The 115343-nt window shown below is 54.3% G+C and carries 102 protein-coding genes and 1 pseudogene (2 of these 103 cut by a window edge); 44 read left to right on the top strand and 59 right to left on the bottom strand.

Annotated features, from left to right (window positions below; genetic code table 11):
• From KE671_RS00775 to KE671_RS00685, 19 genes are all read right to left on the bottom strand, one after another.
• Positions 1 to 1878: the 5' portion of an ABC transporter permease gene (locus tag KE671_RS00775; protein ID WP_206161309.1), read on the bottom strand. The gene continues 54 nt to the left of window position 1, outside the view; 1878 of the gene's 1932 nt are visible here — the first part of the coding sequence; its start codon is at positions 1876 to 1878; the stop codon falls past the left edge of the window.
• 3 nt (positions 1879 to 1881) lie between these two features.
• Positions 1882 to 3033, bottom strand: coding sequence for an efflux RND transporter periplasmic adaptor subunit (locus tag KE671_RS00770; protein ID WP_206161308.1), 1152 nt, complete (start codon positions 3031 to 3033; stop codon positions 1882 to 1884).
• Complete coding sequence (locus KE671_RS00765; RefSeq protein ID WP_206161307.1) at positions 3030 to 5138, bottom strand: peptidase domain-containing ABC transporter; 2109 nt, start codon at positions 5136 to 5138, stop codon at positions 3030 to 3032. Before KE671_RS00765 ends, KE671_RS00770 begins: the two co-directional genes overlap by 4 nt.
• Positions 5139 to 5146: 8 nt before the next feature.
• Positions 5147 to 6097: an ABC transporter gene (locus KE671_RS00760; protein ID WP_206161306.1), complete on the bottom strand. Its 951-nt coding sequence runs from the start codon at positions 6095 to 6097 to the stop codon at positions 5147 to 5149.
• A gap of 5 nt (positions 6098 to 6102) precedes the next feature.
• Entirely contained in the window at positions 6103 to 6774 is a 672-nt protein-coding gene (locus KE671_RS00755; RefSeq protein ID WP_206161305.1) for a thiol:disulfide interchange protein DsbA/DsbL, read from the bottom strand.
• Between the two features lie 60 nt (positions 6775 to 6834).
• Complete coding sequence (locus tag KE671_RS00750; RefSeq protein ID WP_206161304.1) at positions 6835 to 7035, bottom strand: DUF4762 family protein; 201 nt, start codon at positions 7033 to 7035, stop codon at positions 6835 to 6837.
• An 89-nt stretch (positions 7036 to 7124) separates the two neighbouring features.
• Positions 7125 to 7784, bottom strand: coding sequence for a DNA-binding response regulator (locus KE671_RS00745; RefSeq protein WP_206161303.1), 660 nt, complete (start codon positions 7782 to 7784; stop codon positions 7125 to 7127).
• Positions 7785 to 7807: 23 nt separating this feature from the next.
• The gene (locus tag KE671_RS00740) at positions 7808 to 8356 is read right to left on the bottom strand and encodes a fimbrial protein (protein ID WP_206161302.1); all 549 of its coding nucleotides are present in this window, start codon (positions 8354 to 8356) and stop codon (positions 7808 to 7810) included.
• A 9-nt stretch (positions 8357 to 8365) separates the two neighbouring features.
• The gene (locus KE671_RS00735) at positions 8366 to 9421 is read right to left on the bottom strand and encodes a fimbrial protein (RefSeq protein ID WP_206161301.1); all 1056 of its coding nucleotides are present in this window, start codon (positions 9419 to 9421) and stop codon (positions 8366 to 8368) included.
• The gene (locus tag KE671_RS00730) at positions 9421 to 10044 is read right to left on the bottom strand and encodes a fimbrial protein (protein WP_206161300.1); all 624 of its coding nucleotides are present in this window, start codon (positions 10042 to 10044) and stop codon (positions 9421 to 9423) included. The genes KE671_RS00735 and KE671_RS00730 overlap by 1 nt, the downstream gene beginning before the upstream one ends.
• Before the next feature lie 17 nt (positions 10045 to 10061).
• A complete protein-coding gene (locus KE671_RS00725) occupies positions 10062 to 10805 on the bottom strand; it encodes a fimbrial biogenesis chaperone (protein WP_432759321.1) in 744 nt (247 codons plus the stop codon).
• A 41-nt stretch (positions 10806 to 10846) separates the two neighbouring features.
• A complete protein-coding gene (locus KE671_RS00720; protein ID WP_206161299.1) occupies positions 10847 to 13321 on the bottom strand; it encodes a fimbria/pilus outer membrane usher protein in 2475 nt (824 codons plus the stop codon).
• A 63-nt stretch (positions 13322 to 13384) separates the two neighbouring features.
• Positions 13385 to 13933 (bottom strand): fimbrial protein, encoded by a 549-nt coding sequence (locus tag KE671_RS00715; protein ID WP_283093051.1) that lies wholly within the window; start codon positions 13931 to 13933, stop codon positions 13385 to 13387.
• Positions 13934 to 14005: 72 nt separating this feature from the next.
• Positions 14006 to 14536 carry a fimbrial protein gene (locus KE671_RS00710; protein WP_206161298.1) on the bottom strand — a complete coding sequence of 177 codons (531 nt, stop codon included), beginning with the start codon at positions 14534 to 14536 and terminating at the stop codon, positions 14006 to 14008.
• Positions 14537 to 15024: 488 nt separating this feature from the next.
• Positions 15025 to 15561: a ferredoxin-type protein NapF gene (gene napF, locus KE671_RS00705; RefSeq protein ID WP_206161297.1), complete on the bottom strand. Its 537-nt coding sequence runs from the start codon at positions 15559 to 15561 to the stop codon at positions 15025 to 15027.
• Positions 15558 to 16154, bottom strand: coding sequence for a TorD/DmsD family molecular chaperone (locus KE671_RS00700; protein WP_206161296.1), 597 nt, complete (start codon positions 16152 to 16154; stop codon positions 15558 to 15560). The genes napF and KE671_RS00700 overlap by 4 nt, the downstream gene beginning before the upstream one ends.
• Before the next feature lie 92 nt (positions 16155 to 16246).
• Positions 16247 to 17020: a dimethyl sulfoxide reductase anchor subunit family protein gene (locus KE671_RS00695; protein ID WP_206161295.1), complete on the bottom strand. Its 774-nt coding sequence runs from the start codon at positions 17018 to 17020 to the stop codon at positions 16247 to 16249.
• Positions 17013 to 17639 (bottom strand): DMSO/selenate family reductase complex B subunit, encoded by a 627-nt coding sequence (locus KE671_RS00690; RefSeq protein WP_206161294.1) that lies wholly within the window; start codon positions 17637 to 17639, stop codon positions 17013 to 17015. The genes KE671_RS00695 and KE671_RS00690 overlap by 8 nt, the downstream gene beginning before the upstream one ends.
• 13 nt (positions 17640 to 17652) lie before the next feature.
• Positions 17653 to 20085, bottom strand: coding sequence for a DMSO/selenate family reductase complex A subunit (locus KE671_RS00685; protein ID WP_206161293.1), 2433 nt, complete (start codon positions 20083 to 20085; stop codon positions 17653 to 17655).
• A gap of 481 nt (positions 20086 to 20566) precedes the next feature.
• Between KE671_RS00685 and KE671_RS00680 the strand changes: the two genes are divergently transcribed.
• The 5 genes from KE671_RS00680 (at position 20567) to fumA (ending at position 27685) form a co-directional block, all read left to right on the top strand.
• Positions 20567 to 21517, top strand: coding sequence for a nickel/cobalt transporter (locus tag KE671_RS00680; RefSeq protein ID WP_206161292.1), 951 nt, complete (start codon positions 20567 to 20569; stop codon positions 21515 to 21517).
• Between the two features lie 121 nt (positions 21518 to 21638).
• A complete protein-coding gene (locus tag KE671_RS00675; protein WP_206161291.1) occupies positions 21639 to 23270 on the top strand; it encodes a sensor histidine kinase in 1632 nt (543 codons plus the stop codon).
• Positions 23267 to 23986 carry a two-component system response regulator DcuR gene (gene dcuR, locus KE671_RS00670; protein ID WP_206161290.1) on the top strand — a complete coding sequence of 240 codons (720 nt, stop codon included), beginning with the start codon at positions 23267 to 23269 and terminating at the stop codon, positions 23984 to 23986. The genes KE671_RS00675 and dcuR overlap by 4 nt, the downstream gene beginning before the upstream one ends.
• A gap of 635 nt (positions 23987 to 24621) precedes the next feature.
• Entirely contained in the window at positions 24622 to 25962 is a 1341-nt protein-coding gene (dcuB, locus tag KE671_RS00665; protein ID WP_206161289.1) for an anaerobic C4-dicarboxylate transporter, read from the top strand.
• A 76-nt stretch (positions 25963 to 26038) separates the two neighbouring features.
• Complete coding sequence (gene fumA / locus KE671_RS00660; RefSeq protein ID WP_206161288.1) at positions 26039 to 27685, top strand: class I fumarate hydratase FumA; 1647 nt, start codon at positions 26039 to 26041, stop codon at positions 27683 to 27685.
• A gap of 92 nt (positions 27686 to 27777) precedes the next feature.
• Here the strand turns inward: fumA and KE671_RS00655 are convergent, their stop codons facing one another.
• The 3 genes from KE671_RS00655 to KE671_RS00645 all read right to left on the bottom strand — a co-directional run bounded on the left by KE671_RS00655 (position 27778) and on the right by KE671_RS00645 (position 30906).
• The gene (locus KE671_RS00655) at positions 27778 to 28032 is read right to left on the bottom strand and encodes a SemiSWEET transporter (RefSeq protein WP_206161287.1); all 255 of its coding nucleotides are present in this window, start codon (positions 28030 to 28032) and stop codon (positions 27778 to 27780) included.
• A 2-nt stretch (positions 28033 to 28034) separates the two neighbouring features.
• On the bottom strand, positions 28035 to 29465 hold the full coding sequence (melB, locus tag KE671_RS00650; protein ID WP_206161286.1) for a melibiose:sodium transporter MelB: 1431 nt from the start codon (positions 29463 to 29465) through the stop codon (positions 28035 to 28037).
• Positions 29466 to 29550: 85 nt separating this feature from the next.
• Positions 29551 to 30906 (bottom strand): alpha-glucosidase/alpha-galactosidase, encoded by a 1356-nt coding sequence (locus KE671_RS00645; RefSeq protein ID WP_206161285.1) that lies wholly within the window; start codon positions 30904 to 30906, stop codon positions 29551 to 29553.
• Positions 30907 to 31174: 268 nt separating this feature from the next.
• Here KE671_RS00645 and melR point away from each other — a divergent pair, with 268 nt between their 5' ends.
• The 7 genes from melR (at position 31175) to pmrB (ending at position 40633) form a co-directional block, all read left to right on the top strand.
• Positions 31175 to 32104 (top strand): transcriptional regulator MelR, encoded by a 930-nt coding sequence (gene melR, locus KE671_RS00640; RefSeq protein ID WP_206161883.1) that lies wholly within the window; start codon positions 31175 to 31177, stop codon positions 32102 to 32104.
• A 199-nt stretch (positions 32105 to 32303) separates the two neighbouring features.
• Complete coding sequence (gene adiA, locus KE671_RS00635; protein WP_206161882.1) at positions 32304 to 34571, top strand: arginine decarboxylase; 2268 nt, start codon at positions 32304 to 32306, stop codon at positions 34569 to 34571.
• 334 nt (positions 34572 to 34905) lie between these two features.
• Entirely contained in the window at positions 34906 to 35667 is a 762-nt protein-coding gene (locus tag KE671_RS00630) for an AraC family transcriptional regulator (RefSeq protein WP_206161284.1), read from the top strand.
• A gap of 128 nt (positions 35668 to 35795) precedes the next feature.
• Positions 35796 to 37133, top strand: a complete 1338-nt coding sequence (adiC, locus tag KE671_RS00625; protein ID WP_206161283.1) for an arginine/agmatine antiporter — start codon at positions 35796 to 35798, stop codon at positions 37131 to 37133.
• 99 nt (positions 37134 to 37232) lie between these two features.
• Entirely contained in the window at positions 37233 to 38876 is a 1644-nt protein-coding gene (gene eptA / locus KE671_RS00620) for a phosphoethanolamine transferase EptA (protein ID WP_206161282.1), read from the top strand.
• A complete protein-coding gene (gene basR / locus KE671_RS00615; protein ID WP_206161281.1) occupies positions 38873 to 39547 on the top strand; it encodes a two-component system response regulator PmrA in 675 nt (224 codons plus the stop codon). The genes eptA and basR overlap by 4 nt, the downstream gene beginning before the upstream one ends.
• On the top strand, positions 39548 to 40633 hold the full coding sequence (gene pmrB / locus KE671_RS00610; protein WP_206161280.1) for a two-component system sensor histidine kinase PmrB: 1086 nt from the start codon (positions 39548 to 39550) through the stop codon (positions 40631 to 40633).
• Here the strand turns inward: pmrB and pmrR are convergent.
• Both pmrR and proP read right to left on the bottom strand, forming a co-directional pair.
• Positions 40630 to 40719 (bottom strand): LpxT activity modulator PmrR, encoded by a 90-nt coding sequence (pmrR, locus tag KE671_RS00605; RefSeq protein WP_206161279.1) that lies wholly within the window; start codon positions 40717 to 40719, stop codon positions 40630 to 40632. The two genes, pmrB and pmrR, sit on opposite strands and share 4 nt — an antisense overlap.
• A gap of 62 nt (positions 40720 to 40781) precedes the next feature.
• A complete protein-coding gene (proP, locus tag KE671_RS00600; RefSeq protein WP_042321219.1) occupies positions 40782 to 42284 on the bottom strand; it encodes a glycine betaine/L-proline transporter ProP in 1503 nt (500 codons plus the stop codon).
• 699 nt (positions 42285 to 42983) lie between these two features.
• Here proP and kdgT point away from each other — a divergent pair.
• Positions 42984 to 43982 carry a 2-keto-3-deoxygluconate transporter gene (gene kdgT, locus KE671_RS00595; protein ID WP_206161278.1) on the top strand — a complete coding sequence of 333 codons (999 nt, stop codon included), beginning with the start codon at positions 42984 to 42986 and terminating at the stop codon, positions 43980 to 43982.
• A 17-nt stretch (positions 43983 to 43999) separates the two neighbouring features.
• Here kdgT and KE671_RS00590 read toward each other — a convergent pair whose 3' ends face one another.
• Both KE671_RS00590 and crfC read right to left on the bottom strand, forming a co-directional pair.
• A complete protein-coding gene (locus KE671_RS00590) occupies positions 44000 to 44890 on the bottom strand; it encodes a diguanylate cyclase regulator RdcB family protein (protein ID WP_206161277.1) in 891 nt (296 codons plus the stop codon).
• Positions 44887 to 47241, bottom strand: coding sequence for a clamp-binding protein CrfC (crfC, locus tag KE671_RS00585; RefSeq protein WP_206161276.1), 2355 nt, complete (start codon positions 47239 to 47241; stop codon positions 44887 to 44889). The genes KE671_RS00590 and crfC overlap by 4 nt, the downstream gene beginning before the upstream one ends.
• Before the next feature lie 526 nt (positions 47242 to 47767).
• Here crfC and KE671_RS00580 point away from each other — a divergent pair.
• The 16 genes from KE671_RS00580 (at position 47768) to phnP (ending at position 59795) form a co-directional block, all read left to right on the top strand.
• Entirely contained in the window at positions 47768 to 48103 is a 336-nt protein-coding gene (locus KE671_RS00580) for a zinc ribbon domain-containing protein YjdM (protein WP_046494016.1), read from the top strand.
• 81 nt (positions 48104 to 48184) lie between these two features.
• Positions 48185 to 48631: a VOC family metalloprotein YjdN gene (gene yjdN / locus KE671_RS00575; protein WP_206161275.1), complete on the top strand. Its 447-nt coding sequence runs from the start codon at positions 48185 to 48187 to the stop codon at positions 48629 to 48631.
• A 132-nt stretch (positions 48632 to 48763) separates the two neighbouring features.
• Positions 48764 to 49552 carry a phosphonate ABC transporter ATP-binding protein gene (gene phnC, locus KE671_RS00570; RefSeq protein ID WP_206161274.1) on the top strand — a complete coding sequence of 263 codons (789 nt, stop codon included), beginning with the start codon at positions 48764 to 48766 and terminating at the stop codon, positions 49550 to 49552.
• A 149-nt stretch (positions 49553 to 49701) separates the two neighbouring features.
• Complete coding sequence (phnD, locus tag KE671_RS00565) at positions 49702 to 50718, top strand: phosphonate ABC transporter substrate-binding protein (RefSeq protein ID WP_206161273.1); 1017 nt, start codon at positions 49702 to 49704, stop codon at positions 50716 to 50718.
• Between the two features lie 118 nt (positions 50719 to 50836).
• On the top strand, positions 50837 to 51616 hold the full coding sequence (gene phnE / locus KE671_RS00560; protein ID WP_206161272.1) for a phosphonate ABC transporter, permease protein PhnE: 780 nt from the start codon (positions 50837 to 50839) through the stop codon (positions 51614 to 51616).
• A 20-nt stretch (positions 51617 to 51636) separates the two neighbouring features.
• Positions 51637 to 52362 (top strand): phosphonate metabolism transcriptional regulator PhnF, encoded by a 726-nt coding sequence (gene phnF, locus KE671_RS00555; protein ID WP_206161271.1) that lies wholly within the window; start codon positions 51637 to 51639, stop codon positions 52360 to 52362.
• Positions 52363 to 52815, top strand: a complete 453-nt coding sequence (gene phnG, locus KE671_RS00550; protein ID WP_206161270.1) for a phosphonate C-P lyase system protein PhnG — start codon at positions 52363 to 52365, stop codon at positions 52813 to 52815.
• On the top strand, positions 52812 to 53396 hold the full coding sequence (gene phnH / locus KE671_RS00545; RefSeq protein WP_206161269.1) for a phosphonate C-P lyase system protein PhnH: 585 nt from the start codon (positions 52812 to 52814) through the stop codon (positions 53394 to 53396). Before phnG ends, phnH begins: the two co-directional genes overlap by 4 nt.
• Complete coding sequence (locus KE671_RS00540) at positions 53396 to 54463, top strand: carbon-phosphorus lyase complex subunit PhnI (RefSeq protein ID WP_206161881.1); 1068 nt, start codon at positions 53396 to 53398, stop codon at positions 54461 to 54463. Before phnH ends, KE671_RS00540 begins: the two co-directional genes overlap by 1 nt.
• Positions 54464 to 54509: 46 nt before the next feature.
• Positions 54510 to 55301, top strand: a complete 792-nt coding sequence (gene phnJ / locus KE671_RS00535) for an alpha-D-ribose 1-methylphosphonate 5-phosphate C-P-lyase PhnJ (RefSeq protein ID WP_241029735.1) — start codon at positions 54510 to 54512, stop codon at positions 55299 to 55301.
• Positions 55298 to 56056: a phosphonate C-P lyase system protein PhnK gene (phnK, locus tag KE671_RS00530; RefSeq protein ID WP_206161267.1), complete on the top strand. Its 759-nt coding sequence runs from the start codon at positions 55298 to 55300 to the stop codon at positions 56054 to 56056. The genes phnJ and phnK overlap by 4 nt, the downstream gene beginning before the upstream one ends.
• Positions 56057 to 56175: 119 nt before the next feature.
• Positions 56176 to 56862 carry a phosphonate C-P lyase system protein PhnL gene (phnL, locus tag KE671_RS00525; RefSeq protein WP_206161266.1) on the top strand — a complete coding sequence of 229 codons (687 nt, stop codon included), beginning with the start codon at positions 56176 to 56178 and terminating at the stop codon, positions 56860 to 56862.
• Entirely contained in the window at positions 56859 to 57995 is a 1137-nt protein-coding gene (gene phnM / locus KE671_RS00520; protein ID WP_206161265.1) for an alpha-D-ribose 1-methylphosphonate 5-triphosphate diphosphatase, read from the top strand. Before phnL ends, phnM begins: the two co-directional genes overlap by 4 nt.
• A gap of 2 nt (positions 57996 to 57997) precedes the next feature.
• On the top strand, positions 57998 to 58552 hold the full coding sequence (gene phnN / locus KE671_RS00515) for a ribose 1,5-bisphosphokinase (RefSeq protein WP_206161264.1): 555 nt from the start codon (positions 57998 to 58000) through the stop codon (positions 58550 to 58552).
• Positions 58539 to 58973 (top strand): aminoalkylphosphonate N-acetyltransferase, encoded by a 435-nt coding sequence (gene phnO, locus KE671_RS00510; RefSeq protein WP_206161263.1) that lies wholly within the window; start codon positions 58539 to 58541, stop codon positions 58971 to 58973. The genes phnN and phnO overlap by 14 nt, the downstream gene beginning before the upstream one ends.
• 63 nt (positions 58974 to 59036) lie before the next feature.
• Positions 59037 to 59795 carry a phosphonate metabolism protein PhnP gene (phnP, locus tag KE671_RS00505; protein WP_206161262.1) on the top strand — a complete coding sequence of 253 codons (759 nt, stop codon included), beginning with the start codon at positions 59037 to 59039 and terminating at the stop codon, positions 59793 to 59795.
• Here phnP and yjdP read toward each other — a convergent pair.
• Positions 59792 to 60127: a DDRRRQL repeat protein YjdP gene (yjdP, locus tag KE671_RS00500; protein WP_206161261.1), complete on the bottom strand. Its 336-nt coding sequence runs from the start codon at positions 60125 to 60127 to the stop codon at positions 59792 to 59794. The two genes, phnP and yjdP, sit on opposite strands and share 4 nt — an antisense overlap.
• Before the next feature lie 289 nt (positions 60128 to 60416).
• Here yjdP and fdhF point away from each other — a divergent pair, with 289 nt between their 5' ends.
• Together fdhF and yjcO are read left to right on the top strand one after the other, a co-directional pair.
• Positions 60417 to 62564 carry a formate dehydrogenase subunit alpha gene (gene fdhF / locus KE671_RS00495; RefSeq protein ID WP_206161260.1) on the top strand — a complete coding sequence of 716 codons (2148 nt, stop codon included), beginning with the start codon at positions 60417 to 60419 and terminating at the stop codon, positions 62562 to 62564.
• Between the two features lie 103 nt (positions 62565 to 62667).
• Positions 62668 to 63357 carry a Sel1 family TPR-like repeat protein YjcO gene (gene yjcO / locus KE671_RS00490; RefSeq protein WP_206161259.1) on the top strand — a complete coding sequence of 230 codons (690 nt, stop codon included), beginning with the start codon at positions 62668 to 62670 and terminating at the stop codon, positions 63355 to 63357.
• 245 nt (positions 63358 to 63602) lie between these two features.
• Here yjcO and gltP read toward each other — a convergent pair whose 3' ends face one another.
• From gltP to nrfA, 8 genes and pseudogenes are all read right to left on the bottom strand, one after another.
• Complete coding sequence (gene gltP, locus KE671_RS00485) at positions 63603 to 64913, bottom strand: glutamate/aspartate:proton symporter GltP (protein WP_206161258.1); 1311 nt, start codon at positions 64911 to 64913, stop codon at positions 63603 to 63605.
• Between the two features lie 333 nt (positions 64914 to 65246).
• Positions 65247 to 65867, bottom strand: a complete 621-nt coding sequence (gene nrfG / locus KE671_RS00480; RefSeq protein WP_206161257.1) for a heme lyase NrfEFG subunit NrfG — start codon at positions 65865 to 65867, stop codon at positions 65247 to 65249.
• The gene (gene nrfF / locus KE671_RS22995; protein ID WP_432759325.1) at positions 65864 to 66259 is read right to left on the bottom strand and encodes a heme lyase NrfEFG subunit NrfF; all 396 of its coding nucleotides are present in this window, start codon (positions 66257 to 66259) and stop codon (positions 65864 to 65866) included. The genes nrfG and nrfF overlap by 4 nt, the downstream gene beginning before the upstream one ends.
• A gap of 68 nt (positions 66260 to 66327) precedes the next feature.
• Positions 66328 to 68087 (bottom strand): annotated as a pseudogene (locus KE671_RS00470) (heme lyase CcmF/NrfE family subunit); the annotation flags it as partial.
• 8 nt (positions 68088 to 68095) lie between these two features.
• Entirely contained in the window at positions 68096 to 69052 is a 957-nt protein-coding gene (gene nrfD, locus KE671_RS00465; RefSeq protein WP_206161255.1) for a cytochrome c nitrite reductase subunit NrfD, read from the bottom strand.
• On the bottom strand, positions 69049 to 69720 hold the full coding sequence (gene nrfC, locus KE671_RS00460; protein ID WP_042999063.1) for a cytochrome c nitrite reductase Fe-S protein: 672 nt from the start codon (positions 69718 to 69720) through the stop codon (positions 69049 to 69051). Before nrfC ends, nrfD begins: the two co-directional genes overlap by 4 nt.
• Positions 69717 to 70280 carry a cytochrome c nitrite reductase pentaheme subunit gene (gene nrfB / locus KE671_RS00455; protein ID WP_046493984.1) on the bottom strand — a complete coding sequence of 188 codons (564 nt, stop codon included), beginning with the start codon at positions 70278 to 70280 and terminating at the stop codon, positions 69717 to 69719. The genes nrfC and nrfB overlap by 4 nt, the downstream gene beginning before the upstream one ends.
• Positions 70281 to 70382: 102 nt before the next feature.
• Entirely contained in the window at positions 70383 to 71819 is a 1437-nt protein-coding gene (gene nrfA / locus KE671_RS00450; protein WP_206161254.1) for an ammonia-forming nitrite reductase cytochrome c552 subunit, read from the bottom strand.
• 431 nt (positions 71820 to 72250) lie between these two features.
• On the opposite strand from nrfA, the gene acs reads away from it, so the two are divergent.
• The 3 genes from acs to actP all read left to right on the top strand — a co-directional run bounded on the left by acs (position 72251) and on the right by actP (position 76353).
• Complete coding sequence (acs, locus tag KE671_RS00445) at positions 72251 to 74209, top strand: acetate--CoA ligase (protein ID WP_206161253.1); 1959 nt, start codon at positions 72251 to 72253, stop codon at positions 74207 to 74209.
• A gap of 183 nt (positions 74210 to 74392) precedes the next feature.
• On the top strand, positions 74393 to 74707 hold the full coding sequence (locus tag KE671_RS00440) for a DUF485 domain-containing protein (protein ID WP_206161252.1): 315 nt from the start codon (positions 74393 to 74395) through the stop codon (positions 74705 to 74707).
• Positions 74704 to 76353 carry a cation/acetate symporter ActP gene (actP, locus tag KE671_RS00435; RefSeq protein ID WP_206161251.1) on the top strand — a complete coding sequence of 550 codons (1650 nt, stop codon included), beginning with the start codon at positions 74704 to 74706 and terminating at the stop codon, positions 76351 to 76353. Before KE671_RS00440 ends, actP begins: the two co-directional genes overlap by 4 nt.
• Before the next feature lie 42 nt (positions 76354 to 76395).
• On the opposite strand, the gene KE671_RS00430 is transcribed toward actP, so the two are convergent.
• Complete coding sequence (locus KE671_RS00430; protein ID WP_206161250.1) at positions 76396 to 77085, bottom strand: LrgB family protein; 690 nt, start codon at positions 77083 to 77085, stop codon at positions 76396 to 76398.
• On the bottom strand, positions 77078 to 77488 hold the full coding sequence (locus KE671_RS00425) for a CidA/LrgA family protein (RefSeq protein ID WP_042999055.1): 411 nt from the start codon (positions 77486 to 77488) through the stop codon (positions 77078 to 77080). Before KE671_RS00425 ends, KE671_RS00430 begins: the two co-directional genes overlap by 8 nt.
• 103 nt (positions 77489 to 77591) lie before the next feature.
• On the opposite strand from KE671_RS00425, the gene KE671_RS00420 reads away from it, so the two are divergent.
• Complete coding sequence (locus tag KE671_RS00420) at positions 77592 to 78485, top strand: LysR family transcriptional regulator (protein ID WP_206161249.1); 894 nt, start codon at positions 77592 to 77594, stop codon at positions 78483 to 78485.
• A gap of 147 nt (positions 78486 to 78632) precedes the next feature.
• On the opposite strand, the gene KE671_RS00415 is transcribed toward KE671_RS00420, so the two are convergent.
• The 3 genes from KE671_RS00415 to soxR all read right to left on the bottom strand — a co-directional run bounded on the left by KE671_RS00415 (position 78633) and on the right by soxR (position 82829).
• Entirely contained in the window at positions 78633 to 80279 is a 1647-nt protein-coding gene (locus KE671_RS00415) for a Na+/H+ antiporter (protein ID WP_061075566.1), read from the bottom strand.
• 148 nt (positions 80280 to 80427) lie between these two features.
• Complete coding sequence (ghxP, locus tag KE671_RS00410) at positions 80428 to 81777, bottom strand: NCS2 family permease (RefSeq protein ID WP_206161248.1); 1350 nt, start codon at positions 81775 to 81777, stop codon at positions 80428 to 80430.
• A gap of 587 nt (positions 81778 to 82364) precedes the next feature.
• Entirely contained in the window at positions 82365 to 82829 is a 465-nt protein-coding gene (soxR, locus tag KE671_RS00405) for a redox-sensitive transcriptional activator SoxR (protein WP_206161247.1), read from the bottom strand.
• A gap of 85 nt (positions 82830 to 82914) precedes the next feature.
• Here soxR and soxS point away from each other — a divergent pair, with 85 nt between their 5' ends.
• A complete protein-coding gene (gene soxS / locus KE671_RS00400; protein WP_042321117.1) occupies positions 82915 to 83238 on the top strand; it encodes a superoxide response transcriptional regulator SoxS in 324 nt (107 codons plus the stop codon).
• 2 nt (positions 83239 to 83240) lie between these two features.
• Here soxS and KE671_RS00395 read toward each other — a convergent pair whose 3' ends face one another.
• Entirely contained in the window at positions 83241 to 84827 is a 1587-nt protein-coding gene (locus KE671_RS00395; protein WP_206161246.1) for an EAL domain-containing protein, read from the bottom strand.
• Positions 84828 to 85422: 595 nt separating this feature from the next.
• On the opposite strand from KE671_RS00395, the gene KE671_RS00390 reads away from it, so the two are divergent.
• Both KE671_RS00390 and KE671_RS00385 read left to right on the top strand, forming a co-directional pair.
• Positions 85423 to 85704, top strand: a complete 282-nt coding sequence (locus tag KE671_RS00390) for a YjcB family protein (protein WP_206161245.1) — start codon at positions 85423 to 85425, stop codon at positions 85702 to 85704.
• Positions 85705 to 86261: 557 nt separating this feature from the next.
• Positions 86262 to 88970 carry a cation-transporting P-type ATPase gene (locus tag KE671_RS00385; protein WP_206161879.1) on the top strand — a complete coding sequence of 903 codons (2709 nt, stop codon included), beginning with the start codon at positions 86262 to 86264 and terminating at the stop codon, positions 88968 to 88970.
• Between the two features lie 63 nt (positions 88971 to 89033).
• Here the strand turns inward: KE671_RS00385 and KE671_RS00380 are convergent, their stop codons facing one another.
• From KE671_RS00380 to ssb1, 3 genes are all read right to left on the bottom strand, one after another.
• On the bottom strand, positions 89034 to 89465 hold the full coding sequence (locus KE671_RS00380; protein WP_206161244.1) for a universal stress protein: 432 nt from the start codon (positions 89463 to 89465) through the stop codon (positions 89034 to 89036).
• Positions 89466 to 89711: 246 nt separating this feature from the next.
• Positions 89712 to 92018 (bottom strand): autotransporter outer membrane beta-barrel domain-containing protein, encoded by a 2307-nt coding sequence (locus KE671_RS00375; RefSeq protein ID WP_206161243.1) that lies wholly within the window; start codon positions 92016 to 92018, stop codon positions 89712 to 89714.
• 369 nt (positions 92019 to 92387) lie between these two features.
• A complete protein-coding gene (ssb1, locus tag KE671_RS00370; protein WP_206161242.1) occupies positions 92388 to 92912 on the bottom strand; it encodes a single-stranded DNA-binding protein in 525 nt (174 codons plus the stop codon).
• A 252-nt stretch (positions 92913 to 93164) separates the two neighbouring features.
• Between ssb1 and uvrA the strand changes: the two genes are divergently transcribed.
• Positions 93165 to 95987 (top strand): excinuclease ABC subunit UvrA, encoded by a 2823-nt coding sequence (gene uvrA / locus KE671_RS00365; protein ID WP_206161241.1) that lies wholly within the window; start codon positions 93165 to 93167, stop codon positions 95985 to 95987.
• A 41-nt stretch (positions 95988 to 96028) separates the two neighbouring features.
• Here uvrA and KE671_RS00360 read toward each other — a convergent pair whose 3' ends face one another.
• From KE671_RS00360 to dnaB, 5 genes are all read right to left on the bottom strand, one after another.
• Positions 96029 to 96379 (bottom strand): MmcQ/YjbR family DNA-binding protein, encoded by a 351-nt coding sequence (locus tag KE671_RS00360; RefSeq protein ID WP_206161878.1) that lies wholly within the window; start codon positions 96377 to 96379, stop codon positions 96029 to 96031.
• A gap of 251 nt (positions 96380 to 96630) precedes the next feature.
• Positions 96631 to 97344, bottom strand: coding sequence for an acid phosphatase AphA (gene aphA / locus KE671_RS00355; RefSeq protein WP_206161240.1), 714 nt, complete (start codon positions 97342 to 97344; stop codon positions 96631 to 96633).
• A 198-nt stretch (positions 97345 to 97542) separates the two neighbouring features.
• Positions 97543 to 98736 (bottom strand): amino acid aminotransferase, encoded by a 1194-nt coding sequence (gene tyrB, locus KE671_RS00350; RefSeq protein ID WP_206161239.1) that lies wholly within the window; start codon positions 98734 to 98736, stop codon positions 97543 to 97545.
• A 326-nt stretch (positions 98737 to 99062) separates the two neighbouring features.
• Entirely contained in the window at positions 99063 to 100142 is a 1080-nt protein-coding gene (gene alr, locus KE671_RS00345; RefSeq protein ID WP_206161238.1) for an alanine racemase, read from the bottom strand.
• A 149-nt stretch (positions 100143 to 100291) separates the two neighbouring features.
• Positions 100292 to 101707, bottom strand: a complete 1416-nt coding sequence (gene dnaB, locus KE671_RS00340) for a replicative DNA helicase (protein ID WP_042321088.1) — start codon at positions 101705 to 101707, stop codon at positions 100292 to 100294.
• A gap of 64 nt (positions 101708 to 101771) precedes the next feature.
• On the opposite strand from dnaB, the gene KE671_RS00335 reads away from it, so the two are divergent.
• The gene (locus tag KE671_RS00335) at positions 101772 to 102755 is read left to right on the top strand and encodes a quinone oxidoreductase (RefSeq protein ID WP_206161237.1); all 984 of its coding nucleotides are present in this window, start codon (positions 101772 to 101774) and stop codon (positions 102753 to 102755) included.
• Positions 102756 to 103123: 368 nt separating this feature from the next.
• Here the strand turns inward: KE671_RS00335 and pspG are convergent, their stop codons facing one another.
• On the bottom strand, positions 103124 to 103366 hold the full coding sequence (gene pspG, locus KE671_RS00330) for an envelope stress response protein PspG (RefSeq protein WP_206161236.1): 243 nt from the start codon (positions 103364 to 103366) through the stop codon (positions 103124 to 103126).
• 133 nt (positions 103367 to 103499) lie between these two features.
• Positions 103500 to 104495: a tRNA dihydrouridine(20/20a) synthase DusA gene (gene dusA, locus KE671_RS00325; RefSeq protein ID WP_206161235.1), complete on the bottom strand. Its 996-nt coding sequence runs from the start codon at positions 104493 to 104495 to the stop codon at positions 103500 to 103502.
• 145 nt (positions 104496 to 104640) lie between these two features.
• On the opposite strand from dusA, the gene KE671_RS00320 reads away from it, so the two are divergent.
• Entirely contained in the window at positions 104641 to 104904 is a 264-nt protein-coding gene (locus tag KE671_RS00320; RefSeq protein WP_206161234.1) for a type II toxin-antitoxin system HicA family toxin, read from the top strand.
• Positions 104901 to 105233: a type II toxin-antitoxin system HicB family antitoxin gene (locus KE671_RS00315; RefSeq protein WP_206161233.1), complete on the top strand. Its 333-nt coding sequence runs from the start codon at positions 104901 to 104903 to the stop codon at positions 105231 to 105233. The genes KE671_RS00320 and KE671_RS00315 overlap by 4 nt, the downstream gene beginning before the upstream one ends.
• Positions 105234 to 105263: 30 nt before the next feature.
• On the opposite strand, the gene traF is transcribed toward KE671_RS00315, so the two are convergent.
• Positions 105264 to 106499: a conjugal transfer protein TraF gene (traF, locus tag KE671_RS00310; protein WP_283093074.1), complete on the bottom strand. Its 1236-nt coding sequence runs from the start codon at positions 106497 to 106499 to the stop codon at positions 105264 to 105266.
• Between the two features lie 292 nt (positions 106500 to 106791).
• Between traF and zur the strand changes: the two genes are divergently transcribed.
• The gene (gene zur, locus KE671_RS00305) at positions 106792 to 107307 is read left to right on the top strand and encodes a zinc uptake transcriptional repressor Zur (protein ID WP_042321076.1); all 516 of its coding nucleotides are present in this window, start codon (positions 106792 to 106794) and stop codon (positions 107305 to 107307) included.
• 75 nt (positions 107308 to 107382) lie between these two features.
• Here the strand turns inward: zur and KE671_RS00300 are convergent, their stop codons facing one another.
• The 4 genes from KE671_RS00300 to KE671_RS00285 form a co-directional block, all read right to left on the bottom strand.
• Positions 107383 to 107592, bottom strand: a complete 210-nt coding sequence (locus tag KE671_RS00300) for a CsbD family protein (protein WP_061077940.1) — start codon at positions 107590 to 107592, stop codon at positions 107383 to 107385.
• Positions 107593 to 107723: 131 nt separating this feature from the next.
• Positions 107724 to 109049: an MATE family efflux transporter DinF gene (gene dinF / locus KE671_RS00295; RefSeq protein ID WP_206161232.1), complete on the bottom strand. Its 1326-nt coding sequence runs from the start codon at positions 109047 to 109049 to the stop codon at positions 107724 to 107726.
• Between the two features lie 84 nt (positions 109050 to 109133).
• The gene (lexA, locus tag KE671_RS00290) at positions 109134 to 109742 is read right to left on the bottom strand and encodes a transcriptional repressor LexA (protein WP_206161231.1); all 609 of its coding nucleotides are present in this window, start codon (positions 109740 to 109742) and stop codon (positions 109134 to 109136) included.
• 122 nt (positions 109743 to 109864) lie between these two features.
• Positions 109865 to 110233: a diacylglycerol kinase gene (locus KE671_RS00285; RefSeq protein ID WP_206161230.1), complete on the bottom strand. Its 369-nt coding sequence runs from the start codon at positions 110231 to 110233 to the stop codon at positions 109865 to 109867.
• Positions 110234 to 110403: 170 nt separating this feature from the next.
• Here KE671_RS00285 and plsB point away from each other — a divergent pair, with 170 nt between their 5' ends.
• Positions 110404 to 112824: a glycerol-3-phosphate 1-O-acyltransferase PlsB gene (gene plsB, locus KE671_RS00280; protein ID WP_206161229.1), complete on the top strand. Its 2421-nt coding sequence runs from the start codon at positions 110404 to 110406 to the stop codon at positions 112822 to 112824.
• A gap of 154 nt (positions 112825 to 112978) precedes the next feature.
• Here plsB and ubiA read toward each other — a convergent pair whose 3' ends face one another.
• The 3 genes from ubiA to malM form a co-directional block, all read right to left on the bottom strand.
• Complete coding sequence (gene ubiA, locus KE671_RS00275) at positions 112979 to 113851, bottom strand: 4-hydroxybenzoate octaprenyltransferase (RefSeq protein WP_206161228.1); 873 nt, start codon at positions 113849 to 113851, stop codon at positions 112979 to 112981.
• Positions 113852 to 113863: 12 nt separating this feature from the next.
• On the bottom strand, positions 113864 to 114361 hold the full coding sequence (gene ubiC, locus KE671_RS00270; protein WP_206161227.1) for a chorismate lyase: 498 nt from the start codon (positions 114359 to 114361) through the stop codon (positions 113864 to 113866).
• A 180-nt stretch (positions 114362 to 114541) separates the two neighbouring features.
• On the bottom strand, positions 114542 to 115343 hold the 3' portion of the coding sequence (gene malM, locus KE671_RS00265; RefSeq protein WP_206161226.1) for a maltose operon protein MalM. It continues 143 nt past the right edge of the window; only the last 802 of its 945 coding nucleotides appear in the window; the start codon falls outside the window, past its right edge; the stop codon is at positions 114542 to 114544.

Here is a 115343-nt window from a genome sequence, read left to right as displayed (position 1 = left end):
GAAATAGCCAAATGTCAGGCCGATCAGGGCAGAAAACCCACAGGCCATCAGCACCGGAAACGCGGTGAACACCATGGAGAACGCATCGGTTGCAAAGGCGAAAAGATGTCCCGCCACCCACGACCCGAGCACCCCGAGCAGCCCACCAAGGGCGCAGATCATCACGGCCTCAATCAGAAACTGGTTCATGATGTCCGAGGGACGCGCGCCAACGGATAAGCGGATGCCAATTTCATGGGTCCGTTCGGTTACCGACACCAGCATGATGTTCATCACCCCGACGCCGCCTACCAGTAAGGAGATCGCTGCAATGGCGGTGATCAACAGCGACATAGAGTCAGAGGTCTTTTGCAGCGCGTTCGCCAGTTGATCGTCCGTCTGGATAAAGAAGTCCTTCCTGCCATGTTCCCGCAGCAGATGACGTTCCGCCCGCTGAGCCGCCTCATGCGGTTCCAGCGGCGGCAGAAAACGCAGAATCAACGATTCCAACGGTTTTTCGCCGGTGAGTCGCTGCTGTAATGACGTATGTGGAACCCAGGCGGCCATAAATCCGCCCACCACTTTCGGGCCGGGACGTGTCGCCACGCCGATCACCCGCCACGGCGCGCCGCCTATCTGAACAATCTCATCAAGCGGATTTTCTCCACCGGGGAACAGCGTATCGCGCCCGGTTTCATCGAGAATCAACACCGGTTCGCCTTCCGCGACGTCGCGCGCGGTAAAGCCATTTCCCTGCACAAAACGCAGCCCTTGAAGAGCGAAAAAGTCCTGAGAAACCCCAGAGAGCATCATAGAGGAGTCGAGCCCTTTGCGAACCGCGAGCGTTGTACTGCTGACCACCGGCGAGACGCCCATGATCCACGGCAGCGCCTGCAAACTGCGCACATCATCCATCGACAATGCGCGCTCCATATCGGGACGCTTACTGCCCCACCCCGTGCCGGGATAGATCTCCAGCGTGGTGCTTCCCAGTTTGCCAATCTCGCTCATGATCGCCTGCCGTGCGCCTTCGCCTACCGCCATCGACGACACCACCGACGCAATGCCGATAATGATCCCCAACATGGAGAGAAACGCGCGCATCCGGTGCCCGAGCAGCGAACGCCAGGCCATACGGACTGCCTCATGAAGACGGCGTCCCAGCGAGGCACGTCCATTATCCTGCGCCGGCAACGCAATCGGACGGCGAACGGCGGCGTGCTGAACGTCGCGAATAATTCGCCCGTCACTGATCTCAATCATTCGCTGTGCCTGCCGGGCAACGTCGCGATCGTGGGTGACGATGATGACCGTATGCCCCGCCGCATGCAGCTGGTGAAGCACATCCATTAGCGCCTTGCCGCTGACGCTGTCGAGCGCGCCGGTGGGCTCATCCGCAAGGATAATATGCGCACCGTTGATCAGCGCCCGACAGATGCTCACTCGCTGCTGTTGCCCGCCAGAGAGTTGGGCGGGACGGTGCTGGAGTCGGTTTTCCAGGCCAAGCTGACGTGCAAGACGCTGGGTTCGCGCAGTGCGTTCTGGCTCTGACATCGCGGTGTACAGCGCAGGAATGGCGATGTTCTCTTCCGCCGTCAGATACGGCATCAGGTGATAGCGCTGGAATATAAACCCCAGATAGCGGCTGCGCAGATCGGCCAGGTGCAAACTGTCAGCGTCGTGCACCGGCGTACCGTTGATTAACACCTCGCCGGAAGAAGGCTTGTCCAGGCAACCGATAATGTTCATCAGCGTGGACTTCCCTGAACCAGAGGCGCCGACAATCGCTACCATCTCACCGCTGTGGATGGTCAATGAAATGTCGCTTAGCACCGCAAGCGTCTCGCTTCCCGCGCTGAATGTCCGGCAAACCTGGCGTAAAACGATAATCGGTTCCATCCGCTATCCTCGCACCGTGTCCTGCGCCAGCACCACGCGATCGCCAGCCTGCAATCCCTCCAGCACTTCGGCGTACTGTCGGTCGTTGATCCCAATGCGGATCGTGCGGGTGCGCGTTTTCCCGTCTTCTACCGTAGTGATGGTGTAGCGCTCAGTGTCCAGCGCCTGCCCGAGCGCCGCGACCGGCACGCGCAATACATTCTTTGCTTCGGCAATCTGAATGAATACCTGCGCCGTCATCGACGTTTTAAGCTCGCGCCCGGCGTTAGGTACTTCAAAGGTGCCGGTGTAGTACACCGCCATCGCCTGTTGATTGCCGCCCCTGCTGCCCTCGCCGGGCGCTTCCAGCGCTTCCAGCGGCGCAGGCTGTACGAAGCCCATCGTACTGGCGTAGCGTTTATTCGGATTCGCGATGACATAGAAGCGCAGCGGCTGACCGGGATGGATTTTTTGCACGTCAGCTTCAGAAATGCGTGTTTGAACCTGCATGGTGTCGAGATCTGCCAGCACCAGAATGGTCGGCGCCGTTTGCGAGGAGACGATGGTCTGCCCTTCCCGGGTGACAATGCCCAGCACTTCGCCGTCGATAGGCGCCACAATACGGGTATAGCTGAGGTTGGCCTGCGCCGTTTTCACCGCCATCTCCGCCTGCACAATCTGCGCGTCGCTCACGTCAATTTGCTGCACCTGCGCATCGTATTGCGCTTTCGCCTGCTCGTATTCACTGCGCACGGCAGAGCCGTCACGCAACATCATGCGCTGGCGGTTCAGTTCCTGGCGATAACGTAACAGCGTCGCCTGCGCCGACAGCTTTTGCGCTTTCGCACTGGCCAGCTGCGCGCGCGTATTGTTGAGATCTGACTCCTGCAAAGTGGGGTCAATTTCCGCCAGCAGTTGTCCTTTCCGCACCTTTTCGCCCTGGCGCACGTACAGCTTGCGCAGTTGTCCGTTAACCTGCGCGCCGACGTTAACCTGCACCGCCGGTTTCAACACCCCCGTCACCAGCACCACCTTTTCGATATTGCCCGTACCAATGGTCTCCAGCGGTAAACTCTCCTGCGGCGAAGGCGACGCCAGCGTCGCCCATGTGGCACTCACCGCGACGGCCAGCGCCAGACCACCGCCAATCAGTAGCCAACGCGATTTCGGCGTCATACGTTGACCTCCAGCGGGCTGAGTTTGCCATCAGTCAATTGATAAACCCGCTGAAAACGCGACAGAATCGCATCGCTGTGGGTAACCACAATCAGTGACTTACCGGCTTTCTGGCAATGCGCGTGAATCGCTTCCATCACAATGGCCGCCGTATCGTCATCAAGATTGGCAGTCGGTTCATCGAGCAATAACACCGGACGGGAACTGTACAGCGCGCGCGCCAGCAATAACCGCTGACGCTGGCCGAGCGACAGCGCCGCGTGACTTTCGCGGATCAGGGCGTCAATACCGCCCGGTAATCCACGTACCACCTCGCCCAGCGCGAGGGAATCCAGCAATGCCTCAATCCGCCCACGGTCGCGTTCGCGGTAGTGCGCATCGAACAACGTAATGTTTTCGCGAACTGAGGCATTAAACAGAATGTCCTCCTGACTTTGCAGGCAGACAAACTGCGCCAGCTGTGGCGCCGTAAGCGCCGTGTCAGCGGCATAGCAGCCCCCCGCCTGCGGAGAAAAGAGTCCGGCAATCAGACGCAATAAGGTGCTCTTACCCGCACCCGATTCACCGACAATTGCAATCTGCTCACCCGCGCGCAGCGACAGCGAAGCCGACGACAACACTGGCCTTGCGGGATCGTAGCCGTAGCACAACGACGCAAACGTCAGATCCGGCACCGTATCGACGGGAAGCTGCGCCGCCAGCGAAGCAGGTGCCGCCTCGTCCCGTGGCGCAAACAGCGCATGGGCGCGGGTGTCGATCACATTCAACTGAGATTTCTGGATGATGGCGTAGAAGATCCGCGTGACGTAGGAGGTGAATATTTGCCGCAGGAAGCTATAGGCAAAAAAATCGCCCAATGAGATCAGTTTGCTGTGCACCATCGGCAATACCACCAGCATAAACACCACCATTTCCAGGCTCCCGGTGAGCTGATACAGTCCCTCTTTCACCTGCTGGTAAATCTTCTGGCGTTGCAGACACGAAAACAGATCGCGACTGAAACCCGCGAACTGTCCCTGGCGCTGTCCTTCCAGTCCGGCGGTTTTAACGGTCAAAATGCCCTGAATGGTCTCCATGAAAAAATCGTTCAGGGTGGCGCTTTTCAGTTGCAGTTGCTGGGTGAACCAACGGTCGCGGATCACCGCCCAGACGCTGATGATCCCCATTACCGTGACGCCGACGGCGGAGATCGCCGCCAGCACGGGCGCAATCCAGAACATGATCGCCAGCGCGATCGTACAGATCACCCAGTCGGATCGCAGACCATTATCCAGTTCAATCTTTTGCAGCAGACCAATCTGCCAGGCCGTGAAGCGGCTGAAGATCTCCCCCGGCGCCCGTTTTTCAAAAAAACGCAGCGGGTTGCGGAGCAGGCGAGAAAACCCCACGCCGCTGTGGATCAGCACAAAGCGTTTGATAAAACGTTCGCTAATCACCCGTACGCCCAGCGCCATCAGTGAGGAGGCGACAAACGCCAGGATAAACCAGCCGTAGGGAAAGTCGCTGTTCGCCACGCTGGAGAAGGCCTGGTTAATGGCGTTGCTCACCATCGTCGGCATCAGAAACAGCGTCAGCGAGACGAGGAAGGTCAGCAGCATCAGCCGATAGATCCCTGGCACCGCCGCCGTCTCCTGCATACTCATCGCCTGCGGCGCGGTCTCCGCGGTTGTTGACAACGGTAAATCAGGGTCTGCGGCAAACGCCTGCTCAGGTTCCACAATCAGCGCATAGCCGCTGATCTCCTGCTTAAGCGCGGCAAACGGCAGCCACTGCTCACCAATCGCCGGGTTCATCACGCACACGTGGTTGCCTTTGCGCCAGGCCAACAGGACGTAGTGACTTGCGCCGTAATGCAAAATGGCCGGCAGCGGCAGGGAGCTCAGTTCATCGTGTTCAAACAGCACTGGCGTTGTCGCAATGCCCAGTCGCGCCAGGATACGCATCAGCGTATCCATTGAGGTTCCGTGGTCAGAGGCCGGAAACCACTCGCGCAATGTTGCCAGCGAAACGGGCTGTCCCTGCGTCTGTGCCAGCATCGCCACGCACGCCAGGCCGCACTCGTTGGTCTCTTCCTGAAAGATCAGATTCGGGATCGTGGTCGTCATTTTTATCATCAGTGATTAATAAAGAAGAGAGAATGGCTGTGCCAAAGGAGCCACTCCTGCGGGTATTCACGCAGAGTGGATTCAATAATGTCAGGCAGCTCGCGGGCGACGTTCTGACTGCTCACCGGCGGATGAATATGGATGTGCAAACCGTTGTCATAGCTGAGGTGATAAAACACTACCTGCGCCGCAATCACCCCGGAAAGGCGCACCACGCCATTGTGTAACTTCGCGCAGCGGTCGAATAAACGACATGGCAGTTTTGCCGCCAGCGCCCCTTCGGCTTGCAGGGTATAGTCCGGCGAGATATCGGGGAAAATAATCATGTTCTGCTGCCCGGTGGCAACATCAGTGATGAGCTCCATCAGACTGCCAGCCAGCGTTTTGTTCTGCTGATGGATGGAACAATAAGAGAGGTCGATCCCCCCCAGCGCGCGGGTCTGCGCGTTATAGAGTTCAGCGCTGGAAGAGACAACCACGCAGGCTTTACCCGGCGTGACGCAGGCGCCGACCATCGCAGCCAGCACGTCGGAGACCGTATGTAACGGTGCCAGAATGTAAGGTATGTTCTGCTGATGCAACGGTCTGACCACCGCATCGAGTTCAGCCGCACAGGCGCGGATCTGCTGGAGCAGTACCGGGTTTTGTCCCCAGGTTGCGGCTTCTTCCAGCAGGCGGCGGCGCACGGCGATCCAGGCCGCGTCCACCCGGCCTTTTTGGCCGATCAGGCAACGGGTGTTTTCGTTTGCCACCGCATGACGTAAACGAAATGAGCGCCCCAACAGCCGTAGCGCGCAGAGTCCTTTCGCCACGGTCAGTAATACGGGCAGCGGCAGACATCGCACCATTTTTCGCAGCAAAATCAGCGTTCCCTGAGAAAAATGACGTCTCGCGTCATACAGCCATCCCGCACTGTTTTTAAAACTAAATACGCTCCAGAGAATAAAAAATCTGACCACCGGGGTTATTTATCCTCTTTAAGCAATTGCAGCATGCGCTGCGCAAATTGAGGAAATTCGCTGTCCTGGGCCACCACATAGCGTTTATTGATAATAAACATCGGCGTCGCATTAATGTCATAGTGCGCGGTAATGGCCGCCATTGTGCTGAGACGATTTTTGACCGCGTCACTCTGGCGCAGGGCGTTAAATTTATCCGCATCAATATTGTTTTTTACCAGCCAGGCATTGAGCACTTTCTCATCGGTGAGATTGATATTGCGGGTAATCACGGCGTTATAGGCGCTTTCACGAATATTCTTTTCAATCCCCATCTCTTCCAGGGTGGCGAAAATCGGCGCGTAAGCAGCAAGGCCGCTGTTCTCACTGGTGATATGAATCGAAGTCAATGAACTACCGGGCGGCAGGGTGCGGGAAAACTCAGCCAGATTATCTTCGTTTGCCGCACAATAATGGCAACCATACGACATCACTTCGATAATACTGCGTTCTTCTTTGATCGGGCTATTCGCAATTTGTTCTGCGCTGACTTCACGAAAAGCCTGTGTTTGTGAGTTATCCGTGGCAAAGGTATTAAAAACAAAAATGTGGTAACAAAGCACCGTCATCAGCGAAGAGATAACGATTAAACACAGCGAATAGCTGATAATGGTGATGCGTTTAAATTGGGTCGCCATAATATTCTCGCAGCGGAAATAATAAACCTGGAGGCGCGGGCACCTCCAGGCTATAGCCAATTAGTAGCGGTTCGGAACGCCACCACACTTGCTGGCATCTGCATCTTTCATTGAAGTGGTGCTGCCGTGCTTATCAGTACAGGTTGTCAGTTCTTTACAAGAGGTCACCCCTCCAATGGTAACGTTCTGATACGTTGTTTCGCAGGTTTTGCAGGTTCCGCCCACAACGTTAGCCACTTCGAACGCCGTTAATTTTTTCATCTCTGTTTTCCTTACTTAGGGTTTAATTGAGTGCAATCACTTGCACCGATCGTTCGGCAAGTATTACTGCCGAAAAGACGTTTCACGGGTCACGGCATAATTCCCTTGAATACCGTGAATAACGCAATGTTGTTTCTGATATTGAGTCGCTTCATTAAGTGCCGCTTGATATAGCTCAGGCGTCGGACATCGATATTCACCTCGCAGGAAATCTGCGACAGCGATTTCCCTTTAAATATCTCTTCCATCAGCCACCACTCATTGCCGGAAATCGTATAATTCACGTCCCGGCAGTGCAGTCTTTTGCGGGTGTAATTCACCAATGAATAGCTAAAGCAGCATCCCTTACGTCGTTTATCCAATAACTCCTGAAAAAAAGGGGTAGTATTGGCGAGATTTTCACTTTTCAATAACCAGTGAGCATTTGGCAAGAGCGCATAAAGCGTGAAAAACAGCGGCATGTTGTGCTCGCTTAATAAAATGATCAGATTCTTGTTTTCACGCTGATAGAAATTATTCATAAGTTGCAGCGCACGGATCCGCTCACGCGGCAGGCTGTCCAAATCGCAGAGGATCCACAAGCAACAGTCGTCATTAACAGGCGTCTGTAACTGACTGATCAATTGCGTGTAATCATCCGTTAAGGAGTATAAAACGTCCGTCTGCTCCGCGAGCAAACTGGCAATCACTGTTTTAATTCCCTGCGAAAAAAAGAGATCTTTATTATAAAGAAAGCACTGATACACCATGCCTCAATATCCTTTTGATGACGCTACTGATAGTTCAATGTGTAATTTGCCGTGGCGGTAAAAGGCCCGGTAGTCAAGGTACCGTTAGCTAAAGCATCCGGCTCGGCTTCCACAAACGCCTGAAAGTTAAGCCGTAAAATGGTATCGCCGATCGCAGCCGGACGGGTCGCCACATTCAGGCGCACAGGCGTATCGTCCTCTTCCAGAAGGCCGATCCCCACGCCGCCCGCGTTGCCGGGTGACGTGGCGCTGATCGCCAGTCGGTCCGCCAGATTGCCGTTGGCAATACCGCTGAACGTCACCGTGACGGAATTAAAGACGCCGGGTGAGCAATCCTCTAATTTGATCGTGAATGGAACCGGTACGGTTTTCCCGTTGATATACAATGATTTTGTCGATATTTTCCCAAAATCGACCGGCACGCGTTCTGAATCGGGCGCAATGCTGCACGGGTAAGCCATCACCACGCCGGTGAAACTGAGATCGCCGCCCAGCAACTCCCCCAGTGCCCACACCGGAGCCGGAGCGAACGTCGTCAATAAACAGGCAAAGATCATTGTTATGCGATGCATATTCCCTCCTTACTGGAATTCAGCCACAACCGTTGCGGATGCATGGAACTCGCCTTCCGGAATGACGGAGGTGACATATTTCGCCACCGGTGCGGCAGTCAGGTTCCAGTCGCCTTCGTTATTGGCAAACCCCGGCACGTTATAGAAGGTGTTGGGCACCACCGGGTTACCCTGGCGATCACGCAGCGCAATACCCAGCTCAGAACGATCCGTTGTTCCCTGCGTGCTCAGGTATTTGCCGTCATCAAACGCCGGATTGGCCTGCTGGATCCCCAGCTTGATATTCAGTGCGCCCTGAGCAAAACTGCCGCCCTCGCACTTCACATGAATCGGCACGTTCTGGCTGTAATTGGTGCCGTTCAGCCGGTTACCGTTCCCCGGTATGTTGCCGAAGTCGACAACGATCGGCGTTCCCTGATTGACGATACATTTATCCGGTACGGTAATGACACCGGAGGCAATGGTGATGCGCGACAGTGGGGTTTGCCCCATTGCGCCCGGCCCCAGGCGACCAAACAGTTTGGCGATTTCAGATCCCTGTAAGTTCACCCCGTTAATGATGGGTTTGGTGATCATAAAGGTCACCTTTCCCTTCGCGCCGGAAGTGAATTGGTTTTGCAGAATGGTGCTGGGAACGTTGCAGAAGTTCTGTGGCGCGTCGTTTGAGACGTTATCAAACGGTACGGTTTTATAATCTTGCAGGTTGCCACCAATGTAGATCTCAATTTTAACGTCCATGTAGTCATTGAGCTTGAGGTAACCCGGCGTCATTCCGGACTGCGTTAACGTCGCTTGCGCCATGTAATAGACCGGCTGATTGTTCATCGGCTGCGAGCAGTACGCGCGTCCCTGGAACATCCCTGCCAGATTAAACTCGTCGGTGATGGTCGCGCCTGCCTGGTTGGAGGTAATATCATGATTATTAATATTAATCAGATAGTCATAGGTCCCATTCACCGGTTCAATTTCACCGTCCACCACGGACCACGCCGCGCCGGGCAAGCCGAGCGTGCTGAGCGCCAGTAAGACTGGCCATTTGCGGCGAAACAGACCTGAGATCTTCATTACAAATACTCCATCTTCAGGCGAACCAGGCTGCTAAAGTCGCCCGCGCTCACATGCAAACCGGTGGATTCCAGTGCCGCCATAAAATTCAGCTCACTGTCACCAGAATTCACTAACCAGGGAGCATGAGTCTGACCGACATCCAGCGCATTCCCGTCCTTATCGAGCAGGCGCACACCTGCCCCCTGAGTTGTACCGCTGGTGCGTAATAGCTGCCCGTTATTCAGATCGGATTCACCCACAAACGTCAGTTGCACCGCCTGCTCCCCGGTGCTATAGGCACGCCAGTCATTCCCGGTGGTTCTGGAAGCCAGACTCCCTCGCGATTGCGACGCCCCTTTCAGGCAGTCCTTCAGATGCAATTTAAAGCGTACCGGCTCGCTGCGATCGCCCGCCTGACGAAAGTTCTGCGCGCTGATCTCGCCCATCTCGACGTCCTGAATGCGCCCTTGCGTCATCAGTACACAGGGGGAAGCAAAAACAGAACCGTGAAACCGGACAATGCCGCTATCTTCGCTGACATGTTCCTGCGCGCTATGCTGTGGCTGCGCTGGCACATCCGCCCCGCACTGAAATGCCACGCCCATCGCGAAGAGGGCCACAGTGGATAAAGGGTTTTGCATTGTCAGGTTCCTCCTGGTTAGCCCTGCTGCGCCGGTGGAAGCGCTTTGCACGTGTTGCCATCGCAACGAAACTTCAACTCCGGGTGTCCGCCATAATCGTTCACGTACATCATGGAGAACTGGCTGACGCTCCCGTCTGTCACCGCAAACTGCTGGCTCGATTTGGGTGCGATCATGATCCCTGGAAATTGGGTGATCTTCTGTCCGGCACCTTTGGACAGCCCAAGGATCGTGACGTAGTAGGGCGTTGGGTTTTGTACGGTCATCTGGCTGCCGTTTTTATGGAACACCACCTGGTCCTGCCAGACTTCACTCCGGCTCTTCGGGATCACCGCCGCCGGGCGGTAAAACAGCTTGATGCGCGACTGCATGGCCAGTTGCAGCGTGTTCGGTTTATCCGGCTTCGGCGGGATCTCCCGGACATTGAGGTAGAACAGGCTCTCTCTGTCCTGCGGCAGTTTTTCAATCCCGGCGGTTTTGGTGACGCGCGCGATCCCTTTCTGTCCCCCGTTGATTCGCTGTAGCGGCGGTAACACAATCAGCGGCGAGGTAATCTTGTTACCCTTTTCATCCTCAACCCACGACTGGGCGAGGAAAGGAATATCCGGGCTGGTGTTGGACAGATTGGCACTCGACGAGGCCTCTTTCTCCGTAATAATGACGCGGGTCCGATCCAGAGAGACCCCCGCCTGCGCGTAGCCGCCAATCATGCTCAGCACCCACGCCGCCATCAGATATCCGTTATGTCTTTTCTTGCTCATTTTTGGCCTTTTATTACAGTGAGATAACCGTTCTGTCGGGATTAACGACACGGCAGAAGCGTGTTCGCAGATCCGTTGTTTGCGCCTGACGGGATCGTTACCTGACATTGCTGCTTACCGCCCCACATCACGTTCAGCGTTTCGTTCGCATTGACCCCCGCAAGCCAGGCTTGCCCGTCTTCCAGCACCATGGCGACGCTTACGCCGTCGGTGTTGTAAATTTCCGCGCCGAATGGCGGGACGCTGCCATCCGCGAGGCGTAGTGTCCCCATCATCTTCATCCCCTTCGCCATGCCGAAGGCCTGATAGCCAATCGCGCCTTCCGTCAGGGTTGTCGTGCTGATGGCCTTTGACGGCTCGATGTCGCTGTCCATCGCATCGACATCCACGCGGGTGTCAAAACTGTTGTAGCTCACCACATCCGGCACCACGGCAATGCCGTAGCCGTTAGTCCGCGACTTCTTGCCGTTGAGCGGAACACCGCCAATGCCATTGGTATCCACCATGACGCGCGCCGTGTTGATCGTTGCGCCGCTGTTATGCATCGCTGCGCCGTGGCGGGTTGCCGTGAAGCCTCCGCGCAGGGTCGTACTCAGCGCCATGTACTGGTTCTGCTGATAGCTGGCGTTGGTATTAATTTCTGCCAGTTGCGAACGATGCTGGTAATAGCCGTCAACGCTGGCGTTACCGCTCTGACTGGCACCCGCTCGTATACGCCACAAGTTGTTGTAATCACTGTTGTCGGTGTAAGACGCCATCGGACTGGTTTTGCCGTTGTTGGTCTGAATATCCAGCCCTGCCCATTTGTTGTCGCCAATCGGCACCGACAGAGAGAAGGAGATCGAATCGTCTTTGCGCCCTTTGTAATCGGTACGGTAAGCGGAAAGGTTGGCGGTGATACCGCTGATATCGCCGATGCGGAAAGAACGCCCCACCGACATGCCGTAGCGATCCTGGCTGCGCTTATCCCAGTAGTTCTGGTGCGTCCAGGTGAGAAAGACGGTCGTCGCCTTCCCTGCTTCGCCAGCCCAGAACGTTTTATTCCCGGTGATGGTATAGAGCTCTTTTTCGCGCCCCAGATGGTTGTATCCCTGGTAACGTTCATCGAGGTATTGCGACATTGAGCGGAAATCTTCCTGCGAGAAACGGTAGCCCGCGAAGGTAATGGAGCTGTTGTATTCGTCGAAGGTTTTAGCGTAACTCAGCTTGTAGGAGGTCCCTTTCAGACGGTTGCCGTCAGGCTCACGGCTCCATGACTCGGTGGCATCAACGGAAATAGCGCCAAACGCGTAGAGATCGCGCCCGATACCCAGTGAAGCCGCGGTGTACTCTTCACCAGAAGACTGTAAGCCGCCATACAGCGACCACGCGTTACTGACCCCCCAGGAAAAATCACCGGAAAGGAACGTGGGGCCCTGCATTTTATGGTTGTAACGGGACGGCGTACCGCCTGAGATGTTGTAACGAACGTAGCCCGGACGCGTGAGATACGGAATGTTGGCGGTGTTCACCTGGAAAGTGGAGACCGAACCGTCCTGCTCTTCAACGCGTACATCAAGCGTACCGCGCACTGAGCTGCGCAAATCCTGAATATTGAACGGTCCGGCAGGCACCGTGGTTTCATAAATAACGCGCCCACTCTGGCTGACGGTCACTTTGGCGTTGGTACGGGCGATACCATGAATTTCAGGCGCATAGCCCTGTAACGCCGGTGGCAGCATCCGCTCATCGCTGGCAAGATTGACCCCGGTAAAACGCACGGTATCGAAAACCTGCGAATTCAGGTAGATCTCACCCAACGTCAGTTTCGCCGCGATCATCGGCAAGGGACGGTAGGCGTAGATCTGGTTCCAGTCGAAATCGAATTGATGGTTCTGACTGTAATAGCTGGTCTGGTATTCACCACGCAGACGCCAGCCGCCGATGTTCGCCCCCGCCTGGCCGTAGCCTGAAACCGCACTGTAGTTTTCCTGACCATTGAACTGGCGAGTGAGTTGCCCGTTGAGGCTGTAATCGAACAGCAGACCCGCAATCCCTTCATCCCAGCGTTCAGGCGGCGTCCAGTTGGGATCGTTATACTTCATCCACGCCTGCGGCACGGTAATTTCAAGCACGCCGGCATAGTTGCTCAGTTTTGACCCCGGCAGACTTTGCAGCGAGTAGCAATTCTCATAGAGTTGAGTGACCTGCGCGCGGGCCTCATCTTTCAGCGCCAGTTTGTCCAGCAGGTCGCCACTGATGCAAGGCAATGTGCGCTTGCCTTCGGGGGCATCGATATAACGAATTTTCTCCTGGCCGACAGGCTGACCGTTAATACGGATATCCAGCAGATAATCGCCAGGGGTGACATAGTTGTCGGTCGCAAAGCGCGACAGGTCAATCTGCGTGCGATCCGCAGCATCCAGGACATCGGTATTAAATTCAACGCTCTCCTCGGCACTGGCCGACGGCGCATAGCAGCTATGCATTACCAGAAGAGCAATGATCGTTAGATGGGTATTTAATTTTGCCGACATGATTTTCGTCCCGAATAAATCCGTTAAAAACGGCCTGCGTCCCGCTACGTTATTGTTATGCTGTTAGTGGTAATCCATAAAAAACTGCGCAACGGCAGTAAACTCGCCCGCTTTTATATATTTTTGAACCGGTACCAGCGATGCGGAAAATTTTAAAACGTTATCAGTCTCGCTCAGTTCATATCCCGGAGAGGGTTGACCCAGCGTTAATATTCCCCCATGACTGTCACGTAGACGAATACCAAATCCATCGGCGTCACCACTGACTAATAATGTCGTGGGATCGGATGCCGCCGCATTGCCCATAAAAGTGACCGACGCATAGGGATAAAGTGAACCATCGTTGCCCCGCTTCACCACGGAACATCCTGTCAGACGAACCAATACTGGCCGCGTAATATTGCCTTCATCATTGCGATTAATCAGGCTGGCGGAAACATCGCCAAACTCAACCTCGATATCCCGACTGTTCGGGTCAAGGCTACATCCCGCCTCAATCAGTTCACCGCTCATCGCTAATTTACCCGGCGTGACGGTGGAGGCTGAAACCGAAGCCGACCCAACCAGAGCGCAAAAATAGACTGCGACGAGGAGCATATTGTTTATTTTCACGTTGTCCCTCCCTGGTACGATCCCTGATTTGAAAAGTGCGGGATAACTCCCGCACTCAGAACGTCGGGTGGATTACTGGTAAGCAATCTCGAAGTTAACCGTTGACTGGAAAGAACCTGCAGTCACGGTTGCGCTTGCGCTTTCTGCTTTCACGTAGGCAACAAACGGAATGGTGTTGGTACCGTTAACCAGTTGTACAGGTGTGGTTGCCGTACCCCACGCTACATCCTGGCTGGCGCTGTCACGCAGGCCGATACCCGCACCAGACGCGGTGCCGGAAGTGAAGGCCGCCAGAGTGGCGTCAGTTGGGTTGGTGCTGGTCGGGGTATAAGTCACTTCTGCCGTTTGCGCTACAGTGATGTCGCAGTGCTGCAGTTCGATATTCTGGTGTACGTTTCCGGCGCGCGCACCGTTAGCCAGCGCAGAAACAGGAATCTGACCAAAATCAACGGTCACCGGGCTTGAACCAGGCGCCAGACCACAAGCGGTATTCACCAGTTCACCCTGGAATTCAATCACACCGTTCGTTGTGTCAGCTAAAACAGACATGGAACCCAGAGCAGCGGTGAAAGCAACAGCCATAGCAACTTTATTCATTTTCATAACAATTTCCTGTTTGTACCAATATCCTGAGAAATAAAGAGTCATCACGTCGCATTCGTTATTCCGTTCTGCTGTAATCAACTCTTGGTTTTGTTCTGGAAATGTCCTGACAATAATTAAAAATGGAATAATATTAATTATTGCCACTCCTTCGAACTGATAAAAATGCTACCAAATCAAAATTTCCACACAAAGCACTACATTTGCTATGGAATAGATACGCATTCTTAACTCGCAGGAAAAGGAAAGGTGGATTTATATCTCGCAAGGCCGTGTGATTAATCCTAAATACGCGATGGTTTTTTAGGAAAATAAATTAGAAAGACAGCAAAACGATTAAGATAATTCCCGATAATACCGGAAACAAAATAGTTATTCAGGAAATTATTGGATATTTAGCTCTACGGTCAGTATGAACGACTTGTCTGCAAATCTTTCAAGGTCGCCAGTAACATCAAAGCGGGAAGGCGTCTCGCAAATCCAGCGGGTTAACTCAGGCTAACGGCATCAGCGCCGCATTGCACCCGGCATTCGCCACAGCCAGTACAGCGCTCGCTGTTCAGCTCGGGGATCCCCATCGCGCCGATGGTACAGGCCAGTTCAGGGCACGCCTCAATACACTGGTTGCACGAACGTACCGGATTAACGCAGGCAGAACTGAACGTCGGGCGCAGGCCCGTATCAAATCGATCCTGTACACACAGCGCGTCGCTCGGGCATGCGGCAATACACGCCCCACAACCATCGCAACTGGCATACTCAATCGCCAGTTGCGGATAGCCGTCTTCATGACGGTTCAGGATCCCCATCGGGCAGGCATCGATACACTGATTGCAGCGGGTGCATTGCGCAATGAACTGCGCATCAGGCACCGCTCCCGGTGGCAATGGATGCGCGAGTTGAGTCGTCGATATCTTCTCCGGCGCAGTGTGCTTTGCTGCGCTGACAAACGCGCGAAACAGTCCGCGCCGACTCACGTGCCGATGCGTCATCAGCGCCTGATAATATTTCTCTGACTTGTTCATCCGAAGTACAGCCTTTTCACCGCCGGTTGCAACGCGCGCTGCTGCTCCGACTCCTGCAGATAACACGCCGTTACGGCGGCAAGACGCGTATAGAACGGGCTCACCGCGCTCTCCTGCACGCGTTCCAGATAGCGATATCCCCACGGCAGCAGATGCACTTCGAATAACTGATCCACCGCCGCGTCGTTGCCCGCTTCCTGCAGCGCGCTGCAGGCTAACAGCATCAGGCCAAACTGATCTTCGGGTTCGCTCTGACGTGAGTCAAATACCATGCCCTGAGACTGTAAAAACGCCCGGTATGCCGCAGTTGTATCGCCCATCAGCAGATTATCACGCTCGAGCCAGACGGAACCCCAGGGCGGGGCGGGCATATCCCCCTGTCCCTCGAACAGCACGGAAAATTGCCAGATAAGCGATTCTTCATCCGGCAACGGCCATGATTCGCACAATTGCGTTACCCGGGCGGGATCGCGCCATGGGTAAAGCTCCGGCAACGCAGGCAGACAGTCGAACAGCGCTTTCACTTCCGGTCGCCCGGGAGAGTAGTAAAACAGGGCACCGAGGATACGGGGTAATACGGCAAGAGACGACATCTCTAAATACTCCTGAACGTGCCTGATGGCGGCTGACGCCTTATCAGGCTTACGACGACTACGGAAAAAGAGCGGCCGAGGCCGCTCACAGGTTACATCGGCAGCGTCCACAAATTGTAGAACGCAATCCTGCCCACTAACTCCGCGGCAATAACCACCAGCGCCGCTGTCGCCAGAACAGCAACGTTTGTTTTGAGTCGGGCCCACACCACTACGCCAATAACCCCCAGTGCCAACAGTACGGCCTGGGCGGTAAACCAGTTGGTTTGCGCAGCGGTTAAAACATCATCGGCACTCATCAACGTCGAAATATAGCCAGGTCGCAGACAGAAGCTGGCGAGGATTGCCAGCACGCTCACCAGCAGGCCCAGACGCAGCCCGAACAGGCCGGCCAGAATGCCCCCGCCAATCAGCGGCGTCAGTACCATCATCACCGTCGTATACGAGGTGCGCCAGGTGACCACCGTCGGCAACTGATAGATTTGCGGGATCGCGAGTATAAAGACTACGCCCACCACCGCAGCCAGCCACACCAGCGCTTTACACAGCGCGGTCGCGCCACGGTTCAGCAGCAGACCGAGAGAACCCAGCCCGCCGAGCGTAGCAAATACTGCCGACAGCACAATTTCGTTGCTCATCGGCGAATGCCCCACGCGTAACAGCATATTCAGCGCACGCAGCGGTTGCCCGACGTGGATAATCCCCAGCAGTATCCCAACCCCAAACAGACACATAACGGAGAACAGGCCGATGGCCATCCGTCGCGCCTCGATCTGTCCCAGAGTGCCGCCAATCAGCAGCAGAATAAATGCGCCGACTGCGCTTTGGGTAAAGACGGTAAAAAAGACCAGCGGTAACTCATGCATGGCGCACCTCCCCCATGTTCATAATGGCCCCTTCCTTATCGCCCGTAGGTTTGGCCTTCGGATGTGGCTTAATGATGAGGTTAGGATGGGTAAACGACGCGGCGGGCAGCGGCGCAATTTCGTTCTCGCTGCCGTACTTCGCGCGCAGTTCATCGATAGGGCCGAAATCCAGCGCGCGCTGCGGACAGGAATCCACACAGATGGGTCGCAGATTTTGCTCCAGTCGGTCAAGACAACCGTCGCATTTGCGCATAACTTTGGCCTTAGCATCAAACTGCGGCGCGCCATACGGGCAGCGCATTTCACAATAGCGGCAACCGACACAGACGCTGTCATTGACCAGTACCAGACCGTCTTCTTCACGCTTGTGCATCGCGCCGGTCGGGCAGCCTGATACGCAGACTGGGTCATCACAGTGGTTACAGGCGATAGAGAGGTAGTAGGTAAAAGTGTCGTTGTGCCAGCTCCCCCCTTCTTTCACCCAGCTTCCGCCGCCGTATTCATAGACGCGGCGGAATTTCGGACCGACGTCCAGATCTTTATTATCCTTACAGCTGACCTGGCAGGTTTTACAGCCTGAGCAGCGCGAGGAGTCAACATAAAAGCCATACTGTTTCATTGCGGATCACTCCTTAAGCGCGTTTGATTTCAACCAGGTTGGTATGCTGCGGGTTCCCTTTCGCCAACGGCGACGGCAGATGACTGGTCAGGGTGTTGATGCACCCGCCAACGTCCACACCGTTACTGTCCAGACGGGTCCACGCCCCCTGTGGCATCGCCACCACGCCCGGGAGAATGCGCTGAGTCACCTTGCAGGGAATCGCCACCACGCCACGATCGTTGAACACATGCACCAGATCGCCAGAGTTCAGCTGACGCGCGCTGGCGTCTATCGGGTTGATCCACACTTCATCCGGTACCGCTTCATGCAGCATCAGCACGTTGGTATAGGTTGAGTGGGTATGACCTTTGGTGTGAAAACCGCTTAACTGCAGCGGATACTTCGCGGTCAGCGCTTTGTTCAGATGCGACTCTGTCACCGCGCAGAACTCCGGTACCGCCGGGATGCGATCGCCTTCCGGCAGCGTCCACGCTTTCGCGAGATCGGCCAGCGCCTGCGAGTAAATCTCAATCTTGCCGGACGGCGTGGTCAACGGATTCGCCACGGCGTCGGCACGGAAATCAGCAAACGCCAGACTCTGTTTGTCTGTCGCGATGCGCTGGTCGATAACCCCCATCTCTTTCGCCACTGGCCATTCCGGCAGGTACGGACGTTTTTCGCGGATCTGCTGATAGTGCATTTCTGCCCACTGCGCCTGCGTCCGCCCTTCGGTATACTGCTCACGCAGCCCCAGATGCCCGGCGATATCGGCACAGATATCGTAGGTGCTACGCACTTCCCACATCGGCGTGACCGTTTTCTGGAGGGCAATCATGTAGTTGTGAGAGCCCGCGGCATAGGAACTGTCCACCAGATCTTCCGCTTCGAGATAGCTGGTTTCCGGCAGCAGGAGATCGGCGTACTTCGCGCTCGGCGTCATGTGGTTTTCAATGACGATAATGGTTTCGCACAAACTGTCATCCGCGAGAATTTTGCGCGTGCGGTTGGTTTCACCGTGCTGGTTCAATAGTGTGTTACCGGCCTGGTTGAAGAACAGCTTAATGCCGGTTTTCAGTTTGTCCGCCCCTTTCACACCCATCGTAGTGGCCGTCATGACCTCCGGCCGTTGAATCGCATCGGTCCAGAGATAGCAAGGAATGGAGGTCTTGATCGGGTTGGTCAAAATCGGTAACAGCGGTACGCCATACGGGGTGCCATACGGCCAGTTACCGTTGTTGGTTCCCGGCAGGCCAAAATGGCCCGTCAGTGCGGGCAACGTCTGAATGGCGCGCACGGTTTGCTCGCCGTTGGCGTGACGCTGCGGCCCCCAACCCTGGCAAATGTAACAGGCTCGGGCCGAGGCAATTTCACGCGCCAGTTGGCGAATGCGCGTCGCCGGAATACCGGTGATCTCAGCCGCCCACTCCGGCGTTTTAGCGATGCCGTCATCGCCTTTGCCGGTCACGTAGTCTTTATAGCTGGCATTCGGCGCAGCGCCTTCGGGCAGCGTGCTGCTGTCATAACCCACGCAGTATTTATTCACCTCGGCTTCATTGATCAACTGTTCAGTAATCAACGTGTGTGCGATACCGGCCACCAGCGCGGCATCGGTCGTCGGGCGAATCGGCAGCCACTCGGCATGCTCGGTCACCACCGAGTCGGTATAACGCGGATCGATAATAATCACCCGCGCCTTTGAGGTTTCCAGCGCGCGGCGTAACTCTTCCACCTGTCCACCGCCGGACATGCGCGTTTCAGACAAATTCAGTCCAAACAGCACCACCAGATCGGAATGGGCGATTTGCGTAAAGTGGCTCCCGACATACGCGCCGTGGGTGTAAGGCGTTGCGGTGGCAATTTGCGCCGTGGAATAGGTGTTATGATAATTTAAATAGCCGCCGGTGAGATTCAGCAGACGTTTCCAGGCAGGCGTGCCCTGGGTATGATAATAAGCGCCCGACTGATAATTATAATAAATGGCCTCACGACCATATTTTTCCGTCACGCGTTTTAATTCTGCAGCGATAAATGCTGTCGCTTCGTCCCAGGAAATTCGTTTGAATTTGCCTTCACCACGTTTCCCTACGCGTTTCATCGGATATTTAATCCGATCCGGACTATATACGCGCCAGCGACTGGAACGACCGCGCAAACACGGACGAATCTGGTGTTCGCCAAATACCGCATCGTCTTTTGCGTCTTCCGGTTCAATACGCACAATACGGTCATCTTTAACGATCACTTTCAACGGGCAACGGCTGCCACAGTTGACCAGACAGGCACTGTGGCGAACGGTTTCGCCAGTGCCGCCCTGCGTTGGCGCGGCGGTCGTTTCGGCCTGCGCGGTGGCAGAGAAAGGCAACGTAATCGCGTTACTGAGCGCAACGGCGGCACCTATTTTTGCGGTGCCTGTCACCGCATCCCGTCGGGACAGCGTTGTGTTTAGCCACTTTTTTATTTCCATCGTTATTTCTCACATTGCATCCATAGTTATTATTAATAAGTAATCATAATGGGCTAAACACGGTTGATGGTTGATTATGATCAAACGAGCTTTTATGGAAAAATACAGTGGAAAAACCATGACATTCTTATCATTTATCAGCTGATAAAAAGCAGTGATTTAACGGAAGATGACATTTTTGGAAACAAACAAGAGATAAAAATAGAACAACGACAGCATAAGCATTGTATACTTAAATATATTTCGATTATATATCCCCACAGGCAAGCGTCATAAAATTCTTATGTTCGTGGCGTGCACAAAAAGATTATCCCTCGACGAAAGTGATATTGCTGGAGGTCAATATCATATTAACTTTCCATGATAATTTATCGATAATATAATTATTTGTTATGTAAAAAAGAAGAAGTCAACTCAGTGCGATGGGCTCTGCCCTTAATCAGGCTATACTTATTCATCATCCCCATTGTCAGACTGAATTATGATCGCACCCGGACGCCCTCACTCTCTGCACCTGTCGCTGGCAGGACTCCTGACCCTGATACTGTTTGGGATCGGCTATACCCTGCATCTGCACTGGGGGGCATTTATTCAGTGGTGTCTGGCGACGCAAATCACGCTGCATCGTTATCTGGTGATGTACCTGTTGCAGTTGAATAATCATCAATACAGCGGGGGTTTCTGGTTACTGACGGGAGCCTTTCTATACGGTGTGCTGCATGCTATCGGACCGGGACACGGAAAGTTCATCGTAACGACCTATCTGAGCACCAATAAGGAGAGCCTGCTGGCCTCACGTGTTGTGCCTTTTATCGGCAGCCTGATGCAGGGGATCAGCGCGATTCTGTTTGTGTTTATCCTCGCGATTGGCTTTAACCTGGCATCCGGTGATTTGAGCACCAGCCGATGGTACGTTGAAAAAATCAGCGCTGTGCTGATCGCCGGATTCGGCGCGTTTCTCATTTATCAGGCACTTAAATCCTTACGCCCGATGACCTTCACCCGATTCACTCCCTTGCACAGCCATGACGAGAAGTGTGGCTGCGGGCATCACGGCGTCGGGCAGATGCGGGTGGACGGCAACTGGAAAACCCGGCTGGGGGTGATTCTTGCTATCGGCGCACGGCCATGCAGCGGCGCGATCATGATCCTGCTTTTTTCTAACGCCCTTGGCATCGTCACCTGGGGCATGGCGGCGGTGATGACCATGTCCTTTGGCACCGCGCTGTCGATCATGGGGCTGTCTCTGGCAGTGCGCTATGCCCGCAATCAGACGCTTTCCTGGTTTGGCACAGGGCATCCAGCCCTGAAATGGCTGGCGCCTGCGGCCAGAATTATCGGTGGCGTGGTACTGATTCTTTTTGCCACGATCCTGTTCTTAACGGTGATCCCGATTAGCGCTAACGGCGATTACATTGCCGCAGGTTGCTGACCTGGTACGCGCAATAATTATCCGATAATTGTGTACCTGCTCCGGTGAATTTCCCTGCCACCTTTGAATTACGTGTCCCAATAGGGATAATACCCACACGAATTGTAAACCCGGGATCCCCATGAGCTACTCCCTGCCCTACCGCAAGTTGCGTAAACGGCCGATGAAACTCGGCACGACGGTGATCCTGATGGTCAGCGCCGTGTTGTTTTCTGTGTTGCTGGTGGTCCATCTCATTTATTTCTCACAAATCAGCCATATGACGCGTGACGCGCTGGCAAACAAAGCGCTGGCGGTGGCCCGAACGCTGGCAGATTCGCCGGAGATCCGTCGGGGGCTGATGAAAAAGCCGGAGGAGAGCGGAATTCAGGCCATTGCCGAAGCGGTCCGCAAGCGCAACGACATGCTGTTCATCGTCGTGACCGACATGAAAAGTCTGCGCTATTCCCACCCGGAAGCCCAACGCATCGGGCAGCCATTTAAAGGCGACGATATTTTGCGGGCGTTAGATGGCAAAGAAAATATCGCTATCAACCGGGGCTTCCTCGCTCAGGCGCTACGTGTCTTCACGCCCATTTATGACGATAATCACCGCCAGATTGGAGTGGTGGCGATCGGTCTGGAACTGAGTCGGGTGACCGAACAGATTAACAACAGTCGCGGCAGTATCATCTGGTCCGTACTTTTTGGCGTGCTGGTTGGCCTGCTGGGGACCTGGGTATTGGTGAAAGTGCTCAAACGCATCCTGTTTGGCCTGGAGCCATATGAGATTTCCACCCTGTTTGAACAGCGCCAGGCGATGCTACAGTCGATCAAAGAAGGGGTCATTGCCGTTGACGACAAAGGCGAAGTGACGTTAATCAACGAGGCCGCCCAGGAGTTACTGAACTACCGCAAGTCTCAGGACGATCCCCAGTTTTCCACGCTCAGCCACGCCTGGTCGCAGGTGGTGGATCTCAGCGAAGTGTTGCGCGATGGCACGCCGCACCGCGACGAAGAGATCAACATTAAGGATCGGCTGCTGCTCATTAACACCGTTCCGGTACGCAGTAACGGCAACATCATTGGCGCGATCTCCACCTTCAGGGACAAGACAGAAGTGCGTCAGCTGATGCAGCGACTCGATGGCATGGTGAACTACGCCGACTCACTCCGTGAACGATCCCACGAATTCATGAATAAATTACATGTGATTCTGGGATTGTTGCATCTGAAGAGTTATAAGCAACTTGAAGAGTATATTATTAAGACGGCGAACAACTATCAGGAAGAGATTGGCTCACTGTTAGGCAAAATTAAATCGCCGGTGATTGCAGGCTTTTTACTCAGTAAGATTAATCGCACGTCTGATTCCGGGCATAAACTGCTGATTAGTCATGACAGCCAGGTACCGGACAGCGGCAATGAAGATCAGATTGCGGTATTGATTACCACACTCGGAAATCTGATTGAAAACGCGATCGACGCGTTAGCGCAGCAGTCAGGAGGTGAAATCAGCGTCTCCTTATACTATCGCAATGGTTGGCTACATTGTGAAGTGAATGACGATGGTCCCGGCATTGAACCTCACCGCCTTGATGCTATTTTTGAGAAAGGCGTCTCGTCTAAAGGAACTGGACGCGGCGTCGGTTTAGCGCTTGTTAAACAACAAGTTGAAAGTCTTGGTGGCAATATTTTTGTGGAATCCGAACCTGGCGTTTTCACACAATTTTTTGTACAAATACCCTGGGATGGGGAGAGGACCAGCACATGATCAATGTCTTTATTATCGATGACGACGCCATGGTCGCGGAGTTAAACCGCCGCTATGTCGCACAGATCCCCGGTTTTCAGTGCTGCGGAACCGCCTCCACGCTGGAAAAAGCCAAAGAGGTTATTTTCCATAGCGATATTCAGATTGACCTTATCTTGCTGGATATTTATATGCAGAAAGAGAATGGGCTGGACCTGCTCCCGCTTCTGCATGCCGCCGGCTGCAAAAGCGATGTTATTGTCATCTCTTCTGCCGCTGATGCCATGACGATTAAGGATTCGCTGCACTATGGCGTCGTGGATTACTTAATCAAGCCGTTTCAGGCCTCGCGGTTTGAGGAAGCCCTCACCAGCTGGCTGCAAAAGAAAAGGGACATGGACAAGCATCAGTATTATGAGCAGTCAGAGCTGGACCAACTGATTCACGGTAATACGTCCAGTGAGCAGGACACCCGCCGCCTGCCGAAAGGGTTGACGCCACAAACGCTGCGCACGTTGTGTCAGTGGATCGATGCGCATCAGGATTATGAGTTCTCAACCGATGAGCTGGCGAATGCGGTGAATATCTCCCGAGTTTCCTGCCGCAAATACCTCATCTGGCTGGTTAACTGCCATATTCTGGTCACCAGTATTCATTATGGCGTTACGGGCAGGCCAGTTTACCGCTACCGTATTCAGGCAGAACATTATTCTTTACTTAAGCAATATTGTCAGTAGAAGATAAATCTTAGCCTTGCGTTATTTCGTTATATATTGGTAACAATTATTACAATAATGAAAAAATAAAAAGGTTAAGGTTACTGTTTGAAAATCCCGAAATTGTGCCAGATCAAATATAATTGCATCATCCCACATTTTTCAATGCGTTATTATTATCCGACATTCAATTGTTTTTAATTTCAAAAACGCTAACAAAAGTTAATAAAGTATTATCCCCTGCGCAGAGTGTGTATTTTTAATCACAAAGGAGTAGTCCGGAAATAACCGGATGGATTAACAAAAACGATAAACGGTAGCAACGGAGCTCATGCTACATCTTAAGGATAAGCACACTCTGTGAGCAGATGATATGTTCATGTTTTTCATAAAGATACAAAAATAGCCCGAACCTGCCTCTGCTCTCCTTTTTCAACACTACCCATCGCCAGAGAGTCGTGCTCTCTGAAAACAGCCTGAAAAAAACGATAAGAGTTTTCTTGTCCTTATGAAAAACTTTTATTCGATGTTTAGAAATTAATCACACTTTCAGACGAAACAAATATTAGCCAGGCTCTGCGCCCACAACACAAAAAACAGAACATGGCTGTGATCCATTTATCAAAATTGACTGGTTTTATCGCGAGGGTAAATAAATGCTATTTAGTATACAACTTCTCATAATATTAATATGTTTGTTTTATGGTGCCAGAAAGGGCGGTATCGCGCTGGGTTTGTTAGGCGGTATCGGCCTGGTCATTCTGGTCTTCGTTTTCCACCTCCAGCCGGGTAAACCACCGGTTGACGTCATGCTGGTCATCATCGCCGTGGTGGCAGCATCGGCAACCCTACAGGCCTCAGGCGGCCTGGATGTAATGTTGCAGATCGCAGAGAGACTGCTGCGCCGCAACCCGAAATATGTCTCTATCGTTGCCCCGTTCGTGACCTGTACCCTGACCATCCTCTGCGGTACCGGCCACGTGGTCTACACGATCCTGCCAATCATTTACGACGTCGCAATTAAAAACAACATCCGCCCGGAACGTCCTATGGCCGCCAGCTCCATTGGCGCGCAAATGGGGATTATCGCAAGCCCGGTATCGGTCGCGGTGGTTTCTCTGGTTGCCATGCTGGGTAACGTGACGTTTGAAGGCAAACACCTCGAATTCCTCGACCTGCTGGCGATCACTATCCCGTCAACGCTGATTGGTATTCTGGCTATCGGTATTTTCAGCTGGTTCCGTGGTAAAGATCTGGATAAAGATGAAGACTTCCAGAAATTCATCTCCGTACCGGAAAACCATCACTACGTGTATGGCGACACCGCTACGCTGCTGGACAAAAAGCTGCCGAAAAGCAACTGGCTGGCGATGTGGATCTTCCTTGCCGCAATTGCTGTCGTCGCTATCCTGGGTGCCTTCTCTGAACTGCGCCCTTCATTCGGTGGCAAAGCGCTGTCGATGGTGCTGGTTATCCAGATGTTCATGCTGCTGACCGGTGCGCTGATTATTATCCTGACCAAGACCAATCCCGCTTCAATCTCTAAAAACGAAGTTTTCCGTTCAGGTATGATCGCCATTGTGGCGGTGTACGGTATCGCCTGGATGGCGGAAACCATGTTCGGCGCGCACATGACAGAAATCGAAGGTGTGCTGGGCAACATGGTGAAAGAGTATCCGTGGGCCTATGCGATTGTTCTGCTGCTGGTGTCTAAATTCGTTAACTCTCAGGCAGCGGCGCTGGCGGCTATCGTTCCGGTCGCGCTGGCGATTGGCGTTGACCCGGCCTACATCGTGGCGTCTGCCCCGGCGTGCTACGGCTACTATATTCTGCCGACCTATCCGAGCGATCTGGCGGCGATTCAGTTTGACCGTTCTGGTACCACCCGCATTGGTCGCTTCGTCATCAACCACAGCTTTATTCTCCCGGGTTTGATTGGCGTGAGCGTCTCCTGCGTCTTTGGCTGGATCTTCGCTGCCATGTACGGATTCCTGTAAAGGTCTCCCGCGTACCGCCCGTCATCGGGCGGTACGTCACTTATGATATTAAAAGAAATCAATAGGCTGGAAGCACATGTCAAATAAAGCGTTCTTCTATCAGGCACCTTTCCCGATGGGGAAAGACGAAACAGAGTACTACCTTCTCACTTCCGATTATGTCAGCGTGAGTGAGTTTGAAGGTGAATCTATACTGAAGGTTGAGCCGCAAGCCCTGACGCTGCTGGCGCAACAAGCCTTTCACGATGCCTCCTTCATGCTCCGCCCCGAACATCAGCAACAAGTCGCCTCCATTCTTCATGACCCCGAAGCCAGCGAAAACGATAAATACGTCGCCCTGCAATTCCTGAGAAACTCCGAAATCGCCGCCAAAGGCATTCTGCCAACCTGTCAGGATACCGGTACGGCCATTATCATGGGGAAAAAAGGCCAGCGTGTCTGGACCGGTGGCGGAGATGAAGCGGCGCTGTCGAAAGGGGTGTACAACACCTATATCGAAGACAATCTTCGCTACTCGCAAAACGCCGCGCTGGATATGTACAAAGAGGTGAATACCGGTACCAACTTGCCGGCACAGATCGACCTCTACACCGTCGATGGTGATGAGTATAAATTCCTGTGCGTAGCGAAAGGCGGCGGTTCCGCCAACAAAACTTACCTGTACCAGGAAACCAAAGCGCTGCTCACCCCGGGCAAGCTGAAAAACTTCCTCGTTGAGAAGATGCGGACGCTGGGAACAGCAGCCTGCCCGCCTTACCATATCGCCTTTGTGATTGGCGGCACTTCCGCAGAAAGCACGCTGAAAACCGTGAAGCTCGCCAGCACGCACTACTACGATGCGCTGCCTGTCACCGGTAACGAACACGGTCAGGCGTTCCGTGATACACAACTGGAACAGGAACTGCTGGAAGAGGCACAAAAACTGGGCCTCGGCGCGCAGTTTGGCGGCAAATATTTCGCCCACGATATCCGCGTGATCCGTCTGCCGCGTCACGGTGCCTCCTGCCCTGTCGGCATGGGCGTTTCCTGCTCGGCGGATCGTAACATCAAGGCCAAAATCAACCGCGAAGGGATCTGGATCGAAAAACTGGAGCATAACCCAGGCCAGTACATCCCGGAAGCGTTGCGTCAGGCCGGTGAAGGCAATGTGGTTCACGTTGACCTCAACCGCCCGATGAAAGAGATCCTGGCACAGCTTTCGCAGTACCCGGTTTCAACCCGTCTGTCGCTGACCGGAACCATTATCGTCGGTCGCGATATTGCTCATGCGAAGCTGAAAGAGCGTATCGAATCTGGCGAAGGGTTGCCGCAGTACATTAAAGATCACCCGATCTACTACGCCGGTCCGGCGAAAACACCGGCGGGCTATCCGTCAGGCTCATTAGGGCCGACCACCGCAGGCCGCATGGACTCCTACGTCGATCTGCTGCAATCGCACGGCGGTAGCATGATCATGTTGGCAAAAGGCAACCGCAGCCAGCAGGTGACCGATGCCTGCCAGAAACACGGCGGGTTCTATCTGGGCAGCATTGGCGGCCCGGCAGCGGTCCTGGCGCAGCAGAGTATCAAGCATCTGGAATGCGTTGAGTATCCGGAACTGGGTATGGAAGCGATCTGGAAAATTGAAGTGGAAGATTTCCCGGCGTTCATCCTGGTCGATGACAAAGGCAACGATTTCTTCCAGCAGATTGTGAACAAGCAATGCGCTAATTGCGCGAAATAACCTCTTCGGCCCGGCACCGGACTGCTCTCAACGTTTGAAAGCAGTCCGGTGATCCCCCCGGGCCACTTATTATCCCCTCAATGCAAGTAGCGCTATCCCCTGCGAAGTTTGATCACCAGAATCGGCAAGGCGAACACCAGCGTCAGGAAATTCGCCATGCTAACCGCGGTGTCCTCAATGAGTAATCCGTAAATCAACCACATCACTAAGCCACAGACAAACATGACGTACATCAGACCGGAAATCCCCTGTGTATTACGGGTGGTGATGACTTTGATCGCCTGTGGCAAAAAAGAGAGCGTGGTCAGACACGCCGCCAGATAGCCTATCAGCGAAATCCATTCCATGATTACGCCTTCACATCACCAGTCGCGCTAACCGGTATTGCAGGTGTTTCCGGTTGCAAGAGGGGCTTCGGCACTTTGCGATACTTATCCAACAGGTGAATCTGGATCTTACGCAATGTATCGCCGTTCAGGCGGTAGTAGCGGAAATAGAGAATCAGCGTCACGATGAAAAACAGCGTCGGCAGAGCAATCATGATGAACTGCATGCCCTGGAGAGTTTGCGCTGATTGCGCGACGTTTGGGGTATAACCGATAACCCCCAGCACCACAGCGATAAAAAACGCGGCAAACGCAGAACCGCCTTTCACCACCATCGTCTGTACGGAATAGGCAATACTTTCGCAACGCACGTTGAGCTTATACTCACCATAATCAACCGTATCCGCCACCATAATGACCTGTAATACCCAAAAAAGCGCGGTTCCCACATTGAGGAAAATCCCCACGAGCACAATCAGTGGCGCGTTGTGATAACCCGCTAACGCCATGGCAAATAGTCCCCCGCAGCTCACCACAGGCAACACCGACGCCCCCGCCCACAGGAGGCGACGAGACCACATCTTCACCAGTCGGGGGAAGAAAATCAGCGTCAGCAGGTTCGCCGCGCCGGCATAAGACAGGTAATACGGGAAAAGATCTGCATCCCCAATGACATACGTGAAGTAATAGATTGCGAATCCATTAATGATGTTAGACGCTATGTTGTAGGCCAGCGCCATTCCCAGCAGACAGGAAAGCTGATCGTTTTTATAGATCAGACCCACAATCGATTTAAGCGTCAGCCGTGAACTGTCTGCCGTCGCATGGCTGTCAGATGAGAACACCTCATGCACATTGCGCAATGTCACGATTGTTGAAGCAATAAAGAACACAATCAGCACCAGCGTGAACATCTGGAAACCGAACCCACGATCCTCACCGCCGACCATATTCACAAACGGCAGCGTCACTCCGGCAGTGACAAATCCTGCCAGACTGGCGAAGAAACGTGGAAAGGGCACCAGTTGCTCGCGTTCACGTTTATCAAGTGTGATGGTCGGCACCAGAGACCAGAATGGAATATCCATAATGGTATAGGTCATGCCCCACAGAATGTAGGTCACGCAAACAAAAACCACCTGCGTAGTGCCTTCAAACAGGTGAGCGCTAAAGAGCAGGAACAACACCAGTGAGTTCGTCAACGTACCGATGAGTATCCAGGGTTTGAATTTTCCCCACCGCGAACGCGTGGCGTTAACAATCCATCCCATAATCGGGTCGTTAATCGCATCCCAGATTCGTGCCACCAGAAACAGTGTGCCGACGACGCCAACCGAGAGTCCGACGACATCGGTGTAGTAATACATCAGGTACATGTAGACGATGCCGATGGCGAAATCCTTACCAAACGCACCGAATCCGTAACTTAGTTTTGTTGTCAGAGAGATGCTCATAGGGTATCGGGTCGCTGTTACCAGCGCCCGCCTTCTGTTATTAGAAAGGGGTAACGCCGGGTTTGCTACCCGGCAAAATGGACGATTAACGGTGCAACCAGGCCGGTAGCCAATCGCCGTGTGCGGCGATCAGGTCATCCACCAGCGCATAGATTTCCTCAATGCCCAATACCGCCGCCGTATGCGGGTCCATCATGGCCGCGTGGTAAACGCGATCGCGATTTTCCGTCAGGATGGCTTCGGTCAATAGCGTCTGTACGTTGATATTGGTCTGCATCATCGCCGCCAGATGTGACGGAATCGTCCCCACTTTGGTTGGCTGAATACCGTTTGCATCCACCAGACAGGCCACTTCCACGCAACTGCCCTGCGGCAGGTTGTCGATCAGCGCGTCGTTACGCACATTGCCATAAATCACGCTCGGTTCACCCGTCCAGATGGCATTCATAATAGTGCTGGCATATTCACGTGACGGTTGAATATCGATACGCTCCGCGGTTTTGTACTCTTCCAGCTCTTTATGCCAGTTTGCCAGTTGCTCCACACAGCGTTTCGGGTACTCATCCAGCGGCACCTTGTAACGCTCAATAAGGTCATCGCGGCCAGGTTTAATAAACCACGGCGTGTATTCGGCAAAGTGTTCCGAGGACTCGGTGACGAAATAGCCCAGCTTTTTGAACATCTCGTAACGCACAATATTCTGACAGCGCTCGTTGCCGTGAATGTTGGGCTTCGGCGCCTGCCCGGCGTCGTAGGCTGCCACCAGTTCCGGGTAGAGATTCACATACGTGCCATCGGCAGCTTTACGTTCCAGTTCAAGATAGAACGCCATATGGTTGATCCCGGCACAGCGATAACGCAAAGAAGCAGGATCAATGTTCAGATCGCGCGCCAACTCTTCCGCCGTTCCCTGTACGGAGTGGCAAAGACCCACCTGTTTAATGTGCGGATAGCGGGCATACATCGCCCAGGTGTTCATTGCCATCGGGTTGACGTAATTCAACATCGTGGCGTTTGGGCAGACCTGCGTTATGTCTTCGCAGATCTGCCACAGGTGCGGGATGGTGCGCAGCGCGCGCATAATACCGCCAGGGCCGAGCGTGTCGGCAATCGTCTGTTCCAGACCATGGCGCTTACACACCTCAAAATCGGTCACTGTGCAGGGCTCGTAGCCACCAATCTGGAAGGCAACCACCACGAAATCAGCATCCTGTAGCGCGGCTTTTTGATCGGTGTGACAGGTAATATGACCGGACGCACCGGCAGAATCCATGAGCTTACGAACAACGACGTGCGACTCTTCAAGGCGCGTCTCATCAATATCCATCAGGGCAACATGTGCCGACTTCAGCGCCTTGCGGTGAAAGACATCGCCGAGGATATTTTTCACGAATATCGTTGAACCGGCGCCGATAAAAGTAATTTTGGGGGCTGTCATCATGACTCTCCAGAACAGTAGTGGACAGATTCATGGTGGCACGCGATCTGAGTGAAAACCTCCGTCTTCCCCGATGAGCATTCCCGAAAGCTCAGATCTTCTGCTGGCAGCATGTCGATCTGAGCTTTTGGGATAAAATGGCCTGAAAAGCAGAGCATTCGGGCGGTTGCAAGGTCTATTATTCATCACAACCGTCGGTTTTGTGCCCGAATTCCCGGTTCTGACCCCGTAAAGCTGGCATGATTCTGACAATTCAGGAAACGGAGTGATGATGAGCACGCAACCAATCCCCTTTCTCCCACCCGACCCGCATATGTGCAACGGTGATGAAAAACAGACGCGCAGTCCACTGTCGCTCTACTCTGAATATCAACGGATGGATATTGAGCTACGCCCGCCGCATGCGATGGCCGCCAGCCACTGGCACGGTCAGGTCGAGGTGAATGTTCCCTTTGATGGTGATGTGGAGTATTTGATCAACAATGAGGTGGTGCAGATAAAACAAGGGCATATCACAATGTTCTGGGCCTGTACGCCGCATCAACTGACCCGTCCTGGCAACTGCCGGCAGATGGCGATTTTCAGTTTGCCGATGCACCTGTTTCTCTCCTGGCCCCTGGATCGGGAGCTTATCAACCATGTCACACACGGCATGGTGATAAAATCCCTGGCTACCCAACAGCTCAGCACCTTTGAAGTTTTGCGCTGGCAGCAGGAGACAAACAGCCCGAACGAACAAATCCGTCAACTGGCGATCGATGAAATCGGCCTGATGCTAAAGCGCTTTAGCCTTTCCGGCTGGCAGCCGATTTTGCTCAACAAAACCTCACGCACGCATAAGAATAGCGTTTCTCGTCACGCGCAGTTTTACGTCAGCCAGATGTTGGGATTCATTGCCGATCATTACGATCAGGCACTTACCATCAATGACGTCGCTGACCATGTGAAACTCAATGCCAACTATGCGATGGGGATATTTCAACGCGTGATGCAACTGACCCTGAAGCAATACATCACCGCCATGCGGATTAATCACGTTCGCGCCCTGCTCAGCGATACCGATAAAACCATTCTCGACGTGGCGCTGACAGCAGGCTTCCGCTCCAGTAGCCGCTTTTACAGCACCTTCAGCAAATATGTCGGTATGTCGCCCCAACAATACCGTAAGTTGAGCCAACAGCGTCGGCAAATGGTTGGGTAATGCGTAATATCACTATCAGCTCAAAAAATAGTTCAGCTGTCGATAAACCGCGGCAAAAAACGTCTAAAAAATCATATTAACTTATTGTTTAATAAAAATTATTTTAGAAACCCCGCCAATTTTCGCCCTCTTTACACCTTATTTAGTCAGGATAATACTTGCCCGCATCACAGATTCCTTCACAACCGGGTAAAAGATGATGAAAGTATTAATTGTTGAAAGTGAATTTCTGCATCAGGACACCTGGGTTGGCAAGGCCGTGGAACGTCTGGCAGACGCCTTAAGTCGGCAAAATATTACCGTCATTAAGTCCACGTCTTTCGACGACGGCTACGCCATCCTGTCGGCAAACGAAGCCATTGATTGCCTGATGTTCAGCTATCAAATGGAACAGCCTGATGAACATCAAAACGTCAGAGAACTGATCGGTAAGCTTCATGAGCGCCAGCAAAACGTGCCGGTTTTTCTGTTAGGTGACAGAGAGAAAGCCACCGCCTCGCTGGACCGCGATATGCTGGAGCTTGTCGATGAGTTCGCCTGGATCCTTGAAGACACCGCTGACTTTATCGCCGGACGCGCCGTCGCCGCGATGACCCGTTATCGTCAGCAGTTGTTGCCGCCGCTGTTCAGTGCGCTGATGAAATACAGCGATATTCACGAGTACTCCTGGGCTGCTCCAGGCCACCAGGGCGGTGTTGGTTTTACCAAAACGCCTGCCGGTCGCTTCTATCATGACTATTACGGCGAAAACCTGTTCCGTAGCGACATGGGGATTGAACGCGCATCGCTGGGCTCTCTGCTCGATCACACCGGCGCCTTTGGGGAAAGTGAAAAATACGCCGCACGGGTATTTGGCGCAGATCGTTCCTGGTCTGTGGTGGTCGGGACCTCCGGCTCCAACCGCACCATTATGCAGGCCTGTATGACCGATAACGATGTGGTGGTACTGGATCGTAACTGCCATAAATCAATCGAGCAGGGGTTGATCCTGACCGGTGCAAAACCGGTGTATATGGTGCCGAGCCGCAACCGCTACGGCATCATCGGGCCTATCTACCCGCAGGAAATGCAGCCGGAAGCCCTGCAGAAAAAAATCAGCGAAAGCCCACAGACCAAAGATAAAGTGGGGCAAAAGCCGTCTTATAGCGTGGTGACCAACTGTACCTATGATGGTGTCTGCTACAACGCGAAATCCGCACAGGCGTTACTGGCGCAAACCACCGACCGCATCCACTTCGACGAAGCCTGGTACGGCTACGCCCGCTTTAATCCGATTTACGCCGACCACTATGCGATGCGCGGTGAACCGGGCGATCACAGCGGACCTACCGTTTTTGCCACCCACTCCACGCACAAACTGCTGAACGCACTTTCTCAGGCCTCATACATCCATGTTCGTGAAGGCCGCGGCGCGGTGAATTTCTCCCGCTTTAATCAGGCGTACATGATGCATGCCACCACTTCGCCACTGTATGCCATCTGCGCATCCAACGACGTGGCGGTGTCCATGATGGACGGCAACAGCGGCCTGTCGCTGACTCAGGAGGTGATCGACGAAGCCATCGATTTCCGCCAGGCCATGGCGCGTCTGTATAAGGAGTTCAGCGCCGACGGTGACTGGTTCTTCAAACCGTGGAACAAAGAGGTGGTCACCGATCCGCAGACCGGTGAAACTTTCGATTTTGCTGATGCACCGGCAAAACTGCTGGCAACGGACCAGAACTGCTGGGTGATGCGCCCAGGTGAATCCTGGCACGGCTTTAAGGACTTGCCCGATAACTGGAGCATGCTCGATCCGATCAAGGTGAGTATCCTCGCACCGGGTATGGGTGATGACGGTGAACTGGAAGAAACAGGGGTTCCTGCCGCGCTGGTCACCGCCTGGCTTGGACGTCATGGTATTGTACCGACCCGTACCACCGATTTTCAGATCATGTTTCTGTTCTCAATGGGTATCACACGTGGGAAATGGGGAACCTTGATCAACACCCTGTGTTCCTTCAAACATCACTACGATGCCAATACCCCGCTGGTGCAGGTTATGCCAGAACTGGTGGAAGCCCATCCTGAAACCTATGCCAACATGGGGATTCACGATCTGGGCGATCAGATGTTCACCTGGTTGCGTGAAAACAATCCTGGCGCGCAGCTGAACGCCGCCTATTCCGGCTTGCCGGTTGCCGAGATCACGCCGCGTGAGGCCTATAACGCGATCGTTAACGACAACATTGAAATGGTGGCGATTGAGAACTTGCCGGGACGTATCGCCGCGAACTCCGTCATCCCCTACCCGCCGGGAATTCCGATGCTGCTCTCCGGCGAGAATTTCGGTGATGAAAACAGTCCGCAGGTAGGCTATCTCCGCGCCCTGCAGTCCTGGGATCATCACTTCCCTGGCTTCGAACATGAAACCGAAGGAACTGAAATCATTGATGGCGTCTATCACGTGATGTGCGTGAAAGCGTAAATCTATTCCGACGACTGCGTCATGACATGGCCACCCTGACGCAGCCTGGTTTTGGCCGTAGGGTTATGACGAGCGTTGCCTGAGTATTGCTGAAAAAATCTAACACTGTCATACCTTTTTGCGCGGGTGCTCCCCGCGCTTTTTTTATTCAATCATGCATGGTTTCCACCGCGTAAAAATTTTTGTACATAGCAATTATCTGACGCCTATTGTATTTCCAGACAAAACCATTATTTTAATGCTGACCTCATTCGTCATACAAATCAAAATATCTGCTTTATCTCTCCCCTTTGGCGAGAAAGGATATTTTATGTTCATATTCGGGAGTTAGGGTATGAGAGTTTTCAGCAATAATCCTTGCATTGTCGTGTTAACCGAAAAAGACGTTTGGCTACGGGTAAACGGTAAAGAGGCTATCAATTTAAAAGCGAATCATATGGCACTCATCGCCTGTGAAAACAATATCATCGACATCTCATCAATTAATAACGCACTGGTCGCACATATTAGCCGAGATATAATTAAAGATTATCTTCGATTTTTAAATAAAGATCTTTCAAATATTCCACTCTGGCAACGGAGTTCCTCCCCGGTATTAACCGCTGAGTGTGTGACCCCCGATGTCTTCCGGGTTGCTGCACAACACAGCATTGCCCATACCGACAGTCCTGGCGAAGAAGAACGTACACGCTGCCTGTTGTTCGCCGTGTTATCCCGCTTTCTCGACAGTAAGAAGTTTTTGTCCCTGCTGATGTATATGCTGCGAAGCCGCGTCAGCGACAGCGTTTACCATATTATCGAGAGTGACATTCATAAAGCGTGGAATCTTAACCAGGTCGCCAGTTGTTTATGTCTTAGTCCAAGCCTACTGAAAAAAAAGCTAAAGAGCGAAAATACCAGCTACAGTCAAATCATCACCACCTGTCGGATGCGCTACGCCGTTAATCAACTTCTGATGGATGGCAAGAATATATCCCAGGTCTCCGAACTGTGTGGTTATAACAGTACATCTTACTTTATCTCTGTTTTCAAAGAGTATTATGGCATGACTCCACTGCATTATGTCAGCCAGTTTAAAGACCGTGCAGTAGCGTGATTTTTGAACGTTTTACAATGAGCCACGATAATATCAGCATTGGCGATAACCCGCGCCGGACATAATTCAACCGCTCTCTGAAGGCGTATTATGAGACATCATTTATTGTTCCTTTCAGGAGTTTATTTATGTCCTCGGATGCTGATGCCCACAAAGTGGGCTTAATCCCCGTCACCTTAATGGTGTCGGGGAATATCATGGGTTCAGGGGTTTTCCTGCTGCCTGCGAACCTGGCCGCCACCGGCGGGATTGCAATCTACGGATGGTTAGTCACGATTATCGGCGCGCTGGCGCTGTCGATGGTCTACGCAAAAATGTCGTCCTTAGATCCCAGTCCCGGCGGTTCTTACGCATATGCGCGCCGTTGTTTTGGGCCGTTCCTCGGTTATCAAACCAACGTGTTGTACTGGCTGGCCTGCTGGATCGGTAACATCGCGATGGTTGTTATCGGCGTCGGTTACCTGAGCTACTTCTTCCCCATTCTGAAAGATCCGCTGGTGCTGACGCTGACCTGCGTCGTAGTGCTGTGGATTTTTGTTCTGCTTAATATTGTCGGTCCAAAAATGATCACCCGCGTTCAGGCCGTCGCCACCGTGCTGGCGCTGGTCCCCATCGTCGGTATCGCGGTGTTTGGCTGGTTCTGGTTCCGTGGCGAAACCTATATGGCGGCCTGGAACGTGAGCGGTATGAACACCTTCGGCGCGATTCAGAGCACCCTGAACGTAACGCTGTGGTCATTTATCGGGGTCGAAAGCGCCTCGGTAGCGGCAGGCGTGGTCAAAAACCCGAAACGCAACGTGCCGATTGCCACCATTGGCGGGGTGCTGATTGCAGCCGTGTGCTACGTGCTCTCCACGACCGCCATTATGGGGATGATCCCCAACGCCGCGCTGCGCGTCTCCGCTTCACCGTTCGGTGACGCGGCGCGCATGGCGCTGGGTAATACCGCCGGCGCGATTGTCTCCTTCTGCGCGGCGGCAGGTTGCTTAGGTTCGCTTGGCGGCTGGACGCTGCTGGCTGGACAGACCGCAAAAGCCGCCGCCGATGACGGCCTGTTCCCCCCCATTTTTGCCCGCGTGAATAAAGCGGGTACGCCGGTTGCCGGGCTGATTATCGTCGGTATTCTGATGACTATCTTCCAGTTCAGCAGTATGTCGCCAAACGCCGCGAAAGAGTTTGGTCTCGTCTCTTCCGTGTCCGTCATCTTTACGCTGGTGCCATATCTGTACACTTGCGCCGCGCTGCTGTTGCTCGGTCACGGACACTTCGGCAAAGCGCGTCCGCTCTATCTGCTGATAACCTTTGTGGCCTTTATTTACTGCATCTGGGCAGTGGTGGGTTCCGGCGCGAAAGAGGTAATGTGGTCATTCGTGACCCTGATGATCATCACCGCGCTGTACGCCCTGAACTATAACCGGATCCACAAAAACCCCTTCCCGCTGGATGCGCCGGTTAACCGTAACTAACCCCGTCCTTTTCCCCCGTTAAGCCAACCTTAAGTTCTTAAGGTTGGCTTAATTATACTCTGCGAGGATCTGCGCTACTTAGTCTACGGAAGCTCCAGCATGTTAAAGCGCATTGTCAAAAGACCCCTTCTCAGCCTGTTGGCCTGGTTACTACTGGTTTCATTCTATCTGTCGGTTTGTCTGAACATCGCGTTCTACAAGCAGGTTGTGCAGGCTCTGCCGCTGGATTCCCTGCGTAATGTGCTGGTCTTCTTGTCGATGCCGGTGGTGGCCTTTAGCGTCATGAATATTGTCCTGACGCTGGCCTCTTTCCTGTGGCTGAACAAACCGCTGGCCTGCCTGTTTATTGTGATGGGTGCGTCGGCGCAGTACTTCATCATGACCTACGGCATCATTATCGACCGCTCGATGATTGCCAATATGGTGGATACTACGCCTGCCGAAACGTTCGCCCTGATGACGCCGCAAATGTTGCTAACGCTCGGCCTGAGCGGCATTGTGGCGGCAGTCATCGCCTGCTGGATCAAAATCAAACCGACCCTGCCCGTCCTGCGCAGCGTGCTGTATCGTGCTGCCAACGTGCTGGTGTCCGTACTATTGATCGTGCTGGTGGCGGCCTTTTTCTATAAAGATTACGCCTCGCTGTTTCGCAACAATAAAGAACTGGTCAAAGCCCTCAGCCCGTCTAACGGCATTGTCGCCAGTTGGTCATGGTACTCCCATCAGCGCCTCGCGCACCTGCCGCTGGTGCGTATCGGTGAGGATGCTCATCGCAATCCATTGATGCAGCAAGAAAAGCGTAAAAACCTGACCATCTTGATCGTCGGTGAAACGTCGCGTGGTGAGAACTTCTCGCTCGGCGGTTACTCTCGCGAAACCAACCCGCTGCTGGCAAAAGACAATGTGGTCTACTTCCCGCACACCACGTCCTGCGGTACGGCCACGGCGGTGTCTGTGCCGTGCATGTTCTCCAACATGCCGCGCAAACATTACGATGAAGAGCTGGCGCAACATCAGGAAGGGATGCTCGATATTATCCAGCGCGCGGGCATTAATGTGCTGTGGAACGACAACGACGGCGGCTGTAAAGGCGCGTGTGACCGCGTGCCGCATCAGAATATGACGGCGTTAAACCTGCAAGGGGAATGCATCGACGGCGAATGCTATGACGAGGTTCTGTTCCACGGTCTGGAAGAGTACATCAACAACCTGCAAGGTGACGGAGTGATCGTGCTGCATACCATAGGCAGCCACGGCCCGACCTATTACAACCGCTACCCGCCGCAGTTCAGGAAATTTACCCCTACCTGCAATACCAATGAAATCCAGACCTGTTCACAGGAACAATTAGTGAACACGTATGATAATACCGTACTGTATGTCGACTATATTGTTGATAAAACAATTAATCTTCTGAAAACGCATCAGGACAAATTCACCACCAGTCTGGTCTATCTTTCCGACCACGGCGAGTCGTTGGGTGAAAACGGCGTTTATCTGCACGGTCTGCCGTATGCTGTTGCGCCAGACGCTCAGAAGCATGTGCCGATGCTGCTGTGGCTGTCAGAGGATTATCAGCAGCGCTATCAGGTTGATGCCAGTTGCCTGCAAAAACAGGCGCGTACTCAGGATTACTCGCAGGACAATCTTTTCTCGACCATGCTGGGACTGACCGGCGTTCAGACCACGCAATATCAGGCCGCAGATGATATTCTGCAGCCCTGCAGGAGAACCACGCAATGAAAATACTGATTGTTGAAGACGATACGCTGCTTTTGCAGGGCCTGATTCTGGCGGCGCAAACCGAAGGATACGCCTGCGATGGCGTCTCGACCGCACGCGCGGCAGAGCAATGCCTGGAGACCGGTCATTACAGTCTGGTGGTGCTGGATCTCGGTCTGCCTGACGAAGATGGTCTGCACTTTCTTACCCGCATCCGGCAGAAAAAATATACCCTGCCGGTGCTGATCCTTACCGCTCGTGACACGCTCGGCGATAAGATTTCCGGGCTGGACGTCGGAGCCGATGACTATCTGGTGAAACCTTTTGCGCTGGAAGAGTTGCACGCCCGCATCCGTGCGCTGCTGCGTCGTCACAATAACCAGGGCGAGAGTGAGCTGGTGGTCGGTAACCTGACGCTGAACATGGGCCGTCGACAGGTGTGGAAAGCGGGAGAAGAGTTAATTCTCACCCCTAAAGAGTATGCGCTGCTGTCACGTCTGATGCTGAAATCGGGAAGCCCGGTACATCGGGAAATTCTCTATAACGATATCTATAACTGGGATAACGAACCGTCCACCAATACCCTGGAAGTGCATATCCATAACCTGCGCGATAAAGTGGGAAAATCCCGTATTCGTACCGTGCGCGGCTTTGGTTACATGCTGGTGGCAACGGCGACTGAGGAAAGCTAATTGAATCTAAAGCGTTTTCTACGCCAGCCTATGACGCTGCGTCGGCGGCTGATGATCACCATCGGCATGATTTTGCTGGTTTTCCAGCTTATCAGCACTTTCTGGCTCTGGCATGAAAGCACCGAGCAGATCCAGCTCTTTGAACAGGCGCTGCGGGATAACCGCAATAACGATCGCCACATCATGCATGAAATCCGCGAGGCGGTCGCCAGCCTGATCGTCCCCAGCGTGTTTATGGTGGGGTTAACGCTGTTCATTTGCTATCAGGCCGTTCGCCGCATCACCCGTCCGCTCGCCAATCTGCAGCAAGAGTTAGAGACCCGCACGGCGGATAACCTCTCCCCTATCGAAATTCACAGCTCAACGGTCGAAATTGAAGCGGTCGTTTCAGCGCTCAACCAGTTGGTTAATCGACTGACCACGACCATCGAGAATGAACGTCTGTTTACCGCCGACGTGGCGCACGAACTGCGAACGCCGTTATCGGGCGTCCGTTTGCATCTGGAACTGCTGTCAAAAGCGCATAACGTGGATGTCGCGCCGCTGCTGGGTCGTCTTGATCAAATGATGGACAGCGTCTCGCAGCTTTTACAACTCGCGCGCGTGGGTCAGTCTTTTTCATCGGGAAATTATCAACAGGTCAGATTGCTGGAAGATGTGATCCTGCCGTCTTACGATGAACTGAGCACGATGCTGGAACAGCGCGAACAGACGCTACTGCTGCCCGACAGCCAGGACGATGCCACCGTGCAGGGCGACGCGACGCTGCTGCGAATGCTGCTGCGTAATCTGGTGGAAAATGCTCATCGCTACAGTCCGGAAGGCACCACCATCGCCATTACGCTAAATGTCGATGACGAAGCAACAATAACAATGGCGGTAGAAGATGAAGGACCGGGGATCGATGAGAGCAAGTGTGGCGAACTCAGCAAAGCCTTCGTCCGCATGGACAGCCGTTACGGCGGAATCGGTCTGGGGTTAAGTATCGTCAGCCGCATTACGCAGCTGCACCACGGCCAGTTTTTCCTGCAAAATCGCAGTGGAACAACCGGAACTCGCGCCTCGGTGCGGTTGAAAAAGGTTTAGTAAGTTGAAACCCAAATGTACAGGAAGCTACTGACAATCAGTACACTGAACATGGTCGTTACACTTTCATAAATACGTTGTTTCATCACACTCTCCTCCAGGGTATGGAAGAGAGTGTGCCAGCCAGAGATTAAGCAAACCTTAAGCTTTACTCGTCAATCCGCGGATGCTGCTGCACCAGGCGCGTACGCTTCGCCTGCAGATCCGCAATCTCCTGATCGATATCCTCAATTTTCTGCTCGATATTATCGTAGTGCTCACCGAGAATTTCTTTCGCTTCCTGAATATCCGAGGCGGCAGGCGTTGCCCCTTTCAGCGGCTGATTCGCAGTCTCTTTCATGGTGATCCCCGTGATGAAACCAATCACCGCGATAACCATCAGGTAGTAAGCCGGCATCATCAGATTCTGCGAGCTTTCCACCAGCCAGGCCGCCAGCGTTGGCGTCAGACCCGCAATCAGTACAGAAATATTAAATGCCGCCGCCAGCGCACTGTAACGAATGTGGGTCGGGAACATAGCCGGTAATGAAGAAGCCATTACCCCGGTGAAGCAGTTGAGGATCACCGCCAGCATCAGCAGACCAGCAAAAATCAGGCCGATGATATTGCTGTTAATCAGAATGAAGGCCGGAATTGCCAGCGCAAACAGCGCGATGCTACCCATGATCACGAACGGACGACGACCAAAACGGTCACTCAGCAGTCCCATCACCGGCTGGACAAACAGCATCCCGATCATAATAGCGATGATAATCAGCACGCCGTGATCTTCAGAGTAATGCAGGTTATGCGACAGATAGCTCGGCATATAGGTCAACAGCATGTAGTAGGTGACGTTGGTAGCAATCACCAGACCAATACAGGCCAGCAGGCTGCGCCAGTGCTTAGTGGCAATCTCTTTAAAGGAGACTTTCGGTCCGTCCTGCAACCCTTCGCGGTCGCCCTGTTCCAGTTTATCGACGTGCTGCTGGAACGCCGGCGTCTCTTCCAGCGCATGACGCAGATAGAGTCCAATTATCCCTAACGGCAGGGCGATAAAGAACGGAATACGCCAGCCCCATTCCAGGAAGTTCTCTTCTCCGACCACTGTCGAGATCAGGACTACAACGCCCGCACCCAGCACAAACCCGGCAATAGAGCCGAAATCCAGCCAGCTTCCCATAAAACCGCGTTTACGGTCCGGGGAATATTCGGCCACAAAGATCGACGCGCCCGTGTACTCACCGCCGACGGAGAAGCCCTGTGCCATTTTACACAACAGCAGCAGGATCGGTGCCCAGATGCCTATCGAGGCGTAAGACGGTATCAGGCCGATACAGAAGGTACTGATCGACATAATCACAATGGTAATGGCAAGGATCTTCTGGCGACCATATTTATCACCGAGCATACCGAAGAACAAACCACCGAGCGGACGAATCAGAAAGGGAACAGAGAAAGTAGCAAGGGCGGCAATCATCTGCACGCTGGGGTCAGCCCCCGGAAAGAACACTTTACCTAATGCGTAGGCAACAAACCCATATACCCCAAAATCAAACCACTCCATCGCGTTACCCAACGACGCGGCGGTAATCGCTTTTCTCAATTTACCGTCATCGATAATCGTGACGTCGCGAAGCGTAATCGGTTTTACTTTTTTCCTTTTCAGCATAGCTGTCCTCGTAGACTAAGCCCTGTCTCGCGGCATATCGACTGCATTGGCGCACTGAGCGCGAACGTCACCGTCGAGCGCGGGGTTGCTCAGACGCAACTCCTGTAACAAGCGTAGCAGGTTTACTTACACGGACTGGTTAAGGCCTGTACAACCGAACCTGTTGACGCCTGATTTGGGCGGTTAATGAGCTATCTACCCTACCAGTGTTTAAAATTGTGATCAACTTCACATATATGTTTGGGTTTCGTCAACGGAGGTAAATAAGGTGATCCTGAGTCTCTTTTTTTAAAGCGCAGAGTTGTTCTTTTTTACGTTTTCGATCTCTATTTTGTTGCGCTTACTTTATAAAAAGTCACTGCTGTGATTATTATTCTGCCAGGTAATACCCTCTCATTTTTCACAACTTCTTTACGGTAATTTTAAATATTCAGATCGCGCTGGAATGTTTACATTGATTATGTGACAAAGATAACTAAAACACTGTTTCGTTTTGATTGAATCAGCATTCCAATGAATGCAAGATAATAGTCGATGTAATACCACCGGGAAGCGAAAAGCGCCGATACAAAGTGCTATCGCTACGAAAACATAAAGAGAACGCAGACTTTCCTGCCTTCTGGTTAGATGCAACCTTCTGAATTTTAATATTTTTGCCACCTTGTCCGTATGTTCCACGGGCAAGAAGTGAGGACATTTATGAGAATTAAAGCCACCATTGAACGCATCCCTGGTGGGATGATGTTGATTCCATTGCTGCTGGGTGCGGTTGTAAATACCCTGGCGCCGAATACCGGTGCTTATTTTGGTTCCTTTACAAAAGGCATGATTACCGGCACGGTACCGATTCTTGCTGTGTGGTTCTTCTGTATTGGTGCATCGATTGATTTACGCGCGACAGGTACGGTCCTGCGTAAATCCGGCACGCTGGTGATTACCAAAATTGCCGTGGCGTGGGCAGTGGCAATGATTGCCGCCTCGTTTATTCCGGATACCGGTATTCAGACCGGTTTCTTTGCCGGTCTTTCCGTGCTGGCGATTGTGTCCGCGATGGATATGACCAACGGCGGTCTGTATGCCAGCCTGATGAATCAGTATGGGACGAAAGAAGAGTCCGGCGCGTTCGTTCTGATGTCCCTGGAATCCGGTCCGCTGATGACGATGGTGATTCTGGGCGCTGCGGGTCTGGGTTCCTTTGAGCCGCATCACTTTATCGGCGCGGTACTGCCGTTCCTGGTAGGCTTCACGCTGGGCAACCTTGACCACGATCTGCGTGCGTTCTTCAGCAAAGCAACGCCGGTACTGATTCCGTTCTTCGGCTTTGCGCTGGGTAACACCATTAACCTAGGCGTAATTGTAGATACCGGTCTGCTGGGCATCCTGTTGGGTGTGGCGGTGATTGTTATCACCGGTATTCCGCTGATTATTGCTGACCGTGTGATCGGTGGTGGTAATGGTACAGCAGGTGTCGCGGCGTCCTCTGCGGCAGGTGCCGCCGTTGCCAACCCGGTGATTATCGCGCAAATCAACCCGGCGTTTGAACCGGTCGCCGCCTCCGCGACGGCGCTGGTCGCCGCCAGCGTCGTGGTCACGGCGATTCTGGTGCCGATTATTACCGCGCTCTACGCCAAACGCTTCGCCAGGCTTCCGGCGCCTGCGGCGGCGGAAGAAACGACAGCGGAATCCGCAAACCACTGATCATCAGCCCTCTCCTCTCAAAACCTGAGGGGAGAGGGCGGAAACACCTCTTCAACCATCGCATCCACCAGTCGCTTTGCCGAACAGAGTCGCGGCATACCCAGCGCAACCGTCTGCCAGCGCTGTGTCACAGACCAGCACACCGGATGTTTATCCGCCTCACACCAGTCTCCCAGCCAGCTCAGCATATTACTGTATTCGCCTGAACCGGCGGTCGCGCTGGCACTCAACCACTGATGATAATAGTGACGCGTCGTCGGCGCGGCATTGATACTATGGGCCAGGTAGTTTGTCGCCATCGCCCGGAGATTATCTTTCAGCATCACCGCCACGTCCGGATTCGCCAGACGGCAGGCATCGCCAAACGCTCCCCACCGCAACTCTTCGAGCGCAATGAAACAACGCCCCGGCAGCGACCATCCTTCATAAGCCCCCGCCAGCCAGCGGGTAAACACCTGTTCACTGTGTTCCCCGGCCTGGACCGTGAGGCCACGCTGGCTCAGCGCCTTCTCCTTCCAGGCACTGCGCTGGCAAAACCACTCGCTGAGAGTGGTAAGTTGCTGAGCCAGTCCTGGGATGGATGGCCCGCGAGAGAGATCCATCTGTTGTAGCGCCTGGAGTCGCGCGGAGATCCGCGTCAGCGCCAGGTGGCCCGGGTCGAGCATACCCGCCAGCTTTTCCACCAGCTTCAGGCGCATCATCAGATGTTCGTTGAACATCCCGGCCATCGCCCACGCCCGCAGCTGCGTCTGGGACAGAATCTCCTGCGTCAGGCGCTCGCGAAACTGCTGCTGTTGCAGAGTATCGCCTGCCCGTTTCGGTTCTTCTCCCTGAACCAGATCGACCATAAACTTCGGGTGGATACACTCCAGCGTCCGTCCGGGGCCTTCCAGTAACGCGTTTGTCATGTGTGTTCGGCCACAAAAAGGGTTTGAATGTCGTCACGGAGCAGACGGGAGTCCTCATAAATCCAGGCAGTCGCGGCAATACTGTGCTGCAACTGCTGACTCAGACTCTGAACAGCCGATTCATTCTGCTGACGAACCAGTAAACTTTCGCGCAGGCTCTCCTGCAATCCCGCCAGGCACAATGAGAAATCGGCAAAAAACGTTGCCATACCCGCCGTAACTGAAACATCGACCTGCGCGGCTAAAGCTTTACGAATTTGTTGGCAGAAGTGGCTGACGTACTCCACCAGGCTCTGATGCAGCGCATTGATATCTATCAGATAGCGTGTCTTCGCTTCGACCTCATCATTCCAGCTCCAGTTCGGCTGGTTCAGCCAACGGGAGAATGTTTCACGCACCCCGCTCACACGTGGTTCATCGCTTTCGACGCGGTCCTGCTGGGCAATCGCATCGCTGAATAACTGGTGCGTCGTGAAATTAAACATAGAGGAGTGAAAGGCCGGAAAACGGATCCGGGGGCGAAATCCCGCATGACTCAGCTCCTCTTTCACCCGCATTTCGATAGGGCGCATCGCTTCGTTCAGCGACCGGCTGAGCGTGGCTTCCAGCTGTTCAAAACGCATCGCCAGATCGCGACTGATGTTTTCCTGCGCCGCCAGCAGGACGCCCTCACAGGCGGAACGTAGCTTGCTGAGGATCACCTGCGCTTGCGCTTCGTCGTGCAGCACCAGCATCTCTCCGTCAAGCCCCGCCTGCGGCAGCGGCGACCAGCTATCGCCACGCGACAGTTTCAGGAGCTGTTCGCGACTGAAAAAGGTCTCGATGTTGCGCAAGATCGTGGCCTGTTGCTGGTTGAGGAAACCGTTAGCCGACGTCAGCGCCAGCCCGACCTCATGGTGGATTTCATCGCTGACGCTATCCTGGCTCACCTTCAGTTGCTGCATATCCGCTTCCAGACGCACGATATTTTGCTGCAGCGTGTCAAAGGTCACCGTCAGACAGTGATAGCGGAACTCCAGATATTCGCGTGCGCTATGGGCATAATTCAACAATTTATGCGAGGCGGAACGCAGTGCATACAGTGACGCATTCGCATAGGCGGCATGAATTAAGGTCCGGATCGGCTGTTCGAACAGCGAGTCTTCCCACAGCAAATCCGCCGCATGGCGCAGGTGTTCAATATCATCCAAATCGGCGCTTCGCCAGCGCCGCCCCAGCGCGGCTTCAGCAAAGTCCTGTACCCAGCGCTGCTCTTCGTGATCCGGCAGATGACCGTGATTGGCCAGCTCATGGCGCGCCCGATTGGCCAGATATCCCCACATCGAGGAGACCGGATAAATTTGCGCCGGATGAATACAGCCCTTCATCAGGGTGCCGGAAATCAGCGCTCTCACCTGCTCTTCATCATCGCTGTTGCGATCTTTCTGGTCGAATTTATTCACCAGCGCATACAACGGCACCGATTTTCCTACCGCGGCGATGGCCTGACGCACCTCTTCATCGGAAATGGATTTCAACTGCGTATAATCCATTACCGCCAGCACAGCGGAGGCGCGCGCCAGTTGTTCATTGAGCATTTTTTGCAGATGCGGCTGCCCGGCTTCATTTGGCCCGGGCGTATCCAGTAACGTCAGTTGACCCGGATAGTTCTCCAGCCCCGCCAGGTGAACAAATTCCACCTCAATCACCGGAATATGCTCAATCGCCGCATAGGCTGAAAAGGGAAAATCCACGTCCAGCGCTTTCGACAGACGCACCAAATCGTTAAGGCTTTTCAGGCAGTGAAAGATTGGCTGTGCGCCGAGATAGTGGCGCTCGAACGCTTCCCCTCTTTCGATGCGCTGCATGAGGCCATTCATATCTTTATCAATTTCCAGCACCTGCGTCAGATTCTGTCGATCGCAGGCATGCATGCTCTTTTGCAGGGTCTTCATCAGCGCATCGATGGGCGCGACGTGGGAAAAATGCAACACCGGTTCTTTCTGACCGGGCGTATGGCGGATCAGCGTTGGCAGCGCGGTCATCGGACGGTTGCGATTGGGCAGCACTTCTGTCCCGACAATGGCATTGATCGTCGTCGATTTGCCCGCCTTCATGGTGCCGACAATCGCCAGTACCATTTCCAGCCGCGAGATTTTTCGCAACTCATTGCTTAACGTGGCCTGCTGGGCCTCCCCTCCCCGGGAGCTGAAATGCATGGCCTGAACGTTGCGGTCATCCTCACTCTTTAATGCGGCCCCCCCCTCCAGAGTAGCCGTTGGCATTTTTTTTACGGTCTTCAGATGCTCTAAAGAGAGCATCAGCAAGCGTTCCGCTTCCTGGCTCAATTCATATATTGTCTGTGTGTACATAAAAAATGTTTCCTTAACGCAAATTCTTATTGCTTTTATTTAGCCGTTTCGTTTATTAGTGAATATTCGGCTTTAATAATTACGTATGGAAAAAGGAATTTATAAATTAATCTACCAATCTTAATTAACTTATTGTTTCAACTGTTATTTTTGAATAATGTTCATTAACATGAGAAAGTAAAAAGCGTAGTTCAGTTTTATAAAAAACCAGACCAACCCTGATTAATTACACCTACCAAAAATAAGGGGAGAGATGATGTAATCGACCCTTAACTGAAACTCGACCAGCCAATTATTTCAAATATTTCTCGTCACCTTATCTCAAATAACAAACGGTAGCAATTTCCCTTAAAAATATTAGCGCGTTTTTTTGTCTGGCAGACAGGTTGCGGTCACAGTACGGTATTTACCTTAAAAACGGAGTAGTCCCGACAACGTTAAGGATTTTGTGTATAATTGCGTCCTTTTTCGGCAATCTGCCATTTTTTGGGCGCGTTTGCCCTTGCTGACTTTTGAGGAAATCGACATGTCATTACCCCACTGCCCACAATGCAACTCCGAATACACATACGAAGATAACGGCATGTACATCTGCCCGGAATGCGCTCATGAATGGAACGATGCAGAACCGGCGCATGAAGACGACGCTCCGATCGTTAAAGATGCCAACGGTAATCTGCTGGCTGACGGCGACAGCGTCACCGTCGTGAAAGATCTGAAAGTCAAAGGCAGCTCCTCGATGCTGAAAATCGGCACGAAAGTGAAAAACATTCGTCTGGTGGAAGGCGACCACAACATCGATTGCAAAATTGATGGCTTTGGCCCGATGAAGCTGAAATCAGAATTCGTGAAAAAGAACTGATGTAAATTGCCCGGTAGCGCTTCGCTTACCGGGCCTGAGGTAACTACACTTAACTGGCTTCTCTTACCTGAGGTAAAGATTATGCCGTTAAGTCCCTACATCTCTTTTGCCGGAAACTGCGCTGACGCCATCGCGTATTATCACAAAACGTTGGATGCAGAACTCCTGTATAAAATCAGCTTCGGTGAAATGCCCAAATCGGCGCAGGACAGCGAAGACGGTTGCCCGTCTGGCATGACGTTTCCTGATACCGCGATTGCTCACGCCAACGTACGTATTGCCAATAGCGACATCATGATGAGTGATGCCATTTCTTCCGACAAAGCCCACTATTCTGGATTCACGCTGGTTCTCGACACGCAAAATGTCGACGAAGGGAAGCGCTGGTTTGATAATCTCGCCGCTGAGGGTCAAATCGAAATGGACTGGCAGGAAACCTTCTGGGCGCATGGCTTTGGCAAAGTCAGCGATCGTTACGGCGTGCCGTGGATGATCAATGTCGTCAAACAGCCCCAGCCAACCGAATAACCTCACGGGAGGCGTGCCTCCCGTCCTGTCATCAAACTCACCTTAACTCTTCATCGGCAGGTAACGTCCCCTTAACCCAAACGTCATATTAATCCGCCACGATGGGGCCACTTTTTTTAGAGAGGCCGCATCATGGAAACGATTATTCGCGTCGAGAAACTCTCCAAAACGTTCAATCAGCATCAGGCGCTACATGCGGTTGATCTGAACATCGGTTCCGGTGAAATGGTGGCTCTGCTTGGGCCGTCTGGCTCCGGCAAATCCACTCTTTTACGTCATCTGAGCGGCTTGATTAGCGGTGATAAATCCGCAGGCAGCCGCGTCGAGCTGCTGGGTCGCACCGTTCAGCATGAAGGTCGACTGGCGCGCGATATCCGCAAGAGCCGCGCGCATACCGGTTACATCTTCCAGCAGTTCAATCTGGTGACTCGCCTGACGGTGCTGGAGAACGTGCTGATTGGCGCGCTTGGCAGTACGCCGTTCTGGCGCACCTGTTTTAGCTGGTTTAGCGCAGAGCAAAAACAGCGCGCGCTCCAGGCACTGACCCGCGTCGGGATGGCGCACTTTGCGTATCAACGCGTCTCAACGCTCTCCGGCGGTCAGCAGCAGCGCGTGGCCATCGCCCGGGCGCTGATGCAACAGGCCAAAGTGATCCTTGCCGACGAACCGATTGCCTCACTGGACCCGGAATCGGCGCGCATCGTGATGGACACCCTGCGCGACATCAACCAGACCGACGGCATTACCGTCGTCGTCACACTGCATCAGGTGGATTATGCCTTGCGCTACTGCGAACGCATTGTCGCACTGCGTCAGGGACACGTTTTCTATGACGGAAGCAGCCAGCTGTTTGATAACGAACGATTTGACCATCTCTACCGCAGTATGAACCGCGTCGAACAGAACGCGCAGGCTGCTTAATTCAAAAAGACCAGGCGTTATTGGCGCAGACAGACTGAAGGCGGCCAGCGCGGAAAAACCGGAGCGTAGACGTAGTACGTGAGGATTTTGAGCACTGCCCGAATTCAGGCTGGCAAGTGAAATAGCCTGGAACAAAGTGAGGAATGGAAATGAGTTACAGAACTGTTGCCGCACTGGCCTTTACCAGCATGTTCAGCCTCAGTACGTTATTAAGCCCGGCTTATGCCGAAGAGCAGGAAAACGCGCTGAACTTTGGCATTATTTCGACCGAATCACAGCAAAACCTGAAACCCCAATGGGACCCGTTCCTGAAGGATATGGAGAAGAAGCTGGGCGTGAAAGTGAACGCCTTCTTCGCCCCGGACTACGCCGGGATCATCCAGGGCATGCGCTTTAATAAAGTCGATATTGCCTGGTACGGCAACCTGTCGGCAATGGAAGCGGTGGATCGTGCTAACGGACAGGTCTTCGCGCAAACTGTCGCCGCCGATGGATCGCCGGGTTACTGGAGCGTGTTAATCGTCAACAAGGACAGCCCGATCAACAACCTCGACGAGCTGATCGCCAAACGCAAAGATCTCACCTTCGGTAACGGCGATCCTAACTCCACCTCCGGCTATCTCGTTCCGGGTTATTACGTCTTCGCGAAAAACAATATTGCCGCCAGCGACTTCAAACGCACCGTCAACGCCGGTCATGAAACTAATGCCCTCGCGGTCGCCAACAAGCAGGTGGATGTCGCCACCAACAACACCGAGAACCTCGATAAGCTGAAAACGTCCGCGCCGGACAAACTGAAAGCGCTGAAGGTGATCTGGAAATCGCCGCTGATCCCGGGCGATCCGATCGTCTGGCGTAAGAACCTCTCCGAAGCCACCAAGGACAAGGTGTACGACTTCTTCATGAACTACGGCAAAACGCCAGAAGAGAAAACCGTGCTGGAACGCCTGGGCTGGGCGCCGTTCCGCGCCTCCAGCGATCTGCAACTGGTGCCGATTCGCCAGCTCGCGCTGTTTAAAGAGATGCAGAGCGTGCAGGACAACAAGGGACTGAACGCCGAAGAGAAGACCACTAAATCGTCCGCGATTAAAGCGCAACTGGACGATCTTGACCGTCTGACCGCGGCGCTCAGCGCCATGACCAGCGTGAACAAAGCGGTGCAGTAACCCGTAGGCCGGATTGTAGGCCGGATAAGGTGCTTGCACCGCCATCCGGCAATCACCCTCTGCAAATGCCGGATGGCGCTGGCCTACAACGCAAACACACGTTTATACGGAGCTAAACATGCAAACCATCACCGTTGCCCCGCCAAAGCGCAGTTGGTTCTCGCTCGTAAGTTGGGCCATTCTGCTCGCCGTTCTGGTCGTGTCGTGGAAAGGCGCCGAAATGGCCCCACTCACGTTGATTCAGGACTCTGGCAACATGGCGACCTTCGCCGCCGACTTTTTTCCCCCCGATTTTAGCCAGTGGCAGGACTACCTCGGCGAAATGGCGGTGACCCTGCAAATCGCCGTCTGGGGTACCGCGCTGGCGGTGATCCTCTCCATTCCCTTCGGCCTGATGTGCGCCGATAACCTCGTGCCCTGGTGGATCTACCAGCCGATGCGAAGGGCGATGGACGCCTGCCGCGCCATCAACGAAATGGTGTTTGCGATGCTGTTCGTGGTCGCTGTCGGCCTCGGTCCGTTTGCCGGCGTCATGGCGCTGTTTATCCACACCACCGGCGTGCTCTCCAAACTGCTGTCCGAAGCGGTGGAAGCCATTGAACCTGGTCCGGTTGAAGGTATTCGCGCCACCGGCGCTAACAAAATCGAAGAGATTCTTTACGGCGTGCTGCCCCAGGTGATGCCGCTGCTGATCTCCTACTCGCTGTATCGCTTTGAATCCAACGTCCGTTCGGCAACCGTCGTCGGGATGGTGGGGGCAGGCGGCATTGGCGTCACGTTGTGGGAAGCGATTCGCGGTTTTCAGTTCCAGCAAACCTGTGCCCTGATGGTGTTGATCATCGTGACCGTCAGCCTGCTGGATTTTCTCTCCCAGCGTTTACGTAAGCACTTTATCTGATTAGCGAGGCATTGATTGCTATGCACTTGTCTACACATCCGACCAGTTATCCGACGCGTTATCAGGAGATTGCCGCGAGACTTGAGCAGGAGCTACGTCAACACTACCGCTGCGGTGATTACCTGCCCGCCGAGCATCAGCTTGCCGCGCATTATGAGGTTAATCGCCATACCCTGCGCCGCGCCATCGACCAGTTGGTTGAGCGCGGCTGGGTCCAGCGTCGTCAGGGCGTCGGCGTACTGGTGTTGATGCGCCCGTTCGACTATCCGCTTAACGCCCAGGCGCGCTTTAGTCAGAACCTATTGGATCAGGGCAGCCATCCCACCAGCGAAAAACTGCTGGCGGTACTGCGCCCGGCCTCCCGTCACGTTGCCGATGCGCTCAGCGTGCAGGAGGGCGACAACGTCATTCATCTGCGCACCCTGCGGCGTGTCAACGGTATCGCCCTGTGTCTGATTGACCATTACTTTTCCGATCTCACCCTCTGGCCGCTGCTGCAAGGCTTTAACCACGGCTCGCTGCACGACTATTTGCGCGAGCAGTCCGGCCTCACGCTCAAGCGCACCCAGACACGCATCAGCGCCCGCCGTGCGCAGGCGAAAGAGTGCAAGATTCTGGAAATCCCCAACATGGCGCCGCTGCTCTGCGTGCGCACCCTGAACCACCGTGAAGGCGAAGAACGTGCGATGGAGTACTCCGTCAGCCTGACCCGCGCCGACATGATCGAATTCACTATGGAGCATTGAATGCATTTCGATACCGCCACCCGCCAGCGCTGGATGCGCGCGCTGGCTTACAGTAAGGCCGATGCCCTGAATGCGCGACTCCAGGCGCTTAAACTGACTCCGGAATATGAACTGATTCGCGCCCCGGAAACCGGGCTGATGCAAATTCAGGCGCGCATGGGCGGCACCGGCAACCGCTTCTTTGCCGGAGACACCACGCTGACCCGCGCGGTCGTACGCCTGAAAAGCGGCACGCTGGGCTACAGCTACCTGCTGGGACGCAACAAACACCACGCCGAGCAATGCGCCGTCATCGACGCCTTACTGCAGGAACAGACGCATTTCCAGAATCTCATGGAAACCTTAATTAGCCCGCTGGAGGCAGAACGGGAGGCGGAAATCACCGCCCGCCGCGCCGAAGTCAACGCCAGCCGGGTAGACTTCTTTACGCTGGTACGCGGAGATAACGAATGACCCTACAGACCGCCTTTACCCTGCCCGTCCACGACGCTCAACAAAGCTTTCGCCGCCTGCTGAAAGCGATGAGCGAACCGGGGGTGATTGTTGCCCTGCATCAACTGAAACACGGCTGGCAGCCGTTGAATCTGGCAACCACCAGCGTTCTGCTGACGCTGGTCGACGGCGATACACCGGTCTGGCTGTCGCCTGCGATGAATAATGATATCGCCAGCCAGAACCTGCGTTTTCACACCAACGCGCCGATGGTCGAACAGCCCCAACTGGCGACCTTTGCCGTGGCCGACGAGCGCATCAGCAGCGAACAGCTTAATGCCCTTTCTGCCGGTTCTGCCGTCGCGCCGGAGACCAGCGCCACGCTTATCGTGCAGGTCTCCAGCCTGAGCGGCGGGCGGATGTTACGCCTGACCGGCGCAGGCATCGCCGAAGAGCGAATGATCGCACCACAGTTGCCAGAGTGCCTGATCCACGAACTTACCGAACGTCCGCATCCATTCCCTCTGGGTGTTGACCTTATCCTCACCTGCGGCGAACGGCTGCTGGCTATCCCGCGAACCACCCATGTGGAGGTATGCTGATGTACGTCGCCGTCAAAGGGGGTGAAAAGGCGATAGCCAACGCCCACGCGTTACAGGAGCAGCGACGCCGGGGCGATGCTGCCGTTGTCGAACTGAGCGTGGCGCAGATAGAACAGCAGATGAATCTGGCTGTCGATCGCGTCATGACCGAAGGCGGTATTGCCGATCGCGAACTGGCGGCGCTGGCGCTCAAGCAGGCCAGCGGCGATAACGTCGAAGCCATTTTTCTGCTGCGCGCCTATCGCACCACGCTGGCAAAGCTGGCGGTGAGTGAGCCTGTGAACAGCGCGGAAATGCGCCTGGAACGCCGCATCTCCGCCGTTTATAAAGATATTCCGGGCGGACAGCTGTTAGGGCCAACCTACGACTACACCCATCGTCTGCTCGATTTTACGCTGCTGGCAAATGGCGAAACACCGCCGCTGCGGACAGCAGAAAGTACGCAGGACGCCGCCCCGCACGTCTTTTCGCTGCTGGCAAACCAGGGACTGGCGAAGCCCGAAGAAGATAACGGTGCCACCCCGGATGACATCACCCGCACGCCGCCGGTTTACCCCTGTTCCCGCGCCTCGCGCCTGCAACAGCTGATGCGCGGTGATGAGGGCTATCTGTTGGCGCTGGCCTACTCCACCCAACGCGGCTACGGGCGCAATCACCCGTTCGCGGCCGAAATCCGTAGTGGCTACGTTGCGCTGGAAACGGTACCGGAAGAGCTGGGATTTGCGGTCAACGTCGGCGAACTGCTGATGACCGAATGTGAAATGGTCAACGGTTTTGTCGTCCCGGACAACGACGCCCCTCATTTTACCCGCGGCTACGGACTGGTGTTCGGCATGAGCGAACGCAAAGCGATGGCAATGGCGCTGGTGGACCGCGCCCTACAGGCACCCGACTACGATGAAACGGTCACGGGACCGGCGCAGGACGAAGAATTCGTGCTGGCGCACGCGGATAACGTCGAGGCGGCGGGTTTTGTTTCGCACCTCAAGCTCCCCCACTACGTCGATTTCCAGGCCGAGCTGGAGTTGCTCAAACGCCTGCAACAGGAGGCTACCCGTGACCACTAACCTCTCCGGCTACAACTTCGCTTATCTCGATGAGCAGACCAAACGAATGATCCGTCGCGCAATCCTTAAAGCAGTGGCGATCCCCGGCTATCAGGTGCCGTTTGGTGGCCGCGAAATGCCGATGCCCTACGGCTGGGGCACCGGTGGGATCCAGATCACCGCCAGCGTAATAGGTGAACCGGACGTGCTGAAGGTAATCGATCAAGGCGCGGATGACACGACCAACGCCGTATCGATCCGCAACTTCTTCAAACGCGTCAGCGGGGTCAATACCACCGAACGCACGGAAGACGCTACGCTTATCCAGACCCGTCACCGGATCCCGGAAACGCCGCTGACGGAAGATCAGATCCTGATCTTCCAGGTGCCGATCCCCGAGCCGCTGCGTTTTATCGAACCACGCGAAACCGAAACCCGCACCATGCACGCGCTGGAGGAGTACGGGATCATGCAGGTGAAGCTGTATGAAGATATCGCCCGCTTCGGCCATATCGCCACCACCTACGCCTACCCGGTGAAGGTGAATGGCCGCTATGTGATGGACCCCTCGCCGATCCCGAAATTCGATAACCCGAAGATGGACATGATGCCCGCCCTTCAGTTGTTTGGCGCGGGACGCGAAAAGCGCATCTACGCCGTGCCGCCGTACACCCGCGTGGAAAGCCTCGACTTCGACGATCATCCATTCAGCGTACAAACCTGGGATGAGCCCTGCGCCATCTGCGGTTCAACACACAGTTATCTTGATGAAGTGGTACTCGATGACACCGGCAAACGCATGTTTGTCTGCTCCGACACCGACTACTGCCGCCAACAGAGCGAGGCACTCAGCCAATGACGCAACCGCTGCTTTCGGTTAATAACCTGACCCATCTCTACGCGCCGGGCAAAGGCTTCAGCGATGTCTCTTTTGACCTGTGGCCTGGCGAAGTGCTGGGCATTGTCGGGGAGTCGGGTTCCGGTAAAACCACCCTGCTGAAATCCATCTCCTCGCGCCTGATACCGCAGTCAGGCGAGATTCAGTATCAGAACCGTTCGCTGTACGCCATGAGCGAGGCCGACCGCCGCCGCCTGTTGCGCACCGATTGGGGCGTGGTGCATCAACATCCGCTGGACGGCCTGCGTCGTCAGGTTTCGGCAGGCGGCAATATCGGCGAACGCCTGATGGCGACCGGCGCGCGCCACTACGGCGAGATCCGTGCTACCGCCCAGCGCTGGCTGGAGGAGGTCGAGATTCCGGCTTCACGTATCGACGATCTACCGACCACCTTTTCCGGCGGCATGCAGCAGCGTCTGCAAATCGCTCGCAATCTCGTCACCCACCCGAAGCTGGTGTTTATGGATGAGCCGACCGGCGGCCTCGACGTCTCCGTCCAGGCGAAGTTGCTGGATTTGCTGCGCGGGCTGGTGGTGGAACTGGATCTGGCGGTGATCATTGTCACCCACGATTTAGGCGTGGCGCGCCTGCTGGCGGATCGTCTGTTGGTGATGAAACAGGGCCAGGTGGTGGAAAGTGGATTAACCGATCGCGTGCTCGACGATCCGCACCATCCGTATACCCAGTTGCTGGTGTCGTCGGTATTGCAAAATTAAACATCGTATGCCGGATGGCGGCTGCGCCTTATCCGGCATACGGGTCGGTATCGCTTGTAGGCCTGATAAGCAAAGCGCCATCAGGCAATCGAATGCACAAATGCTTAAAGAGGCTAAAAATGAACGCGATCCGCGTTGAAAACGTCAGTAAAACCTTTGTGCTCCACCAGCAAAACGGCGTGCGCCTGCCGGTGCTACAAAATGCCTCGCTGGAAGTCAAAAACGGTGAATGTATCGTTTTACATGGCCACTCCGGCAGCGGGAAATCCACGCTGCTGCGTTCGCTGTATGCCAATTATCTGCCCGACGAAGGGCATATCCACATTCGCCATCACGACGAATGGGTGGATCTGGTGCAGGCCCCGGCGCGCAAAGTACTGGAAGTCCGCCGCACCACGATCGGCTGGGTGAGCCAGTTTTTGCGGGTGATCCCGCGGATCTCCGCGCTGGATGTGGTGATGCAGCCGCTACTGGATCTCGGTGTATCGCGTGAGGCGTGCGCCGCCAAAGCCGCAAGTCTGCTGACCCGCCTGAACGTACCGGAACGCCTGTGGCATCTCGCCCCGTCAACCTTTTCCGGCGGTGAACAACAGCGTGTCAATATCGCGCGCGGATTTATCGTTGATTACCCGATTCTGTTGCTCGACGAACCGACCGCGTCGCTGGATGCCAAAAACAGTGCCGCCGTGGTGGCGCTGATTGAAGAGGCGAAAGCGCGCGGTGCGGCCATTGTCGGCATTTTTCACGATCAAACTGTGCGCGACCGCGTGGCGGATCGTTTGCACCTGATGGGAACAACACCATGATTATCAACAATGTAAAGCTGGTGCTGGAAGATGAAGTGGTACAGGGATCGCTGGAAATGCAGGATGGCGTGATTCGCGCCTTTACACAAAGTCAGAGCCGTCTTCCCGAAGCGCTGGATGGCGAAGGCGGTTGGCTGCTGCCGGGGCTGATCGAGTTGCATACCGATAATCTCGACAAATTCTTTACCCCGCGACCGAAGGTGGACTGGCCCGCCCATTCCGCGATGAGCAGTCACGATGCACTGATGGTCGCCAGCGGTATCACCACCGTGCTGGACGCGGTGGCGATTGGCGATGTCCGCGACGGCGGCGATCGTCTGGAAAACCTGGAGAAAATGATCAACGCCGTGGAGGAGACGCAAAAGCGTGGGGTGAACCGCGCCGAGCATCGCCTGCATCTGCGCTGCGAACTGCCGCACCACACCACACTGCCGCTGTTCGAGAAGCTGGTCAGCCGTGAACCGGTCACGCTGGTTTCGCTGATGGATCACTCGCCGGGCCAGCGCCAGTTCGCCAACCGCGAGAAGTATCGTGAATATTATCAGGGCAAGTATTCACTGACCGATGAACAGATGGCGCGGTACGAAGAAGAACAACTGGCGCTGGCGGCACGCTGGTCGCAGCCCAACCGGACCGCTATCGCGCAACTGTGCCGCGAACGCAACATTGCGCTGGCAAGCCACGATGACGCCACCTCCGGGCATGTACAGGAATCTCATCAGCTTGGCAGCGTCATCGCCGAATTTCCCACCACGTTCGAAGCCGCAGAGGCCTCACGTCGGCACGGCATGAACGTGCTGATGGGCGCGCCAAACATCGTGCGCGGCGGCTCTCATTCCGGCAACGTTGCGGCGCACACGCTGGCAGAACTGGGGTTGCTGGATATCCTCTCGTCGGATTACTACCCCGCCAGCCTGCTGGATGCCGCGTTTCGCGTCGCAGACGATGCGACCAACCGCTTCACTCTGCCACAGGCGATCAGCCTGGTGACCGCTAATCCGGCGCGGGCGCTCAGTCTTAGCGATCGCGGTACGATCGCCGAAGGGAAACGTGCCGATCTGGTACTGGCGCACCGTAAAGGCGATCACATCCACATCGACCACGTCTGGCGCCAGGGAAAGAGGGTGTTCTGAGTATGGGAAAACTGATCTGGCTGATGGGGCCGTCCGGCTCTGGAAAGGACAGTTTGCTGACAGAACTCCGTCAGCAGGAACATGCGCAACTGCTGGTGGCGCATCGTTATATTACCCGCGCGGCGAATGCCGGGAGCGAGAATCATGTTGCCCTCAGCGAGCAGGAGTTTTTCACTCGTGCCGGGCATAATCTGCTGGCGCTAAGCTGGCATGCTAACGGCTTTTATTATGGTGTTGGCATTGAGATCGATCTCTGGCTCAACGGCGGCTTCGACGTGGTGGTCAACGGCTCACGCGCACATCTTCCTCAGGCGCAGGCGCGCTACGGTACGGCACTGCTGCCGGTCTGCTTGCAGGTTTCTCCTGCGATTTTACGCCAGCGCTTACAGGCGCGCGGGCGGGAGAGCGAAACGGAGATCGCCGCCCGTCTTGAACGCGCGGCCCGCTATGCCCCGTTTGACTGCCATATGCTTAATAACGACGGCAGTTTGCACCAGTCCGTCGACTCGCTGCTATCGTTAATGGGACGCAAGGAGCCACGCCATGTCTGCCTGTGAACTTCGTCGCGCCACGGCACAAGACACCGAGGCCGTGTACGCGCTCATCTGCGAACTGAAGCAAACCCGGTTTGATTACCCGGCCTTTCGCGCCGGGTTCACCGCCAATTTGCAGGATACCCGACTGCGCTATCAGTTAGCGCTGCTTGAGGGCCAGGCGGTTGGGTTGATTGGTCTGCATCTGCAGTATCATTTACATCACGCCAACTGGATTGGCGAGATTCAGGAACTGGTAGTGATGCCGCAGGCGCGGGGGCTGAAAATCGGCAGCCAGTTACTGGCGTGGGCGGAACAGGAAGCCCGTGAAGCGGGGGCGGAGATGACCGAGCTGTCCACCAGCGTGAAACGCCATGACGCCCACCGTTTTTATCAGCGCGAAGGCTACGAACAGAGCCATTTTCGCTTCACAAAAGCATTGTGAGATACGCAGGCCGGAGAAGACGCTCGCGCCGCCATCCGGCACGATACGACAAGGGGAATCACGATGAGTCTGAGCATCACGCTAAGCGGCACCGGCGGTGCGCAAGGAGTACCCGCGTTTGGCTGCGACTGCGCCGCCTGTCGTCGCGCACGCCTGCAGGAACAGTATCGCCGACGCCCGTGTAGCGGCGTGGTCAAATTCAACAATACGGTGACGCTGCTGGATGCGGGTATATCGCACCTGATGGACGACTGGCCGGCGGGCAGCTTCCGACAGTTTTTACTCACCCACTACCATATGGATCACGTACAGGGATTGTTTCCGCTGCGCTGGGGCGTCGGTGCGTCCATCCCGGTGTACGGCCCGGCGGACGAACAGGGTTGCGACGATCTGTTTAAGCATCCTGGCATTCTCGACTTTAGCCACACCGTCGAGCCGTTTGTGGTGTTTTCGTTACAGGGATTGCAGGTGACACCGCTACCGCTGAACCACTCAAAGCTGACGTTGGGTTATCTTCTGGAAACTGCGCACAGCCGCGTGGCATGGCTGTCTGACACCGCCGGACTGCCCGATAAAACGCTCACCTTTCTGCTCAACAATCGGCCGCAGGTTATCGTCATCGATTGTAGCCATCCGCCGCGTCCCCAACCGCCGCGTAATCACTGTGACTTAACCACCGTGATAGCGCTCAATGCGGTGATTCGCTGCCCGCAGGTAATCCTCACGCATATCAGCCACTCATTCGATGTCTGGCTGATGGATAACCCGCTCCCGGACGGATTTGAAGCGGGCTATGACGGGATGCAAATTGTCGTGGATTAACGCTCGTAATCCTCTTCCATCCTGCGCTCTTCGTCTTCCAGTTGACGGCGCTCGCGGTCGAGCTGGCGCTGGCGTTCGTCCAGTTGACGTCGACGGTCCTCAAACTGACGGCGACGGTCATCATACTGTCTGCGTCGATCGTCGCTCATTTCGTTCTGCCACCTGTCGTCACGCGAATCCTCGTAATCCCGCCCGCTATCGCTGTCAGGCTTATAGGCATCGTTGATCGCCTGCTGAATGTTGCCGATGGCATCATCAATGATATCGGCCTGTGCCGGCACGGTCGCCAGCGACAGCAGGCTGAATAAAAAGAGCGTCAGGGTGCGTTTCATAAAACCAGCCTCAAAAGGGGACGGTTTCTACGTTAGTTAACACCAGCAGATGCAACCAGAGGAGGAATCTCAAATTCGGCCAGCGCGGCCCCGCCGTTGCGCAGGGCAATGTGTTGTCATTCACGGGAAATCGTCACGTCAAATATGACGACAGCCTGTTTTTCGTCAGGGTTTTGTCCAAAAATTACCCGTAATATCAGGGAAAGCCCCCAATTAAAATGTGGCATAAAAGATGCATACTCAGGGCGACAAGCGTGTATGCGCGATTTGATTAACTGGAGCGAGACCGATGAAAAAAGTCGTCACGGTTTGCCCGTATTGCGCATCAGGTTGCAAGATCAACCTGGTGGTCGATAACGGCAAAATCGTCCGGGCTGAGGCGGCGCAGGGGAAAACCAATCAGGGTACTCTGTGTCTGAAGGGCTATTACGGCTGGGATTTTATTAACGATACCCAGATCCTGACCCCGCGCCTGAAAACCCCTATGATTCGTCGCCAGCGTGGCGGCAAGCTGGAATCTGTTTCCTGGGATGAAGCGCTGAACTACGTCGCAGAACGCCTGAGCGCCATCAAAGCGAAATACGGCCCTGATGCCATCCAGACGACCGGCTCGTCTCGTGGCACCGGGAATGAAACTAACTACATCATGCAAAAATTTGCGCGCGCCGTTATTGGTACCAATAACGTTGACTGCTGCGCTCGCGTCTGACACGGCCCATCGGTTGCAGGTCTGCACCAGTCGGTCGGTAACGGCGCAATGAGTAACGCAATTAACGAAATTGATAACACCGATCTCGTGTTTATCTTCGGCTACAACCCGGCGGATTCCCACCCGATTGTGGCGAATCACGTGATTAACGCGAAACGTAACGGGGCGAAAATTATCGTCTGCGATCCGCGCAAAATTGAAACTGCGCGCATTGCCGACATGCACATCGCACTGCGAAACGGCTCGAATATCGCGCTATTGAACGCGATAGGCCATGTCATTATTGAAGAAAACCTATACGACCAGGCGTTTGTCGCCTCGCGTACGGAAGGCTTTGAGGAGTACCGTAAGATCGTCGAAGGCTACACGCCTGCATCCGTTGAGGACATCACTGGCGTTAGCGCGAGTGAAATTCGCCAGGCGGCGCGGATGTATGCCGGTGCGAAAAGCGCGACCATCCTGTGGGGCATGGGCGTCACTCAGTTCTATCAGGGTGTGGAAACCGTGCGTTCACTGACCAGCCTCGCGATGCTGACCGGCAACCTCGGTAAGCCCAGCGTGGGCGTTAACCCGGTACGTGGCCAGAACAACGTTCAGGGCGCGTGCGATATGGGTGCGCTACCGGATACCTATCCGGGCTATCAGTATGTGAAAGATCCGGCTAACCGCGAGAAATTCGCCAAAGCCTGGGGCGTGGACAGCCTGCCTGCGCACACCGGCTATCGCATCAGCGAGCTGCCGCACCGTGCGGCGCATGGCGAAGTGCGTGCGGCGTACATCATGGGTGAAGATCCGTTGCAAACCGATGCGGAACTCTCTGCGGTGCGCAAAGGCTTTGAGGATCTGGAACTGGTCATCGTGCAGGACATCTTTATGACCAAAACCGCGTCGGCGGCGGATGTGATTTTACCGTCAACGTCGTGGGGCGAGCATGAAGGGGTCTTTACCGCCGCTGACCGTGGCTTCCAGCGCTTCTTTAAAGCCGTTGAGCCGAAGTGGGATCTGAAAACCGACTGGCAAATCATCAGTGAGATCGCCACCCGTATGGGGTATCCGATGCACTACAACAACACCCAGGAGATCTGGGATGAGTTGCGTCATCTGTGCCCGGATTTCTACGGTGCAACTTACGAGAAAATGGGCGAACTGGGCTACATCCAGTGGCCTTGCCGCGATACGTCGGACGCCGACCAGGGGACGTCTTATCTCTTTAAAGAGAAATTTGATACCCCGAACGGCATGGCACAGTTCTTCACCTGCGACTGGGTCGCGCCGATCGATAAACTCACCGACGAATACCCAATGGTGCTGTCGACGGTGCGTGAAGTCGGTCACTACTCCTGTCGTTCGATGACCGGTAACTGTGCGGCTCTGGCCGCGCTGGCAGACGAACCGGGCTATGCGCAAATCAATGCGGCCGACGCGGCGCGTCTGGGCATTGAAGATGAAGCGCTGGTCTGGGTTCATTCGCGAAAAGGCAAAATTATCACCCGCGCGCAGGTCAGCGAACGCCCGAACAAAGGGGCGATTTATATGACCTACCAGTGGTGGATTGGCGCCTGTAACGAGCTGGTGACCGAGAACTTAAGCCCGATTACCAAAACGCCGGAGTACAAGTATTGCGCCGTGCGCGTGGAGCCGATTGCCAATCAGTCCGCCGCCGAGCAGTACGTGATTGATGAGTACAACAAGCTGAAGGCCCGCCTGCGCGAAACCGCAATGGGCTAACCACAACGTTGATGCATCTCAACAGCCTCCACCCCGGAGGCTGTTTTTTTATCCATAGGATCTCTTTATACTGTCGATTCCGTACCCTAATTAAAACTTAATAATGAAACCACTTCTTGCATTGATGTTATTGATGACATTCTTTGCCCGTGCTGCCAATCCTGAGCCAGGAAGCCAGTATTTGCAGGCCGCAGAGGCAGGTGACAAACGCGCGCAATATTACCTCGCTGACAGCTGGTTTAGCTTCGGCGATTTGAGCAAAGCCGAATACTGGGCACAGAAATCCGCCGACAATGGCGATGCGGATGCCTGTGCGCTGCTGGCGCAGATTAAAATCACTAACCCGGTCAGTCTGGACTACCCGGAAGCGAAAATGCTGGCGGAAAAGGCCGCCCGGGCAGGTAGTAAAGCGGGGGAAATTACGCTGGCACGCATTCTGGTCAATACTCAGGCCGGAAAACCCGATTACCCCAAAGCCATTTCTCTGCTGCAAAACGCCTCTGAAAATCTGGAGAGCGATGTTGCTGTGGATGCGCAGATGTTGCTCGGCCTGATTTATGCCAACGGCGTCGGCATTCAGGCTGATGATGATAAAGCGACCTGGTACTTCAAGCGCAGTTCCGCCATCTCCCGTACCGGGTATTCCGAATACTGGGCGGGAATGATGTTTCTGAACGGTGAACAGGGCTTTATTGAGAAGAATAAACAGAAGGCGCTGCACTGGTTGAATCTGAGCTGTACCGAAGGCTTCGATACCGGCTGCGAGGAGTTTGACCGATTAACGAACGGCTGACTCAGATTGCCTGATGGCGCTTTGCTTATCAGGCCTACAAGCGATACCGGCCCGTAGGCCGAATAAGGCGAAGCCACCATCCGGCACAAGCGATACCGACTCGTAGGCCGAATAAGGCGAAGCCGCCATCCGGCACAAGCGATACCGACTCGTAGGCCGAATAAGGCGAAGCCGCCATCCGGCACAAGCGATACCGACTCGTAGGCCGGATAAGGCGAAGCCGCCATCCGGCAACCAGTTAACCGTTACTGGGCGGTCTTCTCGAATTTACCCAGTACTTCGCGCTCATACGCCAACGCTTTTTTGCGATCAAACTTGTGTTCCCATTTGGCGATAACCAGTACCGCCAGCGCATTCCCCACCACGTTCAACGCCGTACGCGCCATGTCGAGAATACGGTCAACACCGGCGATAAAGGCCAGACCTTCCAGTGGAATACCGACACTGCCAAGCGTGGCCAGCAGTACCACAAAAGAAACGCCCGGTACGCCCGCGATCCCTTTTGAGGTCACCATCAGCGTCAGCACCAGCACGATTTCCTGCCACAGCGACAGGTCGATACCGTACAACTGCGCGATGAAGATCGCCGCAATACTCTGGTACAGGGTCGAGCCGTCGAGGTTAAACGAATAGCCGGTCGGCACCACAAAGCTGGTGATTGAGGCTGGCGCGCCATAGGCTTCCATCTTCTCGATAATACGCGGCAGCACGCTTTCAGAGCTGGCGGTGGAGTACGCCAGAATCAGTTCGTCTTTCAGAATGCGGATCAGGATCCAGATACTCAGCCCGCAAATACGCGCGACGATACCCAGCACCACCAGCGCGAAGAACAGGATCGCGAAGTGAACCAACAGCACCAGCTTCGCCAAGGGCCACAGCGAGGCAAAACCGAAGTTCGCCACGGTCACGGCGATCAGCGCGAACACCCCGACCGGTGCATAGCGCATCACCATATGCGTGACTTTAAACATGGTTTCAGAAATAGAGCGGAACACCGTCACCAGCGGCTCACGATGCGTTGCCGGCAGAGAGGAGAGCCCCAGACCAAACAGTACCGAGAAGAAGATGATTGGCAGCATGTCGCCTTTCGCCATCGACGCGATGACATTAGTCGGTACCAGAGACAGAATGGTGCCCATCAGGCCATGCGCGTGGCTCTGCACCTCTGCCGTCGTGTTCTGGTATTTCGAAATGTCCACGGTCGCCAGTTGCGACATATCAATGCCGGAACCCGGCTGGAACACATTCGCCAGCGTAATCCCGAGGATAATGGCGATGGTCGTGATCACTTCGAAATAAAGAATGGTTTTCGCGCCAATACGTCCCAGTTGTTTCGCATCGCCGACGCCGGCAATCCCGACAATCAGCGTGGAGATCACAATCGGCACTACGATCATTTTGATCAGATGGATAAAGATATCCCCTGCCGGAGAGAGCAGGTTTGCAATCAGCCACTCGCGGCTGTCGCTGTGATAGTGCAGATAGCTGCCGAGTAAAATGCCCAGCACCATGGCAATCAGGATCTGCCAGGCCAGGCTGAGTTTAAAACTTTTCATAACGACGGACTTCCTCAATGGAACACTACTCCGGTTAAAAAACAGGAATAGTTACATACTGAAAGGGTATGAATTGTGTTGCGTTGGTTTGTAGAGTTTTTTAACGCGCATAATCAGTACCATTTGCAGGGCATATTACGCAACCCTTTAAGAACAGGGCTTTTCGCTGAATTAATGCATAATAACGCGAATTTATCGGGATTACATTGCATAACTATTTGTTATGGAAAGATTTTTAAATCTGTATTTTTGAATTATAACCATCAGGAATTATTTTGACCGCGAGGTTCACTTGCTTGTTTTTTAAACAGATAAATTCCCTAAAGCACAAAACTATTTCTGCCGATTCTGTAACAACTTTGCCATGTTAATCGAGTCAATCAGCTGCGCACGATTCACCCGCGGTGAATTCAAATCCAGGACTTTTTGCCACTGCGCAATCGCCTGTTTGTAATCCGCCTGCATAAATGCATCCGACGCCAGTAGCATCAGCGCGGTAACTTCCGAAGCATCCAGCGCCAGCGCCTTATCAATCATTTTGCGGGTCGCCGGCGTCATGTGCTGCCCAGCCTGGTAGTAGAGCACGGTCGCCAGCGCCGAATAGATCTCCGCATTCTCCCCACGGCTACGCAGAGCCTGACGATAAGCCAGCAGCGCATTATCGTAATCATTGCGCCACAGATAATACTCGCCGAGCAGCGCCCACTTTTCGCTGTCCTGCGGGTTGGCGCGAATCAGTTTTTGCAGCGCTATCAGTTGGGCCTCCGGCGTCGCGGTCTCTGCAAATTCATGCAGCGGATCGGCCAGACGTCGTTGTTCGTCTCGTACGGCCTGCCATTTTGGCGACAGCAGATAGCCACTGAGACAAACGATGATCATCACCCCAACGCCCAGCGCCAGCCACTTCACCGGCAAGGGACGGGAAGATGCATCTGAGCGTGCGGACAGGCTCATGGTTTGCCCTCCTCTTTACGCTGCCGCGTACTGGCCCGCCAGAGCACGCCGCCTACCAGCAATAATAACAAGCATGGCAGCGCCCACAGCAGCAGCGTCTGCCCGGTGAGAGGCGGGTTATAGCGGACAAAGTCACCGTACCGCGCGGTCATCCAGGCGGTGATTTCAGCTTCATCTTTCCCTTCTGCCACCATCGTATAGACCTGGTGGCGCATGCTGACCGCAACCGGCGCATTGGATTCCAGCAAGTTTTGATTCTGGCACTGCGGACAGCGCAGTTGGCTGGCGATCGACAGCGCTTTTTCCTGTTGCTGCGGATTGTCAAAAGCCCAGGTATCGACCACCTGAGCATGAGCGGAAAAAGAGATAACCCACAGTAAGATAAACGCCACGATCGTGCCTGACGCCGCTGCGCTTACCAGGCCTGGGACGCGCTGAAATCGTAGGCCGGATAAGGCGTGTGCGCCGCCATCCGGCACATTACAGATAAGACTACGCATCGCGTTTTCTCCCCCGCCAGCCGCTGAGCAGCGCCCCGGCAATCATTAACAGCCCCCCGCCCCAAATCCAGCGCACACCGCTTTGCACATACAGGCGCATGGCATACCGTTCCTCGCCCGTTTTTTCACCCATCACCGCATACCAGTCATGAAGCAGATCCCAGCGGATGCCAGGCTCCATCATCTGTTGGCGGCGAGCGGAATAAAAGCGCCGCTCGGGCGTCAGGGTGCCTGTTTGTTTATCGCCCTGCCACAGCGTAATCAGCGCCTTTTCGGTGGTGTAGTTCCCTTTCGCGGCCAGATCCAGCCGTTCAAAGCGGAAGGTATACCCCGCCAGTTCAACCTGCTGACCTGGACTCAGGTTGAGGCTTATCTCCTGGCGACTGCCGCTGGAGAAGAGGATCCCCGCGGCAAAAACCAGCACGCCCGCGTGCGCCAACAGCGCCGGAAACTGACGGTGCACGGCCCCCTTCCGGCGCCTGACCATCGTGATCACGATCACCACCAACATCAGCAAGCCAAACGGCAAGGTGGCACGATTGAAATACGGCGCGCCTACCGACAGTCGCCCCCACCCCAACAGGCCATAAATCATTGGGTAGAGCGTACCAATCAGTACGATCAACAGCACCGCGCAAAAGAGCAGCAGCGCCGCCAGAATCAACATTTCGCGCGACCAGCCGCCCAGACGTATGGCCTGTTGATTAGCCCGCGCCCGCCAGCCGTACAAGCCGAGTGCGGCCAGACTCATAATGGTAAAGAGGGCAAACAACGGCACGGCGCGCACGTTATCCAGCGCAAAAGCGTGTACGGAAACGAGAATACCGGAACGGACAATCAACGTTCCCAGCAAAGAGAGGATCAGCGTGACAATCGCCAGCAGTAACGACCAGTGGCGGAAAATACCGCGTTCACGCGACATATACAGGCTGTGCAGTAGCGCACTGGCAGAAAGCCAGGGTAATAAAGACGCGTTTTCTACCGGGTCCCAGAACCACCAGCCGCCCCACCCCAGTTCGCAATAGGCCCACCATGAGCCGAGAATGATGCCAGCCGTCAGCGCACACCAACCGGGTAGCGCCCAGCGCCAGCACACCCAGGCCGTCATCTTCGTGAAATCGCCGCGCAACAGCGAGGCCAGCGCCACGCCGGCGGCAACCATCAAACCGCCATACCCCAGATACAGCAACGGCGGATGGAGGATCAGCCCTAGATGTTGCAACATCGGGTTGAGATCGCGCCCTTCAATCGCTGGCGGAAAGATACGGACAAACGGATCGGACCAGAACACCACAAACAGCAGCAGTAACGCCGTGATTAGCGAGAGTACACTGAGCGTGAACGTAAACAGAGGATCAGATTCGCGGCGATAACGCCAGGCAAACAGCGCGCTCCAGCCGGACAGAAAGAGCACCCACAGCAGCAGCGACCCTTCATGACCGCCCCACACCGCCGCCAGTTTGAGTCCCCACGACAGCAGGCTGTGGCTGTGTTGTGCCACATAGATAACCGAGAAATCACTGGTCAGAAAGCAGAACACCAGAATCAAGAAGGCGAGCAACAGGCACGCAAATTGCGTCCAGACGCCCACGCTCGCCAGACGCATTATGCCCTGCCAGCGCAGGCGTTCACCTGCCAGTACGGCAAGCGGGGTCAACACGTTGACCCCAAGACTGAATAACAGCGCCAGAAAACCGGCTTCAGGAAGGAGTACGTCCAGAAATCACCTTACGCTACGGTTAGCTGCCCCGCATAGAGAATGAAAAAGCGCAGTAACAGTACGCCCGTCAGGCTGGCGCCACATACCGCCAGCACACCATGAAAGGTTGAATGGCGACTGGCCCAGGGCTTGAGCAGCATCGGCACAATCAATCCCAGCCCCGCAACACCTATCCAGAACCACCAGGTCCAGAAACCGCCCCCCAACGCCGCCGACAAGGCGCGCATTTTGCCGTCATCACCCAGCGCCAACCCCACAAAGAAGGCGGCCAGCAGGAAGATCTCCAGCCACACCACCGGCGTTTCCACCCGGTGAATAAAATGCGCCTCGGTACTATGCGGATTACCACGCTGACGTAATGCCATCGCGATCAGCGCCACCGCCGCACCGGAGGAGATCCCGGAAAACAGGAACAGCACTGGCAGGATCGGGTTATTCAGGAACGGATAGGATTTCAGTACCGAAAGCAGGAAACCGGTATAGGCACCCAGCAATACCGCCAGCACCAGCATCAGCGTTTCTAGCCCACGGTTGAACGGCGTTAATAGCGTCAGCACCTTCTGCACTAGTCCCAGACGGGGGAACCAACGCTGTTGCAGGACCATCACCTCTTTTTGAAAGATGATGGCCAGCCACAGAATCAGCACGACCATATACAACTGAAACAGTAAAACCCCCATCGACATCACCGACGTAAAGCTGTAGTGGAACATCAGCTTCCAGAAGGTCCAGGGACGCGTCAGGTGGAAGATCAGAATCAACAGGCCGAAAATAATCGCCCCCGGCCCCACCACCAGCGTGGTGCGCAGCAGCGTACTGTCCGCTCCGCCCGCCTCCGGATGGTAACGGCGCAGCAGGATGGAGAGCGTCACCAGTCCGGCAGAAATACCAATCAGAAACAGATAGATAGCGATGGGCCAGTCCCACACCAGTGATTCAAAGTGGAAAGCAGATGCATTTGTCATTGGCTCACCTCCCCATATTTAAAGGGAACGCGGTAGACCTTCGGTTTGGTACCCAGCGCCAGCTTGTAGCGATAAGTGGTTTTCTGTCGCAACAGCCGGGAAATATCGCTGTCAGGATCGTCCAGATTGCCAAACGTCAGCGCCTTCGTCGGGCAGGACTCGACGCAGGCCGGCAGTTTGCCCGCTTTCAGGTTTGTTTTACGGCAGAAATCGCATTTATCCGCCGTTTTCGTGACCGGATGGATAAAGCGTACGCGATACGGACACGCCGCAATGCAGTACTGGCAGCCGACACAGAGATCCGGGTTCACATCCACAATGCCATTGGCGGCATCGCGATACGACGCCCCGGTCGGGCAGACGTCAACGCACGGCGCGTGATCGCAGTGCTGGCACGAATGGCGGAAGAAGCGGTACTTCACATCCGGAAATGTGCCCAGCGGTTCGCTACGTATGATGGTGAGTCGCGACACGCCTTCCGGCACGTTGTTGACTTCCCGACAGGCATCCATACAGGCGGTACAGCCGATGCATAATGATTCATCATGCACCATGCCATATCGCACGCCGTTGATATTCAACGTTTTCGCCACCACGCGTCCTGCTGTACCGCTGACGGCCACCAGCGCGCCGACGCCGGTGATGAACTGGCGACGAGAGCAACTCATGGATGCTCCTTAAGCAAAGGAACAGACGCCGGATTAAAGTTCGGGTTGTTACGCTGATCGCTGTGGCAATCGACGCAAATCTTAACTCGTCCTTTATCGCTTAACGTCTGCATCGTGTCTTGCTTCGGATGCAGTGAGTGACAACTGGCGCAGGCCACTTTCGTCACGTGGACATCGTGCGGCCAGAACGCTTTTTGCAACTGCTCAGGCAAATGACAGGACAGACAAACGCTGTTCTGCTGCTCCACGTTGTACATCGGCTCGTTAAAGCGCATCACATCCTTCGCCCCTTCACGATGCTGAGGCGATGGCTTGCCATGACAGTTGGTACAAGTAACCGGCAGTTTATTGTTCGGATTGGTCACGGACGCATGCTTTCCATGCATCCCTTCGGTATCCGGCTTGTGACAGTCCAGACACGCGGCATCCGGGCTACGCTGTTGGGTGACCGTCCAGCGTTCAGACTCCTGCGGCGTTGGCGTGGCGGTTATCCCACTCAGGCTCCATAAAAGACCTGACGCCAGCACCCCAGCAGTTAATAACGAACGGAATACGCTCATATTCACTCCGTTGCATAATGCCTGATGGCGCTACGCTTATCTGGCCTACACGACTTCTGTAGGCCGGATAAAGCGCTTGCGCTGTCATCCGGCAAATTGAGGTTATTGGCTTAACAAACCGTTTTTACGCGCCTGCTCTTCCCACTGAGGGATCACCGTTTTGATAAAGTCCTGTTTATCGGCGTTAATCTGCTGCATGTTCAGACCAATGGCCGCCTGGGCTTTCTCTTTGGTGGAGATATCCGGAATCGCGATTTCATGGGTGATGCCTTTGGTTGCCAGCAGACGCGCCAGCTTAGTCCGGGCATCAGCGGCTTTGTCCATCGCGATGCCTAACATCCGCAAACCTTCTTCCGGGGCGTGCATATGGATACCGTGAGAGGCAATGGCCAGATCCCAGCGCCACTGTGCGTGACGGATATCGCTCAGAATCGGCTTCATTTCTGCTTCCGTTGCGCCCGCATCCCAGGCCGCCTTCGCTTCGAAGTGAGCACGCACCAGTTGATCTTCAACCTTGATTTTCAGCCCATTGATCGCCTTCTTACGCTCAGCGACCACATTTTGCAGGGAGGCCTTATCCTGGGTATGGCAGTTCGCACAGGTTTGCGGGAAGTTGTCAAACGGGTTGCCAATCTTATGATCGGTATAGAGTTTGCCTTCGGCGTTCTGCACTTTCGGCATATGACAGTCAATGCAGGTCACATTGTTTTTACCGTGAATACCCACGCTCCAGGTTTCATATTCCGGATGCTGCGCTTTCAGCATCGGCGTTTTTGACAGCGAGTTGGTCCAGTCAGCGAAAGTAATGGCGTCATAGTATTTCTCCATATCTTCGACTTTCATGCCGTCATCCCACGGGAACTTGACGGCTTTGTTTTTGCCATCAAAGTGGTATTCCACGTGACACTGGGCGCAAACCATCGACTGCTGGTCGAAACGACCGGCTTTATCAAATGGTTTGCCGATGGTCTCCATCGCACGTTCGGCGTACGGACGAGACAACGTCAACTCAGGTTTGCCTTTCGCGAAGTCAGGTGACGCCGTGTTGTGGCAATCGCCACAACCCAGGTTGTTAACAACTTCCGGACCGCCACGTGCCCACATGCCGTGGAAGTAACCGTCTTCACCGTCTTTCTGGATCAGACGCGCTACGTCCGGGCTTTTACAACTCCAGCAAGCCATCGGCAATGGGCCGTCTTCAGCAGTTTTTGGGGCACCAGTACGCAAGGTTTCACGCACATCGGTCACTGCATAGGCGTGCCCACGCGGTTTGTTGTAATCACGGGAAAACGGATATCCCGCCCACAGGATCACCAGGCGGGGATCTTCTGCTAATGCGTCTTCACGCTTTGCTTGTTCTGAGGTCGCTTTCCATGAGAGATATTGATCGGGATGTTGAGGGGCGAAGACTTCATTCTTCGCTTCAACGGTAACAGTCTTTGCGGGTTCGGGCGTTTGCTCAGCATAAACCGCAGAAATGAAAAACAGCGGTACGATCAGGCTGAAGAAACGGCGTGCGCGTCGTGTAATCCTTGCCATAGAGGTCTCATCCAGATTGCGCCATTGCGTTCAATGACGGTTCTTTTTTATTCTATCCATGACGATAACCACACACACCGCCATGACATTGCCCTAATCTAGATGTAACAAAAAACCACACTGAAAATGTTGTCTTTAATCAATTGTAAGTGTATGTAAAATACCACTTTAGAGTTAGTCCGGTCGTTTTTTCACTACTCCTTTCCCCTTTTACGACCTCAATCACCATTCGTGAAAAATTAACATAACCCTCTGTAACGGAAAGATTTTATCAACTTTTGTTGGTTTCCTTCAAAAAACGTATTGCCGTTAATTTGCACAATTCCTGTATTGCGTGATCTGTCGCGCAAAACCTAAACAAAACTGTCAAAGCCCCTACATTTAACGTTTGTGAGACATATTATTAACATCCTACAAGGAGAACAAAAGCCATGAGCCAAATTCACAAACACGCTATTCCCGCAAACATTGCGGATCGTTGCCTGATAAATCCGGAGCAGTACGAAGCGAAGTACCAACAATCTATTAACGAGCCAGATACCTTCTGGGGCGAGCAGGGAAAAATTCTGGACTGGATCACGCCGTACCAGAAAGTGAAGAACACCTCTTTCGCGCCAGGCAATGTGTCCATTAAATGGTATGAGGACGGTACGCTGAACCTGGCGGCCAACTGTCTCGACCGCCACCTGCAAGAAAATGGCGATCGCACCGCCATCATCTGGGAAGGCGATGACGCCTCGCAGAGCAAACACATCACGTATCGCGAACTGCATCGCGATGTCTGCCGTTTCGCCAATACCTTGCAGGATCTGGGCATTAAAAAAGGCGATGTGGTGGCAATCTATATGCCTATGGTGCCAGAAGCTGCTGTCGCCATGCTGGCCTGCGCCCGCATTGGCGCTGTGCACTCGGTGATTTTTGGCGGATTTTCGCCGGAAGCGGTCGCCGGACGCATCATTGATTCCAGTTCGAAGCTGGTGATCACCGCTGACGAAGGCGTGCGCGCCGGTCGTAGCATTCCACTGAAGAAAAACGTCGACGATGCGCTGAAAAACCCGAACGTGAAAACCATCGAGCATGTGGTTGTGCTCAAGCGCACTGGCGGCAATATCGAATGGCAGGAAGGTCGTGACCTGTGGTGGAGCGATCTGATTGAAAAAGCCAGTGCTGAACATCAACCCGCAGAGATGAACGCCGAAGATCCGCTATTTATCCTGTATACCTCGGGCTCCACTGGTAAACCGAAGGGCGTGCTGCACACCACCGGCGGCTATCTGGTGTATGCGGCAACAACCTTTAAGTATGTGTTTGACTACCATCCGGGCGATATCTACTGGTGTACCGCCGATGTGGGTTGGGTCACCGGGCACAGCTACCTGCTGTATGGCCCGTTGGCCTGCGGTGCGACCACGCTGATGTTTGAAGGGGTGCCGAACTGGCCAACCCCGGCGCGCATGAGCCAGGTGGTGGATAAGCATAAGGTCAACATTCTCTATACCGCGCCGACGGCGATCCGCGCCCTGATGGCGGAAGGCGATAAGGCGATAGAGGGCACAGACCGCTCATCGCTGCGCATTCTGGGATCGGTTGGCGAGCCCATCAACCCGGAAGCGTGGGAGTGGTACTGGAAGAAGATCGGTAACGAAAAATGCCCGGTGGTGGATACCTGGTGGCAGACCGAAACCGGTGGCTTCATGATCACCCCGCTGCCGGGCGCGACCGAACTGAAAGCGGGTTCCGCCACCCGTCCATTCTTCGGCGTGCAGCCTGCGCTAGTGGATAACGAAGGCAATCCGCAGGAAGGGGCCACCGAAGGCAACCTGGTGATCACCGACTCCTGGCCGGGACAGGCGCGTACGCTGTTCGGCGATCACGAACGCTTTGAGCAAACCTACTTCTCAACCTTTAAAAACATGTATTTCAGCGGCGACGGCGCTCGTCGTGATGAAGACGGTTACTACTGGATCACCGGCCGCGTTGACGACGTGCTGAACGTCTCCGGTCACCGTCTGGGCACGGCGGAGATTGAATCCGCGCTGGTGGCGCATCCGAAGATTGCCGAAGCGGCGGTGGTCGGCATTCCGCACAACATCAAGGGACAGGCGATTTATGCCTATGTGACGCTGAATCACGGCGAAGAGCCATCCCCAGAGCTGTACGCCGACGTGCGCAACTGGGTACGTAAAGAGATTGGCCCGCTGGCGACGCCGGACGTGCTGCACTGGACCGACTCACTGCCGAAAACCCGTTCCGGCAAAATCATGCGCCGTATTTTGCGCAAGATCGCGGCGGGGGATACCAGCAATCTGGGCGATACGTCGACCCTCGCCGATCCTGGCGTGGTAGAGAAACTGCTCGAAGAGAAACAGGCCATCGCGATGCCATCATAACCATAACCGTGAAATGCCCGATGGCGCGCTGCTTATCGGGCCTACCGAACCTACCCTACCCCTCCCCTGAACGGGAGGGAAAATATAAAACCCCCCTCAAAGGATTTCGTGTTGCAGGAAGGCGGCAGCAGCTAAGCCATGCCTGCAATATGAAAGACGCAGAGGGCCTCTGGAGACTCTGTGATGAATGACACCATTTATCAGCGGATAGAAGACAGTGCGCGTTTCAGGGAGTTAGTTGAAAAAAGGCAACGGTTTGCCACGATACTGTCGATCATCATGCTGGTGGTCTATATCAGCTTTATTCTACTGATTGCTTTTGCGCCTGGCTGGCTGGGAACCCCGCTTCACGAGGGAACCAGCGTCACCCGGGGTATTCCGATTGGCGTGGGGGTGATTCTGACCTCCTTCATTCTGACCGGTATCTATATCTGGCGGGCGAACGGCGAATTCGACCGTCTGAACAATGCAGTACTGCGCGAGGTTAACGCATCATGAAGAGAGTCCTGACGGCGCTTGCCGCCACACTACCCTTCGCTGCCAACGCGGCGGATGCCATTAGCGGTGTAGTACAACGCCAGCCAACTAACTGGCAGGCTATTGTCATGTTCCTGATTTTCGTCGTGTTTACGCTCGGCATTACGTACTGGGCGTCAAAACGCGTACGTTCACGCAGCGACTACTATACGGCGGGCGGGAATATCACCGGCTTCCAGAACGGACTGGCGATTGCGGGCGATTACATGTCGGCAGCGTCATTCCTCGGGATCTCCGCGCTAGTGTTTACCTCCGGCTATGACGGTTTGATCTACTCGCTGGGCTTCCTCGTCGGTTGGCCGATCATCCTGTTCCTGATCGCCGAACGTCTGCGTAATCTCGGTCGCTACACCTTTGCCGATGTGGCCTCCTATCGCCTGAAGCAAGGGCCGATCCGCATTCTGTCGGCCTGTGGTTCACTGGTAGTGGTTGCCCTTTATCTGATCGCGCAAATGGTCGGCGCAGGCAAACTGATTGAACTGCTGTTCGGCCTGAACTACCACATCGCGGTGGTGCTGGTCGGTGTACTGATGATGATGTACGTGCTGTTCGGCGGCATGCTGGCAACCACGTGGGTGCAGATCATCAAAGCCGTGCTGCTGCTGTTCGGCGCCAGCTTTATGGCCTTCATGGTGATGAAGCACGTCGGCTTTAGCTTCAATAATCTGTTCACCGAAGCGATGGCGGTCCACCCGAAAGGCTCGGCGATCATGAGTCCGGGCGGACTGGTGAAAGACCCGATCTCCGCGCTCTCACTGGGTCTCGGCCTGATGTTTGGTACGGCAGGCCTGCCGCATATTCTGATGCGCTTCTTCACGGTGAGCGATGCCCGCGAAGCGCGTAAGAGCGTGTTCTACGCCACCGGTTTTATGGGTTACTTCTACATCCTGACCTTCATCATTGGCTTCGGCGCCATTATGCTGGTTGGCGCGAATCCGGCGTATAAAGACGCGGCGGGCGCATTGATTGGCGGTAACAATATGGCGGCGGTACACCTGGCAAATGCGGTGGGCGGCAACCTGTTCCTCGGCTTTATTTCCGCCGTGGCGTTCGCCACCATTCTGGCGGTCGTCGCCGGTCTGACGCTGGCAGGCGCATCCGCCGTTTCTCACGATCTCTACGCGAACGTGTTCCGTAAAGGGGCGACCGAACGTGAAGAGTTGCGGGTGTCGAAAATCACCGTGCTGGTGCTGGGCGTCATCGCCATTATTCTCGGCGTGCTGTTCGAGAATCAGAACATCGCCTTCATGGTGGGTCTGGCGTTTGCAATCGCTGCAAGCTGTAACTTCCCGATCATCCTGCTTTCCATGTACTGGTCGAAACTGACCACGCGTGGCGCGATGTTGGGTGGCTGGTTGGGTCTGCTGACTGCCGTGGTGCTGATGGTTCTTGGCCCCACCATTTGGGTACAAATCCTCGGTCACGAAAAGGCTATCTTCCCGTATGAATACCCGGCGCTGTTCTCCATTACCGTAGCATTCCTTGGGATTTGGTTCTTCTCTGCCACCGATAACTCGGCAGAAGGGAACCGTGAGCGCGAGCAGTTCCGTGCTCAGTTTATCCGTTCCCAGACGGGCTTCGGGGTCGAGCAAGGCCGCGCCCACTAATCAACACGCTGTTCCCCGGTCGCCCTGACCGGGGAGCCTTTCTCAGAACATCAGCCTCGCCACCAGCGGGGCGACCAATACCATCACCACCCCAGAAAGCATCATCACCAGGCTGGCAACCACGCCCTCCTGCTGACCAAGCTCATACGAGCGCGCCGTCCCCGCGCCGTGCGACGCCGCGCCAAATCCCGCGCCTTTCGCCATCCCTTCACGAATCGACAGACGTAAAAACAGCGCATCACCGACCGCCATACCAAAGACGCCAGTCACCACCACAAACAGCGCCACTAAATCCGGCTGCCCACCCAGCGGTTCAGCCGCCGCCAGGGCAAACGGCGTGGTCACCGAACGCACCGCCAGGCTGCGCTGAATTTCGTCCGGCAGGGTAAATAAACGCGCCAGCCAGACGGAACTGGTCACCGCGACCACCGTCGCCGTCACCACGCCTGCGGTCAGCGACATCCAGTGGCGTTTGATAATGTCGACATTGTCGTAAACCGGCACCGCAAAGGCGATCGTTGCCGGGCCAAGCAGCCACAACAGCCAGTGAGATTCACCGATGTAGCTTTGCCAGGAGATATGACCAAACACCAGCAGCATCACCAGCAAGGCGGGAGTGAGTACCAACGGCATCAACGGCAGCTTCCGAAAACGGCGATACAGACGTTTATTGGCGAAATAGATAACCAGCGTCATCGCCAGACAGAGCACACTGAGCTGGAGATTAGTCACGGTTTAACCTGCTGATTTCATAACGATAAACTTTATCCACTACCCATGCTGTGGCACCGAGCACCATCAGCGTACTGATCGCAATGACCGAAAAAATCCGCCAGCCGTCCACCAGTAGCAGATGGGCATAGTTCACCACCGCCACCACCGCCGGAACAAAGAACAACAGCATCTCCGCCAGTAGCCAGCGCGCCCCGGCACGAACCCAGCTCAGCGGCAGGATGCGACAGACAATCAGCGCCAGCATCAGCACCATCCCCACCAGATTGGCCGGTAACGGGAGATGCAGCCAGGAGACAAGATATTGCGCAACGATAAACAAACCTGCATACAGCAGTACCTGAACCGGAACCTGGAGTCGTTGCAAAACGGCAGGCGTAACGCGGCTTATCGCCACAGCCATGAGGGAACATCCTGAAAAATAATACGGAACGCCAGTATAGAGAGCCCCTGCCGATGACTGAAATGAATTAAAATCATTACAGGCATAGTCGGAAGGAATACTCATGGATATCAGAACGCTGCGTTATTTTGTTGAAGTGGTGCGCCAACAGAGCTTCACCCGCGCAGCGGAAAAGCTCTTTGTCACCCAACCGACCATCAGCAAGATGTTGAAAAATCTCGAAGATGAGCTGAACTGTACACTGCTAATCCGCGACGGTCGCAAGCTGTTGCTCACCGATACCGGTCGCGTGGTATTTGAACGTGGGCTGGCGATTCTGGCTGAGTTTCGTCAACTGGAAGCCGAACTGGGCGATATTAACCATCTTAATAAAGGGCTGCTGCGCCTTGGCATCCCGCCGATGGTCGGCATGCTGATGGCCGGACCGATCGGTCTGTTTCGCCAACGCTACCCCGGCGTGGAGCTTAAGGTTTCCGAGTTTGGCGGGCTGACGGTGCAGCAGGCGGTGATGAATGGTGAACTGGATGTCGCGATGACCGCACTGCCCGTAGAGGAAGAGTGCGGTCTGGCGACGTTACCGGTATTCAGCCACCCTCTCTGCGTGCTGGTGCCACGCTCCGGCCAGTGGACCACCTGTCAGTCGGTGTCGCCAGAAGCGCTGGCCGAGCATCCGCTGTTAATCTACAACGAAGATTTTGCCCTGAGCCGCCAGTTAATGCAGTTGTTCAACGAGCATGACGTGAAGCCGCGTATCGCGGTACGCAGCGGACAGTGGGACTTTCTTGCCGCAATGGTGCAGGCGGGCGTGGGGATTGCCATTCTGCCGGAGCCCATTTGCGAACGACTGGACAAAAATACGCTGCGCTGGCTCCCGCTTGAAAGTGAGTTACGCTGGGAGTTAGGGATGATTTGGCGCGAGGGGGTCTATCTCTCCCACAGCGCCAAAGCGTGGTTATCATGCTGCGAAGGTTTTTGGTTAACCTCTGTTGACCGATAAGCATCGTACCGCCGGATGACGGCTAACGCCTTATCCGGCCTACGAAAAGCATGAGCCATCAGGCATCGGACCAACGCCTTATCCGACCTACGAAATGCACGAACCGTAGGCCTGATAAGCGCAGCGCCATCAGGCAACACGTGGGTCTTACTGATTTTCGATCAACAACGCTTCCAGCAGATCGAGATCGTGCAGTAGTTTTTGCAGCGTTTCATTGCTGATTTCACGCGTGGCGCGCAGGTGATATAGCTCCGCTCGTTCTGAACGCAGCGCCGCGAGGCGGAAGCGGCGTTCAAGATTTTCTTCCTGCAGTGAACTCTCAACATCGTTACGCCCGTCAGCACGACGCCGCAGGTTACCGATGACGCGGGAACTCACCTCGGTCAGAAGCTGATTATCGATGTTCTCTTCGGCATCCGCCGCCAGACGCTCTTCCATTTTCTGGATCGCGACAATCGCCACTTCCGCCGTCGCCGCGCGGGCAATTCGCTCCTCTTTTAGTTGCTGAGAATGATCGGCCACTTCCAGATGTTGCAGTAGAATCGGCAGCATCACAACGCCGACAAACAGCGAGAACAGAATCACGCCAGCGGCCAGGAAGACCAGTTCGTAGCGCGCCGGGAAGACGTTGCCATCCGGCAGCAGCAGCGGGATAGACAGGACACCCGCCAGGGTGATGGCCCCGCGAACGCCCGCGAAGGAGGCGATCAAAATTTCCCGTGTCGTCCAGGAACCAAACTCCATCGGTTTCTTTTTCAGGAAACGCATACTGAAGTTTTTCATCGTCCACAGCCAGCCGAAACGCACCAGCATCAGCGCCACATAAATCAGAATGATATCGGTAAACAGCATCCAGATTTCTACGTTCGGATCGGCCTCTGCGGCCACCAGCGACGACTCGAGAATCCCCGGTAGTTGCAGGCCCAACAGCAAGAAGACCATCCCGTTAAACACAAACTCGAGCATCGCCCAGGTGCTGTTGGCGCGCAGACGCATCGCCAGCGGCGCACGGCGCATCACCCCGGAGCGGGTGATGGTCATCCCGGCGGCTACCGCCGCGAGGATCCCGGAGACGCCGATGTGTTCTGCGATCAGGTAGGATGCGAACGGCAGCAGGAACAGCAGGACGATTTGCGTCGCGGGCTCATCACCGCCCCAGCGGCTGAGAAAGCGCAGCGAGCGACCGTAAAGCCAACTGACCACAAAGCCCGCGAGAATACCGCCGATCGCCACCTTAAAGAATTCCACCGTCGCGCCGCCGACGGTAAACACCATCGTGCCCATCGCAACAGCAACGGCAAATTTCAGTGATACCAGACCGGAGGCATCATTCATCAGCGCCTCACCCTGCAGGATGCCCATAATCTTCTTCGGGATCCGCCCTTCACCAACAATTCCGGAAAGCGCAACCGCATCGGTTGGCGAGAGCACGGCGGCCAGCGCAAAGGCCGGGATCAACGGAATGCCCGGCACCAGCCAGTAAATCAGAAAACCAATCCCGACCACGGTGACCAGCACCAACGCCAGCGCCAGACCGAAAATCTCTCGCCCATGTTCAAGGAATTCTCGCGTCGGCGTCTTCCAGCCATCAGCAAACAGCAGCGGCGGGATAAACAGAACCAGAAACAGTTCGGGGTCAAATTCTACGTGCAGACCAAACGTGGGCCACGCCAACAGCGCACCGATAGCAATCTGCATGAGGGGTAAGGGGAGCTGGAAGGGCAATACGCGCGTAAATACCCCAGACAGCGAGACCACAAGGGTCATGATGAGTATTGTGAAGAAGATTTCCATGCGTTCCCTGTTTGCGATGTTTCTTATGTGTTTGAGAGGCGTCGTGCCTCGATTTTACCTTTCTCAGAGTATCGCAAAAGACAACGAGTGTGTGCTGAAAATAAAAACGGGTGGCAAAAGCCACCCGTTTTCGGAATCCCTTTCGGAATCAAATGGCCCAGCCGCCAGCATAGAATGCCACCAGCGCCACGGCGATCACCACGGTACCGATATTCAGCTTGCGCCACTCACCCGACACCACGCGACCAATCACCAGCGTGGCAAAACCAATCATGATGCCGGTCACGATGTTACAGGTCAGTACAATGAATACCGCCGTCACCAGACCCGCCATCGCATCAACAAAGTCAGCAAAATCGATTTTCGCCACGTTGCTGAGCATCAGTAGACCGACGTACATCAGCGCAGGCGCCGTTGCATATACCGGAACGAGGTATGAGAGCGGAGAAAGGAACAGGATCAGCAGGAACAGCACACCGACGGTGATGGCGGTCAGACCGGTTTTACCGCCTGCTGCCGTACCGGCTGCCGATTCGATGTAGACCGCTGCCGGCGCAGCGCCCACCAGACCTGAGAATACGCTGCTCAGGGAGTCCGTGGTCAGCGCCTTACCGCCATCAATAATCTGCCCGTCTTTATCCAGTAGATTCGCCTGACCCGCCACGGCACGGATGGTGCCAGTGGCATCAAACACGGCAGTCATTACCAGCGCCAGAACGCTTGGCAGAACAACCGGGTTCAGCGCGCCCATGATATCCAGGCTGCCAATCAGCGATTTACCGGTTTCATCGCTCAGAGATGGCATGGCGAAAATGCCGGAGAATTTCACCGCAGGATCGAAAATCAGGCCGACGATCGAAATGCCAATAATGGTCAGCAGAATGCCACCCGGCACTTTCAGTTTCTCCAGACCGATAATCACCGCCAGCCCCACCAGCGACATAATCACCGGGAAGGTGGCGAAGTGGCCGAGCGCTACTGGCAGACCATCGAGTGGGTTCTTAATGACCAGGCCCACGCCATTCGCCGCGATCAGCAGTAAAAACAGACCGATACCGATGCCGGTACCGTGCGCGATGCCCTGCGGTAAATTGCGCAGGATCCAGCTACGGATCCCGGTTGCGGAGATAATGGTAAACAGCACCCCCATCAGGAATACCGCACCCAGTGCGACCGGTACGCTAATCTGCTGGCCCAGTACCAAACTGAACGCGGTGAAGGCGGTCAGAGAGATGGCGCAACCAATCGCCAGTGGCAGGTTGGCCCACAGTCCCATGACGATAGAACCCAGACCGGCCACCAGACAGGTCGCGACGAACACCGCCGCGGGTGGGAAACCCGCTTTGCCCAGCATGCCAGGCACGACGATAACAGAGTACACCATCGCCAGAAACGTTGTTAAACCTGCCACCACTTCCTGACGGACAGTGCTTCCACGTTGTGAAATTTTAAACCAGGCGTCGAGCGAACCGCCGGTACGCGCTGAAGGCGTAGACATAGAAAACATCCCCTGAGAGTTTATTATTCGTTCTTATGCGTGGTGGACAATCCACTGCCAGCGCAACGTCAACTCCCTGTGCTCTGATCGCGACAAAAAGGGGTGTCGCAAAAAGCAAACGTTTAGCTCCGCGCATAAAAAACGGGTTGTAAAAAAAAGCAAACGATTATCCAGCGATCATATGGGGATTTTCAACTGAACTTTGCCGCTTTTTACTCATTTCTTGCGCTAACGCTGAAGAAATCACCAACTGATGCGCAAACGTTATCGTCAATGCGCAATCCGATAACCTGTTTTGCCCGTTTCGGTCACAAAGAGATGCGCCGTCAGCATGATGTTCTCCCGTTATTGCCTCTTACTCACTCCAGTAAATTATGGGAGATGACGAAAAAAATTCGCCTAAAAAATCGTCAGATTCACTGGCAAATGGGATGATGCGGCTTACACTTACAATATCAACACAAACCGGAACCTCCACCACGTGCTCGAATGAGGGGTGTTGACGTCGGGGGAAACCCTCCCGTGAACCAGCGGGATAGAGTGAAAGACAAAGACCGGAAAACAAACTAAAGCGCCCTTGCGGCGCTTTAGTTTTGTTCATCTTCCAGCAAACGCGCTCCCGTGCCCTCTTCGCCCAGCCGGTCTCCGGGGTTACGCAACGGACAGTCTTTACGCGACAGGCAGCCACAACCGATGCAACCGTCCAGTTCGTCACGCAGCGCCACCAGCGTATGGATGCGCCGGTCAAGTTCATCACGCCATTGCGAGGAGAGTTGCTTCCACTCTTTAGCGCTGAGGGTATGCCCTTCCGGCAGCACGCCCAGCGCTTCGCTGATAGTCGCCAGCGGAATGCCGATCCGCTGGGCAATCTTGATGATTGCAACATAACGCAGCACGTCACGCCGGTATCTGCGCTGATTGCCGCTGTTGCGGATACTGCTGATCAACCCTTTGCTTTCATAAAAATGCAGTGCGGAAACCGCCACGCCGCTGCGCTTTGCCACTTCGCCCGGCGTGAGCATCGCTTTTATACGGGGTAATTTCTTTTCCATAAATCGCTTTACCTCAAGTTAACTTGAGGAATTATACTCGCCCGCAGACAAAAGACGAATCGAACACTGAGAAGGAGGCAGCAATATGTCCCATCAGCAAATTATTCAAACCCTGATTGAATGGATTGATGAACATATCGACCAACCGCTGAACATTGATGTGGTCGCGAAAAAATCAGGCTATTCAAAGTGGTATTTACAGAGGATGTTCCGCACGGTGATGCGCCAGACGTTGGGCGACTATATCCGTCAGCGCCGGCTGCTGCTGGCCGCCGTCGAACTGCGCAACACTGAACGACCAATATTCGATATTGCGATGGATTTAGGCTATGTGTCGCAGCAAACATTCTCCCGCGTCTTTCGCCGGGAATTTGATCGTACCCCCAGCGACTACCGCCACCGCCTGTAGTATTACTGTCCGCGCTGCATCAGGAGTGCGGGCGGCTGTTGCAACCAGTGAATGAAGTCCTGCGGTGGCAGCGCCCTGGCGAAGTGCCACCCCTGGCAGTACTGCACCCCGCGTTTAAGCAACCAGCTCACCTGATCTGCCGTTTCCACGCCTTCTGCGATGGTTTTAAGACGCAGGCTTTGCGCCATCTCAATGATATGTTCCGCAATCAGATGGCTGGTACTGTTAGTGGTCAGCGTATCGATAAAGGATTTGTCGATCTTGAGAATATCGACGTTCAGTGAATAGAGGTTGTGCAGGTTAGAGTAGCCGGTGCCGAAATCATCTATCGCCACCTCATAACCAGCCTGACGAAATGCCTGGATCACCGGCGTGGTTTTCGGCACATCGATAAATCCTCGTTCGGTCACCTCTACCTTAATTTGTTGCGCAAGAACGCCATGTTCACGCACTTTATCCGCAATCATGGCAATTAGTCGTGAAGAGTGAAAATCCGACGCAGAAAGGTTGATAGAGATATACAACTGCGGGTTTTCAGCCAGAAACGCCCCCAAATCGCTAAACACTTCTTCCACCACGTAGTCGGTAATCTGTGCGATCATCCCCTCTTTTTCCGCCAGCGGGATGAACTCGGCCGGACTCATGACCTGATCCTTGCAGCCCGGCCAGCGCAGCAGCGCTTCTGCCCCCACGCATTTCTCGTTTTTGATATCAATGATCGGCTGATAGTGCAGGCAGAGCTGGCGTTGCTTAAGCGCGCGCTGGAGCATACGACGCGGCGAGTAGTACTGCCGACGCGCCCGCGACCAGAACATTAACAACAGAATGCTGCTGATGACCGCCAGCGGAAGGGTGATCAGCAACTGCTGATACAGGTTCTGATAAAACCGATGCATCGAGGTCGATACAATCACGGCAATGGGCCGTTTATCCGAGTGGGTGATGGTATAAAAGCGATTGTCCTGCTGGAAAACAAATTGATTACGCTGAACCAATGGCAACAGTTGGGCCACCCATGCCTGCTCGCTGACGGAAAAAAAAGTATTGGTCACGGTGTCATATACCCCCCAGGCCAGCTCGGGGTCTTCGGACATCACTTCGCTATATGACAGCGGATTGATCACCGCGACATAGTTTCCACGTTGCATATACGTCATTTTATAACCGGTAAAAAAAGGCGTATCGCGAAAGTAATAAATAGAGATGTTGGGTTTTCGTTTATAGTCTGCCGTCGGCATAATATAGGGTACCGAAGGTGTCATTACCGTAGAGCATAAAAAACGATCGCCCTGTGCATAAATTAACTCGTTGATATAAAGGCGCCCACGAATAATATTCAACATTCGTTGCCGATGCGCAGGCGTACATGTTTGCCCCTGATACTGTTCAGCAGCGTCGCGGGCTAAATCCGCCTGCAAAACGACCAGTTCTGTTTTATCTAAAGCCAGATGGGCAAACGTACTCAACTGTTTACTGGTTTGTGAGGTGGCTTGCAGGCGAGCAAACCATAGCGCCAGCATCACGGGGAGCAAAACCACCATGATTATCCCGAGGAACCTCAGCATCTTGCGTCGCGCCCGATGATTCATTTCAGCCCTATATCCCTGCATTTTATATGCCTGTTATCATCAAGGCAGGATGCTAAATCACACAGGTGATTACGTTGCATGAATCTATCGATATTAGCAACAGACTTTTATTAGTAAAAGTCTGATATTGCAGGATGGTGATAATATTCGACCGTAAAGCAAACCTACAGTGACGATTAATTTTATTAAGGGTAATCCACTCTCCGAAAGGGGTAGTGTTTTATGAAAGTTTTGTTGGCTCATTCGCAAAATGAAATTAAGCTAAATTTCTTCAGATGCTTATTTTTTAACAATACAAAAAGGTAAAACCAATACATCTTCATTACGTCGCGCTTATCGACTGCCCCACCATGAAAGCGTATAGGTTGTCGACTCAATAACCACATTTTAATCATGGTTATAAAGCGAGCAAAAAAGAGCGTGACAGGCTGGCGAGCGGCCACTTAACCGTGATATAGTTCACAAATATTATGAAACAAAAACAACGTTTCATTCGGTATTGATGTGAATGCCCATCGATAGCCAGAGTGTGCCACGCCTCCCGTGAAAACGCCGCGCTGTCCAGGGCACCTGCTATTTTCAGAGGAAATATTTCATGGCTACCCTAACCACTGGCGTGGTTCTTCTCCGCTGGCAACTGCTGAGCGCTGTGCTCATGTTTTTAGCCAGCACATTGAATATTCGTTTTCGTCGCTCAGATTACATTGGTCTGGCTGTGATCAGCAGTGCACTCGGGGTTGTCGCCGCCTGCTGGTTTGCGACGGGGTTACTCGGCATCACCCTGATGGATCTCTCCGCCATCTGGAGCAACATTGAATCTGTCATGGTTGAAGTGATGAGCCAGACACCGCCGGAATGGCCAATGGTATTGACCTGAGTACACCCGGGCCTCCCTGAGGGAGGCTTTTTATTGTTTCCAGATAATCCCGTCTATGTCAGTTGCAGACACGCTCGCCCCGCCTCCGATTTCGCCAGGCTCGCACCGATTATTCATTTATCTGGCGTGGTCCATTTATTCAACAGACTGCTCTTTAGAATATATTTCCCGTTGACGCCGATCTCCCTAATGTCATTATTATTCAGGATTTAAAAGTTATGTAAGGAAGACTATTTTTTATTATTCTCATCCCAGATACTTTACAAAGAAGTAGGTTGAAATACCGCTAAGCGCCGCAACAGCGATTGCAAACATAATCAATAAAATCAATCTTTTAGCATTATAAACACCAAACATACACACCTCCTTTCCTAAATTTACACTTCCATTTACCCTCATAAAAAACAAGGGGAAATATCATCTTCACTCAAAGATAAAATAATATTTACCGAAACACCATTGATTAATATCAAACATCATAAAGCATTATTCAAATAGTATGCGTGTGTTTCAAAATATTAAAATTTTATTCTTTGAGGAAATTTACTTTGACCAGAATGCCGAACAACAATCGTCTCCATTCTGCGCCATGCGCTGGAAAAAAGCCGTACCAGCTAACCGTTGAGGAGGTTCTGAAAAATCAGCAGAGCCAACCTTCCGGGCTGACTCACAATGAAGCCAGCGCACGTCTCGCCAGGGATGGCCTTAACGCACTACCGGAAAAAGCCGGCAAACCCGCCTGGCTACGCTTTCTGGCCCATTTTCACGATGTCCTGATCTACGTCCTGATCGCTGCAGCGGCCCTCACGGCCGTGATGGGGCATTGGGTAGATACTGCCGTCATCCTTGGCGTCGCGGTGATCAACGCCCTGATTGGCCACATTCAGGAAAACAACGCGGAAAAATCGCTGAAAAGCATCCGCCATATGCTCTCCGCTTCCGCCGTCGTGATCCGTAACGGACAACACGATACGGTCGCGACGACCGATCTGGTCGTTGGCGATATCGTGGTACTGCGCGCGGGCGACCGCATCCCCGCCGATCTTCGCGTCCTGGAAGCCCATAACTTGCGGGTTGAAGAAGCCATCCTGACCGGTGAATCTACCGTTGTGGACAAAACGGCAGAAGCGCTGACAGGCGAACTACCGCTGGGCGATCGCAAGAACCTGGTGTTCTCTGGCACCACCATCAGCGCCGGGGCCGGACTAGGCGTGGTGATTGCCACCGGGGAAGCGACGGAACTGGGTCATATTAACCAGATGATGACCGGGATCGAGAAGCATCGCACGCCGCTGCTGGTGCAGATGGATAAACTCGGCAAAGCAATTTTCTCCCTCATTCTCGCCATGATGGTTGGGTTGTTTATCTTCAGCCTGCTGCTGCGCGATATGCCGATGGGCGAACTACTGCTTTCATTAATCAGCCTGGCCGTTGCGGCGGTTCCGGAAGGTTTACCGGCGATTATTTCAATTATTCTGTCGCTGGGCGTACAGACCATGGCCCGCAAACACGCCATCATCCGTAAACTGCCTACCGTTGAAACACTGGGTGCTATGTCGGTGATCTGTTCTGATAAAACCGGCACCCTGACCATGAACGAGATGACGGTCAAAGCCATCATCACGGCAGATAAAAATTACCGCGTGCAGGGTAACAGCTATGAGCCAACCGGCGAGATTCAGGTCGAGGAAAACGGCACGCTGGCAGAGATTGCGCCAGGAAGCCTGCTCGAAAGCTATCTGCGCACGATCGACCTGTGCAACGACAGCCAACTGATTCGCGATGAACAGGGTCACTGGGGAATTACCGGTGGGCCAACCGAAGGGGCGCTGAAAGTGCTGGCCGCGAAAGCGATGCTGCCAGCCATTGAAAGCGAACTGCGCAGTAAAATCCCGTTCGATTCGCAGTACAAATATATGGCGACACATTATCGCATCGGCAACGACGAGCGCGTGCTGGTGACCGGAGCGCCGGATGTGCTGTTTACACTCTGTCAGTTGCAGCAAACCGCAAACGGTACAGAAGCCTTTACCCAGCCGTACTGGGAGGCCGAAATTGCCCGTTATGCCAAAGAAGGCCTGCGGATGGTGGCCGCCGCCTGGAAACCCACGCGTGCCGACGCCAATGCGCTAACCCATGACTGCCTGAGCGAGGGGCTCATTTTCCTCGGCATCGCCGGGATGATGGACCCACCACGCCCGGAAGCCATTGCGGCGATCGGCGCCTGTCAGCAGGCCGGGATCCGGGTCAAAATGATCACCGGCGATCACCCGCAAACCGCCATGAGCATCGGTGGCATGTTGGGCATTCATAACAGCACACACGCAGTGACGGGCTATGAGCTCGAGCAGATGGATGAGGCTGAACTCGCCGAAGCCGCCATTACCTACGATATCTTTGCCCGTACCAGCCCGGAGCATAAGCTGCGTCTGGTCAAAGCCCTGCAAGATAAAGGCGAAATCGTCGGCATGACCGGGGATGGCGTCAATGATGCGCCAGCGCTGAAGCAGGCCGACGTAGGCATTGCGATGGGCATTAAAGGCACCGAAGTAACAAAAGAAGCCGCTGACATGGTGCTGACGGATGATAACTTCGCAACCATCGCCAGCGCGGTACAGGAAGGGCGTCGCGTCTATGACAACCTGAAGAAAACCATTCTGTTTATCATGCCCACGAACCTGGCACAGGGTCTGCTGATCATCATTGCGCTGCTGGCGGGCAATCTGATCCCGCTGACACCAGTGCTGATCCTGTGGATGAACATGGCGACCTCCGCCACGCTGTCATTCGGTCTGGCGTTTGAAGCCGGTGAGCGCAACATCATGCGCCGCCCACCGCGTCAAAGTAATGAAAACGTGATGGATGGCTTTGCTATCTGGCGCGTAGGTTTTGTTGGTACGCTGATTGCCGCCTGCGCCTTTATGCTGGAAGCCTGGCTGCAACCACGCGGCCACAGCCCGGAATTCATTCGTACGGTCCTGTTGCAAACGCTGGTGACGGCGCAGTGGGTATACATGCTTAACTGCCGCGTTTCCGATGGCTTCTCGCTGGGTCGCGGTCTGTTGATGAATAAAGGTATCTGGCTGGTCAGCGGTATTCTGCTGTTGCTGCAGTTGGCGATTATCTACGTGCCGTTCCTGCAGATGTTGTTTGGTACTGAAGCCCTGCCGCTGCGCTACTGGGGAATCACCTTTGCCATTGGCATCGCGCTGTTCTTCATTGTTGAGATAGAGAAACCCCTCACCCGCAAATTCCGCCGGAAATAACCGGCGGTATCCGGCAATAAAAAAGCCTCCCAAAATGGGAGGCTTTTCGTTTACGATGACGGATTAACGAACAACCATGACCGGCACCTTTGCGTAACGCAAAATATTAGCAGCCGCCGAACCCAGCAGATGAGTGGCAATCCCGGGCTTGCGTGAGCCGATAATAATCATTTCAACATTATGCGCCGCCGCTGCGTCATTTACCTCATCACGAATATTGCCGTGACGGACTTCAAAGCGAATTCTCTCCAACGGCGTTTTGAATTTTCTCGCCAGCGCGAGCATTTTCTCCTGTGCATCGTTGGTCATGTACTCTTCGTATTTTTTGATATCCGAAGCAAAGCCGCGAATTGGCGACGCGTGCAGCTTAGGGAAAACATGCAGCAGATGCAGAACGCCCTCTTCTTTATTGAGCATGTGATCGGCCCAGGCAATCGCTTTGTCAGAAAGGTCCATCGCCAGAATATCAACCGGCATTAAAATGGCTTTGTTCATTCTAATTTCCTTATGTTCGCTGACAGGCTGATCGTGTTTCCCTGAAAAGCCCGGCAAGGTTCAGTCTTGGTGGGTGAAAGTTGCGAACGCAGGATAACCGATAATCGTCGTTATGACTTGATCACACGCAATTTAATTATCTTATTGAAAAGTATGTAAGTTTATTTACTTTGTGGGAGATAAACTGACAAAAACGCCCGGAGAAATTCGCCGGGCGCTTGGGTTACGACTTAATTAATCACGGGATTACCACTCAAACCGGAAACCCGCATTCACCTGCCAGTTGGTATCAATATCTCCGCCAGCAGATTTTTCCAGATCCAGATATAGACGGGAGTTATTTTCCTGAGTCAGTTGGATGTTGGTGCCAATACCGTAGTTGATCCAGTTGTCGCTACCGCCTTCATTTACTTTTAGCGTGGCGTCTTTACCACGTACCGTAACATCACGGTCGCCAGCAAATTCATGCAGCCAGTCCACTTTCAGGTAAACATCGCTGTTAGGGCGATCCTCAAAGCGGTGCCCCATCCGCAGGCCAGCACGACCAATCAGGCTATCAATCTCTTTCTGATGGACCTTCAGCCCACTACTGGTGGTGTATCGTGCGTCATCAAGATAAGTGTAAACCAGTTGTGCCTGTGGTTCGATAAAAGACGTTTTTCCGACAGTAAATTCACGACCATATTCCGCACTGGCGCTGAGGGACCAGGTGCTGGTGTCGCCCTTACCGCTGATGCCATACACGTTCCAATAGTCAAAATCGCTGTCGTGATGGCTGTATTTTAAAACAAGATCGAGGTAATCCTGTTTCTCAGGACGATTCCATGCGCTGTAGAGCGATCCGCCGAAGCTCTTGTTATCGCCGGAACCATAGTCAAAATCAGAATTGCCCTTCATGTAATGTGCAGCAAGACCGCGAGTCCAGATGGCGTTTTCCCCTTCCTCTTTGTTGTCGTAACCCAGTTGCCAGAAGTGATACTGCGTTTTGAAATAGCTGCCTTTATCGCTTTCCAGCTCACCACCTTTGTAGCGCATCCACAGTCCATTTTTCTGCTGATCGTTACGCAACTCACCCAGTCGCTTATTCAGGCTGTCGATTTCGAGGCGAGCGGTTGCCGCAGCATAGTTCACGCTGGCATTCGCAATAGCGGTATGGCTACCGGCGCTGGCTTTGGTGGAAACCCCGGTAATATACCAGTTCGTGCCGTACTGGCTCGCCGGATCGCCTTCGCGAATATCGGAACGCAGCAGCGGTTTATAATCGTAAACGTACTCGTTAGTGATATCGATGTTGTCGTAGGCTTCAAACTTCACGTTGTTTGCCGCATCAGCCACCCACAGATCTTCTTTCAGATCGACAAGCTTATTGATGTTCAGTGCTTCAATCGCATGGGTACCACCAGTGCTGCTCTTCACCACTTCGATGAAGTCGCTGCCGTTACGCCGCCGGTCATCGGTTTTCGAGGTGTTAACGTCAATCAGGAAAATACCGTTGTTACCGCGCAGATCGTGAATTTTCACGGTTTCATTGACGCTCTGGTTGGTATGCAGGTTAAAGCCGTGCAGGTTGATGATCCCACCATCTTTGAGCGTGATGGCGCTGATCTCCGCGTCTTTACCATCCGGGATCCAGTGCGCATTATTCATCAGCGTCAGATTGAGATTACCGGTCCATTTCCCGGTATTTTCGTCCAGTATGTTGGCTTCATGGCCGTGCCAGTAAGAATCCGCACCGTTCAGCGTAATATTCATCTGGCTGGTGTTAGGATACATCTTTTCGCCAAAATCGAGGTTGCCTAAAATATTGACCTGATTTTTACCAGACTGGTTAATGTTCACCGTTCCGCCATCTTTTGCACTCACAGCATCACTTTTCGATGAGCCGGAAGGATAACCCATATTATTTTCGAGTAGTTCCTTAAAGTTACTGGCATACGTATTGATATAAACATTACCGCCGTTAGCTGTAATGGTAGAACCTACACCGCGGGCATATAAACCGTTATTTGCAACGGTTGCGTCTTTGCCTTCTTCCGTGTGTTCAATGATGGAACGAATATAAACGCTCCCGTTTAAATCTATAGTAGACCCGCTGCCAGAGTAAAGCGCCGTATTATTATGGTTGTATTTCGAACCAACTAAGAATGTATTGTTAAGCGTAAAATTATCCACAGAGACGCGAGATTCTTTACCCTCTACAGAAAGACCAAAGAAGGCTAATCCTGCGGGATGCTCCATCTGCGTTTTGCCATCGATAGTGACCTTGTAATCACCGATTGCATAAGCACCCGCCTGTGCGGCGGTGACATTACCGATACGAACCTCTAGCCCATTACCCTCCGGGAGATCGGGGTTGTCAACCTTTACTGCGAAGTCATACTGATTATCCTGTGTAATCGTATCCTTGATGCTTATCCCTTTATCGGCCGATTTACCGATAAAATTGAGTTCATATTTTTGAGCAAATGCATTTCCAGAATAAAGAATATGACTAATACTGACTGACAGTGCTAAAGGCACTAATAATGTTGAATTAATCTTCCATTGATACATATACAACTCCAACAAAACATATTTAAAAAATCGATGCGATTATCAATACCTCATTAACAGAAGGAATGAGCAACACACTTATATTAGTGGCGAATTGATAACAAAATATATTATTTTGAATGCCACATTCAGTTGTCAATATTTTAAATGTGCGAACTTACATTTCTTTACGTTAACTTATATAACCATAAATACAACAGTCATATTTTATACAAATAAATTAGCATTTGAATTATCCGAATTTTAATTTTTCGAAAATAACTGGCCGTTTATTCGGTTATTATTTTTTCTTTGCAGATATATAAAAAAAGCCCCGTCCAAAAACGAGGCTTTTCTATTTTCATTTAGCGCAACGCTAAACTGACGTGATCAGAACGGAATATCGTCATCGAAATCCATCGGCGGCTCGTTAGACGGCGCAGCCGGAGCAGACTGCTGCTGCGGACGAGACTGCGCGCCGCCGCTGAACTGATTTCCACCCTGTGGCTGCTGAGGCTGACCCCAACCACCCTGCTGCTGACCGCCTGCCGGTGCGCCGCCACCCTGACGACCACCCAGCATCTGCATGGTACCGCCAACGTTCACTACCACTTCCGTGGTGTATTTCTCAACGCCGGACTGATCGGTCCATTTGCGGGTACGCAACTGACCTTCAATGTAGACCTGAGAACCTTTACGCAGATATTCGCTAGCCACTTCCGCCAGTTTGCCGAACAGCACAACACGGTGCCATTCCGTCTGCTCTTTCATCTCGCCGGTCTGCTTGTCACGCCAGGATTCGGAAGTAGCCAGCGTAATGTTGGCGACTGCGCCACCATTCGGCATGTAGCGTACTTCCGGGTCCTGGCCCAGATTACCCACGAGAATAACCTTATTTACGCCTCTGCTGGCCATGATCGAGTCTCCTGAAAACGTTTCTTAATAAGTGTAAACGCGCGATTGTAGCATTACCAATAGCGATTTTACTACGTTGCGACGCGGATTCCGCGAAACAACTTCAGCCGGACATTGTTACATAAGACTCTGCGTTTTGCATTCCAATACTGTATATCCATTCAGGTTTTATTGTGTCATAATTAACCGTTTGTGATCGCCGGTGGCACCCTGCTGCGCCGGGCAAAAAAGCGTTTAATCCGGGAAAGGTGAATGGATAAGATCGAAGTTCGGGGCGCCCGCACCCATAATCTCAAAAACATCAACCTCGTCATCCCCCGCGACAAACTCATTGTCGTGACAGGGCTTTCGGGGTCTGGCAAATCCTCGCTCGCTTTCGACACCTTGTATGCCGAAGGGCAGCGTCGTTACGTTGAATCCCTTTCTGCCTATGCGCGTCAGTTTCTGTCGCTAATGGAAAAGCCGGATGTCGATCATATTGAGGGGCTGTCTCCCGCCATCTCGATTGAACAGAAATCGACGTCCCATAACCCGCGCTCCACGGTCGGCACCATCACCGAGATCCACGACTACCTGCGTCTGCTGTTTGCCCGCGTTGGCGAACCGCGCTGCCCGGATCACGATGTTCCGCTGGCGGCGCAGACCGTAAGCCAGATGGTGGATAATGTCCTGTCGCAACCAGAAGGCAAGCGCCTGATGCTGCTGGCGCCGGTGATTAAAGAGCGTAAGGGCGAGCACACCAAAACGCTGGAAAACCTGGCAAGCCAGGGTTATATCCGCGCCCGTATTGATGGCGAAGTATGTGACCTCTCCGATCCGCCAAAGCTGGAACTGCAGAAGAAACACACCATCGAGGTGGTGATCGATCGTTTCAAAGTGCGTGACGATCTCAGCACCCGTCTGGCGGAATCGTTTGAGACCGCGCTCGAGCTTTCCGGCGGGACGGCAGTGGTGGCCGATATGGACGACGAAAAAGCAGAAGAACTGCTCTTTTCCGCCAACTTTGCTTGCCCGATCTGCGGCTACAGCATGCGCGAACTGGAACCGCGCCTGTTCTCCTTTAACAACCCGGCGGGCGCCTGCCCGACCTGCGATGGGCTCGGCGTACAGCAATATTTCGACCCCGATCGCGTGATCCAGAACCCTGAGCTGTCGCTGGCGGGTGGGGCCATCCGCGGCTGGGACCGCCGCAATTTCTATTACTTCCAGATGCTGAAATCGCTGGCGGAGCACTATAAGTTTGATGTTGAAGCCCCGTGGGCCAGCCTGAGTGCGAACGTACACAAAGTGGTGCTGTATGGTTCCGGCAAAGAGAATATTGAATTCAAATATATGAACGATCGTGGCGACACTTCCGTGCGCCGCCATCCGTTTGAAGGCGTACTGCACAATATGGAACGCCGCTATAAAGAGACGGAATCCAGTGCCGTACGTGAAGAACTCGCCAAGTTCATCAGCAACCGCCCGTGCGCCAGCTGTGAAGGAACCCGTCTGCGTCGCGAAGCGCGCCACGTCTTCGTTGAGAATACGCCGCTGCCAACCATCTCCGACATGAGCATCGGCCATGCAATGGACTTCTTCAACAATCTAAAACTCGCCGGTCAACGGGCGAAGATTGCAGAGAAAATCCTCAAAGAGATTGGCGACCGCCTCAAGTTCCTGGTCAACGTTGGCCTCAACTACCTGACGCTGTCCCGTTCCGCGGAAACGCTCTCCGGTGGTGAAGCCCAGCGTATTCGTCTGGCAAGCCAGATTGGTGCCGGTCTGGTCGGCGTGATGTACGTACTGGATGAACCGTCCATCGGCCTTCACCAGCGCGATAACGAACGTCTGCTGGGAACGCTGATCCACCTGCGCAATCTCGGCAATACCGTGATTGTGGTGGAGCACGATGAAGATGCGATTCGCGCCGCCGATCACGTGATTGATATTGGTCCGGGCGCCGGCGTCCACGGCGGCGAAGTGGTTGCCGAAGGTCCGCTGGAAGCGATTATGGCGGTGCCGGAGTCCCTGACCGGCCAGTACATGAGCGGCAAACGCAAAATTGAAGTGCCTAAACAGCGCGTCCCGGCGAACCCGGAAAAAGTGCTGAAACTGACCGGCGCGCGCGGCAACAACCTGAAAGACGTGACGTTGACACTGCCGGTAGGACTGTTTACCTGCATCACCGGCGTGTCGGGTTCTGGTAAATCAACGTTGATCAACGATACGCTGTTCCCGATTGCTCAACGTCAGTTGAACGGCGCGACGATCGCCGAACCGGCACCGTATCGCGACGTGCAAGGGCTGGAGCATTTCGACAAAGTGATCGACATCGATCAGAGCCCGATTGGCCGGACGCCGCGTTCCAACCCGGCGACCTATACCGGGGTGTTTACGCCGGTGCGAGAACTGTTTGCCGGCGTGCCGGAGTCGCGCTCGCGCGGCTATACGCCGGGGCGTTTCAGCTTTAACGTTCGCGGCGGGCGTTGCGAAGCCTGCCAGGGCGATGGCGTGATTAAAGTCGAAATGCACTTTCTGCCGGATATTTACGTGCCGTGCGACCAGTGCAAAGGCAAGCGCTATAATCGCGAAACGCTGGAGATTAAGTACAAGGGCAAAACCATCCACGAAGTGCTGGATATGACTATCGAAGAAGCGCGTGAATTCTTTGATGCCGTCCCGGCGCTGGCGCGTAAGCTGCAAACCCTGATGGACGTCGGTCTGACCTACATTCGTCTCGGTCAGTCGGCGACGACGCTTTCCGGCGGTGAAGCGCAGCGCGTGAAGCTCGCACGCGAACTGTCGAAACGCGGTACCGGTCAAACGCTCTATATTCTGGATGAACCGACCACCGGTCTGCACTTCGCCGATATTCAGCAGTTGCTGGACGTGCTCCATCAGTTACGCGACCAGGGGAACACCATCGTGGTGATTGAGCACAACCTGGACGTCATCAAAACGGCGGACTGGATCGTCGACCTGGGCCCTGAAGGCGGTAGCGGCGGAGGGGAAATCCTCGTCTCCGGTACGCCTGAGACCGTGGCGGAATGTGAAGCATCACATACTGCTCGCTTCCTCAAACCGATGCTGTAAAACGCAAAACGCCGTTCATGTGAAGATGTGAACGGCGTTGTTCATTGCAACTGTTTGCGTTTCTCTTCCGGTAGGGTATTGACGGCCTGTTGGTACGACGCATCAACCAGATAATAGATTTGTGAATCCGGCAGCGAGCCGTCGAGGTAGACGGTGCTCCAGTGTGCCTTATTAAGATGTCGGCTCGGACGCACATCGCTGTGCTTCTGGCGTAACAATTCCGCCAGTTCGGGGCTGGTTTTCAGAGATACCGCCGGGCGATCATCCACCTCTTTCACCATGGCAAAGAGCACATCTTCAACTTTGATTTGTGTGGCTTTCCAGTCACTGTGCACACTCTGCTCCGCGCCGATTTTCGCCATGCAGTATTGCAGTAACTCCGAATTGGTCATCATGATTCCCCTTGCAAGCGTGATGCTCCACTGAAATGTCATCTATACCCAAAATAATTCGAGTTGCTTAAAGGCGGCAAACCTGTGAGTCCCCGGGAGCTTACTTGAGTAAGTGACCGGGGTGAGCGGGTGCAGCCAACGCATAAGCAGCTTGAAGTATGACGGGTATACTCAGTGTGCAGCAAGACAGCAAAAGGTAAAAGCTGGCAGGTCAATTTTGTTTAAAAAAACAACAAATGCCGACCTGCCTGTTAATACTCCGAGTTTATAATCACCTCTTCACCATACGCGCCAGCCTGCGGTAACGGTCTGTAGGTCGAGTTTGAGGCGCGCAGAATACGGATCCCACGAATGCCCGCATCACGCGCGGCGGTGATGTCGTTATCCGAGTCGCCATAGAACATGCGGATATTTTTATCCTGCAACCACTGCGTTTTGGTGTTCTGACCGGACTTATCGCCGGCAAAAATCACCGGATTCATATTTGCCGCGGGAATGTGGAAGTTATCTGCCAATGTTTTCGATACGGTTTCGGTTTTGGTCGGTGAACGGCCGGTGATAAAAAAGATGCTGTCGCCACGACGGACGTGCATGTCGATTAGCTGACGCGCGACCTCTTTTGGAATACTGAACTCATCCCAGCCGTTGTTCATTTTCTCCCAGAATGCCGGGTTATTCAGATACGTTTCGCTGTCCGGAGACCAGGTTTTCTTTCCGCGCCAGAAGCCAGGACTAGAAAATAGCACGGTGTCATCAATGTCAAAACCGACAGCCATTGGCGGACGACCGGTCAGCGTGTTTTCGATCTGCGCGACGGAAACCCAGTGAATAGGGGCCTGTTCCGCGAGTTTCGCAACGTTAGTGCCAGGATTCAGCGGAGAAGGAGAAGAGGCCAGCGCGCTGGCGGGATGGTTTAAGGTGAATAACAAGCAGATGGCGCTCAGCGCCAGTGTGAGCCTTCGCATATTTTTCCCTGTTAAGTCATTTAGTTATCATTTTATTAGACCGACTGTTCAAAAAACTCTCTGACCATAACCCTGACGGCAGGTGAAAGGAAGGATTTTCTGCGGTTTTGTCCCGGAAAAGGAGCAGGATCACATAAGCATGGGCATGTTAATGGGGAGACAGGATAAGGTGGCATACCACCTTATCCGGCTTACAGATTACATGACCGCAGCAAAGGCCTTAGCAACGCGCTGAACGTTAGCTGAGTTCAATCCAGCCACGCACATACGCCCGCTGGCGATCAGATAGACGCCAAACTCGTCGCGCAGGCGATCGACCTGAGCCGCGCTCAGTCCGGTATAGCTGAACATGCCGCGCTGTTGCAGTAGATAGTCGAAACTTCGCCCAGGAATCGTGGCGGTTAGCACGTTAACCAGCTCCTGACGCATGGCCAGAATGCGGGTGCGCATTGCCTCCACTTCCGCCAACCAACTGGTTTTTAGCGCGTCGTCGCCGAGCACCATCGCGACCACCTGCCCCCCAAAGTTCGGCGGGCTGGAGTAGTTACGGCGTACGGTCGCCTTCAGTTGCCCCAGCACGCGACCTGCGGTAGTTGCATCTTCACAGACGACAGAAAGCCCGCCAACACGCTCGCCATACAGAGAGAAGATTTTCGAGAACGAGTTGCTGACCAGTGCAGGCAGTCCGGCGCTGGCCATCGCGCGGATAGCATAGGCATCATCGTCCATACCGGCACCAAATCCCTGATAAGCAATGTCGAGGAACGGGATCAGATCGCCCGCTTTCAGGATCTCAATAACCGCATCCCACTGCGCGTGCGTTAAATCTGCACCGGTCGGGTTGTGGCAGCAAGGATGCAGCAGGACGATACTGCGCGCAGGCAGCGTTTTCAGGGTTGCCAGCAGATCGTTGAAGCGCACGCCGTTGGTGGCATTGTCGTACCAGGGATACGTGCTGACGTTAAAACCCGCCCCTTCAAAAATCGCGATATGGTTTTCCCACGTCGGGTCGCTGACCCACACGCCGGAATCCGGGAAATAGCGCTTGAGGAAATCGGCACCCACTTTCAGCGCACCAGAGCCGCCCAATGTCTGGATCGTCGCCACACGTTGCTGCCGGAGAACCGGATGGTCAGCCCCAAACAGTAATGGTGCGATAGTATGACGATAGGTATTCAACCCTTCCATCGGCAGATACAGCGAGGCACCGTGCGGCTGCGCGTTAAGACGCGCTTCGGCTTCCGCCACGGCTTTCAACTGTGGGATGATCCCGTCTTCGTTGTAATACAGACCGATACTCAGATTCACTTTGTCACTGCGCGGGTCTTCTTTGAACCGCTCCATGAGTGACAGAATCGGGTCGCCAGCGTAGGCGTCAACTTTTTGAAACACTCGATGGTTCTCCAGGTTTACAGGCAGGGGTTAAGACACAATAAACCGGATTGAGAGGAAGATCGAGCGCCTGGTGGGAATATTGCCGGATGGCGGCGTAAACGCCTCATCCGGCCTACGGTCAGTGCGCGATATAGGGTAAATGCTGTAAGCCGGATAAGCGTAGCGCTATCCAGCATCCCGACACATCTTGTAGGCCGGATAAGCGTAGCGCTATCCAGCATCCCGGCACATCTTGTAGGCCGGATAAGCGTAGCGCTATCCAGCATCCCGGCACATCTTGTAGGCCGGATAAGCGTAGCGCCATCCGGCAGGATCCGGCGGACTTAATCTACGTACTTCATCGCCACCCGCGACGTCAGGCGAGTAATCAGTTCGTAAGCGCTAACTTTAGTCATCACCGCAATGCGTTCAACCGGGAGACCGTCCCCCCATAAAATCACCGGGTCACCGGCCTGGTCAGTCGCCTGCGGCCCAAGATCGACACAAATCATATCCATCGCCACACGACCAACAATCGGCACTTCGCGACCATTCACCAGTACTGGCGTACCGGATGGCGCAGCGCGGGGATAACCATCGCCATAGCCCATCGCCACGACGCCAAGACGCGTATCTCGTTCGCTGATCCACGTTCCGCCATAGCCCACCGGCTCGCCTGCTTTGTGCTCGCGCACGGCGATCAGACTGGAGGTCAGCGACATCACCGGCTGACAGCCGAAATCAGCCCCTGTGGACTGGCTTTCCAGCGGCGACACGCCGTAGAGAATAATGCCCGGACGAACCCAGTCGAAATGCGACTGCGGCCACAACAGAATCCCACCGGATGCAGCGATAGAACGCTGCCCCGGCTTGCCTTCGCAAAAAGTATTGAATACATCAAGCTGCTTTTCGGTTGCGCCACATTCCGGCTCATCCGCTCGGGCAAAATGACTAACGATATTCACCGGTTGACGCACGTTTTTGCATTGCGTCAGCCGCTGCCAGAAGGCGTTAGCTTCTTCGGGAAGCACGCCCAGACGATGCATACCGGTATCAAGCTTCATCCACACCGTCACCGGCTCATCCAGTTCGGCGGCTTCCAGCGCGGCCAGTTGTTCCAGGTTATGAACCGCCGTATGCAGGCGCTGCGCGGAAATGGTGGGCAGATCGGACGCCTCAAAAAAGCCTTCCAGCAGCAGGATGGGTTGCGTGATCCCACCCGAGCGCAAACGCAGCGCTTCTTCAAGCCGCGCCACGCCAAAAGCGTCAGCATCAGGGAGCGTTCGCGCGGTCTCTAACAGACCGTGTCCGTAGGCGTTCGCTTTCACGACCGCAACCAGCTTACTGGCAGGTGCCAGCTCACGCAGACGTTGCAGGTTGTGTCGCAGAGCGCGGCGGTTAATCACTACAGTTGCCGCTTGCATTATCATTCCTTCATTAAAAAAAGAATTTCCAAAACCATTCGCGTTGCAGGAAGGCGACAAGCCCGCGAATCCCCGGGAGCTTAGTTAACTAAGTGACCGGGGTGAGCGAGCGCAGTCAACGCACCTGCGGCGTGAAGGGTGAAGGAAATTTACTCGTCGTCGTACTGAGGTCCCGCATAATTATCAAAGCGCGACCATTGTCCGTTAAAGGTCAGTCGCACCGTCCCGATGGGGCCGTTACGCTGCTTACCAATGATGATTTCCGCAATACCTTTTAGATCGCTGTTCTCGTGATATACCTCGTCACGGTAGATAAACATGATCAAGTCGGCATCCTGTTCGATGGAGCCTGATTCACGCAGGTCGGAGTTGACCGGACGCTTATCGGCGCGTTGTTCCAGCGAGCGGTTAAGCTGCGATAACGCCACAACCGGCACATGGAGTTCCTTCGCCAGCGCTTTCAGCGAGCGGGAAATTTCAGCAATCTCCAGCGTACGGTTGTCAGACAGCGACGGCACGCGCATCAGTTGCAGGTAGTCGATCATAATCAGCCCGATGCCACCGTGTTCACGGGCGATACGGCGTGCGCGGGAGCGCACTTCCGTTGGCGTCAGGCCGGAGGAATCATCGATATAAATATTACGTTTTTCCAGCAGAATGCCCATCGTGCCGGAAATACGCGCCCAGTCCTCATCATCCAGTTGCCCGGTACGAATACGGGTCTGATCCACGCGGGACAGCGAGGCCAGAGAACGCATCATAATCTGCTCAGAAGGCATCTCGAGACTGAAGATTAGAACCGGTTTATCCTGCAACATCGCCGCATTTTCGACGAGGTTCATCGCAAAGGTGGTTTTACCCATCGACGGACGCGCCGCGACGATAATCAGATCCGACGGCTGCAAGCCAGCGGTCTTTTTATTGAGATCGTCATAGCCAGTGTTAACACCCGTTACCCCATCGTGCGGCTGCTGGAACAGTTGCTCGATACGCGCCACGGTGGCGTCAAGCACATCGGCAATGTTTTTCGGGCCCTCGTCTTTATTAGCGCGGCTTTCCGCGATTTTAAAGACGCGGGACTCGGCCAGATCGAGCAAATCCTCACTGGTGCGCCCCTGCGGATCAAACCCTGCATCGGCAATTTCATGGGCGACGGCAATCATGTCACGCACCACTGCTCGTTCGCGAACGATGTCCGCATACGCGCTGATATTCGCCGCACTTGGCGTATTTTTGGAGAGTTCAGCCAGATACGCAAAGCCGCCGACGCTGTCCAGTTGTCCCTGGCGCTCCAGCGATTCCGCGAGCGTAATCAGGTCAATCGGACTGCCGGTTTCCTGCAACCGCCCCATCTCGGTGAAGATGTGGCGATGGGGGCGGGTATAAAAGTCTTCCGCCACCACCCGCTCGGCGACATCGTCCCAGCGCTCGTTATCCAGCATCAAACCGCCCAACACCGACTGTTCCGCTTCAATCGAGTGCGGCGGTACTTTCAGTCCGGCAACCTGTGGGTCGCGGTCACGGACATCAGTCTGTTGTTTGTTGAAGGGTTTATTTCCTGCCATAGTGAATGGAGTTACCGAGATAAAAGTGAATTGACGCTAATCTTCCGATGATACTGGAGAAATCATGGCAACACGAATTGAATTTCACAAGCATGGTGGCCCTGACGTGCTTCAGGCCGTGGACTTTTCCCCCACCGATCCGGCGGCGAACGAAATCCAGGTCGAAAACAAAGCGATCGGCATTAACTTTATTGATACCTATATTCGCAGTGGGCTCTATCCGCCTCCCGCGCTGCCCAGCGGTTTAGGCACCGAAGCGGCTGGCGTCGTCAGTAAAGTGGGCAGCGGCGTCAGCCATATTAACGTGGGCGATCGCGTGGTGTATGCGCAATCCGCACTCGGCGCCTACAGTTCCGTCCACAACGTACCGGCAGATAAAGCGGCAATCCTGCCTGACGCCATCTCTTATGAGCAGGCCGCTGCGTCCTTCCTGAAAGGGCTGACCGTTTTTTATCTGCTGCGCAAAACATACGAAATCAAGCCCGACGAACCGTTCCTGTTCCACGCGGCCGCCGGCGGCGTTGGACTGATTGCCTGTCAGTGGGCAAAAGCGCTGGGCGCGAAACTGATTGGCACCGTCGGCAGCGCACAAAAGGCGCAGCGGGCGCGGGATGCCGGCGCATGGCAGGTAATTAACTATCGCGAAGAGAACATTGTTGAGCGTGTAAAAGAGATAACCGGCGGTAAAAAAGTCCGTGTGGTATATGACTCAGTCGGTAAGGATACCTGGGAAGCCTCACTGGACTGTCTGCAACGTCGTGGTCTGATGGTTAGCTTTGGCAACGCGTCAGGCCCGGTGACCGGCGTAAACCTGGGGATTTTGAATCAGAAAGGGTCGCTGTACGCTACGCGGCCTTCTCTTCAGGGCTATATCACCAACGCGGAAGAGTTGACCGAAGCCAGCAACGAACTGTTTTCGTTGATTGCCAGCGGCGTGATCAAAGTGGATGTGGCAGACAGTCAGAAATATCCGTTGAAAGAGGCACGGCGCGCGCATGAAGTACTGGAGAGTCGGGCGACGCAGGGCTCCAGTTTGCTGATTCCTTAATTGCCAGGCTCCCCTAAATAATTCAAGTTGCAGGAAGGCGGCAATGGAATGACAAATTCGTCAGGAACGAATTTGAACAGCCACAGGCTGCCTTTGGTGAGGGACAAGGATGTCCCTCAGATATCCCCAGGAGTTTACTGAAGTAAGTGACTGGGGTGAGTGACAGCAGCCAACACACCTGCAGCTTTAATTATGACGGGGAGAAAGAAATTGGGCTTCCCATTGGGAAGCCCTTTCTTTTTTAGTTCGGCTGTATGTAGGGTACAGCTCGATGAATCTGTTAGTCGCGCAATACTGACAGATCCAGTAGCCAATTCCTATTTGGTTCTGACGCCAAAATCACAGGTTGTGACGCATCCCTCACATCTTTAGTAACGCCAACGGTTATTGCGCTGATATTGTGGGATTTTTGGCGGCTTAATCGCCTTAATCACCCACACCACCGCAACAGCCAGCAGCAGCCACGGCAACAGCTTGATCATCAGTGCAAACATCCCGCCAAGGAACATCACGAACGCGGCGACAATCAGCGCGGCCAGAATGCCCAACAGCGAGACGCCGGTGACCATCAACATGATAAAGAAGCCAAGCACAAAGAGTAGTTCCAGCATGATGCTCTCCCATAATGAATTCCTGCTCAAACCATTACAAAAATCATGCCAACGTTAATTTATTGATTTATCAACAAAACGCCCGGCAAACTTTTGCAGGGCGTGGTGAAATTGACTAACTTTTAGCGAAAATCTAACGCTTGTCGGCTACCAGCTTCAGCGCATGCTCCAGCACATTGATATCGGCACCGGCCTTATGGGCGTTTTCGCTCAGGTAGCGACGCCACTGGCGCGCCCCGGGGATCCCCTGGAACAGCCCCAGCATATGCCGCGTAATGTGACCAAGATACGTGCCCTGACTCAGTTCGCGTTCGATATAGGGATACATCGCCCGCACCACCGCAACCGGATCGGCATCAGCGGTCGAAGAGCCAAATATTTCGCGATCAACAGAAGCCAGGATACCCGGATTCTGATAAGCCTCGCGACCCACCATCACACCGTCCATATGTTCGAGATGCGCCTTCGCCTCTTCCAGCGATTTAATCCCCCCGTTGATAGACATCGTCAACTGTGGGAAGTCGCGTTTCAACTGATAAACGCGCGGATAATCCAGCGGCGGGATCTCACGGTTTTCCTTCGGACTTAATCCGGAAAGCCAGGCCTTACGGGCATGGATGATGAACATCTCGCACTCACCGTGACCGGACACTGTATTGATGAAATCGCAAAGAAATTCGTAGCTGTCCCGATCATCAATACCAATGCGGGTTTTCACCGTCACCGGAATCGACACCACGTCACGCATCGCCTTCACACAATCTGCGACCAGTTGCGCATTGCCCATCAGACAGGCGCCAAACATACCGTTTTGTACGCGATCGGACGGACAACCGACGTTGAGGTTGATCTCATCATAACCACGCGCTTGCGCCAGCTTCGCACAGTGCGCCAGCGCAGCCGGATCGCTGCCGCCCAGTTGCAGAGCGACCGGATGCTCTTCTTCGCTGTACGCCAGATAATCTCCTTTGCCATGAATAATCGCCCCCGTCGTTACCATTTCGGTATAGAGCAGCGTCTGGCGAGACAGCAAGCGCAGGAAGTAGCGACAGTGTCTGTCCGTCCAGTCGAGCATCGGCGCGATGGAAAAACGGTGGGCCGGAAAGGCAGTTTGTGATTCTGGTGGCATGGTGATTTTTTGAGCATCCGGTGAATTGGGGGCGCTACTATAGCACAGGCAGAAAAGGGATACGATTCACCTTGCTGTGCTATCAAAAAATGATATCATCTAATTGTCATGGTGGGCATTATACTCACAAGGAAACGGCACTGATATGACATCATTAAGCGCCAGACACCAAAAAACATTACAGCAGATTTTCTCCCTGCCTACGCCTGCGGCGCTGGAATGGCGAAAAATTGAGGCGCTGTTTGTTGCCTTAGGTGCAAAGGTCACAGAGGGAAACGGATCCCGTGTCAGATTTGAAATCAATCAGGTTGTGGCCTCTTTTCATCGCCCACATCCTGAAAAGGAAGCCAAAGTTTATCAGGTCAAGGATGCTATGGCCTTTCTTATCACAGTAGGAGTGACCCCATGAACACCATGACTTACAAGGGCTATGCCGCCAAAATTGATTACAGTGACGAAGATCTGTGCTTCGTCGGGCATGTCGCCGGTATACGTGATGTGATTGGCTTCCATGCCGACAACGTTACCGATCTTCGCAATGCATTCGAAGAAGCGGTCGACGATTACCTTTCTTACTGTGCTGAACAAGGCAGGGAACCTCTGCGCCCGGCAAGTGGAAAGATCAGTCTGCGTATTTCTCCGGAGGTGCATTCGGCGATTAACATCGCAGCCGAAGTCTCCGGGAAAAGTGTAAATCAATGGATTAACGATACGCTTACCAAAGCGGCTCATGGCTGAAAGACGGGGTATAATGCCCCGCCATCCTCATCAGAACGTCACGCTGACCTGCGCGCCTGCGCCCCAGGTTTCGTCCTCTCCGTACAGTCCCATCAAATCAAGATGTACGCGATTGAACGGGGCAAACCCAACGCCGCCAGTGAAGACATTGCTGTCATTGTCCTTCACGTCAGCACGATAACCGGCGCGGACGGCCAGCCAGTCGAGCGGTCGGACTTCCGCGCCAACGCCGACATACTGTGAGTTTTCCTCGCTTTTGAAGCCTTTGGTTTCGGTTAGATCACCATCGGCGCTCAGCGTCAGCAGATCGTTTTGCCACGCCACGCCGGCGGTGACCAGCGGGCGAATCTGGTAAGTATCACGAACGCCCGCCACCTCTTTTGTGTCGATATCGCGAGAGAACAGGTTTTGCCCGCTCAGACCAACCGTCCAGTGTTCACCAAAGTCTGCGGCCAGACCTGCATCCACGTTAAAGCCGGTATCATCGTTGCGATAACGGCTGCTATTGATGTCGTCGCTGTTGAAATCGTATATCGAGACCGTGTAGTTATAGAGCCAGGTTTTTTGCAGCTTCGGCGTCACGCCAACCGAGACCGGTATGCCGCCCAGGTTGAACTGCCTCGCTACCGCCACACCGTAATCAGAGACAATGGCAGCACGGCCAAACCCTTTTGACTTCAGGTTATCGGGATCCACCGCCAGGATGCTGGATGGCACCGCTTCAACGCCGCGTAGCGTGTCGATGTCGCTTTGATCGATAGAGGAGCTCACGCGGGCGCGGGCGTTGGCTTTCGCCACAAAGGCCACGGCCAGCACGTCGTTTGGAATGCTGACCGCAAGCCCGCCCCCGGCTTTCGCGCTCGCCGTTTTCCCTTTCAGAGATTCAAGCTGGTTTGCCAGATCGCCCGCGGCATTTGACACCTGCCGATAGCCTGCGCTGCCGGGAACAAAGAGATCGAGAGGGTTGATATTGTCCAGAGCGCGACGGTAGTTGTTAACGTCATCAGTGACATCATCAATCTTATCGCGCAGATTATCCTTGTCGGAAATCTGTGCGCCGATAGCCGGGAAGATCACCGTAATGTCATCCTCCGGCTGCGACTTCGCCAACAAGGCCGGGTTGATGAGAACACCGCTGCCATAATTTGCCGATGCCACGCCCGTTCCGCCCATCGCGTCATTGCGCGCCTCTGTCCAGGAATTCGCGGCACTCGCCGTTTGAGACGCCAACAGCGAGCCCGTTATCGCCACCACCAAAACATTCACATTTTTATTCACAGTAAGCCCATTTTATTCGCAGGTGAAAATTGTCTCTGCCAGTATCAACCGGACAGAGCTGGAGCATTGCTGTGATTAACAAGGATAAACCCGCCTTATTTGCCCCTGTCCCTTTATCGCCGGGGCGTTTATTTTTGTGATATGCCTCAATATATATAGAAGAGTTTGTAAATCAGTGAAAGATTCGCGAGCGATTTAACGTTCCGGCCTGGAACTCGGCGTTTCTCCCATAACATGATAAAGTGAGGGTTTTCTTACTCCACGCGATCCGAGGTGCCCAATGGAAAAGACCACAACGCAAGAGTTGCTGGCGCAAGCTGAAAAACTGTGCGCGCAACGCAATGTGCGCCTGACCCCGCAGCGCCTCGAAGTGCTGCGACTAATGAGCCTGCAGGAAGGCGCGATTAGCGCTTACGATCTGCTCGACTTACTGCGTGAATCCGAACCGCAGGCCAAGCCGCCGACAGTCTATCGCGCACTCGATTTTCTGCTTGAACAAGGGTTTGTCCATAAGGTTGAATCCACCAACAGCTACGTATTGTGCTACCTGTTCGATCAGCCAACGCATACTTCCGCGATGTTTATCTGCGACCGCTGTGGCGCGGTAAAAGAAGAGTGTGCGGAAGGCGTGGAAGACATTATGCATACGCTGGCGGCGAAGATGGGATTTGCCCTGCGCCACAATGTCATTGAAGCACACGGATTATGTTCAGCCTGCGTGGAAGTGGAAGCCTGTCGTCACCCTGGCGAGTGCCAGCACGATCATTCAATTCAGGTAAAAAAGAAACCTCGTTAAGGGGGTGGGCGGCATGCTATGCCGCCCGAAGCAAACAGAGGGGGTGTACATCCTTGTACTCACGGGTAAGAGGGATTACCAGCGATAGTCGTTGCGTTTTTCCCAGCTATCGACCTCTTTCTCCGCCTGGTCTTTCGCGTAACCATAACGTTCCTGAATCTTACCGACCAGTTGATCACGCTTACCTTCAATGACCGTCATATCGTCATCGGTCAGTTTGCCCCACTGCTCTTTCACTTTACCTTTGAACTGCTTCCAGTTACCGCCGGCTTCGTCTTTATTCATCATAAAGTCCTCTTTAATTAGGCTGTGAATAGTGAGAGTAAACCGCCCAACTGCGTTCGTTTTCTGCTGGACGTGAGATTAAGTGTAGTCATAGATTCTGGGTTCAATTCACTATTCAGAATCTTTAACCATCACAGAGGAGCAAACCAGGTTCCGTTCCGCCAGTGCCGCCGCCAGATCCAGGCTAATGACAGTCCGCGCAAGGCCAGGAAAACCGCCAGCGCCAGCCACAAACCATGATTACCCAACACGGGGAGCGCCAGCAGCGTCAGTGCAAACCCGGCAGCTGCGACCGCCATGCTGTTACGCATTTCAGCCGCCCGCGTTGCGCCGATAAACATACCATCCAGCAGATAACACCAGACGCCAACCAACGGCAAAATTACCTGCCAGAGCAGATAGCGATCGGCCAGTTGTTGGATTTGCGGCAAAGATGTCAGCAGCGCGACGATCTGTTCGCCCGCGAGCAGATAGACCAGTGAGAACAGCAGTGCGACGATACCTGACTGGCGGCACGCTGCGTGCCAGACGTCCAGCAACTGACCGCCGTCGCGTGCGCCATAGGCCTGACCGGAATGCGCTTCCACGGCGTAGGCAAAACCATCGAGCGCATAGGCCGTAAACGTCAGCAGCGTCATCAACACGGCATTAACGGCGATGATATCGCCACCCAGTCTCGCCCCCAGCACGGTGATGGCGCCAAAACAGAGTTGCAGCAACAGCGAGCGCAGCATAATGTCGCGATTGAGCGCCAGAAGGCGACGAAGGTTTCCGCGCCAGGCCTGCCTGAGCATAGCGAGCGAGACGCCACGCAGGCGCAGCACCTTACGCACCATCAACAAACCGAGCAGCAGCGTCGCATATTCCGCAATTACCGTTGCCAGAGCAGCTCCCTGCACGTTCAAGTGCAGCCCCATAACCAACCAGAGGTCGAGCACAATATTCAGGATATTGCCGACAACCAGCAGGATAACCGGCGCACGCGCGTACTGAACGCCCAGCAACCAGCCAAGCAGGACCAAATTCGCCAGCGATGCTGGCGCACTCAACCAGCGAATCGTCAAAAATCGACGAGCTTGTTCGAGCACGGCTTCACTGCCGCCGACGATGTGCAGCGCCAGATCGATAATCGGCGTGCGAAAGAGCGCGATTAACGCGCCCGCCCCCACTGCCAGCATCAGCGGTTGTACCAGCGCCCGCGCCAGCGCCTGAGGATTCTTCGCACCGTACGCCTGCGCTGTCATCCCGGTCGTACTCATCCGTAAAAAGAGCAGGAGCATGAACAGAAAGCTGGTTGCGGTTGCGCCTACCGCCACGCCGCCGAGATAAACGGGGCTGTCAAGATGACCAATGACTGCCGTATCCACCAGTCCCAGCAGCGGAACGGTGATATTGGAGAAAATCATCGGTAAGGCGAGACGCCAGAGCGCTTTGTCAGCAGAAGCAAAAAACGGCATGGGACGAACCTGAGAAGAGGTCATAGCGAGAGTGGTGAGAGTGCCGGATAACGACGTAAACGCCTTATCCGGCCTACAGGAATACTACAGCCATTCACCGTTACGGATGACGCCAACGGCCAATCCTTCGATGGTGAAATTCTGTTCGCGAAGGTCAACCAGGATAGGTTTAAATTCGCTGTTTTCGGGCAGCAACTCAACTTTGTTGCCCTGTTTTTTCAGGCGCTTGACCGTCACTTCATCGTCGATACGCGCCACAACCACCTGGCCGTTACGCACGTCCTGGGTTTTGTGTACCGCCAGCAGATCGCCATCCATAATGCCGATGTCTTTCATCGACATCCCGCTGACGCGCAACAGGAAGTCGGCGCTCGGTTTAAACAGCGACGGATCTACCTGATAATGGCCTTCGATGTGTTGTTGCGCCAGCAGCGGTTCGCCCGCCGCAACGCGACCTATGAGCGGTAAACCTTCCTCTTCTTCCTGCAGCAGTCGAATGCCGCGAGAAGCACCGGAGACGATTTCAATCGCCCCTTTACGCGCCAGCGCTTTCAGGTGTTCTTCAGCCGCGTTTGGGGAACGGAACCCCAAACGCTGTGCAATCTCCGCACGCGTCGGTGGCATACCTGTCTGGCTGATGTGATCCCGAATGAGATCAAACACCTCTTGTTGCCTGGCCGTTAACGCTTTCATTCCGCCCCCTGGGTGTATATACAGTTATGCTGTGAGTATATACAGCTAAACGTGATTTTGGAACCACAAACTGCACATTCAACAAGAGTTTTAATCTGTTATGGAAGCGGGGTCGTAAAACCTTAACCAAAATGCGCCCACAGCAGAATGCCCCAGGTGATCAGCGCAATAATGATTGCGAGCAGCACCGCCGCCGATCCCATATCTTTTGCGCGACCAGAAAGTTCGTGATAGTCAGAACCAATACGGTCCACCACGGCCTCGATGGCGCTGTTCAGAATTTCAACAATCATGACCAGCATAACAGAGCCGATCAGCAGAACGCGCGTAATGGCATCCACGTCCAGCCAGCAGGCAATGGCCACAGCCAGCAGAACCGCCACGCTCTCCTGACGGAACGCGGCCTCGTTAATCCACGCGGCGCGAAAACCTTTCCAGGAATAGCCTGCAGCTTTGATAATTCGGGTGAATCCAGTGGTATTATTAGCCATTAAAAGAACCTTTTTGCATTATTGGCGTCAATGACATTGTCTTGTTAACTCATGTGATTCGAGTTAAGGCAACGCGGCGCGAAGTATGACGGGATACACCAGAAATTCACATGACTTTCTGATATCCTTGCAACGCAATTGCATTATTAACCAGAGGCTTTACATCGTTTATGTCCGGCTGGCCACGAATTTACTATAAAATCCTGAATTTACCATTAAGCGTACTGGTAAAAAGCAAGTCTATTCCGGCAGATCCTGCCCCGGAACTGGGACTCGATACCTCTCGTCCAATTATGTACGTTTTACCGTACAACTCCAAAGCGGACTTGCTGACGCTGCGCGCACAATGTCTGGCGCACGATCTCCCCGACCCGTTAGAACCGTTGGAGATCGACGGCACATTGCTGCCACGCTATGTGTTCATTCACGGCGGACCGCGTGTTTTCACCTATTACACGCCGAAAGAAGAGTCCATTAAGCTGTTCCATAACTATCTCGACCTGCATCGCAGCAATCCGGATCTGGATGTGCAAATGGTGCCGGTATCGGTGATGTTTGGTCGCGCGCCGGGCCGCGAGAAAGGCGAAGTGAATCCGCCGCTGCGTATGCTTAACGGCATTCAGAAATTCTTTGCTGTCTCCTGGCTAGGACGCGACAGCTTTGTGCGCTTCTCACCTTCTGTTTCTCTGCGCCGCATGGCCGATGAACACGGTACGGATAAGACCATTGCGCAGAAACTGGCTCGCGTCGCGCGTATGCACTTCGCCCGTCAGCGTCTGGCCGCGGTGGGGCCGCGTTTACCTGCGCGTCAGGATCTTTTCAACAAGCTGCTGGCGTCCAAAGCGATTGCCCGCGCGGTAGAAGACGAAGCGCGCAGCAAGAAGATCTCTCACGAAAAGGCGCAGCAAAACGCCATTGCGCTGATGGAAGAGATCGCCGCCAACTTCTCTTACGAGATGATTCGCCTGACTGACCGTATTCTGGGTTTCACCTGGAACCGGCTCTATCAGGGAATTAACGTTCACAACGCGGAACGCGTTCGCCAACTGGCGCACGACGGGCACGAAATTGTTTATGTTCCCTGCCACCGCAGCCACATGGACTATCTGTTGCTCTCTTACGTGCTCTATCACCAGGGGCTGGTGCCGCCGCATATCGCGGCCGGTATAAACCTGAACTTCTGGCCAGCCGGCCCGATCTTCCGCCGCTTGGGCGCGTTCTTCATTCGTCGTACCTTTAAGGGCAATAAGCTCTATTCCACCGTCTTCCGTGAATATCTGGGTGAACTGTTCAGCCGCGGCTACTCGGTTGAATACTTTGTTGAAGGCGGCCGTTCCCGTACCGGCCGTTTGCTGGACCCGAAAACCGGCACGTTGTCGATGACTATCCAGGCGATGCTGCGCGGCGGCACCCGTCCGATCACCCTGGTGCCCATTTACATCGGTTACGAGCACGTGATGGAAGTGGGAACCTATGCCAAAGAGCTGCGCGGCGCGACCAAAGAGAAAGAAAGTCTGCCACAGATGCTGCGTGGCCTGAGCAAGCTGCGTAATCTCGGTCAGGGCTACGTGAACTTTGGCGAGCCGATGCCATTGATGACGTATCTGAATCACCATGTACCGGAGTGGCGCGAATCTATCGATCCGATCGAAGCGGTGCGTCCGGCCTGGCTGACGCCGACGGTGAACGGGATTGCGGCTGAACTGATGGTACGTATCAACAACGCGGGTGCGGCAAACGCCATGAACCTGTGCTGCACCGCGCTGTTAGCCTCACGCCAGCGTTCGCTAACCCGCGAACAGTTGACCGAGCAGCTCAATTGTTACCTGGATCTGATGCGCAATGTGCCATATTCCTCTGATTCGACCGTGCCATCTGTCAGCGCCAGCGATCTAATCGATCACGCGTTGCAAATGAACAAGTTCGAAGTCGAGAAGGATACCATTGGCGATATCATCATTCTGCCGCGTGAGCAGGCGGTGCTGATGACCTACTACCGCAATAACATCGCGCATATGCTGGTGTTGCCGTCGCTGATGGCAGCGATCGTCACCCAGCATCGTCATATTTCTCGTGACGCGTTGCTGCAGCATGTTGACGTGCTCTATCCGATGCTGAAAGCCGAGCTGTTCCTGCGTTGGGAACGCGACGAGCTGGCGGGTGTCATTGACGCGCTGGCGGCTGAAATGCAGCGTCAGGGGTTGATTACCGTTCAGGATGACGAGCTGCATATCAACCCGGCGCACTCCCGCACATTGCAACTGCTGGCGGCCGGGGCGCGCGAAACGCTGCAGCGTTATGCCATCACCTTCTGGCTGCTGAGTGCCAACCCGTCGATCAACCGCGGGACGCTGGAGAAAGAAAGCCGCACCGTAGCGCAGCGTCTTTCCGTGCTCCACGGTATCAACGCGCCGGAATTCTTCGATAAAGCGGTGTTCAGCTCACTGGTGCTGACGTTGCGGGATGAAGGTTATATCAGCGATACCGGCGATGCGGAACCGGGCGAAACGATGAAGGTGTATCAGATGCTGGCGGAACTCATTACGTCAGATGTACGCCTCACCATCGAGAGCGCAACGCAGAGCGAGTAAAGAAAAAGCCGGTCAACATGAACTGTCCAACTTTATGGGGTCAGTCCACATGACCGGCTTTTTTATGTCAGATTGCCGGATGGCGGCGTTCCGCCTTATCCGGCCTACATCAGCTTACGGTTTGGTAAAGCGCAGCGCCATCGGGCAAGATGTTTTATAAATGCCAGTAACTCATCGCCAGACCAATAAACAGCACCAGCCCCACGTAGTTATTGTTCATAAACGCTTTAAAGCAGGCTTCGCGTTCGCGGTTGGCAATCAGCTTCTGCTGGTACACAAACAGCGCGCCAGCGACCAGCACAGACCAGTAATAACCCAGCCCCAGGCCGTTCAGCCAGCCAATCAAGGCCATCAGCGCCAGCACTGCCACCTGCAAGATACCGATAATCAGCTTGTCATGTTCGCCAAACAGGATAGCCGTCGATTTTATGCCGATTTTCAGATCGTCATCGCGGTCCACCATCGCATACTGCGTGTCGTAAGCCACCGCCCACAGGATATTGGCCAGAAACATCAGCCAGCAACTCAACGGTACCGACTCGCTCACCGCCGCGAAAGCCATCGGGATCGACCAGCCAAACGCCGCCCCCAGCACTACCTGCGGCAGATGGGTGTAGCGCTTCATAAACGGATAGACCCACGCCAGGGCCAGTGCCGCAATCGACAGCAGAATGGTCATGGTATTGAGCGTCAGCACCAGCAGAAAAGAGAGCACCACCAGTACGACAAACAGCGTCCGGGCCTCTTTCTCCGTCACCGCGCCGCTGGGCAACGGGCGGTTCGCCGTGCGTTTAACGTGCCCGTCGAATTTCCGATCGGCATAGTCATTGACCACGCATCCGGCGGCACGCATCAGCCAGACCCCGGCGACAAACACCGCCAGGATCCACCATTGAGGGACGCCAGGAGTCGCCACCCACAGTGCCCACAGCGTCGGCCAGAGCAGCAGTAAGGCGCCGATGGGCTTATCCGTACGCATCAAGCGGTGAAACGCCAGCAGCTTATTTTGCGTCAGACTCCACTCCATTTTATTTTCCTCTTAGTACAACGGTGATGCGGGTAAAAATAGTTCGGTCAACATCAGCGGCTTACCGCTCAGTCGCAGGCGGGAACGGCGTCCCCACAACCCGGCATCACAACCAATCTCAATAAAATCTCGGGTCAACGTCGATGATGTAAACAGATAACGCCCCAGCGGGGTTTTGCCTAAGTTTTGTAAGGCCAGTTCAGGACCAGACAGCGTGGATTCAGGCACCACGGTACGTCCAGCCAGCCAGGGTACATCATCGGCACATAACAGGATTTCACGCAGCCAGTAGCGGGATTCTTTTGGCAGTCGAGTCAGCTCTTCCTTCACCTCATTTTGACCGACAAATCCCTCCCTGATCAGAGTCACAGTGACCCGTTTTCCCTGTTGCTCAAAACGTTTTGTCATGGAATCTTCCAGTAGCAGCCAGTCGAGCTGTTCTGGATCCAGGGCGGGAATCTCTTCAAAATAGCGCAGCGCACGCAGTTGCGTTAACGCGGGGTGTGACATGCCTGACTCTCCGTTTCATAACTGAAAGGCATTGTATCGCAGAAAAGCGCTTACGGAAGATGGAAACCTAATTAAGTGATCTGTTGCGCAACAAAAGTGTAACAAGTCGCAGGAAATGCTAAAAAAAAGGTGCGCCAGATGACGCACCAGTTGGTGCAAATCAGCAATGTGGGGAGAAGATTACCCCTTGCCTTTTACACTGCTGATAAAGGTGGAACGGGCAGATGTTGATCCCAGACGTTCAGCTTCATCAAGCAGTTTCAGCGCTTTATCAACGTCGCCTTTGGCAACGGCGTCTTTAATCGCTTTGTTAAAGTAGCTTTCGGTGTCGTTCAACATCGGCTCGCTTTTCTTCGCGGGCGCAGGAGCAACCACCGGCGCGGCAACCGGTGCAGCATAGGTCGGCGCAGGCGCGGCGGTATTACCCACCGTCACCGGACCAGGGCCGGAAGACCCAAACAGTGGCCCGACCAGCACGCTGGAACTGCTGCTGGTTTTCACTTTCAGCTTCAGCACTCCATCCGTGGTATGACGGGCGATCGGATCCGGAATATCCGGAACCGAGTTGCCCACGCCTTTGGCATAGGCTTTCGCTGGATCAAGCAATTTGGTGGTCTGCTGGAGATCTTTCTCGGTCGTAAAGACCAGAACATAGAGTTTCTGCTGGCCCAGCGCTGGCGTCAGGCGCATCACCCCTTCCAGACGATCCGCACTCATCACGCCCGGCTCCTGGTAGGTGAAATAGCTGCTCGGGAAGAACGCAGAAGGCGTCATGTTCTGATCAAGAATCAGGACGTTGGGCGCAAAGACGCTGGTTTGTTTGTTCACTTCGCTGGAGAGCGTTATGTTTAGCTCCCCGATGTTCGCTGGCACACTGTACGCGGCAACCGGACCGGAAATGCCGGCCACGTCAAGACGCTGACCGCCAGTCGAAAGCTGCGTCGTTTGCGTATTGGACTGGTCAACCGGCGTCCAGGTTAAC

The organism is Citrobacter amalonaticus (assembly GCF_018252635.1).
Taxonomy (GTDB): Bacteria; Pseudomonadota; Gammaproteobacteria; order Enterobacterales; family Enterobacteriaceae; genus Citrobacter_A; species Citrobacter_A amalonaticus_E.
The sequence above is the reverse complement of the archived record's forward strand: the minus strand, read 5'-3'. Positions and strand labels throughout refer to the sequence as shown.

What these genes read in the sequence shown, in the direction of transcription:
- KE671_RS00770 (WP_206161308.1), bottom strand. Translation starts at nt 3,033, where the DNA reads ATGACGCCGAAATCGCGTTGGCTACTGATTGGCGGTGGTCTGGCGCTG.
- KE671_RS00765 (WP_206161307.1), bottom strand. Translation starts at nt 5,138, where the DNA reads ATGACGACCACGATCCCGAATCTGATCTTTCAGGAAGAGACCAACGAG.
- KE671_RS00755 (WP_206161305.1), bottom strand. Translation starts at nt 6,774, where the DNA reads ATGGCGACCCAATTTAAACGCATCACCATTATCAGCTATTCGCTGTGT.
- KE671_RS00750 (WP_206161304.1), bottom strand. Translation starts at nt 7,035, where the DNA reads ATGAAAAAATTAACGGCGTTCGAAGTGGCTAACGTTGTGGGCGGAACC.
- KE671_RS00745 (WP_206161303.1), bottom strand. Translation starts at nt 7,784, where the DNA reads ATGGTGTATCAGTGCTTTCTTTATAATAAAGATCTCTTTTTTTCGCAG.
- KE671_RS00740 (WP_206161302.1), bottom strand. Translation starts at nt 8,356, where the DNA reads ATGCATCGCATAACAATGATCTTTGCCTGTTTATTGACGACGTTCGCT.
- KE671_RS00735 (WP_206161301.1), bottom strand. Translation starts at nt 9,421, where the DNA reads ATGAAGATCTCAGGTCTGTTTCGCCGCAAATGGCCAGTCTTACTGGCG.
- KE671_RS00730 (WP_206161300.1), bottom strand. Translation starts at nt 10,044, where the DNA reads ATGCAAAACCCTTTATCCACTGTGGCCCTCTTCGCGATGGGCGTGGCA.
- KE671_RS00725 (WP_432759321.1), bottom strand. Translation starts at nt 10,805, where the DNA reads ATGAGCAAGAAAAGACATAACGGATATCTGATGGCGGCGTGGGTGCTG.
- KE671_RS00720 (WP_206161299.1), bottom strand. Translation starts at nt 13,321, where the DNA reads ATGTCGGCAAAATTAAATACCCATCTAACGATCATTGCTCTTCTGGTA.
- KE671_RS00710 (WP_206161298.1), bottom strand. Translation starts at nt 14,536, where the DNA reads ATGAAAATGAATAAAGTTGCTATGGCTGTTGCTTTCACCGCTGCTCTG.
- napF (WP_206161297.1), bottom strand. Translation starts at nt 15,561, where the DNA reads ATGAACAAGTCAGAGAAATATTATCAGGCGCTGATGACGCATCGGCAC.
- KE671_RS00700 (WP_206161296.1), bottom strand. Translation starts at nt 16,154, where the DNA reads ATGTCGTCTCTTGCCGTATTACCCCGTATCCTCGGTGCCCTGTTTTAC.
- KE671_RS00695 (WP_206161295.1), bottom strand. Translation starts at nt 17,020, where the DNA reads ATGCATGAGTTACCGCTGGTCTTTTTTACCGTCTTTACCCAAAGCGCA.
- KE671_RS00690 (WP_206161294.1), bottom strand. Translation starts at nt 17,639, where the DNA reads ATGAAACAGTATGGCTTTTATGTTGACTCCTCGCGCTGCTCAGGCTGT.
- KE671_RS00685 (WP_206161293.1), bottom strand. Translation starts at nt 20,085, where the DNA reads ATGGAAATAAAAAAGTGGCTAAACACAACGCTGTCCCGACGGGATGCG.
- KE671_RS00680 (WP_206161292.1), top strand. Translation starts at nt 20,567, where the DNA reads ATGATCGCACCCGGACGCCCTCACTCTCTGCACCTGTCGCTGGCAGGA.
- KE671_RS00675 (WP_206161291.1), top strand. Translation starts at nt 21,639, where the DNA reads ATGAGCTACTCCCTGCCCTACCGCAAGTTGCGTAAACGGCCGATGAAA.
- dcuR (WP_206161290.1), top strand. Translation starts at nt 23,267, where the DNA reads ATGATCAATGTCTTTATTATCGATGACGACGCCATGGTCGCGGAGTTA.
- dcuB (WP_206161289.1), top strand. Translation starts at nt 24,622, where the DNA reads ATGCTATTTAGTATACAACTTCTCATAATATTAATATGTTTGTTTTAT.
- fumA (WP_206161288.1), top strand. Translation starts at nt 26,039, where the DNA reads ATGTCAAATAAAGCGTTCTTCTATCAGGCACCTTTCCCGATGGGGAAA.
- KE671_RS00655 (WP_206161287.1), bottom strand. Translation starts at nt 28,032, where the DNA reads ATGGAATGGATTTCGCTGATAGGCTATCTGGCGGCGTGTCTGACCACG.
- melB (WP_206161286.1), bottom strand. Translation starts at nt 29,465, where the DNA reads ATGAGCATCTCTCTGACAACAAAACTAAGTTACGGATTCGGTGCGTTT.
- KE671_RS00645 (WP_206161285.1), bottom strand. Translation starts at nt 30,906, where the DNA reads ATGATGACAGCCCCCAAAATTACTTTTATCGGCGCCGGTTCAACGATA.
- melR (WP_206161883.1), top strand. Translation starts at nt 31,175, where the DNA reads ATGAGCACGCAACCAATCCCCTTTCTCCCACCCGACCCGCATATGTGC.
- adiA (WP_206161882.1), top strand. Translation starts at nt 32,304, where the DNA reads ATGAAAGTATTAATTGTTGAAAGTGAATTTCTGCATCAGGACACCTGG.
- KE671_RS00630 (WP_206161284.1), top strand. Translation starts at nt 34,906, where the DNA reads ATGAGAGTTTTCAGCAATAATCCTTGCATTGTCGTGTTAACCGAAAAA.
- adiC (WP_206161283.1), top strand. Translation starts at nt 35,796, where the DNA reads ATGTCCTCGGATGCTGATGCCCACAAAGTGGGCTTAATCCCCGTCACC.
- eptA (WP_206161282.1), top strand. Translation starts at nt 37,233, where the DNA reads ATGTTAAAGCGCATTGTCAAAAGACCCCTTCTCAGCCTGTTGGCCTGG.
- basR (WP_206161281.1), top strand. Translation starts at nt 38,873, where the DNA reads ATGAAAATACTGATTGTTGAAGACGATACGCTGCTTTTGCAGGGCCTG.
- pmrR (WP_206161279.1), bottom strand. Translation starts at nt 40,719, where the DNA reads ATGAAACAACGTATTTATGAAAGTGTAACGACCATGTTCAGTGTACTG.
- proP (WP_042321219.1), bottom strand. Translation starts at nt 42,284, where the DNA reads ATGCTGAAAAGGAAAAAAGTAAAACCGATTACGCTTCGCGACGTCACG.
- kdgT (WP_206161278.1), top strand. Translation starts at nt 42,984, where the DNA reads ATGAGAATTAAAGCCACCATTGAACGCATCCCTGGTGGGATGATGTTG.
- KE671_RS00590 (WP_206161277.1), bottom strand. Translation starts at nt 44,890, where the DNA reads ATGACAAACGCGTTACTGGAAGGCCCCGGACGGACGCTGGAGTGTATC.
- crfC (WP_206161276.1), bottom strand. Translation starts at nt 47,241, where the DNA reads ATGTACACACAGACAATATATGAATTGAGCCAGGAAGCGGAACGCTTG.
- KE671_RS00580 (WP_046494016.1), top strand. Translation starts at nt 47,768, where the DNA reads ATGTCATTACCCCACTGCCCACAATGCAACTCCGAATACACATACGAA.
- yjdN (WP_206161275.1), top strand. Translation starts at nt 48,185, where the DNA reads ATGCCGTTAAGTCCCTACATCTCTTTTGCCGGAAACTGCGCTGACGCC.
- phnC (WP_206161274.1), top strand. Translation starts at nt 48,764, where the DNA reads ATGGAAACGATTATTCGCGTCGAGAAACTCTCCAAAACGTTCAATCAG.
- phnD (WP_206161273.1), top strand. Translation starts at nt 49,702, where the DNA reads ATGAGTTACAGAACTGTTGCCGCACTGGCCTTTACCAGCATGTTCAGC.
- phnE (WP_206161272.1), top strand. Translation starts at nt 50,837, where the DNA reads ATGCAAACCATCACCGTTGCCCCGCCAAAGCGCAGTTGGTTCTCGCTC.
- phnF (WP_206161271.1), top strand. Translation starts at nt 51,637, where the DNA reads ATGCACTTGTCTACACATCCGACCAGTTATCCGACGCGTTATCAGGAG.
- phnG (WP_206161270.1), top strand. Translation starts at nt 52,363, where the DNA reads ATGCATTTCGATACCGCCACCCGCCAGCGCTGGATGCGCGCGCTGGCT.
- phnH (WP_206161269.1), top strand. Translation starts at nt 52,812, where the DNA reads ATGACCCTACAGACCGCCTTTACCCTGCCCGTCCACGACGCTCAACAA.
- KE671_RS00540 (WP_206161881.1), top strand. Translation starts at nt 53,396, where the DNA reads ATGTACGTCGCCGTCAAAGGGGGTGAAAAGGCGATAGCCAACGCCCAC.
- phnJ (WP_241029735.1), top strand. Translation starts at nt 54,510, where the DNA reads ATGATCCGTCGCGCAATCCTTAAAGCAGTGGCGATCCCCGGCTATCAG.
- phnK (WP_206161267.1), top strand. Translation starts at nt 55,298, where the DNA reads ATGACGCAACCGCTGCTTTCGGTTAATAACCTGACCCATCTCTACGCG.
- phnL (WP_206161266.1), top strand. Translation starts at nt 56,176, where the DNA reads ATGAACGCGATCCGCGTTGAAAACGTCAGTAAAACCTTTGTGCTCCAC.
- phnM (WP_206161265.1), top strand. Translation starts at nt 56,859, where the DNA reads ATGATTATCAACAATGTAAAGCTGGTGCTGGAAGATGAAGTGGTACAG.
- phnN (WP_206161264.1), top strand. Translation starts at nt 57,998, where the DNA reads ATGGGAAAACTGATCTGGCTGATGGGGCCGTCCGGCTCTGGAAAGGAC.
- phnO (WP_206161263.1), top strand. Translation starts at nt 58,539, where the DNA reads ATGTCTGCCTGTGAACTTCGTCGCGCCACGGCACAAGACACCGAGGCC.
- phnP (WP_206161262.1), top strand. Translation starts at nt 59,037, where the DNA reads ATGAGTCTGAGCATCACGCTAAGCGGCACCGGCGGTGCGCAAGGAGTA.
- yjdP (WP_206161261.1), bottom strand. Translation starts at nt 60,127, where the DNA reads ATGAAACGCACCCTGACGCTCTTTTTATTCAGCCTGCTGTCGCTGGCG.
- yjcO (WP_206161259.1), top strand. Translation starts at nt 62,668, where the DNA reads ATGAAACCACTTCTTGCATTGATGTTATTGATGACATTCTTTGCCCGT.
- gltP (WP_206161258.1), bottom strand. Translation starts at nt 64,913, where the DNA reads ATGAAAAGTTTTAAACTCAGCCTGGCCTGGCAGATCCTGATTGCCATG.
- nrfG (WP_206161257.1), bottom strand. Translation starts at nt 65,867, where the DNA reads ATGAGCCTGTCCGCACGCTCAGATGCATCTTCCCGTCCCTTGCCGGTG.
- nrfD (WP_206161255.1), bottom strand. Translation starts at nt 69,052, where the DNA reads ATGACAAATGCATCTGCTTTCCACTTTGAATCACTGGTGTGGGACTGG.
- nrfC (WP_042999063.1), bottom strand. Translation starts at nt 69,720, where the DNA reads ATGAGTTGCTCTCGTCGCCAGTTCATCACCGGCGTCGGCGCGCTGGTG.
- nrfB (WP_046493984.1), bottom strand. Translation starts at nt 70,280, where the DNA reads ATGAGCGTATTCCGTTCGTTATTAACTGCTGGGGTGCTGGCGTCAGGT.
- nrfA (WP_206161254.1), bottom strand. Translation starts at nt 71,819, where the DNA reads ATGGCAAGGATTACACGACGCGCACGCCGTTTCTTCAGCCTGATCGTA.
- acs (WP_206161253.1), top strand. Translation starts at nt 72,251, where the DNA reads ATGAGCCAAATTCACAAACACGCTATTCCCGCAAACATTGCGGATCGT.
- KE671_RS00440 (WP_206161252.1), top strand. Translation starts at nt 74,393, where the DNA reads ATGAATGACACCATTTATCAGCGGATAGAAGACAGTGCGCGTTTCAGG.
- actP (WP_206161251.1), top strand. Translation starts at nt 74,704, where the DNA reads ATGAAGAGAGTCCTGACGGCGCTTGCCGCCACACTACCCTTCGCTGCC.
- KE671_RS00425 (WP_042999055.1), bottom strand. Translation starts at nt 77,488, where the DNA reads ATGGCTGTGGCGATAAGCCGCGTTACGCCTGCCGTTTTGCAACGACTC.
- KE671_RS00420 (WP_206161249.1), top strand. Translation starts at nt 77,592, where the DNA reads ATGGATATCAGAACGCTGCGTTATTTTGTTGAAGTGGTGCGCCAACAG.
- KE671_RS00415 (WP_061075566.1), bottom strand. Translation starts at nt 80,279, where the DNA reads ATGGAAATCTTCTTCACAATACTCATCATGACCCTTGTGGTCTCGCTG.
- ghxP (WP_206161248.1), bottom strand. Translation starts at nt 81,777, where the DNA reads ATGTCTACGCCTTCAGCGCGTACCGGCGGTTCGCTCGACGCCTGGTTT.
- soxR (WP_206161247.1), bottom strand. Translation starts at nt 82,829, where the DNA reads ATGGAAAAGAAATTACCCCGTATAAAAGCGATGCTCACGCCGGGCGAA.
- soxS (WP_042321117.1), top strand. Translation starts at nt 82,915, where the DNA reads ATGTCCCATCAGCAAATTATTCAAACCCTGATTGAATGGATTGATGAA.
- KE671_RS00395 (WP_206161246.1), bottom strand. Translation starts at nt 84,827, where the DNA reads ATGAATCATCGGGCGCGACGCAAGATGCTGAGGTTCCTCGGGATAATC.
- KE671_RS00390 (WP_206161245.1), top strand. Translation starts at nt 85,423, where the DNA reads ATGGCTACCCTAACCACTGGCGTGGTTCTTCTCCGCTGGCAACTGCTG.
- KE671_RS00385 (WP_206161879.1), top strand. Translation starts at nt 86,262, where the DNA reads ATGCCGAACAACAATCGTCTCCATTCTGCGCCATGCGCTGGAAAAAAG.
- KE671_RS00380 (WP_206161244.1), bottom strand. Translation starts at nt 89,465, where the DNA reads ATGAACAAAGCCATTTTAATGCCGGTTGATATTCTGGCGATGGACCTT.
- KE671_RS00375 (WP_206161243.1), bottom strand. Translation starts at nt 92,018, where the DNA reads ATGTATCAATGGAAGATTAATTCAACATTATTAGTGCCTTTAGCACTG.
- ssb1 (WP_206161242.1), bottom strand. Translation starts at nt 92,912, where the DNA reads ATGGCCAGCAGAGGCGTAAATAAGGTTATTCTCGTGGGTAATCTGGGC.
- uvrA (WP_206161241.1), top strand. Translation starts at nt 93,165, where the DNA reads ATGGATAAGATCGAAGTTCGGGGCGCCCGCACCCATAATCTCAAAAAC.
- KE671_RS00360 (WP_206161878.1), bottom strand. Translation starts at nt 96,379, where the DNA reads ATGACCAATTCGGAGTTACTGCAATACTGCATGGCGAAAATCGGCGCG.
- aphA (WP_206161240.1), bottom strand. Translation starts at nt 97,344, where the DNA reads ATGCGAAGGCTCACACTGGCGCTGAGCGCCATCTGCTTGTTATTCACC.
- alr (WP_206161238.1), bottom strand. Translation starts at nt 100,142, where the DNA reads ATGCAAGCGGCAACTGTAGTGATTAACCGCCGCGCTCTGCGACACAAC.
- dnaB (WP_042321088.1), bottom strand. Translation starts at nt 101,707, where the DNA reads ATGGCAGGAAATAAACCCTTCAACAAACAACAGACTGATGTCCGTGAC.
- KE671_RS00335 (WP_206161237.1), top strand. Translation starts at nt 101,772, where the DNA reads ATGGCAACACGAATTGAATTTCACAAGCATGGTGGCCCTGACGTGCTT.
- pspG (WP_206161236.1), bottom strand. Translation starts at nt 103,366, where the DNA reads ATGCTGGAACTACTCTTTGTGCTTGGCTTCTTTATCATGTTGATGGTC.
- dusA (WP_206161235.1), bottom strand. Translation starts at nt 104,495, where the DNA reads ATGCCACCAGAATCACAAACTGCCTTTCCGGCCCACCGTTTTTCCATC.
- KE671_RS00320 (WP_206161234.1), top strand. Translation starts at nt 104,641, where the DNA reads ATGACATCATTAAGCGCCAGACACCAAAAAACATTACAGCAGATTTTC.
- KE671_RS00315 (WP_206161233.1), top strand. Translation starts at nt 104,901, where the DNA reads ATGAACACCATGACTTACAAGGGCTATGCCGCCAAAATTGATTACAGT.
- zur (WP_042321076.1), top strand. Translation starts at nt 106,792, where the DNA reads ATGGAAAAGACCACAACGCAAGAGTTGCTGGCGCAAGCTGAAAAACTG.
- KE671_RS00300 (WP_061077940.1), bottom strand. Translation starts at nt 107,592, where the DNA reads ATGAATAAAGACGAAGCCGGCGGTAACTGGAAGCAGTTCAAAGGTAAA.
- dinF (WP_206161232.1), bottom strand. Translation starts at nt 109,049, where the DNA reads ATGCCGTTTTTTGCTTCTGCTGACAAAGCGCTCTGGCGTCTCGCCTTA.
- lexA (WP_206161231.1), bottom strand. Translation starts at nt 109,742, where the DNA reads ATGAAAGCGTTAACGGCCAGGCAACAAGAGGTGTTTGATCTCATTCGG.
- KE671_RS00285 (WP_206161230.1), bottom strand. Translation starts at nt 110,233, where the DNA reads ATGGCTAATAATACCACTGGATTCACCCGAATTATCAAAGCTGCAGGC.
- plsB (WP_206161229.1), top strand. Translation starts at nt 110,404, where the DNA reads ATGTCCGGCTGGCCACGAATTTACTATAAAATCCTGAATTTACCATTA.
- ubiA (WP_206161228.1), bottom strand. Translation starts at nt 113,851, where the DNA reads ATGGAGTGGAGTCTGACGCAAAATAAGCTGCTGGCGTTTCACCGCTTG.
- ubiC (WP_206161227.1), bottom strand. Translation starts at nt 114,361, where the DNA reads ATGTCACACCCCGCGTTAACGCAACTGCGTGCGCTGCGCTATTTTGAA.